Origin of the sequence: Methanothermobacter sp. (assembly GCF_030055425.1) — an archaeon.
In the GTDB taxonomy this organism is placed as follows: Archaea; Methanobacteriota; Methanobacteria; order Methanobacteriales; family Methanothermobacteraceae; genus Methanothermobacter.
In genome coordinates this window covers 1-109,559 of the sequence record NZ_JASFYE010000006.1, presented here as the reverse complement: position 1 = coordinate 109,559, position 109,559 = coordinate 1, and the positions used below count along the sequence as shown (strand labels likewise).

Annotated in this window: 122 protein-coding genes, 1 tRNA gene, 2 rRNA genes and 1 other RNA gene; 64 read left to right on the top strand and 62 right to left on the bottom strand. The window is 47.7% G+C overall.

All coding sequences use genetic code 11. The features are described 5' to 3' along the window. Positions 1 to 111 (top strand): 5S ribosomal RNA (gene rrf / locus QFX39_RS07065); the annotation flags it as partial. 51 nt (positions 112 to 162) lie between these two features. Continuing rightward, positions 163 to 284 (top strand): 5S ribosomal RNA (gene rrf / locus QFX39_RS07060). Between the two features lie 278 nt (positions 285 to 562). Here rrf (QFX39_RS07060) and QFX39_RS07055 read toward each other — a convergent pair. From QFX39_RS07055 to QFX39_RS07020, 8 genes are all read right to left on the bottom strand, one after another. After that, positions 563 to 2,026: a trehalose-6-phosphate synthase gene (locus QFX39_RS07055; protein WP_300478792.1), complete on the bottom strand. Its 1,464-nt coding sequence runs from the start codon at positions 2,024 to 2,026 to the stop codon at positions 563 to 565. Between the two features lie 16 nt (positions 2,027 to 2,042). After that, positions 2,043 to 3,344 (bottom strand): phosphomannomutase, encoded by a 1,302-nt coding sequence (locus QFX39_RS07050; RefSeq protein ID WP_300478789.1) that lies wholly within the window; start codon positions 3,342 to 3,344, stop codon positions 2,043 to 2,045. 5 nt (positions 3,345 to 3,349) lie between these two features. Further along, complete coding sequence (locus QFX39_RS07045) at positions 3,350 to 4,504, bottom strand: NDP-sugar synthase (RefSeq protein WP_300478787.1); 1,155 nt, start codon at positions 4,502 to 4,504, stop codon at positions 3,350 to 3,352. Positions 4,505 to 4,617: 113 nt separating this feature from the next. Further along, positions 4,618 to 5,412 carry a trehalose-phosphatase gene (otsB, locus tag QFX39_RS07040; protein ID WP_300478783.1) on the bottom strand — a complete coding sequence of 265 codons (795 nt, stop codon included), beginning with the start codon at positions 5,410 to 5,412 and terminating at the stop codon, positions 4,618 to 4,620. Continuing rightward, complete coding sequence (locus tag QFX39_RS07035; protein ID WP_300478781.1) at positions 5,405 to 6,472, bottom strand: hypothetical protein; 1,068 nt, start codon at positions 6,470 to 6,472, stop codon at positions 5,405 to 5,407. The genes otsB and QFX39_RS07035 overlap by 8 nt, the downstream gene beginning before the upstream one ends. A gap of 25 nt (positions 6,473 to 6,497) precedes the next feature. After that, positions 6,498 to 8,426 (bottom strand): endonuclease MutS2, encoded by a 1,929-nt coding sequence (locus QFX39_RS07030; protein ID WP_300478779.1) that lies wholly within the window; start codon positions 8,424 to 8,426, stop codon positions 6,498 to 6,500. 83 nt (positions 8,427 to 8,509) lie between these two features. Next, positions 8,510 to 10,906, bottom strand: coding sequence for a U32 family peptidase (locus QFX39_RS07025; RefSeq protein ID WP_300478777.1), 2,397 nt, complete (start codon positions 10,904 to 10,906; stop codon positions 8,510 to 8,512). A 29-nt stretch (positions 10,907 to 10,935) separates the two neighbouring features. Continuing rightward, positions 10,936 to 12,261 carry a GAF domain-containing protein gene (locus QFX39_RS07020; protein ID WP_300478775.1) on the bottom strand — a complete coding sequence of 442 codons (1,326 nt, stop codon included), beginning with the start codon at positions 12,259 to 12,261 and terminating at the stop codon, positions 10,936 to 10,938. 129 nt (positions 12,262 to 12,390) lie between these two features. Here QFX39_RS07020 and tmk point away from each other — a divergent pair, with 129 nt between their 5' ends. Then, positions 12,391 to 12,975: a dTMP kinase gene (gene tmk, locus QFX39_RS07015; RefSeq protein ID WP_300478772.1), complete on the top strand. Its 585-nt coding sequence runs from the start codon at positions 12,391 to 12,393 to the stop codon at positions 12,973 to 12,975. 15 nt (positions 12,976 to 12,990) lie between these two features. On the opposite strand, the gene QFX39_RS07010 is transcribed toward tmk, so the two are convergent. From QFX39_RS07010 to mcm, 5 genes are read right to left on the bottom strand one after another with little or no spacing between them, the layout of a single operon-like run. Then, positions 12,991 to 13,200 (bottom strand): hypothetical protein, encoded by a 210-nt coding sequence (locus QFX39_RS07010; protein WP_300478769.1) that lies wholly within the window; start codon positions 13,198 to 13,200, stop codon positions 12,991 to 12,993. After that, complete coding sequence (locus QFX39_RS07005; RefSeq protein ID WP_300478808.1) at positions 13,201 to 14,160, bottom strand: tyrosine--tRNA ligase; 960 nt, start codon at positions 14,158 to 14,160, stop codon at positions 13,201 to 13,203. It lies immediately after the preceding gene. A 4-nt stretch (positions 14,161 to 14,164) separates the two neighbouring features. Beyond that, positions 14,165 to 15,220, bottom strand: coding sequence for a 60S ribosomal export protein NMD3 (locus QFX39_RS07000; protein ID WP_300478766.1), 1,056 nt, complete (start codon positions 15,218 to 15,220; stop codon positions 14,165 to 14,167). A gap of 26 nt (positions 15,221 to 15,246) precedes the next feature. Then, positions 15,247 to 15,654 carry a translation initiation factor IF-2 subunit beta gene (locus QFX39_RS06995; protein WP_013295174.1) on the bottom strand — a complete coding sequence of 136 codons (408 nt, stop codon included), beginning with the start codon at positions 15,652 to 15,654 and terminating at the stop codon, positions 15,247 to 15,249. A 37-nt stretch (positions 15,655 to 15,691) separates the two neighbouring features. Further along, positions 15,692 to 17,692, bottom strand: coding sequence for a minichromosome maintenance protein MCM (gene mcm / locus QFX39_RS06990; RefSeq protein WP_300478762.1), 2,001 nt, complete (start codon positions 17,690 to 17,692; stop codon positions 15,692 to 15,694). 103 nt (positions 17,693 to 17,795) lie between these two features. On the opposite strand from mcm, the gene QFX39_RS06985 reads away from it, so the two are divergent. Next, on the top strand, positions 17,796 to 18,230 hold the full coding sequence (locus QFX39_RS06985) for a hypothetical protein (RefSeq protein WP_300478759.1): 435 nt from the start codon (positions 17,796 to 17,798) through the stop codon (positions 18,228 to 18,230). A 50-nt stretch (positions 18,231 to 18,280) separates the two neighbouring features. On the opposite strand, the gene QFX39_RS06980 is transcribed toward QFX39_RS06985, so the two are convergent. From QFX39_RS06980 to QFX39_RS06965, 4 genes are all read right to left on the bottom strand, one after another. After that, positions 18,281 to 18,916: an SAM-dependent methyltransferase gene (locus tag QFX39_RS06980; protein ID WP_300478756.1), complete on the bottom strand. Its 636-nt coding sequence runs from the start codon at positions 18,914 to 18,916 to the stop codon at positions 18,281 to 18,283. A 4-nt stretch (positions 18,917 to 18,920) separates the two neighbouring features. Continuing rightward, on the bottom strand, positions 18,921 to 19,439 hold the full coding sequence (locus QFX39_RS06975) for a metallophosphoesterase (protein WP_300478753.1): 519 nt from the start codon (positions 19,437 to 19,439) through the stop codon (positions 18,921 to 18,923). A 271-nt stretch (positions 19,440 to 19,710) separates the two neighbouring features. Continuing rightward, positions 19,711 to 20,142: a V4R domain-containing protein gene (locus tag QFX39_RS06970; RefSeq protein ID WP_300478750.1), complete on the bottom strand. Its 432-nt coding sequence runs from the start codon at positions 20,140 to 20,142 to the stop codon at positions 19,711 to 19,713. Between the two features lie 147 nt (positions 20,143 to 20,289). After that, positions 20,290 to 20,646, bottom strand: coding sequence for a DUF5518 domain-containing protein (locus tag QFX39_RS06965; protein WP_300478747.1), 357 nt, complete (start codon positions 20,644 to 20,646; stop codon positions 20,290 to 20,292). 94 nt (positions 20,647 to 20,740) lie between these two features. Here QFX39_RS06965 and QFX39_RS06960 point away from each other — a divergent pair, with 94 nt between their 5' ends. Further along, positions 20,741 to 22,186 (top strand): cryptochrome/photolyase family protein, encoded by a 1,446-nt coding sequence (locus QFX39_RS06960; RefSeq protein WP_300478744.1) that lies wholly within the window; start codon positions 20,741 to 20,743, stop codon positions 22,184 to 22,186. A gap of 4 nt (positions 22,187 to 22,190) precedes the next feature. On the opposite strand, the gene QFX39_RS06955 is transcribed toward QFX39_RS06960, so the two are convergent. From QFX39_RS06955 to QFX39_RS06940, 4 genes are all read right to left on the bottom strand, one after another. Continuing rightward, entirely contained in the window at positions 22,191 to 22,886 is a 696-nt protein-coding gene (locus QFX39_RS06955) for a hypothetical protein (protein ID WP_300478741.1), read from the bottom strand. Positions 22,887 to 22,973: 87 nt separating this feature from the next. Continuing rightward, positions 22,974 to 23,732: an ion transporter gene (locus QFX39_RS06950; RefSeq protein WP_300478738.1), complete on the bottom strand. Its 759-nt coding sequence runs from the start codon at positions 23,730 to 23,732 to the stop codon at positions 22,974 to 22,976. 456 nt (positions 23,733 to 24,188) lie between these two features. After that, entirely contained in the window at positions 24,189 to 24,440 is a 252-nt protein-coding gene (locus QFX39_RS06945; protein WP_300478736.1) for a hypothetical protein, read from the bottom strand. 247 nt (positions 24,441 to 24,687) lie between these two features. Further along, entirely contained in the window at positions 24,688 to 25,281 is a 594-nt protein-coding gene (locus tag QFX39_RS06940) for an FxLYD domain-containing protein (RefSeq protein WP_300478733.1), read from the bottom strand. Between the two features lie 445 nt (positions 25,282 to 25,726). Between QFX39_RS06940 and QFX39_RS06935 the strand changes: the two genes are divergently transcribed. Together QFX39_RS06935 and QFX39_RS06930 are read left to right on the top strand one after the other, a co-directional pair. After that, entirely contained in the window at positions 25,727 to 26,284 is a 558-nt protein-coding gene (locus QFX39_RS06935) for a YIP1 family protein (protein WP_300478730.1), read from the top strand. Then, the gene (locus QFX39_RS06930) at positions 26,281 to 27,108 is read left to right on the top strand and encodes a hypothetical protein (protein WP_300478727.1); all 828 of its coding nucleotides are present in this window, start codon (positions 26,281 to 26,283) and stop codon (positions 27,106 to 27,108) included. Before QFX39_RS06935 ends, QFX39_RS06930 begins: the two co-directional genes overlap by 4 nt. A gap of 7 nt (positions 27,109 to 27,115) precedes the next feature. Here the strand turns inward: QFX39_RS06930 and QFX39_RS06925 are convergent, their stop codons facing one another. Together QFX39_RS06925 and QFX39_RS06920 are read right to left on the bottom strand one after the other, a co-directional pair. Then, positions 27,116 to 28,513, bottom strand: a complete 1,398-nt coding sequence (locus QFX39_RS06925) for a radical SAM protein (protein ID WP_300478725.1) — start codon at positions 28,511 to 28,513, stop codon at positions 27,116 to 27,118. 74 nt (positions 28,514 to 28,587) lie between these two features. Next, positions 28,588 to 29,157 (bottom strand): TetR/AcrR family transcriptional regulator, encoded by a 570-nt coding sequence (locus QFX39_RS06920; protein WP_300478723.1) that lies wholly within the window; start codon positions 29,155 to 29,157, stop codon positions 28,588 to 28,590. 97 nt (positions 29,158 to 29,254) lie between these two features. On the opposite strand from QFX39_RS06920, the gene QFX39_RS06915 reads away from it, so the two are divergent. Next, a complete protein-coding gene (locus QFX39_RS06915; RefSeq protein WP_300478720.1) occupies positions 29,255 to 29,587 on the top strand; it encodes a hypothetical protein in 333 nt (110 codons plus the stop codon). Positions 29,588 to 29,667: 80 nt separating this feature from the next. Here the strand turns inward: QFX39_RS06915 and rfbB are convergent, their stop codons facing one another. From rfbB to QFX39_RS06885, 6 genes are read right to left on the bottom strand one after another with little or no spacing between them, the layout of a single operon-like run. Further along, on the bottom strand, positions 29,668 to 30,678 hold the full coding sequence (rfbB, locus tag QFX39_RS06910; RefSeq protein ID WP_300478717.1) for a dTDP-glucose 4,6-dehydratase: 1,011 nt from the start codon (positions 30,676 to 30,678) through the stop codon (positions 29,668 to 29,670). A 10-nt stretch (positions 30,679 to 30,688) separates the two neighbouring features. Beyond that, positions 30,689 to 31,246 carry a dTDP-4-dehydrorhamnose 3,5-epimerase gene (rfbC, locus tag QFX39_RS06905; protein WP_300478714.1) on the bottom strand — a complete coding sequence of 186 codons (558 nt, stop codon included), beginning with the start codon at positions 31,244 to 31,246 and terminating at the stop codon, positions 30,689 to 30,691. Then, entirely contained in the window at positions 31,239 to 32,117 is an 879-nt protein-coding gene (gene rfbA, locus QFX39_RS06900; protein ID WP_300478711.1) for a glucose-1-phosphate thymidylyltransferase RfbA, read from the bottom strand. Before rfbA ends, rfbC begins: the two co-directional genes overlap by 8 nt. 11 nt (positions 32,118 to 32,128) lie before the next feature. Continuing rightward, a complete protein-coding gene (gene rfbD, locus QFX39_RS06895; protein WP_300478706.1) occupies positions 32,129 to 32,962 on the bottom strand; it encodes a dTDP-4-dehydrorhamnose reductase in 834 nt (277 codons plus the stop codon). Next, positions 32,963 to 33,679 (bottom strand): HAD family hydrolase, encoded by a 717-nt coding sequence (locus QFX39_RS06890; protein WP_300478703.1) that lies wholly within the window; start codon positions 33,677 to 33,679, stop codon positions 32,963 to 32,965. After that, complete coding sequence (locus QFX39_RS06885) at positions 33,663 to 33,887, bottom strand: hypothetical protein (protein WP_300478700.1); 225 nt, start codon at positions 33,885 to 33,887, stop codon at positions 33,663 to 33,665. Before QFX39_RS06885 ends, QFX39_RS06890 begins: the two co-directional genes overlap by 17 nt. Before the next feature lie 81 nt (positions 33,888 to 33,968). Between QFX39_RS06885 and QFX39_RS06880 the strand changes: the two genes are divergently transcribed. The 3 genes from QFX39_RS06880 to tsaA are packed head-to-tail and all read left to right on the top strand — an operon-like array spanning position 33,969 to position 35,417. After that, positions 33,969 to 34,316: a metalloregulator ArsR/SmtB family transcription factor gene (locus QFX39_RS06880; RefSeq protein WP_300478697.1), complete on the top strand. Its 348-nt coding sequence runs from the start codon at positions 33,969 to 33,971 to the stop codon at positions 34,314 to 34,316. Positions 34,317 to 34,331: 15 nt separating this feature from the next. Beyond that, a complete protein-coding gene (locus tag QFX39_RS06875) occupies positions 34,332 to 34,985 on the top strand; it encodes a cyclase family protein (RefSeq protein WP_300478695.1) in 654 nt (217 codons plus the stop codon). A gap of 27 nt (positions 34,986 to 35,012) precedes the next feature. Further along, on the top strand, positions 35,013 to 35,417 hold the full coding sequence (gene tsaA / locus QFX39_RS06870; RefSeq protein WP_300478691.1) for a tRNA (N6-threonylcarbamoyladenosine(37)-N6)-methyltransferase TrmO: 405 nt from the start codon (positions 35,013 to 35,015) through the stop codon (positions 35,415 to 35,417). 65 nt (positions 35,418 to 35,482) lie between these two features. On the opposite strand, the gene QFX39_RS06865 is transcribed toward tsaA, so the two are convergent. Continuing rightward, on the bottom strand, positions 35,483 to 35,971 hold the full coding sequence (locus QFX39_RS06865) for a flavodoxin (RefSeq protein WP_300478688.1): 489 nt from the start codon (positions 35,969 to 35,971) through the stop codon (positions 35,483 to 35,485). A gap of 482 nt (positions 35,972 to 36,453) precedes the next feature. Between QFX39_RS06865 and QFX39_RS06860 the strand changes: the two genes are divergently transcribed. Continuing rightward, the gene (locus QFX39_RS06860) at positions 36,454 to 37,128 is read left to right on the top strand and encodes a methyltransferase domain-containing protein (RefSeq protein WP_300478685.1); all 675 of its coding nucleotides are present in this window, start codon (positions 36,454 to 36,456) and stop codon (positions 37,126 to 37,128) included. A 99-nt stretch (positions 37,129 to 37,227) separates the two neighbouring features. Here the strand turns inward: QFX39_RS06860 and QFX39_RS06855 are convergent, their stop codons facing one another. From QFX39_RS06855 to QFX39_RS06845, 3 genes are read right to left on the bottom strand one after another with little or no spacing between them, the layout of a single operon-like run. Then, entirely contained in the window at positions 37,228 to 39,813 is a 2,586-nt protein-coding gene (locus QFX39_RS06855; RefSeq protein WP_300478682.1) for an ATP-dependent helicase, read from the bottom strand. Positions 39,814 to 39,818: 5 nt separating this feature from the next. After that, positions 39,819 to 40,565 (bottom strand): metallophosphoesterase, encoded by a 747-nt coding sequence (locus QFX39_RS06850; protein WP_300478679.1) that lies wholly within the window; start codon positions 40,563 to 40,565, stop codon positions 39,819 to 39,821. After that, on the bottom strand, positions 40,562 to 41,506 hold the full coding sequence (locus tag QFX39_RS06845) for a prenyltransferase (RefSeq protein WP_300478676.1): 945 nt from the start codon (positions 41,504 to 41,506) through the stop codon (positions 40,562 to 40,564). Before QFX39_RS06845 ends, QFX39_RS06850 begins: the two co-directional genes overlap by 4 nt. Before the next feature lie 121 nt (positions 41,507 to 41,627). Between QFX39_RS06845 and QFX39_RS06840 the strand changes: the two genes are divergently transcribed. The 4 genes from QFX39_RS06840 to QFX39_RS06825 all read left to right on the top strand — a co-directional run bounded on the left by QFX39_RS06840 (position 41,628) and on the right by QFX39_RS06825 (position 45,601). Then, a complete protein-coding gene (locus QFX39_RS06840) occupies positions 41,628 to 42,176 on the top strand; it encodes a HEAT repeat domain-containing protein (RefSeq protein WP_300478673.1) in 549 nt (182 codons plus the stop codon). Between the two features lie 136 nt (positions 42,177 to 42,312). After that, entirely contained in the window at positions 42,313 to 43,788 is a 1,476-nt protein-coding gene (locus tag QFX39_RS06835; RefSeq protein ID WP_300478671.1) for a phytoene desaturase family protein, read from the top strand. Between the two features lie 50 nt (positions 43,789 to 43,838). Then, a complete protein-coding gene (locus tag QFX39_RS06830; protein ID WP_300478668.1) occupies positions 43,839 to 44,696 on the top strand; it encodes a phytoene/squalene synthase family protein in 858 nt (285 codons plus the stop codon). 11 nt (positions 44,697 to 44,707) lie between these two features. After that, positions 44,708 to 45,601 (top strand): prenyltransferase, encoded by an 894-nt coding sequence (locus QFX39_RS06825; protein WP_300478666.1) that lies wholly within the window; start codon positions 44,708 to 44,710, stop codon positions 45,599 to 45,601. 51 nt (positions 45,602 to 45,652) lie between these two features. On the opposite strand, the gene cruF is transcribed toward QFX39_RS06825, so the two are convergent. Genes cruF through QFX39_RS06810 form a run of 3 tightly spaced genes read right to left on the bottom strand, consistent with a single transcriptional unit; the run spans position 45,653 to position 47,794 of the window. Then, positions 45,653 to 46,417, bottom strand: a complete 765-nt coding sequence (gene cruF / locus QFX39_RS06820; protein ID WP_300478664.1) for a bisanhydrobacterioruberin hydratase CruF — start codon at positions 46,415 to 46,417, stop codon at positions 45,653 to 45,655. Then, positions 46,380 to 47,237: a carbon-nitrogen hydrolase family protein gene (locus QFX39_RS06815; protein ID WP_300478662.1), complete on the bottom strand. Its 858-nt coding sequence runs from the start codon at positions 47,235 to 47,237 to the stop codon at positions 46,380 to 46,382. Before QFX39_RS06815 ends, cruF begins: the two co-directional genes overlap by 38 nt. A 5-nt stretch (positions 47,238 to 47,242) precedes the next feature. Beyond that, a complete protein-coding gene (locus QFX39_RS06810) occupies positions 47,243 to 47,794 on the bottom strand; it encodes a manganese efflux pump MntP family protein (RefSeq protein WP_300478660.1) in 552 nt (183 codons plus the stop codon). A gap of 247 nt (positions 47,795 to 48,041) precedes the next feature. Here QFX39_RS06810 and QFX39_RS06805 point away from each other — a divergent pair, with 247 nt between their 5' ends. From QFX39_RS06805 to QFX39_RS06795, 3 genes are read left to right on the top strand one after another with little or no spacing between them, the layout of a single operon-like run. Further along, positions 48,042 to 48,959: a trypsin-like peptidase domain-containing protein gene (locus tag QFX39_RS06805; protein ID WP_300478657.1), complete on the top strand. Its 918-nt coding sequence runs from the start codon at positions 48,042 to 48,044 to the stop codon at positions 48,957 to 48,959. 53 nt (positions 48,960 to 49,012) lie between these two features. Beyond that, the gene (locus QFX39_RS06800; protein WP_300478654.1) at positions 49,013 to 49,870 is read left to right on the top strand and encodes a MoxR family ATPase; all 858 of its coding nucleotides are present in this window, start codon (positions 49,013 to 49,015) and stop codon (positions 49,868 to 49,870) included. A gap of 28 nt (positions 49,871 to 49,898) precedes the next feature. Continuing rightward, positions 49,899 to 51,008, top strand: a complete 1,110-nt coding sequence (locus QFX39_RS06795) for a VWA domain-containing protein (RefSeq protein ID WP_300478651.1) — start codon at positions 49,899 to 49,901, stop codon at positions 51,006 to 51,008. A 108-nt stretch (positions 51,009 to 51,116) separates the two neighbouring features. On the opposite strand, the gene QFX39_RS06790 is transcribed toward QFX39_RS06795, so the two are convergent. Together QFX39_RS06790 and nucS are read right to left on the bottom strand one after the other, a co-directional pair. After that, positions 51,117 to 51,398 carry a hypothetical protein gene (locus QFX39_RS06790; protein WP_300478649.1) on the bottom strand — a complete coding sequence of 94 codons (282 nt, stop codon included), beginning with the start codon at positions 51,396 to 51,398 and terminating at the stop codon, positions 51,117 to 51,119. Positions 51,399 to 51,623: 225 nt separating this feature from the next. Further along, complete coding sequence (gene nucS / locus QFX39_RS06785; RefSeq protein WP_300478647.1) at positions 51,624 to 52,376, bottom strand: endonuclease NucS; 753 nt, start codon at positions 52,374 to 52,376, stop codon at positions 51,624 to 51,626. Positions 52,377 to 52,520: 144 nt separating this feature from the next. Between nucS and QFX39_RS06780 the strand changes: the two genes are divergently transcribed. After that, positions 52,521 to 53,915, top strand: coding sequence for a M48 family metallopeptidase (locus QFX39_RS06780; protein ID WP_300478644.1), 1,395 nt, complete (start codon positions 52,521 to 52,523; stop codon positions 53,913 to 53,915). Between the two features lie 39 nt (positions 53,916 to 53,954). Here QFX39_RS06780 and QFX39_RS06775 read toward each other — a convergent pair whose 3' ends face one another. Continuing rightward, positions 53,955 to 54,281, bottom strand: coding sequence for a hypothetical protein (locus tag QFX39_RS06775; protein ID WP_300478641.1), 327 nt, complete (start codon positions 54,279 to 54,281; stop codon positions 53,955 to 53,957). 107 nt (positions 54,282 to 54,388) lie between these two features. Between QFX39_RS06775 and QFX39_RS06770 the strand changes: the two genes are divergently transcribed. The 5 genes from QFX39_RS06770 (at position 54,389) to QFX39_RS06750 (ending at position 56,672) form a co-directional block, all read left to right on the top strand. Next, the gene (locus QFX39_RS06770; RefSeq protein WP_300478638.1) at positions 54,389 to 54,619 is read left to right on the top strand and encodes a ferredoxin; all 231 of its coding nucleotides are present in this window, start codon (positions 54,389 to 54,391) and stop codon (positions 54,617 to 54,619) included. A gap of 25 nt (positions 54,620 to 54,644) precedes the next feature. Beyond that, positions 54,645 to 55,607, top strand: coding sequence for an alpha/beta fold hydrolase (locus tag QFX39_RS06765; protein ID WP_300478635.1), 963 nt, complete (start codon positions 54,645 to 54,647; stop codon positions 55,605 to 55,607). 22 nt (positions 55,608 to 55,629) lie between these two features. Next, positions 55,630 to 55,902 carry a DUF5750 family protein gene (locus tag QFX39_RS06760; RefSeq protein WP_237780448.1) on the top strand — a complete coding sequence of 91 codons (273 nt, stop codon included), beginning with the start codon at positions 55,630 to 55,632 and terminating at the stop codon, positions 55,900 to 55,902. A 67-nt stretch (positions 55,903 to 55,969) separates the two neighbouring features. After that, positions 55,970 to 56,242, top strand: a complete 273-nt coding sequence (locus QFX39_RS06755; protein WP_300478632.1) for a hypothetical protein — start codon at positions 55,970 to 55,972, stop codon at positions 56,240 to 56,242. Further along, a complete protein-coding gene (locus tag QFX39_RS06750; protein WP_300478629.1) occupies positions 56,232 to 56,672 on the top strand; it encodes an HIT family protein in 441 nt (146 codons plus the stop codon). The genes QFX39_RS06755 and QFX39_RS06750 overlap by 11 nt, the downstream gene beginning before the upstream one ends. A 136-nt stretch (positions 56,673 to 56,808) precedes the next feature. On the opposite strand, the gene QFX39_RS06745 is transcribed toward QFX39_RS06750, so the two are convergent. Next, the gene (locus QFX39_RS06745; protein WP_300478626.1) at positions 56,809 to 57,216 is read right to left on the bottom strand and encodes a ferritin-like domain-containing protein; all 408 of its coding nucleotides are present in this window, start codon (positions 57,214 to 57,216) and stop codon (positions 56,809 to 56,811) included. A gap of 106 nt (positions 57,217 to 57,322) precedes the next feature. Here QFX39_RS06745 and QFX39_RS06740 point away from each other — a divergent pair, with 106 nt between their 5' ends. Then, positions 57,323 to 58,423 (top strand): DUF362 domain-containing protein, encoded by a 1,101-nt coding sequence (locus tag QFX39_RS06740; RefSeq protein WP_300478623.1) that lies wholly within the window; start codon positions 57,323 to 57,325, stop codon positions 58,421 to 58,423. A 48-nt stretch (positions 58,424 to 58,471) separates the two neighbouring features. Here QFX39_RS06740 and nadA read toward each other — a convergent pair whose 3' ends face one another. The 5 genes from nadA to rnz all read right to left on the bottom strand — a co-directional run bounded on the left by nadA (position 58,472) and on the right by rnz (position 62,981). Next, a complete protein-coding gene (gene nadA, locus QFX39_RS06735) occupies positions 58,472 to 59,389 on the bottom strand; it encodes a quinolinate synthase (RefSeq protein ID WP_300478620.1) in 918 nt (305 codons plus the stop codon). A 138-nt stretch (positions 59,390 to 59,527) separates the two neighbouring features. After that, complete coding sequence (locus tag QFX39_RS06730) at positions 59,528 to 60,727, bottom strand: roadblock/LC7 domain-containing protein (RefSeq protein ID WP_300478617.1); 1,200 nt, start codon at positions 60,725 to 60,727, stop codon at positions 59,528 to 59,530. After that, positions 60,714 to 61,322, bottom strand: a complete 609-nt coding sequence (locus tag QFX39_RS06725; protein ID WP_300478615.1) for a sortase — start codon at positions 61,320 to 61,322, stop codon at positions 60,714 to 60,716. The genes QFX39_RS06730 and QFX39_RS06725 overlap by 14 nt, the downstream gene beginning before the upstream one ends. Further along, the gene (locus tag QFX39_RS06720) at positions 61,319 to 62,083 is read right to left on the bottom strand and encodes a mechanosensitive ion channel family protein (protein WP_300478612.1); all 765 of its coding nucleotides are present in this window, start codon (positions 62,081 to 62,083) and stop codon (positions 61,319 to 61,321) included. Before QFX39_RS06720 ends, QFX39_RS06725 begins: the two co-directional genes overlap by 4 nt. Continuing rightward, complete coding sequence (gene rnz / locus QFX39_RS06715; protein WP_300478609.1) at positions 62,061 to 62,981, bottom strand: ribonuclease Z; 921 nt, start codon at positions 62,979 to 62,981, stop codon at positions 62,061 to 62,063. The genes QFX39_RS06720 and rnz overlap by 23 nt, the downstream gene beginning before the upstream one ends. 101 nt (positions 62,982 to 63,082) lie before the next feature. On the opposite strand from rnz, the gene nadC reads away from it, so the two are divergent. Both nadC and QFX39_RS06705 read left to right on the top strand, forming a co-directional pair. After that, the gene (nadC, locus tag QFX39_RS06710; RefSeq protein WP_300478606.1) at positions 63,083 to 63,922 is read left to right on the top strand and encodes a carboxylating nicotinate-nucleotide diphosphorylase; all 840 of its coding nucleotides are present in this window, start codon (positions 63,083 to 63,085) and stop codon (positions 63,920 to 63,922) included. Positions 63,923 to 64,062: 140 nt separating this feature from the next. Further along, the gene (locus QFX39_RS06705) at positions 64,063 to 64,452 is read left to right on the top strand and encodes a hypothetical protein (RefSeq protein ID WP_013295231.1); all 390 of its coding nucleotides are present in this window, start codon (positions 64,063 to 64,065) and stop codon (positions 64,450 to 64,452) included. Here QFX39_RS06705 and QFX39_RS06700 read toward each other — a convergent pair. The 3 genes from QFX39_RS06700 to QFX39_RS06690 all read right to left on the bottom strand — a co-directional run bounded on the left by QFX39_RS06700 (position 64,449) and on the right by QFX39_RS06690 (position 66,479). Beyond that, a complete protein-coding gene (locus QFX39_RS06700) occupies positions 64,449 to 65,039 on the bottom strand; it encodes a ZPR1 zinc finger domain-containing protein (protein WP_300478600.1) in 591 nt (196 codons plus the stop codon). The two genes, QFX39_RS06705 and QFX39_RS06700, sit on opposite strands and share 4 nt — an antisense overlap. Positions 65,040 to 65,143: 104 nt before the next feature. After that, positions 65,144 to 66,103: a 3H domain-containing protein gene (locus tag QFX39_RS06695; RefSeq protein WP_300478597.1), complete on the bottom strand. Its 960-nt coding sequence runs from the start codon at positions 66,101 to 66,103 to the stop codon at positions 65,144 to 65,146. Between the two features lie 28 nt (positions 66,104 to 66,131). After that, positions 66,132 to 66,479, bottom strand: coding sequence for a roadblock/LC7 domain-containing protein (locus QFX39_RS06690; RefSeq protein ID WP_010877438.1), 348 nt, complete (start codon positions 66,477 to 66,479; stop codon positions 66,132 to 66,134). Positions 66,480 to 66,607: 128 nt separating this feature from the next. Here QFX39_RS06690 and QFX39_RS06685 point away from each other — a divergent pair, with 128 nt between their 5' ends. From QFX39_RS06685 to QFX39_RS06665, 5 genes are all read left to right on the top strand, one after another. Next, positions 66,608 to 67,660: a DUF1611 domain-containing protein gene (locus tag QFX39_RS06685; protein WP_300478587.1), complete on the top strand. Its 1,053-nt coding sequence runs from the start codon at positions 66,608 to 66,610 to the stop codon at positions 67,658 to 67,660. After that, on the top strand, positions 67,661 to 68,020 hold the full coding sequence (locus QFX39_RS06680; protein ID WP_300478584.1) for a cell division protein SepF: 360 nt from the start codon (positions 67,661 to 67,663) through the stop codon (positions 68,018 to 68,020). 7 nt (positions 68,021 to 68,027) lie between these two features. After that, entirely contained in the window at positions 68,028 to 69,122 is a 1,095-nt protein-coding gene (locus QFX39_RS06675; protein WP_300478581.1) for a DUF2226 domain-containing protein, read from the top strand. Positions 69,123 to 69,193: 71 nt separating this feature from the next. Continuing rightward, complete coding sequence (locus tag QFX39_RS06670; RefSeq protein WP_013295237.1) at positions 69,194 to 69,973, top strand: septum site-determining protein MinD; 780 nt, start codon at positions 69,194 to 69,196, stop codon at positions 69,971 to 69,973. A gap of 20 nt (positions 69,974 to 69,993) precedes the next feature. After that, the gene (locus QFX39_RS06665) at positions 69,994 to 70,827 is read left to right on the top strand and encodes a carbohydrate kinase family protein (RefSeq protein ID WP_300478576.1); all 834 of its coding nucleotides are present in this window, start codon (positions 69,994 to 69,996) and stop codon (positions 70,825 to 70,827) included. Here QFX39_RS06665 and QFX39_RS06660 read toward each other — a convergent pair. Beyond that, complete coding sequence (locus tag QFX39_RS06660; protein WP_300478574.1) at positions 70,824 to 71,615, bottom strand: TatD family hydrolase; 792 nt, start codon at positions 71,613 to 71,615, stop codon at positions 70,824 to 70,826. The genes QFX39_RS06665 and QFX39_RS06660 overlap by 4 nt on opposite strands. Positions 71,616 to 71,678: 63 nt before the next feature. Between QFX39_RS06660 and QFX39_RS06655 the strand changes: the two genes are divergently transcribed. Further along, entirely contained in the window at positions 71,679 to 72,527 is an 849-nt protein-coding gene (locus QFX39_RS06655; protein ID WP_300478804.1) for a winged helix-turn-helix domain-containing protein, read from the top strand. A 10-nt stretch (positions 72,528 to 72,537) separates the two neighbouring features. Next, entirely contained in the window at positions 72,538 to 73,425 is an 888-nt protein-coding gene (locus QFX39_RS06650; RefSeq protein WP_300478571.1) for a winged helix-turn-helix domain-containing protein, read from the top strand. Between the two features lie 2 nt (positions 73,426 to 73,427). Here QFX39_RS06650 and glyS read toward each other — a convergent pair whose 3' ends face one another. The 5 genes from glyS to tfrB form a co-directional block, all read right to left on the bottom strand. Continuing rightward, positions 73,428 to 75,119, bottom strand: coding sequence for a glycine--tRNA ligase (gene glyS / locus QFX39_RS06645; RefSeq protein ID WP_300478801.1), 1,692 nt, complete (start codon positions 75,117 to 75,119; stop codon positions 73,428 to 73,430). Positions 75,120 to 75,138: 19 nt separating this feature from the next. Continuing rightward, the gene (dcd, locus tag QFX39_RS06640) at positions 75,139 to 75,732 is read right to left on the bottom strand and encodes a dCTP deaminase (RefSeq protein ID WP_013295244.1); all 594 of its coding nucleotides are present in this window, start codon (positions 75,730 to 75,732) and stop codon (positions 75,139 to 75,141) included. A gap of 120 nt (positions 75,733 to 75,852) precedes the next feature. Then, a complete protein-coding gene (locus QFX39_RS06635) occupies positions 75,853 to 76,929 on the bottom strand; it encodes a DUF1512 family protein (protein WP_300478567.1) in 1,077 nt (358 codons plus the stop codon). Positions 76,930 to 76,968: 39 nt separating this feature from the next. Beyond that, positions 76,969 to 77,691, bottom strand: coding sequence for a TrmJ/YjtD family RNA methyltransferase (locus QFX39_RS06630; protein WP_300478565.1), 723 nt, complete (start codon positions 77,689 to 77,691; stop codon positions 76,969 to 76,971). Positions 77,692 to 77,702: 11 nt separating this feature from the next. After that, complete coding sequence (gene tfrB / locus QFX39_RS06625; RefSeq protein ID WP_300478562.1) at positions 77,703 to 79,169, bottom strand: fumarate reductase (CoM/CoB) subunit TfrB; 1,467 nt, start codon at positions 79,167 to 79,169, stop codon at positions 77,703 to 77,705. A gap of 209 nt (positions 79,170 to 79,378) precedes the next feature. Here tfrB and iorA point away from each other — a divergent pair, with 209 nt between their 5' ends. Further along, positions 79,379 to 81,235: an indolepyruvate ferredoxin oxidoreductase subunit alpha gene (iorA, locus tag QFX39_RS06620; RefSeq protein ID WP_300478560.1), complete on the top strand. Its 1,857-nt coding sequence runs from the start codon at positions 79,379 to 79,381 to the stop codon at positions 81,233 to 81,235. Continuing rightward, entirely contained in the window at positions 81,232 to 81,822 is a 591-nt protein-coding gene (locus QFX39_RS06615) for an indolepyruvate oxidoreductase subunit beta (protein WP_300478557.1), read from the top strand. Before iorA ends, QFX39_RS06615 begins: the two co-directional genes overlap by 4 nt. 71 nt (positions 81,823 to 81,893) lie before the next feature. Here QFX39_RS06615 and QFX39_RS06610 read toward each other — a convergent pair whose 3' ends face one another. Both QFX39_RS06610 and QFX39_RS06605 read right to left on the bottom strand, forming a co-directional pair. Continuing rightward, the gene (locus QFX39_RS06610; RefSeq protein WP_013295251.1) at positions 81,894 to 82,325 is read right to left on the bottom strand and encodes an ACT domain-containing protein; all 432 of its coding nucleotides are present in this window, start codon (positions 82,323 to 82,325) and stop codon (positions 81,894 to 81,896) included. A gap of 14 nt (positions 82,326 to 82,339) precedes the next feature. Next, positions 82,340 to 83,641: a phenylacetate--CoA ligase gene (locus tag QFX39_RS06605; RefSeq protein WP_300478551.1), complete on the bottom strand. Its 1,302-nt coding sequence runs from the start codon at positions 83,639 to 83,641 to the stop codon at positions 82,340 to 82,342. 113 nt (positions 83,642 to 83,754) lie between these two features. On the opposite strand from QFX39_RS06605, the gene QFX39_RS06600 reads away from it, so the two are divergent. Together QFX39_RS06600 and QFX39_RS06595 are read left to right on the top strand one after the other, a co-directional pair. Beyond that, positions 83,755 to 85,335 (top strand): sodium:solute symporter family protein, encoded by a 1,581-nt coding sequence (locus QFX39_RS06600; RefSeq protein ID WP_300478549.1) that lies wholly within the window; start codon positions 83,755 to 83,757, stop codon positions 85,333 to 85,335. Between the two features lie 68 nt (positions 85,336 to 85,403). Next, positions 85,404 to 85,595 carry a symporter small accessory protein gene (locus QFX39_RS06595; RefSeq protein ID WP_013295254.1) on the top strand — a complete coding sequence of 64 codons (192 nt, stop codon included), beginning with the start codon at positions 85,404 to 85,406 and terminating at the stop codon, positions 85,593 to 85,595. A gap of 140 nt (positions 85,596 to 85,735) precedes the next feature. Here the strand turns inward: QFX39_RS06595 and QFX39_RS06590 are convergent, their stop codons facing one another. Beyond that, positions 85,736 to 87,631, bottom strand: a complete 1,896-nt coding sequence (locus QFX39_RS06590; RefSeq protein WP_300478547.1) for a YhgE/Pip domain-containing protein — start codon at positions 87,629 to 87,631, stop codon at positions 85,736 to 85,738. A 148-nt stretch (positions 87,632 to 87,779) separates the two neighbouring features. Here QFX39_RS06590 and QFX39_RS06585 point away from each other — a divergent pair, with 148 nt between their 5' ends. Continuing rightward, positions 87,780 to 88,013, top strand: a complete 234-nt coding sequence (locus QFX39_RS06585; RefSeq protein ID WP_013295256.1) for a PRC-barrel domain-containing protein — start codon at positions 87,780 to 87,782, stop codon at positions 88,011 to 88,013. Positions 88,014 to 88,146: 133 nt separating this feature from the next. After that, the gene (gene pyrE / locus QFX39_RS06580; RefSeq protein ID WP_300478543.1) at positions 88,147 to 88,692 is read left to right on the top strand and encodes an orotate phosphoribosyltransferase; all 546 of its coding nucleotides are present in this window, start codon (positions 88,147 to 88,149) and stop codon (positions 88,690 to 88,692) included. Between the two features lie 144 nt (positions 88,693 to 88,836). Here the strand turns inward: pyrE and QFX39_RS06575 are convergent, their stop codons facing one another. Beyond that, a complete protein-coding gene (locus tag QFX39_RS06575) occupies positions 88,837 to 89,367 on the bottom strand; it encodes a MogA/MoaB family molybdenum cofactor biosynthesis protein (RefSeq protein ID WP_300478798.1) in 531 nt (176 codons plus the stop codon). Between the two features lie 41 nt (positions 89,368 to 89,408). Here QFX39_RS06575 and QFX39_RS06570 point away from each other — a divergent pair, with 41 nt between their 5' ends. The 12 genes from QFX39_RS06570 to mtnA all read left to right on the top strand — a co-directional run bounded on the left by QFX39_RS06570 (position 89,409) and on the right by mtnA (position 99,000). Continuing rightward, on the top strand, positions 89,409 to 89,573 hold the full coding sequence (locus QFX39_RS06570) for a hypothetical protein (protein WP_300478541.1): 165 nt from the start codon (positions 89,409 to 89,411) through the stop codon (positions 89,571 to 89,573). 365 nt (positions 89,574 to 89,938) lie between these two features. Then, entirely contained in the window at positions 89,939 to 90,436 is a 498-nt protein-coding gene (locus QFX39_RS06565; RefSeq protein ID WP_300478539.1) for a type II toxin-antitoxin system VapC family toxin, read from the top strand. Between the two features lie 28 nt (positions 90,437 to 90,464). Continuing rightward, positions 90,465 to 91,586: a DUF2117 family protein gene (locus tag QFX39_RS06560; RefSeq protein WP_300478537.1), complete on the top strand. Its 1,122-nt coding sequence runs from the start codon at positions 90,465 to 90,467 to the stop codon at positions 91,584 to 91,586. A 22-nt stretch (positions 91,587 to 91,608) separates the two neighbouring features. Beyond that, a complete protein-coding gene (locus QFX39_RS06555; RefSeq protein WP_300478535.1) occupies positions 91,609 to 92,595 on the top strand; it encodes a methanogenesis marker 2 protein in 987 nt (328 codons plus the stop codon). A gap of 10 nt (positions 92,596 to 92,605) precedes the next feature. Then, positions 92,606 to 94,147: a methanogenesis marker 3 protein gene (locus QFX39_RS06550; RefSeq protein ID WP_300478533.1), complete on the top strand. Its 1,542-nt coding sequence runs from the start codon at positions 92,606 to 92,608 to the stop codon at positions 94,145 to 94,147. Next, a complete protein-coding gene (locus QFX39_RS06545) occupies positions 94,122 to 94,568 on the top strand; it encodes a methanogenesis marker 6 protein (RefSeq protein ID WP_300478530.1) in 447 nt (148 codons plus the stop codon). Before QFX39_RS06550 ends, QFX39_RS06545 begins: the two co-directional genes overlap by 26 nt. An 11-nt stretch (positions 94,569 to 94,579) precedes the next feature. Next, positions 94,580 to 94,951 carry a DUF2111 domain-containing protein gene (locus QFX39_RS06540; protein WP_013295265.1) on the top strand — a complete coding sequence of 124 codons (372 nt, stop codon included), beginning with the start codon at positions 94,580 to 94,582 and terminating at the stop codon, positions 94,949 to 94,951. Next, complete coding sequence (locus QFX39_RS06535; RefSeq protein WP_300478526.1) at positions 94,948 to 95,394, top strand: methanogenesis marker 5 protein; 447 nt, start codon at positions 94,948 to 94,950, stop codon at positions 95,392 to 95,394. Before QFX39_RS06540 ends, QFX39_RS06535 begins: the two co-directional genes overlap by 4 nt. Continuing rightward, the gene (locus tag QFX39_RS06530) at positions 95,387 to 96,625 is read left to right on the top strand and encodes a methanogenesis marker 15 protein (RefSeq protein WP_300478524.1); all 1,239 of its coding nucleotides are present in this window, start codon (positions 95,387 to 95,389) and stop codon (positions 96,623 to 96,625) included. The genes QFX39_RS06535 and QFX39_RS06530 overlap by 8 nt, the downstream gene beginning before the upstream one ends. Before the next feature lies 1 nt (position 96,626). After that, positions 96,627 to 97,184, top strand: a complete 558-nt coding sequence (locus tag QFX39_RS06525; RefSeq protein ID WP_300478521.1) for a methanogenesis marker 17 protein — start codon at positions 96,627 to 96,629, stop codon at positions 97,182 to 97,184. A gap of 4 nt (positions 97,185 to 97,188) precedes the next feature. Continuing rightward, on the top strand, positions 97,189 to 98,055 hold the full coding sequence (gene nifB / locus QFX39_RS06520; RefSeq protein WP_300478518.1) for a FeMo cofactor biosynthesis protein NifB: 867 nt from the start codon (positions 97,189 to 97,191) through the stop codon (positions 98,053 to 98,055). 15 nt (positions 98,056 to 98,070) lie between these two features. Continuing rightward, positions 98,071 to 99,000 carry an S-methyl-5-thioribose-1-phosphate isomerase gene (gene mtnA / locus QFX39_RS06515; protein ID WP_300478515.1) on the top strand — a complete coding sequence of 310 codons (930 nt, stop codon included), beginning with the start codon at positions 98,071 to 98,073 and terminating at the stop codon, positions 98,998 to 99,000. A gap of 2 nt (positions 99,001 to 99,002) precedes the next feature. Here the strand turns inward: mtnA and QFX39_RS06510 are convergent, their stop codons facing one another. After that, positions 99,003 to 100,067 (bottom strand): class I SAM-dependent methyltransferase family protein, encoded by a 1,065-nt coding sequence (locus tag QFX39_RS06510; protein ID WP_300478512.1) that lies wholly within the window; start codon positions 100,065 to 100,067, stop codon positions 99,003 to 99,005. A gap of 86 nt (positions 100,068 to 100,153) precedes the next feature. On the opposite strand from QFX39_RS06510, the gene dph5 reads away from it, so the two are divergent. Further along, positions 100,154 to 100,948, top strand: coding sequence for a diphthine synthase (gene dph5, locus QFX39_RS06505; RefSeq protein WP_300478509.1), 795 nt, complete (start codon positions 100,154 to 100,156; stop codon positions 100,946 to 100,948). Here dph5 and QFX39_RS06500 read toward each other — a convergent pair whose 3' ends face one another. Continuing rightward, positions 100,949 to 101,146, bottom strand: a complete 198-nt coding sequence (locus tag QFX39_RS06500; protein ID WP_013295273.1) for a hypothetical protein — start codon at positions 101,144 to 101,146, stop codon at positions 100,949 to 100,951. Positions 101,147 to 101,385: 239 nt separating this feature from the next. Here QFX39_RS06500 and QFX39_RS06495 point away from each other — a divergent pair, with 239 nt between their 5' ends. Then, positions 101,386 to 101,955 carry a class I SAM-dependent methyltransferase gene (locus QFX39_RS06495; RefSeq protein ID WP_300478504.1) on the top strand — a complete coding sequence of 190 codons (570 nt, stop codon included), beginning with the start codon at positions 101,386 to 101,388 and terminating at the stop codon, positions 101,953 to 101,955. A gap of 9 nt (positions 101,956 to 101,964) precedes the next feature. Here QFX39_RS06495 and QFX39_RS06490 read toward each other — a convergent pair whose 3' ends face one another. After that, on the bottom strand, positions 101,965 to 102,702 hold the full coding sequence (locus QFX39_RS06490; protein ID WP_300478502.1) for an archaeosine tRNA-ribosyltransferase: 738 nt from the start codon (positions 102,700 to 102,702) through the stop codon (positions 101,965 to 101,967). Between the two features lie 224 nt (positions 102,703 to 102,926). On the opposite strand from QFX39_RS06490, the gene hdrC reads away from it, so the two are divergent. The 7 genes from hdrC to QFX39_RS06455 are packed head-to-tail and all read left to right on the top strand — an operon-like array spanning position 102,927 to position 107,692. Continuing rightward, positions 102,927 to 103,880: a CoB--CoM heterodisulfide reductase subunit C gene (gene hdrC / locus QFX39_RS06485; protein ID WP_300478499.1), complete on the top strand. Its 954-nt coding sequence runs from the start codon at positions 102,927 to 102,929 to the stop codon at positions 103,878 to 103,880. 12 nt (positions 103,881 to 103,892) lie between these two features. After that, positions 103,893 to 104,801, top strand: a complete 909-nt coding sequence (gene hdrB / locus QFX39_RS06480; RefSeq protein ID WP_237780442.1) for a CoB--CoM heterodisulfide reductase subunit B — start codon at positions 103,893 to 103,895, stop codon at positions 104,799 to 104,801. A gap of 55 nt (positions 104,802 to 104,856) precedes the next feature. Further along, positions 104,857 to 105,123, top strand: coding sequence for a DUF749 domain-containing protein (locus QFX39_RS06475; RefSeq protein WP_013295278.1), 267 nt, complete (start codon positions 104,857 to 104,859; stop codon positions 105,121 to 105,123). Beyond that, the gene (locus QFX39_RS06470) at positions 105,120 to 105,644 is read left to right on the top strand and encodes a DUF2096 domain-containing protein (RefSeq protein ID WP_300478492.1); all 525 of its coding nucleotides are present in this window, start codon (positions 105,120 to 105,122) and stop codon (positions 105,642 to 105,644) included. Before QFX39_RS06475 ends, QFX39_RS06470 begins: the two co-directional genes overlap by 4 nt. 18 nt (positions 105,645 to 105,662) lie before the next feature. Continuing rightward, on the top strand, positions 105,663 to 106,331 hold the full coding sequence (locus tag QFX39_RS06465) for a metallophosphoesterase (RefSeq protein WP_300478489.1): 669 nt from the start codon (positions 105,663 to 105,665) through the stop codon (positions 106,329 to 106,331). 52 nt (positions 106,332 to 106,383) lie between these two features. Then, positions 106,384 to 107,304 (top strand): 2-phosphoglycerate kinase, encoded by a 921-nt coding sequence (locus QFX39_RS06460; protein ID WP_300478486.1) that lies wholly within the window; start codon positions 106,384 to 106,386, stop codon positions 107,302 to 107,304. 19 nt (positions 107,305 to 107,323) lie between these two features. Continuing rightward, the gene (locus QFX39_RS06455) at positions 107,324 to 107,692 is read left to right on the top strand and encodes a CBS domain-containing protein (protein ID WP_300478795.1); all 369 of its coding nucleotides are present in this window, start codon (positions 107,324 to 107,326) and stop codon (positions 107,690 to 107,692) included. Between the two features lie 5 nt (positions 107,693 to 107,697). On the opposite strand, the gene QFX39_RS06450 is transcribed toward QFX39_RS06455, so the two are convergent. After that, positions 107,698 to 108,672, bottom strand: coding sequence for an anion permease (locus QFX39_RS06450; RefSeq protein ID WP_300478483.1), 975 nt, complete (start codon positions 108,670 to 108,672; stop codon positions 107,698 to 107,700). Positions 108,673 to 108,830: 158 nt separating this feature from the next. On the opposite strand from QFX39_RS06450, the gene ffs reads away from it, so the two are divergent. Then, positions 108,831 to 109,146, top strand: an RNA gene (gene ffs / locus QFX39_RS06445) — signal recognition particle sRNA. Between the two features lie 58 nt (positions 109,147 to 109,204). Beyond that, positions 109,205 to 109,289, top strand: a tRNA-Ser gene (locus tag QFX39_RS06440). The last annotated feature ends 270 nt before the right edge of the window (positions 109,290 to 109,559 follow it).

The window sequence follows — 109,559 nt, the reverse complement described above, 5'->3', positions numbered from 1 at the left end:
TGGCGCAGGGGTGATACCTGATCTCGTTTCGATCTCAGTAGTTAAGTCCTGCTGCGTTGTGGGTGTGTACTGCGGTGTTTTTGCTGTGGGAAGCCCACTTCACTGCCAGACCACACCTCATACTCACCATACTCACATATCATCCTCATTGATATCACACGGCATGGCGGTCATGGCGCAGGGGTGATACCTGATCTCGTTTCGATCTCAGTAGTTAAGTCCTGCTGCGTTGTGGGTGTGTACTGCGGTGTTTTTGCTGTGGGAAGCCCACTTCACTGCCAGCCATTCATGCTAATCTTTATATAAACCTATTTTCATAGAATTAACTGTCACATCTTAACGACTGATGCCCAAGGTCCTTCTATGATGTGGGCTGATGCCTCAGATGATTAGAAGAAACCCAGCATCGGACAGACTGCCTGCTTCGAGGGTTGCTCGGGGAGGGAAGGGTAATCTACCTGTGAACCCGTAGAGTTAGTGTGCAGGCAAAATTATAAATTTTTATAAAAATTAAAATTTCATTCTCTTGATTAAGATACGATTACCTACTCAATCACTTAATCTATTTCATCAGCCTCTCAAAGTCATCGAACTGTTCATTGATCCAGTGGTATATTGTTCTTTCACGAACCTTTGATTTAAGGCCATCTGAAAGCCTCTTTCTTTCATCAGACTTCATTGCTATTGCCCTATAGATGGCATCTGCAGTTTCCTTTATATCAAATGGGTTCACACCTGTGACGTAGTCGGCAAGTTCCTCATAGCAGCCGGCGTTCTCTGAAAGTATGACTGTCCCTGATTTTTCGTTCATAAGCGCAGCCTCCTTGGGGACGATGTTCATACCATCGGCAATGGGGTTCACAATGAGGCAGTCATAGTTTTTGAATGCAGCAGCCACAAGCTCATAATCGGCACGGTGGATGTACTCAATGGGCCTCCAGCTGGAGTTACCGTACCTCCTGTTGATTTCATCCACGGTGCTCTTCACAGCATCTGTATAATCCCTGTACTCCATTATCTGCTGCCTTGTTGGTTTACCCGTGGCAAGGAACTTTACCTTACCATGAAACTCGGGATGCTCCCTCAAAAACAGTTCATAGGCTCTGAAGCCACGTATTATGTTCTTGCTGAGATCCGCCCTGTCTGTACGGTAGATGAGAAACATGTCACCCTTCAACTTTCTGACGAAATCCTCCTTCTCCCTGAACGCATCTGATTTGGCGGTTCTTCTTATACTATCTGGATCAACGGATATGGGATAATTTCTTACAAATGTCTTTTCATTCCCATTCAGCACCACTCCATCCTCAGCATCCACATCGTAGCCAAGGTCCACGCAGCATTCCATGAAGTTGGAGCAGTATCTCTCTATATGGAATCCGAGAACAGTATTTGAAAGAAGCCCATTTATTATACTCTCCCTCATCTTTTCAGGGAGTATTCTGAAATAATCCCTCTGTGGCCAGGGGATATGTATGAACTGGCTCAGGAAGACATCACCAACCTTCTTCTTTATGAAACCAGGACATAAGTAGAGGTGATAGTCCTGTAACATAATCAGAGGATTCTTTTCATTTCTTTCAATTTCAGATATAACTTTATCTGCAAATTTCCTGTTAACATGGACATAACCCTCATCCCAGGCAGTATAGATTTTATCATCGATTTCAGGGGAGTAGGGAGTGTTCCACATGTAGTGCTGGATGAACCAGAGAAGCGGATTGCTTATGACACTGTAGTATGATTCATACCTTTCACGGTCCACTATAACAAAGGAAACCGTGAATCTCGGATCATCCTCAGGGAGGGGAACCCTGTTTTCAGGGTAACCCGCTGCCACCTCAGCGTCCTCAGGGGTCATGGCGCTGGAGACCCAGACACCGCTGAACCTTTCAACAACAGGCAGCAGGGTTGAAACAAGACCCCCCGCACCTCTCTTCATAACAATTTTCCCATCTTTTCTGAAAAATTCCACTGGTCCCCTGTTGGATACGATAACAGGGTTCTTATCTTCAAGAAACTTCATGCTGCGTTCCTGAAGTTCACTCACCATAAAGATCACTCATTTTACTTTTCAGAAGGTTCATTATATGGCGTGATTTCTTCTGGGTTTCCTCAGAGGATTCTGATTCAATATAGACCCTTATAAGGGGTTCAAATCTGGATGGCCTTATGAGAACGACGCCAGATGATTCTTCAACCCTTATACCATCTATAAGTTCAATTTTTTTGCCACTGAAGTGTTCAGCAAGCCTTTCAATTAAACTGTCCTTGAATTCGTTGGGACACTCCATGCTGAATTCAACCCTGCTGTACCTTCCCATGCTGGATGCAAGGTTGTGGAGTGTCATGTTCTTCTCTTCCATTATCTCCAGCATCTTCAGAAGTGCGAAGGTGGCATCATAGCAGTACTGGAATTCAGGGAATATGTACATTCCAGGTTCATCACCACCAAAAACAGCATTCTCTGTGTAAACCCTGTTGAGGACATCATTTACTGATGTCCTTATAAGACGTCCTCCGGCGACATTCTCAAGCGCCTTTGATGCAACCACCGAGGACACCACGGGCCCATCAGAGGATTTCAGGTAATGGTCTGCAAAGATCGATAGTACGGTCTGGTCCCTTATGAGTTCACCCCTCTCGTCTATAAAGAAGATGGTGTCCCTATCGTTGTCCAGTATGACCCCCATATCCGCGCCGGTTGCCCTCACAACGTCTGCTATCATGGATATGCTGGAGGCATTCGCAAGGGGAAAGTTTTTACCAAATAGCGACCCCCTGAATGTGATGTTTATGGTCTGACAGTTGAGCCGGTTGAGTATATCCCCCTCAATGTTCCAGGGGGACCCCTCATCGTAACCCAGGACCACCATAAATTCATGCTTTCCTACCGAGGGTGATATGAATTCAAGTATTGATTTGATATAGGAGTCAAGGTAGTTATTGACATATCGAAGCTTTCCAAGCTGATTCCAGTCCGCATAAACTGTGGGGCGTTGTTCAAGCGGAATCTCATGGTTGCTGAGGAGTTTAATGTTTATTTCATCTGCTCTGAGTGGGGAGCTGGAGACGTTTATCATCAAATGACTGTCTAGACGCTCCATGTGGTGATGTATAACAGGGACCGTGGCAACACCAAAATCAATAACATCCACTCCAGCGGCCATCAATCCTGTTCCTATGGCCCTCTTTATCATCTGAGATGGTGTATGCGCATCTCTACCTATCAGGACACGCCTGCAGCTTACGTAGTCACCTATCAGCATCCCAAGGTTGAGGGCAAATGAGCAGTCTATGTCCCGGTTAACAGAGCCCCTTATATCCTGAACGTACCTCGCCATTGGAATCACTGTTCAGCCACAATGGGATAATCCGAATCAAGCAGGGAACCTGAGAGTATCCTGAGGTTGTTGCTGACGCTGCAGTGGGACCTGATAATGGTTGATGGTTCCAGGAGGGCACCACGGCCGATCATGGCACACCTTTCGATGATGCAGTTCTCTCTGATATGGCAGAATTCATCAATAACACAGTTTACAAGCTGGGAGCCTTCCTCAATTCTGCTGCCATCAAAAATAACGGACCCCCTCACGAAGCTGTCACTTCCCACATAAACTCCGGGTCCAATAACGGTTTCCCTGCCCACGAATACCCCCTCATCTATCTCTGCACCATCACCTATAACCACGGGTCCAGCTATACGAACTCCCTCGCCTATAACAACATCCTGACCCACCCATATATCTCCAAATCGACCTGGAACCTCATTTAAAAGTTCACCTTCAGGTTGAGGGCTTATCTGACCATTGAGGGCATCATGGTTGGCCTTAAGGAATGTGTCTGGTTTACCTGCATCATTCCAGTAACCACTGAAAACGAATCCGTATACCCCCCTGTTCTCCTCTATCAAAACAGGGAAGATGTCAGATGAAAAGTCAGAGTTCCCTTCAGGTATGTAATCGAAGATCTCAGGTTCCATGACATATATGCCTGCATTCGCGATTTTGCTGAAGACCTCCTCTGGGCGGGGTTTCTCATGAAAACGTGTTATTCTCCCATCATCATCGAGAACAGCTATGCCGTAATGTGAAGGGTCATCAACTGGTGTGAGGGCCACGGTAACAAGTGCACCCTTCTTTCTGTGGAAACTGACCATTCGCTGGAGGTCAAGGTCAAAGAGCACATCTCCACTGAGGACAATAAAGGTCTCATCCATATCACTGGCCGCTGCCCTAACACCCCCCGCGGTTCCAAGGGGCTTCTTCTCGGATGAAAACCTGAAATCAATTTCCGGGTACCTTGAGGGGACATATGAACTTATCTGATCCTCAAGATACCCCAGCGTCATTATAATCTTACTGTAACCAGAATCAATGACCCTCTGAATTATATAATCCAGTATGGGTCTATTTGCAACTGGTACAAGTGGTTTGGGTCTTGAAAATGTTAGAGGTCTTATTCTTGTACCCTTACCCCCCGCCATGACAACCACAGATGTCATGGATAATATTATGTTGTCCTCATCTAATAAGTATTTTCAGCCAATACATAATATCTTATGAAGAAATAAACTTACTTTAAGATTAACTTGAGAGGGGGTATGGAGAAATAAACCTATTTTAAGAGCCACTTAAGAAATCTGAGGACCTCAGGGACCCCTGACACATAAAAGGAGGCTGAATCCTTTATTTCATAGGGTATCTCCTTTGAGATCACAATCACTGATGCAGCTTTGAGTCCTATTTCAGATTCTAGTTTTCTGAGTTCCCTGAAGGCATCGGCATCGGTGACGTCATCTCCAAGGTACACTGCAGATGATACGTCTGATTCCTCTATGATTTTCCGGACTACGAGGCCCTTATTGTACTCCACCGGGGGTTTGAGCTCAACAAGCATTCTCCCGTGATCCACACGTATTCCTCTGGATTCAGGCATCTCCCTGAGGATATCCATTATCCTTTTCTCTGTCAGTTCAGGGTCAGTGCACTGCCTGTAATGTATGGAATAACAGATACCCTTATCCTCAAACATGATATTCTCATCGGGGGATTTCTCCTTGAGTTCAAGGGCACATTTTCTGATGATGGGAATGTACTCCTCAACCTCTCTGAAGCGTTTATACCTCCCATTTATAATGTACTCAAGGCCATGGTTTCCAACATATATTGCATCCTGGACCCCCACCATCCTGACCGCCTCATGCACAGGCCTTCCACTTATAAAGGCAAGTACACTGTAGCGTTCTGAGATTCTCCTGAGAACCTCCCTCATCTCTTCATCTACGCGGGCTTCAGAGGGTGTTGGTGCTATTTCACTTATTGTACCGTCGATATCAGTGATTATAGCTGTCCTGCTGGGATTCTTCAGGTATTCAAGTTCATGAAGAAAATCAAATAAATACTCAGGCATCAAGGGCACCTTTAATTCCGCTGAATATGATGTAGGGGTCGCTTCCGATGACTGAACTTCCAAAGAGTTCCATACCGCCCATATCAGATGATGCTGATGCAATGTTTCCGCGGTCCACGATTCTTATGATGCCCGGGATCTCCATTTCTTCAGTAAATGGGTGCATCGACAGGTTGAAGCTGTAGACACCACATTCATCTATCAGGCACCTTAATATCTTGAAGAGGTGGTTCTGGAGATCAGAATCCCTGGAGGCATCTGTCTTAAATGTTATTATGATCTCCTTTTCCTTCAGTGGGGTTATACTTGCATATACACACGCGTCTCCCGCTTCAACACCAAGTCCAAGGGCATGGTGGACTGAGAAGACATCATCATGGTATGATGAACCATAACGTTCCCTGTATCTCCTGGAGACATCATCAAGGAATGCAATCCTTGCATAGGGGCTCCTGCCCAAGAGAAGCTGCATGTGGCCGTGGATCTGTGATGCCCCTGCCCTTGGGAGGCAGTTCCATACCATGAATGGAAAATGAAATCCTGAGGATTTCTCCGCCATTTTAAACCATTCTGAGGCGGTTATTAGGTAATCTGAAAATTCCTCCAGGGTGAAGTCAAGGGGGTCATGTTTTCTGAATATCAGAAGGCCGCTCCATGCATCATACTTGGCTATGTTTGATGCTGTAATGGAGTGCCTTCCCACGACACGTCCGAAATCATCTTCAGGTGTGTACAGTTCTGGTTTGCAGAAGTCACACCCTTTTTTATCATTGATAAGTTCATCAAGAACCTTTCTGGCGGGTTCGGTGTCCATAGCTGGCTTTTTAAGGCGCATGGAATTAAAAAGTGATCCTTCACCAGTCCAGCGGTTGTATGTGCTTGTTATCCTTTGATTTTCAGCGGATTCAATAAATTTTGTCCCAAACCTCTCTTTGAGGCTTTCACTCACCTTAAGGTGTCCTTCACCACATTCAACATCGTATATGCGGTTGAATATCTCATAGATGTCCTTCTGCTCTCTTTTAAGATCCAGGAGATGGTCCTTGAGATGGGTTATCATGGTAAATGATATAATTATTCCAGATTTATCCGTTTTTCTGAAACTTTTCAAGTATCCTGCGATAAACAATCCTCTCATTGTCACATGATTTCTCATATATCATCCTTATGATCAGTTCAGGGGTGCTCCTTGCAAGATAGTTTATCCGGGGTGTTCTATCCACAATGAGATTATAGTTCTCATCAAGCCCCCTTGCCTCGATACCATCAACCCGCACATCAACGTACTTGAGTATTTCACGGGCCATGTGGGTCACAATGACTGCAATGGATTCAGATTCCATTATGAACTCTATGAAGGTTGCTATGATCTTCACTGCGGCATCAAGTTCGGTTATTGCCTCAAGTTCATCGAGAAGTATGAGCTTTGAGCTTCCACTCATTGTCACGGGGGTGAAGGTCCTTATGAATGACTCAAAGGCACCTGCATCCAGGGACCTTTTCTTTGAGATGAAGTGAATCTCCTCAACGGGTCTTACCATGGCCTCAAGCGCACATACTGGAAGCCCCATCTGGGCCATCATGGTCACCTGGGCAAGTGTCTCAAGAAGCGTTGTTTTTCCCCCACTGTTGGCACCGGTGAGGAGCACAACATTATCAGGGTTACCCAGTTTGTAGTCAATTTGCTGTGGTTCTTCTGATCCAACAAGGTTGAGGTGCAGTGCCCCCCTGAGGATTATCTCATCACCGAATTCCGGTTCAACGAGCCCGTAATCATGTGCGAAGAGGCCAAGGGCGAAGCGGTAGTCAAATTCCATCAGATCCCTTATTTCATTTTCAACAGCCTCTCTGAGTTCACTGAGCCTCGATGCCGCATCCACCCTCCTTTCAAACCTCCTTATATTTCTTGATGCTGATTCAAGACGTTTAACCCTTTCAAGTTCCCCATGATCGATCTTGAGGGGATACGATTTTATGAATGGATCGAACTCAACACCTGTCTTTCTCTTTATCATCTCACAGGCCTTTTTGAGGACATCATCGAATATCCTCTCCAGTTTACCGGTCATACCCTGATTGAGGAGGGTCAGGACCTCCTCGCCTTTAAGGTCGATGTCCTTTATGAGGTTCCTTAATTCTGAATCAGCCCATGCCTTCACAGAGTTCACGGCCTCATCAATGTCAACTTCTCCCTCTTCAAGGCTACCCAGCTCATCCATTATTGCAAGGACCTCATCAAGACAGGTTTTCATACCCAGAATTCGTTTGATTTTAAGGGCGCCACGCAGGAGGTCAATGTTCGCCCTGAAATATCCGAGGACATCCTCCGGTACAATCTCATGTTTTTCTGAATCTGCTGTGACCATTACCGTGTTGAATGTGTCCTCCAGGTCAATAATTCCCTCGGAGTAGACATAGATTATCAGTTCGTATTCATCGAGTTCGCCCTGCTCAGGGTTCATTATCACCGGATGGTAACGGTTGAGGCCCATGTCTATCATGTGATCATAATCCTCTCTTGTCTCCACCAGTATGGCCCTGGATGGATCGAATGGAGGCTGGGGGTTTTCAGGCCTTTTAATTTTTTTCAGGAGATACCTTAAATCTTCAACAGGGAGTTCAGAGACCATTTTCTTTGATTCCATGACCATTTCAATATGGCTCCTCATGGCATCAGTATCCGTTGAGGGGTGGAGGAGCATTAGTCTGTTGCGGGCATAGTCAGTATGGGCATATAAACTGATGGTCTCAACTATTTCCTGGTAAATCTGAAATGCCCTTTCAGTTTTCAGAAATGAGGGAACAGGGTTTCCCAGAAGCTTACTGGTTATTTCAATTGCCTTTCGCTGACTTATACCTTCAATTGATGCGATTCTATCAATTTCAAGGTTTTCAACCGCCTTTAAAAGCTCTTTTTCTCCCCCAAGTTCGTCTATTATCTTCTGCGCCAGCCTTTCCCCTATCCCGCTGACATCTGTGAGGGCTTCCCCGACAGAATTGATGGACTTCATCATGCCCACTATGTGGAGTTACTGGAATATATATGAATTCAGAGTGCACATGGAAAGTATTCCAGGTGGGCATCTGTAAGGACCCATTATTCCGCAAGACCCCTCCTGAAGTGTGATGCCGTTACCCCTGCGGGACTTTCCATTACAATGCGCTCCTTGATATCAGGTATCCTTTCGGGTGATTCGAGGGCACTCACATATGATTCAACAAGCAACCTGGTCCTCTCTGGGGATTGAATACGGCAGTCGATGGAGAAGTTCCTGAAGCCTGCATCAGGAAGGGAGGGTAAAAAGTCAATGAGGCAGGTCTCCCTTGAATTCATGATTACCGTTTCACAGCCCAGCAGCTGATTTATGGGAAATACAGCGCCCCTACTGTCCATGATCCCCCACCTGGAACCGGTGGATGTATCAAAGTCAGGGGGTGCAAGTTTCCAGAGGTTGTCCCGGGTCACCATTGCGGTAAGGTTCCCATGCACGATGATTTCAGCGGGGACCTGAATCCTCTGGAGATCATTCCATGATAGTTCAGGTGAGAGGGTCAGGAGGTGGAACTTGCCTGATAGGAGGGCCGCTGATCGGCTGTTGAAAATGTTGAGGGCGGGTGATCCATACACCTTCACATCACAGTTTATCAGGTCAGGGATACCGTAACCACCCACCATGAGGTCCATGGAGAGGTCCCCTTCAATTTCAAGGAGCCTTTCAAAGAGCCAGTCATGGGTTATGTCAGGCCACTTCCATACAGCCTCAGCACCGTATCTGGATGAAACCTCGGAGGCCCTCTCCAGAACACTGATGATGTCATCATCATCACAGATCCTGAAGTCACCATGAACCTGGGGTTCCAGGTAAACCCTACCTGCACCGGCCCTGAGGGCGGATTTCATTGCCTTGAGGTCCTCAACATAGACTGATATACAGGGGGCCTCTGGAAGTCTCCTGTCAGGGTGATGAGATGCAGGTTTGGGATGGTGATAGTGGGGTCTTCTCTCTCTGAGTATCCTTCTTTCGACCCTCATCAGAAGTTCCCTTCTGAGGGCGTTGAGGCGACTTAGGGGGTAGAATAGTCCCCCAGGGTATCTGAATTCAGTTAAGGTAAGTCTGAAGGGTTTATCTCCGACCCTCAGCAGGTGATTCTTTATTGTATCCTCATTGAGGGGTCTTTTGAGGGCCCTCTCAAACTGTGTTTCAACTGATTCCCTTAGCCGCAACCCATTCATCATCCATTCTGCGGTTAGATCCACCATACCATCTTTATCTGCAGTGAATTTCAGTTCAATATCCCAGCACTTTCCTGGAGATGATCTTCTGAGTTTTTCAGTGAATTTCTGGAGGCTCTTCCTCCCTGTAAGGTAAACCAGTGCACCCTCTTTTACAGGTCCTGAAGGAACGGAGAGTAATCCGCCATCGTATCTATGGTCATGGACATACATTCCTTTACCTGTACCCTGGAAAAAGAGGCCATCACCGGCTTCTGGCTTTATACGGGAGGTTATCCTTATATGGGCCCTGCCACCTTCGTACCTTTCAACATGGCCCACCGGGAGGCCCCTGTCACCAGGGTATTCCCGTCCCATGAAGTCCTCCCTGAAGAGGTGACCTCCTGTGAGTGTCCTGTTGAAGGTAAGCCTGAGTTTATCAAACTCCTTCTCTGACGGCTTCCACCCACCACTCTTTATCTCATCAAGGGCTCTTCTGTAGACGCTCACTGTGGTGGCAACGTATTCAGGGGACCTCATCCGCCCCTCTATCTTCAGGGATTGGACTCCGGCTTCAACCAGTTCCTGAAGGTGCATGTAGGCTGAGATGTCCCTTGTGGATAGGAGGTACTCCTCCCTCAGTGGCACCCTCCTCTCTGAGGGTTTTAACTGGATGAGTTCATACCTCTTCCTGCATGGCTGGGCGCACCGGCCCCTGTTGCCGCTTCTACCACCTATAAATGAGGATAGAAGGCACTGGCCAGAGTAACTGTAGCACAGGGCTCCATGTATGAAAACCTCAAGCTCCACGTCTGATTCAGCCGCAAGGGCACTGACTTCATCAATGGAGAGCTCCCTTGCAAGTATAACCCTCTCAAGGCCCATCTGCTCTGCCCATCTTATCCCCGCCCTGTTGTGTATGGTCATCTGGGTTGAGGCATGGAATGGGAGGTCAATGGATAACTCATCCCTCAGAACCAGGAGTGCGGGGTCCTGTATGATCACAGCGTCTGCACCTGCACTGGAGAGCTCCTGGAGGTATTCAGCAACATCTGAAAGTTCAGAGTCCCTTAGGAGGGTATTTACAGTTACATACACATTTCTATCATGTAGATGGGCGTATTCCACCGCCTCATGAATCTCCTGCAGGCTGAAGTTCTCTGCATAGTGCCGTGCACCGAAGTCCTTACCTGAGAGGTAAACTGCATCGGCCCCTGCATTGATGGCGACCCTGAAGGAATCAGGTGAACCTGCGGGTGCAAGGAGTTCCGGGATTTCCAAGTACTGTTACCTCCAAACAGAATAAGGATTTATTTTATCTCCTCAAGGACCTCGGTAACTATCTTGAGGAATTTCTGTACAAGGGCCCTGTTCCTCTCCTCACTGGCCCTGACACGGTCCTCTTCAATTTTTCTGTGAATCGCGATTGCATATATATCTGCAAGGCGCTCCATTACCTCAAGATCCCTTTCATCGTAGTCCCCATCCTTTCCTGAAACTGCCAGTATTCCCACAAGCTCATCATTGAGCAGCGCGGGGCATGCCAGAAAGTTCCTTATTTCAATGTGGCCCTCAGGAACCCCAGTGGATTCAGGGTGTGAGGGGGGGTCATTTACAAGAACCGGTTCCCTTTTCCTGAGCACAAGATTCCAGAGACCACCCATTTCAGTGGATTCAGCGTCCACATGACACTCCTCCCCCACCTCCTCTGATGGGAAGTAATTCCTCAGGCTACCATCTGATTCAAAGAAGCCAGCCATGCAGTATCTGCTGCCTGTCAGTTTTTTAGCCCTTTCAATTATGCTCGCAGATATCTCCTCGAGTGACATTGGTGATAGGAGTTTCTTTGATATCTCTGCAAGGCTTTTGTTTATGGCAGTCTCCCTTTCAAGCGCCCTTCTTGCAAGTTCCTTTTCGGTGACATCCCTGTGGACACCCACAACCCCCTTTATATTGCCCTCAAAGTCACGGAGGGGGGATAGGGTTGTTTCAAAATGAGAGTTATCCATGGGCTCCCAGACCCACTCATAGCTAACTGTTTCCCCATTGAGTGCCCTTTCAATCATTTCGCTGTGAATCCTGTCACCGAAAACCTCGCTGACCTTTTTACCCTGAACTTCATCTGCATCAAGGCCGTATTCTGCAAGCGGTCCGGGTGATATCATGGTTAACCTTTCATCACTGTCGGCAGTGAACAGTATATCCCTTATTGATGAGAGTATGGCCCTGAAGAGTTCATCGTTCTCTGCAAGCCGCCTCTCAAGCTGGTGTTTGTGGAGGGCGACCTCTATGACGCTGTGGAGTTCCCGGTCCTCAAAGGGCTTTATTATGTATCCAAAGGGCCCTGTTATCTTGGCCCTTTTGAGGGTTTCTTCGTCTGAATAGGCGGTTATATAGATTATTGGAACCTTCATCCTTCTGGTTATCTCCTCAGCAGCCTCTATACCATCCATGTCCCCCTTGAGGACAATATCCATCAGTATGATGTCTGGCCTTGTTTTTTCAGCCATTTCAACGGCCTTTTCACCGGTGGAAACTGTGGCTGTAACCTGGTAACCCAGGGATTCAAGGCGCTGGCTTATATCAATGGCAACTATGCTCTCATCCTCAACCACCATGACCTTGGCTTTTGACATGTTCCACCTCTATAATAAAATTAATAGTATAATTCTGTATCTAAAGCATTATAAACTTATGTTATGATTCCATGTCATGATTTCAACGCAAGGGGAAGATATTTTACCTTCAGCGATAGATTAATCTCTATGTACATATGCTTTGAGGGAATTGATGGGTCAGGTAAGACGACACATTCCGTCCTCACCGCGGAGTGGCTCAGGGAAAACGGATACAGGGTCTTTAATGTTAGGGAACCAACAGACTCCAGGATAGGGGGCATCATAAGGGAGATGCTCTCCAGTCCCGATGCTAGGACCCCTGATGGGCAGAGGATGCTGGCACTACTCTTTGCTGCGGACCGCCTGACCCTCAGGGGCAAAATAGAGGGGGAATGGAGTGGAAGTGTTGTGGTGAGCGACAGGTGTTACTATTCCAGCATGGTTTACCAGGAACCTGCTGAATGGGTTTCTGAGATAAACAGGTTTGCACCACAGCCTGATATAGTTATACTACTTGACCTTGATGTTGAACTGGCAATGGAGAGATGTGGCGGTACCGATGAATTCGAGGATCCCTCATTTCTTTCACGTGTCAGGGAGAGGTACCTTGAACTCGCCGATAAAAATGAATTTTACATTGTTGATGCAGGGAGGGGGCTCAACATCATCCAGAGAGATATAAGGAGGATAATCGCCCCCCACCTTGGAATATGCTCTGATGGGATAAGATAAGTTCAGGGAAATGCATTATTTTTGCTGGGGCCCTGGGTTCTCAAGTTCCTCTATCCTCTTCCTGATGGACTCAAGGATACGTTCCCTTGCCCTTTCAAGTTCCTCCAGCTCACCCCTCAGGACGGGTCCATCGTCTGTCTGTATCAGTTCAACCTCGTATTCATCAATTATCTCAGCCATTGTTGTGTGTGTTATACCTGGCGGAAGTCTCATGTCGTACAGCATCTAAACACCTTCCATGTAGTCCCTTACAGGTCCCAGCATTTCAATAAGGTAATCTGAGACCGCATTCTTCAAATCCAGCGGGTGAAGGTCGCCACTGGAGTAGGTATTCAGGAGTTCGTCAAGGTCCAGTTCAAGGTCGCCCCCGAATTTTTCAGGGCGCCTTATGGTCATCCTGCCATATTCTGGCATTATAAAGTACTTCACGATTTCGATGATGGGGTTACCCTCCAGTTCCCCCATGGGACAGTAACTCCCCTTCACCTTTTCCCTTATCTCATCGGGGGAGTCGTCCACTGCAATGAAGTTACCCTTGCTGGAGGACATCTTCTCTGAACCGTCGGTCCCATGGAGCAGTGGGGTGTGTATGCATACCGGAGCATCGAAACCGAGCCTGGGGAGGTTCTCACGTGCCAGCATATGTATCTTTCGCTGCTCCATTCCACCCAGCGCCACATCCACATCAAGGTAGACCATGTCGATGACCTGCATGAGGGGGTAGATAACCTCTGCAACCTTGTGGTCCTCTGATTCCCTTGTTATCTGGGCCATGCTCCTTCTGGCCCGAAGAAGTGTTGTTATGAGGGCCATTCTGTATACCAGGTCTGTGTACTCTGGCTGAGTCTGGAAGGATGAACCCAGGATGAACTCGGTCCTATCAGGGGAGAGTCCAAGTGCCAGGAAGCATTTTCTGTTGTAATCGGCCATCTCCCTTATCCGCTCCATGCTGCCCTTACCATTGAGGTATGCATGGTAGTCTGCAAGGAGTATCTTGACCCTGAAGCCGGCATCCTGCATTTCCCTCAGTTTCCTTATGGTTATGGCGTGTCCCAGATGAACCTTACCTGAGGGCTCATAGCCGGTGTAGACAACAGGTTCATCCTTCTTAAGGACCTCCAGCAGTTCATCGGGTGTTATGACCTCAAGAACATCACGTGTTATGGTGTTGAGCGTATCATCCATCAGATCATTCCTCCGCCTCATCAATGATGTAGAGTCTCTTCTTAATTTCTATAACAGGAACCTGTTCTCCTATCTCAAGTTTTGATGTGTAACTGTCAGCTTCAAGGTCCACGGGTTCAAATGTTTCAGGGTGAAGCACCTGTATCCTTCCAGGGGATCTTGCAGTCACTGTGGTTGTCTTAACATCACTGGCCCTCGCAACTAGGTCAATATTTTCATATTCTCCCCAGAGTATGTTCTTCACATCACGGGTCTCAAGGTCCTTCACACTCACACCACGCTTTCTGAGGTCAAGCACCGTGAGCATTCGGTCCTGGTGCAGGAGGAAGTCTCCTCTTCTGAAATCAGGGAGTCTGAGTGAAATCCATGTCCTGTAGAGTCCCTTGCCGCTTGACCTATCCTGCCCCATCAGCCGTGGTGACTCACTGGCAATGCCACCGAGTTCCTCCCTGAGGGCGCTTACAACCTTTCTGGCGGATTTATGGGATCCTATGTAGTAGTCGACCCCCTCCTTCACCTCAACCCTCTGGGGGAGGTATGCCAGCTTATCCCTCCTTGATAGCTTCAGGAGGGTCCTTTTAACTGTGAGGTCAGCCCTTTCTATTTCTGATTCATCCAGTTCCCTTCCATCGGCCCTTAACTGTATCACAGCCTCGTAGTAGCCTGATGCCTGTTTGCTGCAGGCCGGGCAGACAGTGTTTGTGAGGCGGACCTCCACCCCGTACTCCTGGCTCACCATCCTTCCAAGGACCTCAGCATCCACCTCCACCAGGCACTGGTAGATGGTGCCCCTCTGCTGTATTATTTCCAGTTCGATTTCAGGGTTTTCAACAGGGGGTTCCCAGCTGATATTCTCCTCAAGGGCCCTGTATACTATTTCCTCCTCAGGGAGGCCCTCGTCCACCCACTGGCCACTTATCAGCTTTGCATGGCAGTGGCTGCACACATAAACCTCTATTCTGGAGGGTATGCTGAGGATGGTGTAGTCCTCAAGGAAACAGTCCCTGCAGAGTCCATCATATAATTCAGAATCAGAATTACCGCATCTGACACAGAACATTTTCTATAGCTGCTCCTCTATCTTCTCTAGACGTTCTTGAGGGGCGCCTTGGCACCGCATGCCTCGCACTTGAGAAGGGATATCCGCCCCTCCCTGATTATCCTTGTATCTGGCCTGTTGCATTCGTGGCATATGACGAATTTGTTGACGTAGTCCTCTATCCTCTCGTTTATGAGAAAGTGGGTGAATTTACCCTGGAGTATGGCCCTTCCACCCTCAAGGTTACCTGCGGTACCCAGTTCCCTTAGAAGAAATTTAAGAAGGTGCTGGGGGTCCCTGTTGAGGGCATCTGCGACCTCCCTGAAGTTCTGTATGAATGTCCTGTTTCCCTGTATAACTGAGTACGCCTTTGGAACCTCGAAACGCTTTGTTTCAAATACTTCTGGGGGCAGCTGCTCTATGGCCCTTTCAAGTAATTTTTCGTAATCATCCATAATCTATACCTCCGGTAAAAAGTGTGTAATGGAAAATTCAGACCACCTTAAGGTATCCCCTGGCGGGCTCAAATATTGCGCCCTTGTCCTTGAGGATCCTTATCAGTTCCTCAACCTTTTCCTCACTCACGTTATATCTATCCATCATCTCAGTTATAAGAATATTGGTGGGTGCCCTCCCACCGTAGTCCTCCTCGTATTCCCTTATGAGTTCAATTAGCAGTCGGAACTTGTCCCTCTCGGATTTGGGTGTTCTCCCCTCAACCTTGTCGATGTCTATCTTACCGGTCTCAGGGTCGTACCCCACCTGTTTCAGGCATGCCTGGGACAGTTTTATGGCCTTCCTGGCGTCCTCTGCCTCCACGTGTTCCTTGAGTTTTATCTTTGCACTGGCCTCTGAGAGTCGCACAAGGGCCTCCAGCTGCCTTGCTGTTATGGGGACCGGCGAGTCCTCATCGGCTGCGCTGGCCCTCATTGATACGTAGAAGTCCTCAAGGACCTGCATCGCCTCATCTGTCAGCACGGGTCTCACATTCTTTCTTGCATAGGCTATGTACTTCCTCAGCAGTTCTGGGTCGATTTCAAAGGGGGTGTGGTCCTCCTTATGTGTTTTCAGGATGTGCCTTGCAAGTTCCCTGTCCTTCTCCTCGTCGGGTTTGTCCTCCACAACGAATATCAGGTCGAAACGTGACAGTATGGTTGATGGAAGATCTATCTGCTCTGCAATTGATTTGTAACTGTCGAATCTCCCGAATTTTGGGTTTGCGGCTGCCAGGACAGAGCACCTTGAGTTGAGGGTTGCCATTATACCTGCCTTGGCTATGCTTATGGTCTGCTGCTCCAGTGCCTCGTGGATGGCTGAACGGTCCTCATCACGCATCTTATCCAGTTCATCCACACAGACGTTACCCTTATCTCCCAGGACAAGGGCACCGGCCTCAAGGGACCAGCCACCGAATTCATCCCTCACAGCCGCGGCGGTGAGCCCAACCCCTGAGGTACCCTTACCGCTTGTGTATATCCCCCTGGGGGCCAGCTTTGACACGTACTTGAGCATCTGGGACTTACCTATACCCGGGTCCCCGACTATGAGGATGTGTATGTCCCCACGGAGGCGGGTCTTATCATCGAGCTCCTTCCCGGTCCCCCCAAAGAGCTGAAGGGCTATGGCCTCCTTTACCTCACGGTAACCGTGTATTGATGGTGCGGTGGACCTTATGATCTTCTCGTATATGTTGGGGTCAGCTGCAAGTTCCCTTATCTTTTCCTCGTCCTCCTCACTTATCTGGAGCTCCTCAAACTCCTGTTCAAGGAACTCGGTGTAGTTTCCATATATGAAGTTCTTGAACCGTCTGGTCCTCTCATCGCGGACTGTCCTCAGTGTACCTGTGACCCTCACGATGTCCCCTGGGGTGAGGGTGTCAACCAGGTCATCCTCAAGGACGACGGTTATCTGGCGGGGCTGCTCACCACCTGAGAGGTTCTCAAGTGGCTCCTGGAGTTTCAGTGTCTGGGTGTCCAGGAACTCTGATTCGTCCTGAAGGAGTCTGAAGGACCTGCCGCCACACTCTGAGCAGAGTGATGGCTCCGTGATCATGTTGGTGGACTGGCTGACCTCATGGAGCCTCATGCAGCCCCTGCACTCAAAGACGGCCTTAACTATCCTGGGCCTTATCTCATCTGTTTTCCTTACAATACCGTCAACTGCAACGAATTTACCTATGAATTTACTCCGGAGCTCCCGGAGGGGTATGACGTTGCTGACCCCACTGAACCTTATGTTGAGGTCCACGTTCTTCCTCAGGGGATCAATGTTCCTTATGGCCTTCTGGGCGGCCCTTATCACATCGTCTGGTTTTTCAATTAGAAGGTCTGCAAGGTCGGGGTCGAACATTTCAAGGTCAAGGTAATCAACTTCAATGGATCTGACGTTGGGGTACTTCTCTATGGACTCAAACACCCTGTCCTTGTACTCCTTGAGTGAAAAGAATTCCTCGAATTTTGTGAGTGTCTTGCTCTTATCCACGGTTTTCATCATGAAAGTATATTATAACGACATTATAAAACCTTAATTGAGTGAGTGACCTAGCCCTTATGAACATGAAGATTTTTTTCACAGTCACTGAATGTAAGGTGAGATCATGAAGAGATCAAGGATAAACCTCTTTAAGGTAACATCAATGACCATATCAATTCTGGGAGTGCTTCTCATAGCAGGGACCATACTGATATTTGCATATATAGGCGTCGATGCGGTATCTGATGCCATATCTGGGAGTGTGGAGAAGGGTGCCGAGTACGATGAACTCGCAAAGCTCCAGAGCGATTACTCGGCACTGAAGGTCCAGTATGACTCGGTTAAAAAGGATGTCTACCAGAGGAACAACGATAACCTGACAAAGACGTACCTGAATGCTGAGATAGAGCTTGTGAAGGCCAAGTCAGCGATTGATGATGTTAAAAGTGCCCTGGAGACAAATAAACCAAAATCTGAGGTTGATGATCGCATAAAAACAGCCAGGTATCAGCTTCAGGTTGCCTCACAGGCCCTGAATGATCTGAGGGCACTCATGTGAGCTGATGGGTGATTCTTTTTCATTTCCTTTTTCCTTGAAGCCCTGCTGATCTAATGGATGATTCTCTCCCATTTCTTTCTACCCTTGAAGTCCTGGCCCACAATGTACATCTCTGCGCTTGCCTTTCTTGATGAGGCTGGTTTTGTTGTTTTGAGTTTCCAGAAATCCTTTTTCATTTCCTTTATGACTTTATCGAGTTCGGGGCCCTGGAATGCCTTGATCAGGATGTTCCCCTTCCTTTCAAGGACCCTGTAGGCTATATCAAGGACATTCTCAACAAGATCCACCGAGCGGAGATGGTCGATGTCCCTTATACCTGAAAGGGATGGGGCAGCGTCTGATATGACCACATCTGCCCTTCCACCAAGCTCCTCAATTATCCTCTCCTTTATAGCAGGGTCTGTGAAGTCCCCAATTATGGCCCTGAAGTTCTCGGCGGGGAAACCCTTTATCCTCTGGAGGTCAACTGCAACCACAAGTCCCTCCTCACCTACCTTCTCAAGGGCGACCTGTGACCATCCCCCGGGGGCTGCCCCGAGGTCGAGGACCCTGTCACCATTCCTTATCAGTTTGTAGCGGTTGTTGAGTTGCAGTAACTTGTAGGATGCCCTTGAGCGGTAGTTCTCCCTCTTGGCACTTTTGTAGTAGTGGTCCCTTTTTCTTTCAGCCTGCCATCGTTTTCCCATGGATTCACCTCTGGAAGTTCAGTGATCTGCAGACAGGCGCCCCTGTCCTGATGATCCTGGCATCGAGTTTTTCACCGTCAATTTCAAGGATCATGACGCTTGGATCTGTTAGGCGGGGCACTGTAGGGCTCCCAGGGTTGAGGAGGAGCATGTCCTCAAGTTCGGTTATGAAGGGCTGATGCGTATGTCCGCTTATGAGGACATCCACACCAAGCTCGAGCCCCAGGTACCTCAGCTGCTGGGTATCACCACGGGGGTAGACCTCCCCGTGTATGAGGCCCACCCTGTATGCTCCGATCTCAAATAACCTTGATCTGGGGTTGTCTACACCATATCTGCGGTCCATGTTTCCCTGAACGCACTCAACAGGTGCAATGGTTTCAAGGTCACTAAGAACATCCGGTGAGGTCAGGTCACCGGCGTGGAGTATAAGTTCAACGTCGCTGAAGGCCTCAAATACCGCCTCAGGAAGTTCAGCTGCCCTGTCAGGGATGTGTGTATCTGATATAACACCTATTAGCATTCTCACTCTCCTTATATGGGGGATAGTTTTCTTTGTTTACCCTCTGTCAGTTCCATGGTGGATTTTCAGTTGATACCATCAGGTGAGCAATAAGATTACACAGTCCTATATCTTTTTTATTTTTAAAATAAGTTTTCCGGAGTATCGGTATCTGGGTCGTGAATAAACTGTACCCTGTTGGGCCGCACTCTGGTTCCAGAGGTGTCTGTATTTCTGACCTGTACCGAGACCCGAAGGTGTTAATGAGGGGAAACAATAAATGGGGTGGTGGTTATCGCACAAATTCCTCAAATTCACAGGTGCGGTCACCGAGGCCCCAGCACCTCACCTCACGGAGGTCAACCGGTCTCCCACTCATTGATTCGAGTATTCCTGCAAGTAGACCACCCTCAAAGTGACAGAGGGCCTTACCTGAAGCAGGAAGCCCGGCACAGCTTAGGCACTCATCAACCCTAAGGCGGTAGGGGTTATTTTCAAGAATCTCAAGCTCACCGACACGTTTATCATGGAGGAATTTCACAGCTTCATCAGCGTTCTTCAGTCCCATACTCCGTCCAAGGTCCTTACCACTCTTGTAGAGGATACCGTTGGCTCCGTCCCCTATGATGGAGTAGGGCATGAACCTCAGTATCCTGAACAGTTTTATGTCTGTCATGGTACCAAGGGATGGTCTTTCAGCCACAAGGTCTCCAACATCATACATATTCATCACCTTTTAATAAAGATCATCTCATAATATTTAAACCTTTGTTATTACTGAAGCACCTAAAAAATAGTAATAACTCGTAGATAATTATTATCTATGGCAGCATGGCCACAGTTCTTCATCACGGATTAAAAAAATTAATGATCAGTCACCGGCAAGGAAACCCCCAATGGCGCCACCGATACCCATGAAGATCATTGAAACAAAGAGGAGCACCACCACAAGCAGGAGACCGGCGAATGCACCAAGGAACAACCCTCCGAATCCTCCAAGGACGGCACCAAAGATTGTTAAGAGAACCGCTAGGACTATGCCGCCAAAGGCACCGGCAACCGTGGCATTCCAGAACCCACCAGTGGCACCTTCCCTCACCATGAGGCCAACAACAAAACCCGCAAGGAACAAGCCAAGGACAGAGGCCTGGTCAATAAAAGGGCTAAGGATGATCGGAAAAACAACTGCAAGTATGAATCCAGTAATGACAGCTCCCCACTTAACCATATAAACACCATAACAGTTTATGTTACGCCATCCTAAAAAACTTTTAGATTTATAGACACCTCCTGACATAATATTATACATGCCAGGGAAATCTATGGCAGTTGTCTTTCCACATCACCTCATGGAGAGTCATCCCGCTGCAGAGAAAACATCAGACTTCATTGTGGTGGAGGACCAGCTCTTCTTTGGAGACCCTGTATTCAACCTGAGGTTCCATAAGAACAAACTCCTGCTTCACAGGGCCACCATGCGCTACTATTATGACCACCTGAAATCAAGGGGTCTGAATGTCAGATACATAGATTACACGCCGGACCCTGACATGGGGTACCTCAGGGACCACCTTGAGGGATATGAGAAGGTCTACACCCTGGAACTCCTCGACCATGAACTTGAGAGGAGATTGAGGCGGCTCTGCAGTGAAACGGGCGCAGAACTCGTTGAGATTGAGGGGCCATTCATCTTCAGAAGGAGGCTCATGGACAGTTACTTCAGGGATGGCAGGTTCTTTCTCACATCATTCTACATAAGGGAGAGGAGGAGGCTCTCCATTCTCATGGAAAACTTCAAGCCCAAGGGCGGTAAATGGACATTTGATAGGGAGAACAGGAGGAGGCTGCCGCGGGGAATGAATATTCCCAGGCCCATAGAACTGCCTGAAAACAGTTATGTGCGTGAAGCCAGGAGTTACGTGACCGAGCGCTTTTCTGATAACCCTGGTTTCATGGAACACTTCAACTACCCCACAACCCACAGGGAAGCCCGGATATTTTTGAGGGATTTCATAGAAAAAAGGCTCAGGAACTTTGGAAGCTACCAGGATTTCATATCCCGTGATGAGACGTTTCTCTTCCACTCTGTACTCTCTTCCTCACTCAACATCTGCCTCCTAACACCCATGGAGGTTCTGAAAGCAGCGCTATCTGCAGATGCCCCCCTCAATTCTGTTGAGGGATTTGTGAGGCAGGTTATGGGCTGGAGGGAGTTCATAAGGGCAGTTTACCTCCTGAGGGGATCCTATCAGAGGACCAGGAACTTCTTTAACCACGGTGGCAGACTGACAGATAAACTTTACCATGGCAGAACGGGCCTTGAGCCCTATGATACCGCAGTAAGGAGGGTTTTAACCTGTGGATACACCCACCACATCGAGCGCCTCATGGTCATAGGTAATCTCATGCTCCTCCTCGGCATAGACCCTGATGATGTTTATCGCTGGTTCATGGAGATGTTCATAGACTCCTACGACTGGGTGATGGTCCCCAATGTCTATGGCATGAGCCAGTACGCTGATGGGGGCCTCATGGCAACCAAGCCCTACATATCATCATCAAACTACATCCTGAGGATGAGTGACCATGCAAGGGGTGACTGGTGCAGGGTCTGGGACTCCCTCTTCTGGACATTCTTAAATGATAAAAGGAGTTACATAGGTGAAAATCCCCGCATGAGGCTCCTCTACAGGTACCTCACAGATGAAAAACTTGAGGACTTCCAGAGGGTCAAAAGAAGATTTTTAGATGGACTCAGAGACCCCTGATAGGTTACTCATAGCCGGTGTAGTCCAGGGCACCTGAGTTGTAGAGCCTCTGAAGGTCAGATGCATGGGTTAGCTCATATGCGGTGTAGGGATTGTTGAGGTAGGGGTGGATAAGACCCTTTATGATGTAATAGTAGGCTCCCAGTCTCCCGTACTGCTTCCAGGCTATCTGCACGTAGAGGGGGAAGCCACAGCCAGGGTTTACGAATACGTTACCCTCCCGGACGGTCCCATGGAAGACCATGGGCATGGGGCCCTCCTGGCCCTTCTCGGCAGCCAGCCTTTCAACGTAGTCCATGGCCTCATCGAGGGTGTCGAATTCGTATCCATCGGCCCTGTAACGGTATTTGCCGTCAGGCACTCCAAATATGAAGGATTCAATGACCTCGGTCCAGTCTATGTCTGTCCTGTACTCTGAGCTGATGTATGCGAGTTCTATTATGGTGACGTTGCCCTCCCTGTAGTGTCTGTAGTTTGAGCTTCCTGCGTAGTGGACCACAAGGGCACACTTTGATCCCCTCTGGGCTGCGTACTCTGCAAGCACCTTTGACTGGGGGTGTCCCGGGTACATATCTGGGTTTGCCAGTTTTACGAAACCCAGACGCCCAACGGGCTCCACAGGGCTCAGGGCAGTTACACCGTAGAGGTAGGCCCCGAATATGAGAATGGCTGCAACGATGATATAGGATGATCTTGCCATGTTATCCTCGTTTGATTTATCTATTTTATTTATGCTAAGGGCCCATTCTGTATAAAAGTAACGGTGTATATTCAGAATAGAGTTACATCATTTCTCCTGCAGCAAGTCCTTTATTTCCCTGATCTCCCTTTTAAGGTCCTCTATACTTTTTTCTATGTTTTCTATCCTGTCATGGATCTCCTTTTCTTCTTCAGGGTTTTTAACGAACCAGGAGGCCAGGGAGGCTGTGAGGAAACCCACGAAGGTGACCCCCACAAGCATGAGCATGCTGGTTATGGCCTTACCGTAGAGTGTTGTTGGGGGGATCACAACCTCACCCACGATTGTGGTTGTGATGCTGTACCAGAGGGAGTCCAGCGGACCGTGGAGGGATCTGTTGACCCCTGACTCCATCATATAAAAGAAGAGTGTGCCCCCCACTATTGCAAAGAGGAGTATCCCCAGTGCCTGGTCAAGGTGAGTGTCCACCAGGAATGTGAAGAACTTCTTGAGGTACTTCCTGAAGAGGGCGAGAACCTTCACAACCCTGATGATCCTTATGAATCTGAAGGCCCTGAAGAAATCCACAGGCATGAAGGCCACTATATCCATCCAGTTCTCCCTTAGGAATCTTTTCCTGTCATCGGCCCTTTTGAGGTTGATGGAGAATTCCAGAAAGAGTATGATGCAGAGGAAAAGGTCAAACTGGTTGATGGCATTCACGGCCCCAGGATTTGAGGGGTAGAAGGATATGTAGCTCAAGAGCACTATGTCAAGGATTATGAGTATTAGGAGAGTGAGTTCCTTGATCCTGATGAGTTCTCCGTACTCCATAGGGACCACATTATAGAGTTGGTCTTCTGGCATCATAAATACTTTGCAGTGCACGGGGCTCCACCCTAACTGCGGTGTTTTCATGTAATCTGTAATCCACATAGACAGCCATAAGCCACGGAATTGAATGACTTCGTTATAGGATACTATTACGAATACACTGACTGAATAAAATACTGTAGTTCTATTATAGAAAATTTTTTGAGTAATCAGTGGAACTGATGGGGATGAGAATCAAAAAAATAAAATATTATTGATCTGAAAAAGATTTGTATTATTTATTTTATCTTTATCCTCCTGAGGGAATTCCTATAGGAGAAATCAGTCTGCCCTCTGTTCTGAATCCGATAATTGACACATCTTCAGTGACGTTTAGTCTTCCCCTGAACTTCCTTTTTTCTCCGGGTTCAAGCCTATCTATATCGATTCCATCAACCTTAACTACATTTCCATAATCGTCAATTAATTTTATATAGACAACTCCAAAATCTAGAGCTGATTGTACCTGTTTTGAACTTCTCCTGTGATAAAATAAGCTCCATTAGCCTCTTCAATAGTGAAATTGATGATATCAAACTGGACAAGTCCCCTCTCATATGATGTCATAACTTCGCTTCCTTCGAAACTTCCAACCATAAAAATAAATATGGACCATAAAAGGAAGATAGAAATTTTGGTGATTCGTCCACGTCTATTCCACCATTTACTGATTCTTCCAATTATACCTACTTTATCCTCCATTAAATCACCTTTAACATTAAACAGATAAACTATAAACTCATTTGATTAAAGTTTTTCTATTTAATCTCAATTAATAAAACATATTGATAGATGATTCATTATACAGATAAATATCAAGTTTTGCAGACTGTATTTAATTTTTCAGTTTTTTACTAGATAAAAAAGGTTGATACCAAAAATAATTCACTTAGATGAAGCATTCTAAAGCTGCTATTAATTTATAAAAAAATAAAGGGATCCTGCTTAATTAAGCAGGCGTTCCATATGCAGGGTAGCTAAACTTTTCTTCCCACATGTATCCACAGTTCCTGCATTCGAAGTAATCGAGATATTTGCCCTCCCTTTCTAAGTATATCTCATCAGTGACAATATTATTGAAGGAACCACAATAGGGGCAACTTACTTTCTCTCCTTCAGGTAAAACAAGGGGAAACTTTCTATCCTTAGTTGATTTATCGGTAGATTTGGATTCATATTCATATAGTGATTTATCTGCATCTATAACTTTAGCTTCATATTTTACTATTTCATGGCCGGGATCATCAAGATAGACCTCGAATGTTGATTTAGCTCCAGGAGCAAGATTAGTATCGTTAGCATAGGTGTAATCTTCTGCTACGAGTTCCCCATTTTTATCGTATCCTCTTACAAGAATTTTGACGTAGGCCACGCCAAAATCATTTTTGTTTTTTACCGTACCGTTAATATAATAGTATCCATACTGAAAGCTACCAGTTGAATTTACTATTACAACATTTTTTGCTTCGGGGTGTGTTTCCTCTGTTTCATTAATGGTTTCAGTAGGTTCTTCAGAAGTACAACCAGAAACCATAACTACCATACAAATTAAACCCAATGTTAGAAAACCTAAATATTTTGTTTGCATAGACTTCATAGAATACCTCTAAAAGTTATATGGCGTATATTTACTTATTTATAATATTAAAATCATTTAAATATTTAATCAAAGTTGTGTGGCATCATCCTTAATAACATACAGCCAAGCATCGCTAATCACGAAAGTCGCTGGACCACAAGTTGCACAATCAAATTAAGCGAATCCGCCTAAAATCTAATTTTAGATTGCTAGAATTGATGTTATTTCCTGAAACCCAAAGAGTTTTATAGAAATGGCAGGAAATATACAATATTATTATCTCAAGGGGGTGATCGGAGGATTCAGTTTAGTTATGCTGCTCGTTAGGGGAATGTTTATTATAAAACATGAAATTGGCATCTGATATTATTTCAGTCATATGAATATAAAATAAGGGGAGGTTAATGCTTTGAACAGGATAATGAACTTTTCCCGGGACCTGGTGGGGGTTCTGGCATCGCCTGAGGAGGCGTTAAGCAGGGTCAAGGAACTTGGAGTTGAAAACCAGGGCCTTTACCTCTACGTGTTCCTCTCGGCCTTTCTCGGCTACATGATTGGCGGGGTAATTTCGGCTGCAACGGGCGCCGGTATAATGGTACCCGTCCTTTTTGCGCTGGCTGGACTCGTTGTCTCCTTCATAAAACTGATAGTATGGGCTCTCATATCACATATAATCGCTACCGTGGTATTCAAGGGCAAGGGGACATTCGCAGGCACCCTGAAGATGATGGGGTTCGCAGCAGCGCCCTTTGTGGTGGGAATATTCGCTATCATAACCCTGACACTTCTCGGGACATTCTTCACATCATCAATGCTATTTGTGGTGATGTACATCTGGACGGTAATGATTGCCGCCGCTGCAGTGGCTGCTGAACATGAAATGGGCTATGGAAGGGCGTTTCTATCAGTGTTCGCACTTCCAGCCATTATAATAACACTTCTTATGATGCTTGCGGGGGTATTATGATGAATGGAACTGACATTGCAGGGGCCATAATCCTCATAGTTCTGATTGCAGGGTTCATTGTGGCATCAACAGCCTCTCTTCTACCCAAAACCCAGGAGGAGGCAACTGTATCTGAAAACTTCACCCTGAACTCTGCAGAGGTCTCTGGTGTTAAGTACGTAAATGTGAACATGGAATCAAATACAAGCGGGGCCTACATTGGATTTGCTGATAACTCAGATAGCGTTTACATGATCTCAACGAAAACCGACCCTGGAGATGCGAAGCCAGAGGTTAACTATACCGTTGATGGCGAGACACTGAACCTCAACGTTAAGATGGATGCAGGTGATGCAAGGATACTCCTATCAAACAGGTACACCTACAATATAACCCTCCGGAGCAAGGTTGGAGGTGTTACACTGGTTCTTGCAAATAACTCAAGGGTGGACACCATCAATTCAACCATCCAGTACACCGGCGGCGGCACGGTTCTCCTGGGAAATACGAGCTTCAGGAACGCATCATTCAATGTGAATACCGGAGGATTCTACATAGCAGACCTTGCAGAGGGTGTGAGACCCACAGGTAATATGAGCACCCAGGTCATGGTGGGGGGAACATCAGTAGCCCTGTTTCCGGCATACGCCATCAGAATCACCGGATCCGTGGATTACGGAGGGATAGGTTTCGAACCCCAGGGATTCCGTGTTTTGAGAAATTCAACCAGTTACCTTGAAATGGAAACACCCTCCTATGGAAGTTCAGCAGGATTTCAGATAATAAACACTGTCGGACTTGGAGGCATCAACGTGGGCGTTTTCAGGATGCCTTTCACGCCCTGAAACTTTTTCAGGCCTTTAATTTTTTTCTCAGGGGGATCTTAGGCTCAATGTATGTCCTGTAGAGGGTTTCAAAGAATACACGTATCATGTATGTGTGCTTAAGGAGATATGAGGGCCTTGAATAGAATTTGAGGTATGCCTTAACTAGTTTTCTCTGGATAAGTTCACGGCTCAGGCCAAGTTTTTCGTACCTTATAACAGGCTGTATAACGGTGTACCGATCCCAGTCCTCCTCCAGGAGGCCCTTACTTTTGAGTTCAGTGTAGATGGGGGTCCCGGGGAATGGTGTCAGTATGGAGTACTGACTGTAGTCAGGGTCAAGTTTTATTGAAAAGTCGATGGTCCGGTCCATCTCAGAGGGTCTCTCACCGGGGTAACCGAGGATGAATGATGTTATAACCTCCAAACCAGCCCTTTTAGCGGCCTTCACCGCGTCCTCTGACTGCTTAACGGTTATGCCCTTTTTCATCATATCAAGGATGCGCTGGCAGCCTGATTCAACACCATAGTATACTGTGCTCATCCCCGCCTCCCTGAGAGTCCTCAGAAGTGGCTCCTGAACCATATCCACACGTGAGGATGTAACAAAGCTCACATCCAGGCCCCTTCTTCTGATCTCCTCTGCTATTTCACGGGCCCGTGGCCGATGCAGCATGAAGGTGTCGTCAAGGAAGGCAATTTCATGGAGGCCGTAGATCTCGGTGAGTTCCTCAACCTCATCCACGACGTTTTCGGGGCTCCTGAAACGAAACTTTTTACCCATTATAAGGGATGAAGAGCAGTAGCGGCAGGGGTAAACGCATCCACGGCTTGTTATCATACCCCCAGCCTCCTGACTGGAGGTTTCATAGTCCCTGAAGGGTACAAGGTGCCTTGCAGGAAAGGGGATGTCGTCGAGGTTCTCTATGAGTGGCCTTGGAGGTGTGGTTCTGAGCCGCTCATCGGCGCGGTAACTGATACCCTTAACCCCCTCGAGGACGCCCCTGTCCCCGCGTTCCCAGCCCTCTGCGAGTTCGACGATGGTTTCCTCACCCTCACCCATAACAACAACATCAAGTTCCCTGCAATCCCTGAGTGTCTCCAGAGGGAGAAACGTGGGGTGGGGGCCACCTATAACCGTAAGGACATCGGGAAGAACCCTCTTTATGGCCTTTATGTACTCAAGGGAGGTCTTTATGGTGGCTGTGGTTGCGGTTATCCCAACGATGAGGGGGTTGAGCTTTTCAACGAGGAGTGCAACACCCTCTGCCCCCATCCTTCTGAGGTCGTCGTCTATTATCTCCACACTGAAGGAGGCCCTCTCAAGGGCTGCTCCAAGGTACATCAGGTTGAGGGGAGGTAAAACAAATCCAAGCTTATTCTTAACAGCTGTCTGATCCTCAGGGTTTATGAGAACAACGTCCAATAAAACACCACCATTTAATTAAGGCCTCCTACGAGGATGGCTTCTTTAAGTATGCCCTTCAGTCTATTCACACCTCAGGGTTTTAAGCCGTTCCACAGGATATCAGTGAATTCTTGGGGGGGCCTGGTTTCATGGCATCTGAAGTGTGAACTGAGGCTTGCATGTGAGATGTAACCTATTATAAGTTCTGCGGCGACTCCTGGATCCACATCCCTTATCTTTCCTTTTTCTGTCATTTCGCTGAGATAATTCTCAAGTGCAGTGTATATCATCTCCCCTGTTGAATCTGGAAGTTCCCATTCCTCAAATCCGTGTTCCTCAAGTTCTCTCTCAGCCAGCATCACAAAGAGGAGGTCCATCTTCTCGTTAACAATGACCTCTGTGAGCCCTGAGATAACCTCATAGATGACCTCCCGGGGCTCCCTGTCTGCATTAAGTACATCACCGAGTAGTGCAGACACCCGTCTTCTGCTTGTATCCATTATCCTTTTCAGTAGATTTTTCTTGGATCCGAACTTTCTAAAGAGTGTTACCTCGCTGACACCGGCTTCAGCAGCTATCTCCCTTGTTGTGGTCCCCCGGTAACCCTTTCTTATGAATAGGCTCCTTGCAGCGTCCAGTATCCTATCCTCTGTGGAGACCATGATATCACTTATGTAAGTACTTACTAACACACCTTATATAAACCTATCCCAATAAGGCGGGTTAATGTTATATAAAACCACCAGCACAGATTAAACCATGGAAATAACCGAGGAAGATGTTATCCAGTCCCTGGATATCTTCACAGCTGTCCCTATATTTCTGCTTAATCGCTGGGCCGAGAGGGGCACCAACCTCGCGGCAAAATTCAGGTCCCAGATAATGAGCCAGTACTCTGACCTGTCCATGATGGACCGGGAGCGCGTTAAAAAAGTACTTGAGATGGACGTATCAGAGATTCAGGAGATACTTAAGAGGGCCTACATGAGAACAGGTAAGAAACAGCTTAAGATACTTGCAGATCCCTCAAGCAGAGGATTCATAGAGGTGAACCTCCGTGAGGTCAGGAGTATACTCGATGGCATCCTCTGAGGGCGCACCCTCCTTACTTCCTTAAAGGACTCCAGGCATTGGACCCCAGTACGCAGTATCTTTTCTTCCTCTTTGCATGATCAGGACCGTAGCCTTTCACCATACATGCGCTCATAGTACCTGAGGTACTCTCCGCTCTTGATGTTCTCCCACCACTCTCTGTTTTCAATGTACCATTTGATGGTCTTCCTTATACCCTCCTCGAAGGAATAGGTGGGCCTCCAGCCAAGTTCATCCATTATCTTTCCTGCGTCTATGGCGTATCTCCTGTCATGTCCCGGTCTGTCATCAACGAATTTTATGAGGGACTCATCCTTCCCGAGCTCCCTGATGATGAGTTCTACGATCTCAATGTTCCGCCTCTCATTGTTGCCACCTATATTGTAGACCTCACCGACACGGCCATGGTGGAGTACAAGGTCTATGGCCCTGCAGTGGTCATACACGTGTATCCAGTCCCTCACATTCATGCCATCACCGTATACAGGGAGCGGCTTATCCTCGAGGGCGTTGGTTATCATGAGGGGTATGAGCTTCTCAGGGAACTGGTAGGGGCCGTAGTTATTGGAGCAGCGGGTTATGTTGACCGGCAAACCATAGGTACGGTTGTATGCCCTGACAATGAGGTCTGCAGAGGCCTTGCTGGCAGAGTAGGGGCTGTTGGGTGCAAGGGGAGTATCCTCTGTGAAGTAGCCCTCCTCTGCGGAGCCGTAGACCTCATCTGTTGAGATCTGTATGAACCTCTCAACGCCGTGCCTCCTTGAGGCCTCCAGAAGTGTCTGGGTACCCATGACATTTGTCCTTATGAATATGCCCGGGTCCTCGATACTCCGATCAACGTGGGATTCCGCCGCAAAGTTCACAACAGCGTCGGAATCTGCTATGAGGCGGTTAACGAGTTGTTTGTCGGTTATGCTGCCCTTAACAAATGTGTAACGCGGGTCATCCTCCACGCCGGCGAGGTTTTCAAGGTTCCCGCAGTAGGTAAGGGCGTCAAGGTTGATTATCTCATAGCTGTGGTTCTCAAGCATGTACCTTATGAAGTTGCTACCTATGAAGCCGGCTCCACCGGTTACAAGAATCCTTTCCATTCAAATCTCCTCAGAGGTAAACTGGCCTCTCCCTCAGGGGCTTCCAGTTCCTGTCCTTATCTGAAATTATGAGTTCATCCACCATTTCCAGGGGCCACTCTATCCCTATGTCAGGGTCGTCCCAGGGTATGCCAGAGTCATATTCAGGGAGGTAGAGTTCTGTGCACTTGTAGTTGACTATGCAATCATCTGCGAGGACCAGAAATCCATGCGCAAATCCCTCTGGAATGAAGAATTCCCTCCGGTTCTCCTCTGAAAGGAAGACACCCACCCATTCACCGTAGGTCTCCGAGTCCCTCCGGAGGTCCACCGCAACATCAAAGATCTCACCCTTCACAGCCCTTATGAGCTTTCCCTGGGGCTTTTTTGTCTGGAAGTGAAGGCCCCTGAGAACGCCCCTCTGTGACATGGACTCGTTGTCCTGGACAAAGGTGATATCAAGGCCATGGTCCCTGAATAGTGCCTGGTTGAAGGTCTCCATGAAGTATCCCCGTTCATCTTCGTAAACCTCAGGTTCTATGATGACTGCACCATCGAGTCTGGTTTTCTGGAATTTGAATTCACCCATGGAAGTTTCCCTCCGCTAGGTCCTTCAGGTATCTGCCGTATTCTGTCTTCTCAAGTTTTTCTGCCATTTCAAGGAGATCTTCCCTTGTGATCCACCCGTTGTTATAGGCTATCTCCTCAAGGCATGCGATGTAGAATCCCTGCCTCTTCTGTATGGTCTCTATGAAACTGCTTGCCTCAAGTAGTCCATCATGGGTACCTGTGTCAAGCCAGGCCATACCCCGGCCCATGAGCTCCACCCGGAGCTTCTTCATCTTCAGGTACTCCTCATTGACGGAGGTTATCTCAAGTTCACCCCTCTCTGACGGCTCTATTCTCTCGGCAATTTCAACCACCTGGTTGTCATAGAAGTAGAGGCCAGGAACAACGTAGTTGGATCTGGGTCTTTCAGGTTTTTCCTCTATTGATATGACCCTGCCCTCACTGTCGAATTCAACAACACCGAATGGTCGGGGGTCCTTTACATAGTAGCCGAATATAACAGCACCCTCCCTGATGGATGCGGCCCTCTGGAGTATTTCACTGAACCTGTGCCCGTAGAATACGTTATCGCCCAGGACCAGGGCCACCCTGGAGTCTTCAATGAAATCCTTCCCCACAATGAATGCATCGGCAATGCCGCGGGGTTCCTCCTGCACCTCATAGGAGAACCTGACACCGAACTGTGAACCATCCCCCAGCAGGTCCCTGTAGAGGGGAAGGTCCCTTGGTGTTGATATCACCAGTATATCCCTTATACCCGCGAGCATCAGCACAGATAGCGGGTAGTATATCATGGGCTTATCATATATGGGGAGGAGCTGCTTTGAAACAGCCCTTGTTATGGGGTAGAGGCGGGTTCCTGAACCCCCTGCCAGCACTATACCCTTCATCGTCCACCTCCCTATCTCATTTCTTCAAGGTAATCCTTAAGGGCTTCCCTGTAGCTTCTTAGGGGTCTGAAGCCCTCCATGATCCAGTTGTAATTTTTGAGGACAGAAAATGATGGCCTGCGGGCGGGTCTCGGGAATTCATGGCTCCTTACAGGTTTAAGTTTAACATCCATCTGCAATGCACTGAATATCTCCCTGGCAAATTCATACCATGAGCAGTGGCCAGAGTTTGTTATGTGGTAAACACCATAAGCGGGCCTTTCAATAAGCTTCCCGATTGCACCTGCAAGGTCCCGGGTGTATGTTGGGGATCCGTACTGGTCATCCACGACACTTATCTCATGTCCCCTCTCTGCCAGTTCCACCATGGTCCTTACAAAATTCCTGCCGTTCCTGCCAAAGAGCCAGGAGGTCCTCACTATGTAGAATCTATCTGTCAGATCCCGCACAGCAAGCTCGCCCAGGTACTTGGTTTTCCCGTAAAAGTTCAGTGGATCAGGTTCATCAAATTCAAAGTATTCATCACCCTTCTTGCCATTGAAGACGTAATCTGTGGATATGTAAACCAGACTGGCGCCTGTCTGTGATGCGGCAGCCGCAACGTTCCTGGTCCCGAGTACGTTCACCTGATAGGCGGTTTCACGCTCTGACTCGGCACAGTCAACATCTGTGAATGCAGCCGCATGTATAATGGTATCAGGCTGTGCTTCGACTGTAAGTTCCATGACACCCTCAAGGTCCCTGATGTCAGTGTCTCCTGATGTTAAAACCTCATGTTTTTCTTTCAGGACATCAATGAGGTCACTTCCAAGCATACCCGAGGCTCCGGTTAAAAGAACCTTCATTCAATCACCCATAATGCTCACTGCAGCCCCATAACCTGTTATCTCAAGGAAGGCATCAACGTCACCGAGACCCTCAAGGACGTGGTCGGCGCCTGCGGCCTCCAGTTCATCGACGGTGAAGTCCCCGGTGGCAACCCCCACAGTCCTCACCCCAAGTTCTCTGCCGGCTTCAATATCCCGTGGGGTGTCACCTACGGTTATAACATTTTCCCGCCGTATCTGTCCGTAGATGGAGGATGCCCTTTCAAGGGCAAGCCTCAGTATGGAGGCCCTGCTGCACCCCTCGTTACCAAAGCCCCCGAAATTGAAGTATCCGTCAAATGAGGTATCCCTGAGCTTCAACCATGCGACTGGCTCAATGTTGCCGGTCACAACCCCCAGCGGTGTCCCGGCTTCACTGAGCCTTTTAAGTATAAACTCTGCACCATCCAGGGCTCTTATGTTATCCCTCTCAAGGTTCAGGCGGTAATTGTATGAGATCCTATCCACTATCCTCAAGAAATCCTCATCGCTGATTTCAAGGCCGTACTTCCATGCTGTCTGGAATATTATCTCCTTATCGGTCATCCCCTGGATGCTCCCGATGTCTATCTCAACATCAACGTTGAAAAATTCCCTGAACGCCTGCCTGAAGGAGTAGAAGTGACAGTGGGATCCAACAAGCAGCGTTTTATCAATATCGAATATGATCGTGTTCATCTTAGACCTGCCTCTCATACTTTTTCCTGAGGTGCTCAGAGCTGTACTCATAGTAAACTATGTTTGATTTCAGAAATACCCTCTGGGCTGGGGTGCCATTCCTGAGGTAGGTGACGGTTATCTTCCGCTCACTTACCCGTATGTCAATTGCATTTCCCCGGGGACCTGTTGTGTAGGTGTGTTCAGCCCCCAGGATGTCCCTTATTCTTATCCAGTCCACTGCCATGGCCCTTTACCCGCTCTTCAATCCTGCTTCACCATCATGGTGACGTTATTATTATCTACAGTTTCATCTATAAATTATTCTATGAAGAGGGATGTCTGTGAAATCGATGATGCCAATGAGGCCCTTGTGCTCAGGGTGAAGGAGTCGATGCCTGAAGACGATGAAATAAAAAGACTCTGTGACCTCTTCAAAATATTATCCGAGCCCACAAGGCTCAGGATAATCGAGGCACTCAGTGTGGATTCTCTTTGTGTCTGTGAACTGGCATCCCTCCTTGAGATGACCCAGTCAGCGGTTTCCCACCAGCTCAGAATCCTGAGAAGCGCGGGAATCGTTGACTATGAAAGGGATGGTAAGATGGCACGCTACCACCTCACCGATAGGGGCGTGGCGGATATTATAGAAAACTGCAGGAGTAAATGTCTTTAGCACAGGAGATATAAGATGTATGAACTTCTTTCGCATCCACTGGAGAATGGTTCACCGGTTCACACGGCACTTGATGATGTGAGCATATCAATCAGTAACAGGGTACCTGTGGATGGGTATGAGACCCACACCATCATCACATCCAACCATGCCGGGACCCATGTTGATGCCCCGGCCCATTTCATTGAGGGTGGAAAAAGGATATGTGAATACAGTATTGATGAACTTGTATTCAATGATGTCTGCACTGTTGACGTTGATGTGGGGCCAGGGGACCCCATAGGAAGTGGGGATATTGAGATTCCAGACTGCGACCTCCTCCTCATAAGGACGGGCTTCGAGTCGGTGAGGGGCGAAGACATCTACCTCCATGATAACCCATGGATCACCCCTGAACTTATTGATAAAATAAGGAGGAACTTCAGGGACATCAGGGCCATAGGTGTGGACTGCATATCAATATCAAATCCGGAACACCCATCTGAGGGTGAGATGGCCCACCTAAGGGCCTTCACTGAGGACCCTGACTACGGGGAACCACTTCTCATCCTGGAGGATATGAAACTGATGGATGCTCCGGAGGTTATTGAGAGGGTCTTTGTGGTCCCCTGGACCATTGAGGGGGTTGACAGCGCACCATGTACCGTTATAGCGGAATTTCAGGTTTAATTTTCAGGAATTCTGTGGAGGGTATCTGTGGAGATAAAAATAAGGCCTGTTGGATTTGTGAGATCCCCATTCATGAGGAGGGGGGAGGCACCTCATCAGGGTAGACTCTCCATGGAGGAGAGCGAGATCCACATCTTCCCGGAATATCGTGACGCCCTGGAGGGGGTTGAACTTTTCAGGCACCTATTTGTTCTCTACTGGCAGCACCTTGCTGAAAGGGATGTTCTTAAGGTTGTTCCGCGGGGTAAAAAGAGGAAGAGGGGTGTTTTTTCAACAAGGGCCCCTGCAAGGCCCAACCCCATAGGGCTGTGCCTGGTGGAGCTCCTGGAGGCAGGGGATTTCCTCAGGGTTAGGGGCCTTGATGCACTGGACGGCTCACCTGTCATTGATATAAAACCCTACCATGAGGATATCGATTCACCCGGGGATTGAGAGGTCAGAACGCCTTTTTCATCGCATAGCCTGCAGTTATTGAGGAAGATGCCTTAAAATCTGGACTATTCCTCAGTTCTGAATGCTGCTTCAACGTCCCTTACAAAGGGTTCTATCTTGCAGTCACAGGTATTCTCCTTTATCTCCCTCTCGGTTATGGCGACTGTCTGGATGGGTTCCTTTCCGATGATCTCGCTCATACGCCTGAATGTTCCCTCTGCACCGCTTCCATCATATGTACAGAAGAAGGCAGCATTCTTTATCTTTGATGCATTTTCCCTGAGGTAGGTGCCAATGGGTACTGATGGATTACCTGCCCAGACAGGTGTACCCACTATCACAAGATCATAGTCTGATGGGTCCCTTTCATAGGGTTCAAGTACAGTGTCCCTGCCCCTCGCGGCCTGGTAACCTGATTTTAAAAACCCTATGATACCCGTCCGCTTCTGGGTGTCCCTTATCTCCTCGATGTCACATTTGAGTTCCCTGGCGATCTGGGATGCAACATCCCTGGTACGCCCGGTTCTTGAATAATATACCACAAGTGCCTTCATGGTTACTGGTATGTGAATGGGCGCATAAATAGTGTTCCCTCTCTGATAATTGGTGGTTAAGTGAGCCTAATGATCATATTCATGAATAGCCTGAAGGAACTTAAAAATCAGAAATCTGAGGTATTGAGAATCGTTATCTGAAGTATGGGGGGTAGCTTCCAGAGATTTAAAAGGGGGGTTGTTAGGAGTGAAAAAACGGGGAGGTGCTTTTTCGTTTTTTATCTCTGGAAGCTGATTTTTTGGTGCTTTCAACAGAACAAAATATCCCGGATGTTGAAAGCAAAATTTAAGGGGGTGATGTGTGTATGAGACACACAAACCTATATGTTAGAATTCTAGTATATAAAGATTTCGGTGGTGTGGGGTGGTTTGCAGGCTAAGATATCACATACAAAGTAGTGATGGGGGTCCACACACAGATCTCTTTACATGGGGCACATGCTAAAGTATCACATACAACACAACTATGGACAGGTGACATTATGCCGGTTATAGAGGGACCACTCTTCACCGCCCGCACATGCCAGGAATACCTGAAGATGTTTGATCTCAGGATAAATGAACTTGAGGGGCTGCGGATACTCGACTGTCCAGCGGGTGCCAGCTCATTCACACCAATCATGGCGGAGAAGGGCCTTGATGTGAGGGCCTGTGACATCATGTACGGTGAGGATGCAGATACCCTTGGAAACATGTGCAGGGAGCACATCATGGCACTCACAGATGCCCTTAAGAGGATCAGGAACCATTTCGTGTGGAGGTTCTACTCTTCACCGGAGGAGATGCTTGAAAAACGCCTGGATGCCTGCGGGTGCTTTGAGGAAAGCTACAGGGAGCGCCCTGAACTTTACGTTAGGGGGGACCTCAGGGATTTACCATTTGATGATGATGAGTTTGATCTCCTTCTCTCCTCCCATCTCCTATTCATATATGACCACAGCCTTGACAGGGAATTTCATGAAAGGGCCATCTCCGAGATGATACGCATCAGTTCAGAGGTGAGGATATACCCGATCGTCAAGGAGAACGGAAAACTCTCAGAATATGCAGAGAGCATACTGAAAGATAGAAGAGATGAATTTGATGCATTCACAGTCACGGTGGACTATGAGTTCAGGAGGGGAGGTAACATGATGCTTGTTCTAAAGAAAAGATGACACCAGATTCCTGGTCTTTTTTCATATACTATGATTACCTGAGTTCATCCCTGAAGTAAAGAGGATATCAGTTTCTGTTCTTTTCGCATAACTGGAAGATCATCTGATCTCGTCCAGTATAGCCTGATGCATCCTCCTGATGAATTCTATCCGGTCCTCATACTTGAGCACATCCAGGTAACCCTGGGCAACCAGGTTAAAGGCAAATGGTGAGGGTATCCTCGTGTCAACCTGCCGTATCTCCATTTCACCATCACGGATCCATTCAAGGACCCTGATGGCATTCTCGATGTCCATGTAGTCCTCCATAACCTCCCTGCGGGCCTCCTCGAGTATGGGGAACCTGTCATCCAGTTCACTCACAAATTTAAGGAGTATCTTACCCCTCACCTGCTGCCTGCCAACCGACTTCTCCTCCCCCCTGTACCTGCGGAGTATCATGAGGGCACGGCCAGCGCAGTGCCTGAACCTGCTTGCAAGGGTTTCTGTCCTGTCAAGGGCCTTCTTAAGTATCTCCCGGAGGTTCTCAGGTTCAAGTTCCATGAATGACTCGAGACCACCCATCTTTCCCTCTGAACTCAGATAGAATCCATTGTCAGAGACAGATATCATAACGTCCCGCCGGTAACGCCTTGCAATGACATAGGCAACAGCCCTTGATAGGGCGTCGTTAACCCTCCTTCCAAAGAGGCTGTGGAATACGATGAATTTTCTGCCCCCGAAGCCAGTGTAGTACTCAACAAGCATCCTCCTGATGCTTGGTATTGTCGCGTAGAGGTACTGTTCACGGAAATACTCATAGATTGAACCTGCAGCCCTCTCATCCACGTGGAGATAGTCCATTATGAACTCTATTATCTCTGCCTTTGAACGCCCGTACTGGAACTTACCGTCCATAATGTCCCTGAAGCGCTGTATGTCAACTGCAAGGTCAAAGGAGAGGGGTAGCTGCTCTGAGAACCATGATGGAATGTTGGGGGGTCCTGAGGCGGGGCTGACATTGACGGTCATACCCCTTGCATAGTTGAATCTGTAGATCTTCCCACCGAGAACAAAGGTGTCACCCTTCCTGAGTTTCTCCATGAAGTCCTCCTCTATCCTCCCCACAACCTTCCCGTTGCACTTAACAACCGCAGCGCTCCTATCAGGTATGGTCCCTATGTTGGTGGAGTAGAGCATCCTAGCAAGTTTACCCCTCCTCCCGAACATGTTCTTCTCGTGGTCAAGCCAGATCTTGGCGTATACGTATCTCTCCTCGAGCTCAGCATACTCCCCTGCAAGGTAGCTGAGTACAGAGAGGTAATCCTCCCTCCTGAGGTTCCTGTAGCAGTAGCTGTTCCTTATAACCTCCAAGGCATGGTCAATGTCCCAGGGGTTCTCAATGGCCATCCCGTATATGTGCTGGGCCAGGACATCCAGGCAGTTCTCGGGTACCCTTATGGAATCTATTTTACCCTCAACTGCGTTCTTGAGTATGAGTGAACACTCAACAAGGTCGTCCCTGTCCACGACAACTATCCGTCCCTTTGATTTCTCATGAAGCTGATGACCGCTTCTCCCGATACGCTGGAGTGCCCTTGAAACAGATTTTGGTGAACTCAGAAGAACCACCAGGTCAATGTAACCGATGTCTATCCCGAGTTCAAGGGACGTTGATGATACAACCGCCTTCAGCTCACCCCTCTTGAGTTTCTCCTCTGTTTCAAGCCTTATCTCCCTCGAAAGTGATGAGTGGTGTGCCATTATGTTTTCATCGGTGTAACTCTCAGGGAAGCGACTTTTAAGGTTGTAAACCACACTCTCGGTCCCGCTACGCGTGTTGGTGAAGATCAGGGTTGTCCGGTGTTCCATTATGAGGTCGTGGAGGATGTCATAGAGGGCATTACCAATTTCCTCAGGGTCAGCGGCCACGATGTCATCAACCGGGCAGATGAGTTCAATGTCAAGTTCTTTAAGGTAGTTAACGTCCACTATGATGCAGTCCCTTTCATTACCATAACTGTAACCCACCAGAAATCTTGCAACACGCTCAAGTGGATGCACCGTCGCAGATAAACCGATCCTTGTGAAGTTACCGACAAGGTGCTGCAGCCTCTCAAGGCTCAGTGAAAGGTGAACACCCCTCTTATTATCTGCAAGGGAGTGTATTTCATCCACGATAACATAGCGCACAGTTGAAAGCTTTTCACGGAACTTCGGGGCCACAAGGAGTATTGAGAGCGTCTCAGGGGTCGTTATAAGGATGTGTGGGGGATTTTTGAGCATCCTGGAGCGCTCATAGCTGCTGGTGTCACCGGTCCGCACAGCCTTCCTTATCTCAAGGTCCCTGCCATTTTCCTCTGCAATCTCCCTTATACCCTGGAGGGGTTCCTCAAGGTTCCTTTCTATGTCATTATCAAGGGCCTTAAGGGGTGAAATGTATATGCAGTAGACGCTGTCCTCAAGTTCACCCCTATCTGCAAGTGTGGTGAGTTCACTGATTATTGAAAGAAACGCGGTGAGTGTCTTACCTGAACCTGTTGGTGACGATACAAGGACGTTCCTCCCCATGTGTATATCCATTATCGCATACTTCTGGGCCTCTGTGAAGTCATCAAAGGTCCTCTTGAACCATTCGCTGACCCAGGGGTGAAGAACAGAATGTATTCTGCTGCCTGAGTATTTCTTCTTCTGCCTGACTATCATGGGCCTCACCACCCACCACTGAATCCCGTGGATGAAGTGAACTCCATGAGGGCACCCACCGTCCCGAAATCGAAAACCTCAAAGTCCTCAACACCATAGACATGGAATTCCTCAAGCTCAGCCTCCCTGAGGAAGGGTGATAGTACAGCCTCATGGAGGATGTCGGAGCCCTCGCTTATGAAATTGAAGGATGGCATGACAACGAGATTCATATCCCTGAAGGGCCCCAGGAGGAAGCATTTGATCTTTTCAACCCTTTCACCGCTTCTGAGACCCACGCAGGGGTGTTCGTGGCCTATGATGATGTTTTCAGCGTCAAGTTTTTCAGGTATCACATGGCCATGTGTCAGGAGGAAATCGCCCACCTTCATGGTTTCATGGACTGCAATACCTGATATTATGGACATGTGGGGTACTATGGGGTCATGATTCCCCTTGATCAGTGTTATCTCCCTGAAGTTTTCCTGGAGGTAGTCCATCATCCTCATGATTTCCCGGTTCTCCTGGCGGCTCACCCTCCCGAATTCATGCTTGAGGTCACCATTTATGATGATACCTGAGGCGCCCGATGCGTCCCTTATGGATTCTATTCGCTCAACTATCCTTCTGAACTGGAATCCCGGGACCATGACTCCCTCACTGGTGAGGTACTGTTCGTACCCCAGGTGGAGGTCGGCTATTATAATTGAATCCTCAATGAGAAGTGACAGGTCACATATTTCCAGTCCATCCATCAGTTTAAACGTGTTCATTGCATCACCAGGACGCTGATGAGGTAGAGGAGGTCAAGGACCCCGAAGGCTATGAGTGAGTTCATCACAACCTCAGATCCCCTTACATTAACTTCCTCGGGGTTATGTATGTAATAGTAGATGCAGGGAACTGTGACTGTGAGTGAAAGCAGAGCGATTATGGGAAAACTGATCCCGGGATCAAAATGGGGGTAGAATTCAAGAAGTCCCAGTGAAACCGTTGCAGCAGCCGCACTTAAGGCCATAACCCTTCTGGATACTCTGACACCCCTCCTGACAGGAAACGTCATCTTGCCTCCCAGCAGGTCCTCCCGGAGGTCAGGTATCTCAACGTTTATGATGAAAACAAGCTGCAAAAGCATTATGGGGATGGAGAAGAGGATTAAAGGGGTATCAATCACGCCCATGATTACAGAGTAACCCATGGCAGGGAATATGAAGCCTGTAAGGGCTGTTGCAACCTCTCCAAGCCCCCTGTATGATAGTCTGGCCGGAGGGGCACTGTAGAACCATCCAAGCAGATTACCGGCAACTGCAAGGAGAAGAACTGCAGGGTTACGGTAGATGAGAGTGTGGATAGCGGCAAGTGTCAGGGATACTGATATGAGAAGGACAGCGAATTTCCAGGCAAAGCCTCTGAGTTCAGGGTGTCTCTGGAGAACCCCGCTTCCGCCAGTGTATACTGTTGCAGCCTCAGGGTTGTCCAGTTCAAAGTCATAGTAGTCGTTGCTGTAGGATACAGAAAGATGGGCCGGCATCACGATCGCATATCCCATGATGAACTGGTCGAGGGGGAGGTAACCCCTCCCTATACCTGCAAGAACGGCCCCTGTGGCATAGAGGATCAGGCCAGCACCGAGAAATGGAAGTCTACCCAGTTTGATAACCTCAGACAGGAAATACCACCTGGAGTTTTTTTTCATGAAGTCCAGTTTATTCATCCACATCATCCTACCAGCCAGGAATTTGGTCCATTAACATTTATATCAGCTGAGGAATAAAAGAGTATCATCACGGTTTATTATCACAGAATCAATCAGGTGAATTTATCAGGTGATTCTCATGGCTGATAGTACTTTGAAGGATAAAATCGGTCTCATGGATTCAGAGGAAAAGATGAAGGTCGTGGATGAACTTGAACCATCAGAGGAATCTGTTGAAATACTGGTCGGACTTCTGGAGGATGAAAGTCATCCTGTCAGATTTAGGGCCGCAGAGAGACTTGCAGAATTTGGAAAACTGTCCCTTGAAAGGCTCATTGAAATAATGGACACTGGTGAGGGGGATGTCAGGAGATACGCCACATTCGCCCTCAAGAAGATAGGGGATCCAGGAGTTGTGGATCACTTCATCGATGCCCTTGAGGATGAGGACTGGGGGGTTAGGAAGGTCGCTGCAAGGTCCCTTGGGGAACTGGGGGATAAGAGAGCTGTGGAGCCACTCATCGGCGCCCTTGAGGATGAGGACTGGGGGGTTAAACTTGCTGCTGTAAGATCCCTTGGCGACCTAGGGGATCCAAGGGCCATAGAACCAATCAAGAAGGCCAGAAGAAAGGGGGATAAGGACTTCAAGAAGGCTGCCAATAAGTCACTCAAAAAGATCCAGTCATAGTCCTCCCGCTTTTTTCGCTGTGAAGTGTTCATCAATTACTCAATTCAGTAATATTGTTTATTGCAGTCCCCATGAAACTTTTATATTTTTTGAGTGTCATTATATAACTATATATAATATTTTAGCCGGTGGTTTCATGAGGATAGTGATCGTGGGGGCTGGATTTGGAGGTATATCTGCAGCAGCGCTTCTTGCAAGGGATGGGATGGATGTAACTGTTATTGAAAAAAATGAGGGGCCGGGTGGCCGCGCAAGCGTCTACAGTGAGGGGGGATTCACATTTGATATGGGCCCATCATGGTACCTCATGCCGGACATATTTGAGAACTTCTTTGCAGAGTTCAGGAGTAAACCTGAGGATTTCTACTCACTGAAACAACTCGACCCCGCATACAGGGTATTCTTTGATGATGATAAGGTTGTAAATGTCTCATCCGATATTGAAAGGAACTATGAACTCTTTGACAGCTTCGAGGAAAATGGGGGTGAGAAGCTCAGGGAATACCTCAATTCAGCAGGTGAACTGTATGATTCCGTTGTGAAGGAGATGCTCTACAGGGACTACCGTTCCATCCTTGACTTCCTCAATGGCAAACTCCTTCTTCAGGGGATCAGACTCAACATACTCGAATCCCTTGAGCACTTTGTTAACAAACGCTTTGAGAGTGATGAGGCAAGAAAGATACTCCAGTACTCCATAGGATTCCTTGGAAGCGCACCGCAGGATACGCCCTCCATGTACCATATAATGTCCCACATTGACATGACACTTGGGGTTTTCTACCCTGAGGGGGGCATAAGGAGGGTTGCAGAGTCCATATATGAACTTGCACTTGAGAACGGGGCTGAATTCCACTTCAACGAGGAGGTTAAGAGGATAGAGGTTACAGATAAGATGGCCACGTCTGTTGTAACCGACAGGAACATCCACGATGCCGATGCAGTTCTTGTGAATGCAGATTACCCCCACAGTGAACTCCAACTCCTTGATGCAGACCACAGGACCTATGATGAGAACTACTGGAATTCAAGGGTACTGGCACCATCAGCCTTTGTGGCCTACCTGGGTGTTGACCGCACAGTAGACGCCCTTGACCACCATAACCTCTTCCTTGAGAGGGACTGGGCAGACAAATTCCAGCAGGTCTTTGACCCTGAGAAGGCCTCATGGCCTGATAGGCCATCATACTATGTTAATGTTCCCTCAAGGACGGATACAACAGCTGCTCCCGAGGGATCAGACACCCTCTTCATACTGGTACCCCTGGCACCGGGTATGGAGGATAACCAGGAGCTGAGGGAGGGCCTCTACAGGAGGGTCATGGATGACCTTGAGGGGAAGACCGGTATGAGGATAAGGGAGCACGTGGTTGTGAAGCGCATATTCGCCATAAATGACTTCAGGGAACGCTACAATGCATACAGGGGGACAGCACTTGGGCTGTCCCATACTCTCAGGCAGACCGCCCTCTGGAGGCCGGCACATAAAAGCAGGAAGGTTAAAAACCTTTACTACACTGGACAGTACACCCATCCGGGTATAGGGGTGCCAATGACACTCATATCCTCCCAGATTGTCTGCAGGGAGATACTGGAAGAAATGGGTGAATAATCTGGAATTCCATGCAAAGCAGCTTTAAAAGTTTTATGGGTGATAGGCTCTTGATTGATGAAAAAATCTATTCAATATTCAAAAGGGGAAGCAAAACATACTTCTACAGCACCCTCTTCTTCCCACCCAAGGTGAGGAGGGACGTTTTCATACTCTACAGTTTCCTGAGAAGGGCAGATGACTATGTTGATAGAATACCCCAGGATACCGAGGGGTTCTACGACTTTGTTGAACGCTACCGGCTGGCATCATCAGGTGAAAAAACCGGGGATGTGGTTGTTGATTCATTCGCGGAACTTTCAGCCAGAAAATCTTTCAATCCAGAGTGGACAGAGGCCTTTCTCAGATCAATGGAGATGGATATAACTGTCTCATCCTACAGGACAATGTCTGACCTTGAGGAGTACCTCCTGGGTTCATCTGAGGTTGTGGGGCTCTTCATGGCATCCATCATGGGTCTTGACAAGGATTCATACCCCCATGCCCGCTACCTGGGGAGGGCCATGCAGTACGTCAACTTCATAAGGGACATAGCAGAGGATGTTGAACTGGGGAGGCTCTACTTCCCGCTGACTGAACTTGAAAGATTTGATCTGGAGTCACTGGATTTAAGTGAAATAAGGGGAAGGGAGGATAATTTCAGGTCCTTCCTCAGGGCTCAGATTGATATTTACAGGGACTGGCAGAGGAGGGCAGAGGAGGGTTACAGGTACATCCCCTACCGTTACCTGGTACCCATAAAGACCGCCGCTGACATGTACCTCTGGACGTCCAGAATAATCGAAAGGGACCCTCTCATAGTCTACCGGAGGAAGGTGAAGCCATCAAGGGGCAGGGTGGTCTCAGGAGCCCTCCTGAACATGCTGAGGCTCATCAGACCCAGGTCACCAACTAAGCAGGGTATTTAGGGGACCTTCAAATGTCTCAGCTGACCTCCGGATCCCTTTTTAATTCCATAAAAGATTACACGGGCTTTCTGGTCTGCATATCCCGATTCAGGTTCTGGATATACACCGGTGGAACATATGTAATTGGGTACACCCTTGCAGCGAAGGGTTTCACTGATTTTCTCTCACCAGCCTATTACATATACCTCCTCTACTTCTTTTTCCCGGCTAACGTGTTCATCTACGGTGTCAACGACTACTGGGATGAGGATACAGACAGACTCAACCCCAAGAAGGGCTCAAGGGAGCACATGCTGATGCAGAGTGAGCGGAGGAAACTCAGAAATTCACTGCTTGCAGTTACAGGTATCAGCGTCGCCCTCATGTTTTCACAGAAACCAGAGGAGGCCCTTCTTTTCCTCGGATTTTTATTCCTATCATATTTCTACAGTGCACCCCCACTCAGATTCAAGGAGAGGCCCTTCCTGGATTTTTCATCCAATTACCTCTACATAATGCCCGGTTTATTTGCCTACAGCCTCGCATCAGGAAGCCTACCTGAACCCATAATACTCCTTGCAGGCTACTGCCACATCGCTGCCATGCACATATTCTCCGCCGTACCTGACACAGAGTATGATAGGAGGGCAGGAATCAACACAACACCAGTATTCATGGGTGAAAGTATGGCACTTGCACTTTCAGCAGCCTTCTGGCTGATATTATCTTTCATCACAGTCTATCTTACAGATCTACATCCTCTAAGCTTCCTGGTATTCGCGTATCCTGCATTTCCCCTTTCTGTACTTCTTTTCGAAAGAATAAGGATAGAGAAGGTTTACTGGTACCTGCCCTACGTCAACACAGCCCTTGGAGGTCTACTCTTCCTTGCGCTCATAAACCACAAGATCTTTCACTGGATTTAATTGATCTTGAACGTTCTTGCTTTGGTTTTCTGAATTTAACTATTCAGGATCCTACCACAGGTTTGCCTTTGTTTTAATGAGTATGAGTGCCAGGAGGATTAAACCGGTTATGAAGGGGATTTCAAGTCCAAGGAAGAGGCAGGCGGCTGTCCAGAAGCACATTATCAGGTAGAGGCTGGAGATGGTCCCTGATTTCATTTCCTTCACAGAATCACCCAGAACCACAAGCAGAATAAGGGATGCAATGAAACCTGAGAGCACCCACCCAGCAAAGTTCTGCAGGGGCACACCATAGAATATTCCTGGATTACTCCAGATCCAGAAGTTGAGGGCCACGGCTGCAGGGTCAATCACCACATCTGTGAGAACCACAAGGAGGGTTGAAAGGCCCAGAAATTTCAGTTTCCCAGCAACAGATTCCTTTGCAAGATAGGCAGACCCCAGGAAGAGGGGCAGCCAGGCGAATGGGACCGTGAAGGGCGTGTGTCCAAGTATCTTCAGTCCAATGAGTCCACTGTAATGGAACTCCGAGTAGGGAAAACCCGTTACTATGGCCACAGTCTCGATTAGAATTGCATAGGCCCCCAGAACAAGTATCAGAATAACACCACGACCCCTGAGGTCCCTTATCACTGAAATAAATGATGGGAGGGCCATGGATATGATGAAAACAACTGATACAGCAGAGTAACCCCCTATATCCACGTTGGCTACAAAATATGATGAGAATGCAAGGATGATACCCACGATGAGTATTATGATGGATTTCCCTGAGGGTTTATTCATGGTCAGCTCCCTCCATCCAACTGTAAACATCTGGTCTCCGATTCCTTAGAAGTGGAAGCTCCCTTCTCACTTTTTCCACCATTTCCATATCCAGGTCGACTGTTAGAACACATTCTGAGCTGCCCGCATCAACCATAACCGAACCCCATGGGTCGGCGACAAGTGAGTGGCCGTATGCAACATAGGATTCCCCGTGATTTCTTGCAGGGGACACTGCAACACAGTAGCACTGGTTGTCAAGGGCCCTCGACCGCACAAGGAGCCTCCAGTGGGCCGGCCCGGTTTTCATGTTGAATGCACCGGGAAATACTAGAACCTCCGCACCCCCCAGGGCCATCATCCTTGAGAGTTCAGGGAAGCGCATGTCATAGCATATACCAACCCCGATCACAGCAGAACCTGTATCAGTAACGGTTACAGAGCTACCTGCAATCAGAGTGTCGGATTCCCTGAAGGTTATCTCACCCTCCACGTCTATATCAAAGAGGTGAACCTTCCTGTGTCTCGCGGTGATGTCACCACCATCATCAATGATGAAGGAGGTGTTGTATATCCCCTCTGGGGTCCGCTCGGGAATTGAACCTGCAACCAGATGGACCCCAAGTTCTGCTGCAAGGGATCTCATTGCGGTTATGGTCTCCCCATTCTCATCCTCCGCATATTCAGGGAAGAGTTCAGAGTCGTAGGGGCATGTGAACATCTCAGGGAGGACCACAAGTTCAGCACCCCTGCTGCAAGCTTCCCTTATCATCTCAGAGGCTTTTTTGATGTTTTCTTCCTTTCTCTCATTTACCTGCATCTGACAGATTCCAACCCTCAGACCGGCCACCCCCATAATATCAGTGAGCATGGTCCTCAGAGGACGTTATTCTCCAGGAGGATTCTTAAACCAATGAGGATGAGGATGACACCACCCACTGCCTCTATACGGTTTTCAAATATGTGGCCTATCTTCTCTCCAAGGTAGCTTCCCCCAAGGGAGAGGAGGAATGTGATGACTCCTATGATTATTATTGGCAACCATATGGATATCTTAAGGAGTGCAAAGCTGACACCCACAGCAAAGGCATCTATGCTGGTTGCAACCGAGAGCAGAAGGAGTTCACGGTAACTGAATTTGAATTCCTCCTCCTCAAGCATGGTGCTCTCGTATATCATTTTCAGCCCTATGAGAAGGAGGAGTGTAAATGCAACCCAGGGAGCAAAGGTTGATACGATGCTCTGAATTTCAAGACCAGATATCCATCCTAGGATGGGCATGAACGCCTGGAATGCCCCGAATGAGAATGCAGTTATGAGGGCGTAGTTGATTCCTGATTCATGGCTCACAAGACCGCGGCTCACTGATATGCTGAATGTATCCATCCCCAAGCCAATTCCAACGAAAACCATCGATAGAAGATCCATGGGCATCACCATTGAGTAACCATATAATTCTCTCACAGGCTACTTATAAAATCATCTGCAGATGCAAAAACTTTATATACTACAATTTTAATAACTTAAGTTAACTAAATTTCTTAGATTCTGAAAAACACCTAAAAAGATTTTAATATGGGTTTAAAAAATTTCAGGAAATCTAAAAATGTTTAAAGCCAAAAATAAAAGCATAAATCATGAATTTGAGGAAAAGGAGTTAGAAGAATCAGAAGTAATGGATGCATATTCAAGGGCCGTCATGGATGCCTCCGCGGCGGTGAGCCCCTCGGTTGTCAGGGTAACAACACAGTCAAAATCAGGAAGCAGAGCAGCAGGCGGGGGCTCAGGGGTCATCTATACAGAGAGCGGCCATATAATAACCAACAGCCACGTCATCCACGGGGCAGAGAGGATAGACGTGAACCTCCACACAGGGGAGCACCACACAGCAGAGGTTGTGGGTGATGACCCCCACACTGACATTGCAGTCATAAAAATCGATCCTGAAACAGAACTCCAGGTACCTGAATTTGCAGACTCCAGCAGGGTGAGGGTCGGTCAGCTCGCCCTTGCAATAGGCAACCCCTTTGGCTTCCACTTCACTGTCACAGCAGGGGTGGTGAGTGCCACAGGAAGATCCCTCCGGACAATGACAGGAAGACTCGTTGACGGGGTCATACAGACCGACGCGGCACTCAACCCTGGAAACTCTGGCGGGCCACTGGTGGACTTCCGCGGAAGGGTACTTGGAATAAACACAGCACTTATAAGGCCGGCCCAGGGGCTCTGTTTTGCCATACCATCAAACACAGTCCGGGAGGTTGCGGATAAACTCATAAAGGACGGTAAAATAAGGAGGGCCCACCTGGGGGTTTCATGTCAGAACATACTCATCAGGGATGAACTCAGGGAAAAACTCGGCTTAAACTCAGAGAGGGGCGTGATGATAGCATCAGTCCAGGATGGCCCGGCAAGGGATGCTGGAATGATGAGGGGTGATGTGATAGTGGCAATCGATGATGAGCCGGTGGAGACAGTTGACGACATCCACAGGATACTCACTGAGGAAAAGATAGACATGGAATGTCACGTGGATATAATAAGGGGATCAGATGCCTGTAAAGTCCAGGTAAGGCCCTCAGAGCTCCAGTGATTCCCCACCAAAATTTTTATGGGTGCACAGAACCATAGATTATCCGTGGTAAGATGAAGCCATCAGAAAAACTGGATGAGATTGACTCATCACTGAGAGGTGTGGGCTACGTACCAGACAGGGAGATTCTTATAACACTATTCCTGGCACTGGAACTTGGAAAGCCCATCCTTGTGGAGGGTCCCCCAGGCACAGGAAAGACAATGCTTGCCAGAAAGGCAGCCGAGGCCCTTGGAAGGGAATTCTTCAGGATACAGTGCTATGAGGGCATAACATTCGAACAGATAGTCGGGGAGTGGAACTACCAGAAGCAGCTTCTGAGCCTTGAAAGGTCCAGGATCAGCGGATCCCCAGAGGACGTCTTCAGCGAGGAATACTTCATAAAGAGACCCCTCCTGTCAGCATTCATCAATGAGAAACCATCACTTCTCCTCATAGATGAAATAGATAAGGCCGACGAGGAGGTTGAGAGTTTCCTGCTTCAGGCACTTGGAGAAAAACAGATAACAGTCAATGACCTTGGAACCTTTGACCTCCGAAATGATATAATGGTCTTCCTAACATCCAACTCCCAGCGAAACCTACTGGATGAGACAAGGGACAGGTGCCTCTACATACACATCGACTACCCTGACCCTGAACGTGAAATGGAGATTGTGAGGGCACACGTCCCCTCTGCACCTGCTACTCTTGTTCAGGAGACCGTCATGCTCATAAACCGGATAAGGGAACTGGGTGTCATAAAGAAGCCCTCAATAAGGGCAACGGTGGACTGGCTCCGGACCCTCATGGCCCTTGGAAAGGAACACATTGACAGAGAAACAGCTGAGGAGACCCTGGGTGTCGTTATAAAAAACAGGGCAGACGAGGGCAAGGTCCAGGGACTTGTGGAATCCCTTGATGAGAGCTAACAGCCAGTGAAACTGGAGCACATGTTTCATGGAGAAAATAATTCTTCTTTCAAACATTTTAAGGGATAAGGGACTTCCTGTAAGTATAAGGAGCACCAAAGACGCATTTTCAGCCTATAAAATATTCAAAAACAGACCTGAGCTCAGGGAGGCCCTCTTTTCAGTTTATGTTAAGGACATGAGGCACTCAGAAGATTTCATGGACGCCTATAATGAAGTTTTCGGGGTTCTGGATGAAGAAAGTGATGAATCATCCGGTTCAGGGAAGGGTGAGAGGATTAAGTCTACGGAGGAACAGATCCCCGGTGAAGTCACTGATGGCATCACTATTGAGGATTTGGCTGAAATTCAACCTGAAATCCCGGATATCTTTGACTCCAGAACTGATGAGAGCCAGATCCTTGATAGGGATATGTCCACCCTCAACACATTCGACCCCGAGATATTTGAGCTCTGCCGCAGACTGGGAATGAAAATTGCCAATAGAAGATCCAGGAGGCTCCGCCGTTCAAAGAAGATGCGACCCGATATAAGGCGGAGCATAAGGAAGAACCTGAAGCACGGGGGCACGATAATTGAGCTCATGAGGTCAGAACCCAGGGAAAGAAAGAGCCAGCACATATTCCTCAGTGATGTGAGCGGCTCCTGTGACTGGATAAGCAACTGGTTCTTCTGCATAGTCTACGCCGCCCAGAAGACATTCTACAGGTCACGTTTCTTTGACTTCGACAGCAGGGTCATTGAAACGACCCACCTCCTTGATGAGGATGACCTCTACGATGCCTTCAGGAACCTCAGGGAGTCCAGGATAAGGAACCTCATGCTCCATGGGACATCAAACATGTACACAGCCTTCAGCGACTTTCTTGAAAATGTTAATTTCACAGGAAAGTCCTGTATAGTGATCCTCTCAGACTGCAGGGACTGGGCAGGACCAAGGAAGGATGGGGTCCCTGAAAGCGCTCAACTGGTGGCTGAAATGTCTGAGAGGGCAAGGAAGGTCCTCATACTGAACCCTGAACCAAAAAAGAAGTGGGACGTTGTTGACAGCTGTGTTTCAATTTACAGGGATGCTGGCGCATCTGTGAAGGAGGTCAGGACCTTAAGACAGCTGGCAGAGGTTATAGAGGGTCTTTGATGGGCATAACTGTTTTTAAGAGGATATAAAAATGCTCTTAAACCTTTATTCTTTCACCTTACTTCAGGATAAGGGTGACCCTCTGTTTACGTATCAGCTGTCCAGTTTTTAAAATCCGCCAGTCGCTCTGTTAACTGCATTCACAAGTTCCTGGAGATTTTCACCGCCACTTTCGAAAGTGAAAAAGCCAGCAGGAGCCAAAAAATTCATGGTGTAATTTAAAGTCCGGGATTTCCCTTCATCTTTTATTTCAAGTTTTTTGATCCATTTTATGGGATATTTTTCGTGTTTGAATTTCATGCCAGACCTGAAAAAGAGTTCAAGGAATTTACCATCGAAGGTTATCAGTACTGGACTCTCTTCGCTCATCATCCCTTCCACTTCGATCATTTCAACCCCCCTAGAGTCATAGTATTAATATGGGATTCAGAGTATTTAATATTGCCGAGCCTTTAAAATGAGGTATTCAAATCCGGTTTCATTTTAAAAACAGACTTCTATGGTCTTTATTGCATCAAAATCACTGTTTTTAAGCAATTGAATATTTTAAACATTTAATAATGAAAACGGAACTTTAAGCAACTGATAGGGTTAGTTTAATGGATGCAGAAATTTTCAGAGGAAGTTATCCAGTGTAACACCCATGTTTGATTTAAGTTCCCTGGGGGGCTCGATCTCCCTGAACTCCAGTCCCTCATCCTCCAGCATCTCCAGGGCATCATGGGTTATTGAGGGGGCCACCAGAATGCCCCTCACACCAACCTGGTCATCCCTGAATTCATCCACATATCTCCTGAGCTGTTTAACAGCACTCACACCGGCCTTTCTGCTTTTAAGTTCAATTATCATGAGTGAACCATTCTCATCCTTACCCAGAATATCAATGAAACCGGAACTGGTGGCATATTCCCTGGCAACGGGTCTGAAACCAGGCTCGATGAGGTGGGGGTGCATTATTATCATGTCCCCCATGTCGCTCTCATGGCCCGATACGGTGAGCTCATGCATATCCCTTGGAAGGTAGAAGGAGATGAGGTGTACCTCATGGAGCTCAACCTCAAGGCGCTCCTCAGGGGACCTCCTGATACTTTCAAGAAAGAGGCTTCCACGCTTCATGTAGACCCTGCACCTTGATTTTGGGGGCTGCCAGTTAACAGGGTCCACCTTCCGGTCCTGGTGGACCATGAATGTTCCATCTGGTTTTATAATGATGAGCCTCTCACCGGCACCAAGGCTGCTCCTGGCACGCCCCTCATAGGATGCACTGCAGCAGGCAAGTATCACTATGAGTGCCCTTTTCCTTAAACCCTCATCTATCAACTTGTAAGCCTCATTTCTGGATGGATTTTCAGATACCCTGCACTTCATGTTTATCAGCGGCCCAATTTTTCACAGTTCTGACCTTACAGAGGTGTAATTTCTGTTCATCTGGATGTAAGATTTAATATCAATGCTGAAGTTATATATACTCTGCGAGGCAGTGCCACCAAGATAAATGAAAGTTGGTTGTACATGATAAAGGAATTTGTTATAGGAACCGAGCTTGCACCGGCATATTACGGGGATCTCCTTGAATTCATCCGGCGCTACTATCTCATGCCCGGCGAATTCACTGAAATAAGAAGAGATGGTCTGAGGCTTGTTTTCAGGGCATGGAGGGATGATGGGATAATATACGGTGAGATAATCGCCGGTGAAAACCTCAAACTGATCCTCGAATACCCTGCGGAACTCGGGAGATGGGCAGAGGCCATATATGAGGACATATTCACATCCATCCAGGCATTTGAGGATATGATGAGGCAGCACACCGTGTACTTTGCCTGGGTGGAGGGGGAGGATATAATCCCTGAAAGGCCCCCGACCGGGAGGGGGATGGCATCAAAGGGCATATTCGGAAGCAGCATGCTCCTTGTCTATGTGCTCTTCTTTGGTGTAAACATAATCCTATTCATCATCCTGGGATTCTATGCAGTTATAGTTATCCTACTCATGCAGCTGGGCATAATACTCCTCTCGGACCGCATATACGCCAGGATGGGTGAATGGGTTATAACCTCAGAAAACCCCCGTGTGCACATAATTCAGTTCCAGCTCCCGGAAGACGAATTCAAATTCTTCATAGACAGGATGGGTAATGAAGCGATCCTGAAAATCAAACGTGAAATTTACAGGGTTTCCCTTGCAGATAAGAGGCCCCCCACATGTGAGGATGCAAGGGGTGTCCTTGAAAGGTACGGCTTCAGGTGCAATCCACTCTATGAGAGGTCAAGGACCGTTAACCTTTACTCCATAATTGAGGATGCTGCCGGGGCATTCGGGATACCGGTACCCAGGATTGTTCTCTCAAATACAATGATAGCGAACGCCGCTGCAACTGGTCCAAGCCCCAGCAGGGGACTGGTGCTTGTAACAACAGGACTCCTGGTCCAGTTAACCGACGAGGAGGTGCTTGCGGTTATAGGGCATGAAATGGGGCACCTTGTCGGGAGGGACCCCATAATACTCTTCAGCATAGTGTCTGCTGAGTTTGTAATGAGACTCACGGTATTACTGCCTGTTGTGCTGGTCTCCCCGCTTCTCTACATAATCATTGCAATGGGCATAATATTCTTCGTGGCCAAGTTCTTTGAGGCAAGGGCGGACCTCCTCTCTGCAATGGTTATAGGAAAACCGGAGGTCCTTGCGAGGGCCCTCAGGAAAATAGGTTACCAGAAACTGGCACTTGAGAAGTCCGGCTCCCAGAGGATATCCGGGTGGACGGCCTGGGACCCCCACCCCCCCATATACTTCAGGATAAAGCGGCTTGAAACTCTGAGGGATTATGAGAACGTGAAAAGTCCCCTCATCAGATCAGCGGTTGATGTGGTACGGGGATTCAGGGACTCTCTAAGGCAGTTTTTTTAGTTATGGTTTGGTTATCTCAGAAAACTCCATCATCTGATTTCATTCAAACCTCGAGAGGATCTCTGCAACATCATCAAGTTTTATCTCATCGGGGCCCCGGATACCATACCTCATGCATATGGATTCAACTGGTTCACGGTTTACAAGGTAATCAAAGAGGTCCCTGTACTCATCTTCACTGTGATCATGGTCCTCACGTGTGAACTCCGCAAGTTCAATTATGGCCTCCCTTAAGAGGTCATCTATTCCCCTTTTGCTGGCGAGGCTTTCAAGGAAATCATTTCTTTTAGGGTCCTCGCCAAAGAATTTTTTAAATGACCTTCTCTGCTGGAGGCCCTTGTAGATGATTATGAGTTTATCCTGCATTTCCCGCGCGTCACCCTTTCTGATAATCTGAAACCCTCCAGTGATCACTAACTATTTTTATCAATTCCACCATACAATAAAACAGTTCTGATTCTCAGGGTGACAACATGTACAGGCTTGAACTCGATAGGACCATGTGTATCTCATGCGGAAACTGTATTGAAAACTGCCCGGAACTATTTGAATTCGCGGATGACGGCATTTCATCCATTATGGGTGTTGATTTATCTGATATTCAGGTTAAGGAATTTGATGACCCATCCTGCAGCGAAAAGGCTGCAATTAACTGCCCTGTCATGTGCATAAAGCTTTACAGGGATGGTGAGGAGATCACATAGTATCGGTTGATTAAGGGGCAGTAAAATGGAGGAAGGCAGACCATCATACTTCAATCTTGGGGAATTCAGATTTGAATCGGGAGAAAAACTCAGAGATGTCAGGGTTGAATACAGAACCATCGGGGAACTCTCCCTGAATGAGGAGGGTGAGATAGATAATGCTGTCGTCTATATACATGGGTGGAGCGGGGACTTTTCTTCAGTTAAAAGAATAGCTGACCTCACAGAACCTGGAGGCGCCCTTGACGGGTTCTTTATAATATCAATGAGCTCACTGGGGTCACCGGGTTCGGCTTCACCATCCACAACGTCCCTTGGGAATGAATTTCCAGCCTACACAGTACTCGACATGGTGAACTTCCAGAGACAGTTTCTCAATGAGAAATTTGGCATAAAAAAGGTCAGGGGGGTCATAGGGACATCAATGGGGGGATTTCAGGCGCTCCAGTGGGCTGCAGAGTACCCTGATGAAATGGAGTTCCTCATGCCCCTTGTAACCTCCTGGAGAACAAGGGGAGTTAACTATGCACTCTTCAGTTACATGAACCACCTCATTGAGTCAGACCCTGACTTTGCCGCGGGCAGAAAACCCAGAAGGGCCCTGTCACTTTCATCCATGCTCATGTACCTCTATGGACTCTCAAGGGAATACTACAGTGGCCTTGAAAACCCTGAGCTGGAGTCGGCGATGAGGGATATGGGGTCAGAGGGGGAACTCATGGACCCCCATGATGTGCTTTGGAGGAACCGGGCCGCCATGAACCATGACCTGGAGGGTAAGCTCAGCAGGATAAGGGCAAGGACCCTCATATTTGGGGTGAACCAGGACCAGTACTTCCCACCGGAACCTGACACGATCCCAATGGCCGAACTCATACCTGACTCTGAGATAATTCTATTTGATTCTGAATGCGGACATCTCGGAGTGAATGAGATAGATAAATATGGTGAAATCATAGCTTCATTCATTAAAGGTGGCAGCGAATAATAAGGAAGGTGTTTACTTGCAGGTGAAGGTTGAGGATTTTGGCTTCAGTGAGGATAAATGCATGAACTATGTACTCTACAGGGTATCAGACATTGATGACGATGTCAGAAAAAAACTCATGGAGAGACTCGAGGAAGACACAGAGGAGGATAACGGAGACCTTCTCATAACAGTTTTCTATGCACCGGAGTACTTCCCCTTTGGCTCAGAGGAGGCAAAGGTGCGTATGGACGACTTCATTGCAAGGGAGGAAATTGAGATGACGGTATTCCTCTCCAGCGTCCTCGAGGACTGAAGCCATCCAGATAACCCTGAGTTGCCGGTTCAGTGGAGATATGGGTGACATGAATTCGGAACCTTCTGTGGAAGTTAAAAAAATCGAAAAATCCGGTGATAAATGGGAGGTGGTTCTGGAAGTAGGTATTCCAGGACAGGGACTATTAGAGGTCCTGGATGAACTTGAAAGAAGATTCAGGGACTACTCATTTCGTGCAGATGGAAGGAATATAACCGTTGAGGCATCATTCAGGATCCTGGAACCATGGGAGGATGAACCGGCGGAGGATGTGGCAGAGTCCATGGCACTGGAACTTCTCTCCTTTATAACTGCGGGGGGACCTCGGGGTGAAATTTGATGACTACAAGTTTGGCAAATACCTCTATGAGAGGAAGAGGTGGGTTGTGTTTCTCGCACCAAACCAGAGCAACCTTGGAACCTGTGTAGTAGCCCTTAAAAGGAGGGAGGAGTTTCTTGGAAACCTAAAGAAGGATGAATGGGATGAAATGTTCCTTATAGTATCTGAACTTGAAAATGCAGTGAGAAAGGCATTTGGGGCCTCCATGTTCAACTGGGGCGTCCTTCTTAACTCATTTTACCGTGAAAACACCCCTCCACCACAACTGCACTGGCACTTCATACCCCGCTACAGAGGGGAGGTAATCGTAAATGGGGAGGTCTTTGATGATCCGTTCTTCGGTTACATGAGGCCAAGGCCCCCAAAGAATATCTCAGAGGAGACCTTAAAGGAAATACGGAATAAAATGCTGGCATGGATAGAGAGGTAGAATCATTGCGTGAATGGATACAGAACGTTTGGGTAGAGAAGCTGGCCTTGAAATAATGCTTCGGATGGATGTTTAAGATTAAAAAATTTATTTTTTGATCTGCGGACAGTGAGCGTACCGAATTTTATACAGAAAATTATCGAAGACGCTCCAGCCGCTCCCTGAACTCCTTACGGTGCCTCTTTTCCTCATCAACTATATGCCTTAAAACCCCGGTAACCTCATCATCATCGATTATCGCTATCTGCCTCTCGTACTCTTCAATACCCTCTGTCTCCTTCTGGATCTGCCTTTCAAGGCCCTCAATCAGATCTTCACCAATGTACTCCACCTTTCCTATCTCCATTGAGGGCCTGCCACCCCTCTTTGTTATGAGGTCAGCAAGCCACCACATGTGCCTCATCTCATCTGCCGCGATGCCTTCAGTTAGCCTGCTGAGGTCACAGTCCTCTATAACAAACGCGTTGTAGGTATACATCATGGTCGCCTCAAGTTCATGGCGAAAGTCGATATTCAGGAGTTCTATTATCCTTTCAGTGTCCATAAAAATCCACCTCAACGTAATATCTGTCCATCTGGATATATAAGTGGTTCTCACCGTGAGAAAAAGTCCATATACCTTCTGAAATAAATAGAATAATGGTGATTGGATGCCAGCGGAGGTTTATTTTTCAGATTTCAGGGCAAGGTCCAGGAACGAGAACAGGGGCATGAAGATACAGAGGACATTTGACGCGGCCTTTGGCGAACCCTTCTCTGGGGATGACATCGTGGCTGTTAAGGTGCACTTTGGTGAGCGGGGCAACGACTCCTATGTGAGTCCTGTTCTGGTGCGCCACGTAATTGAAAGGATAAGGGAGAGCGGGGCATCCCCTTTCCTCACAGATACCAACACCCTCTACTATGGTTCAAGGCACAATTCGGTTGATCACATTGAAACAGCCATACTCAATGGCTTTGACTATTCTGTTGCCGGGGCACCCCTTATAATTGCAGATGGGCTTCATGGAAACAATGAGGTAACTGTGCCTGTAAAGGGAAGGCACTTCAGTGAGGTTAAAATAGCAGGTGACATTGCCGAGGCATCAGCAATGGTTGTCATATCACACTTCAAAGGCCACGGGATGAGCGGCTTTGGAGGGGCCCTCAAGAACCTTGCAATGGGATGCGCCACCATCCAGGGAAAGATTGAACAGCACGAATGCGCAAAACCCCTGGTGACGGGTGAATGCACTGAATGCGGGGAGTGCATCTCTGAATGTCCGGTGGATGCCATGACCCTAAATGACGGCGTCATGATAGAATACGACAGGTGCATTGCCTGCATGAACTGCCTTGACACCTGCCCCAGGGGCGTATTTGACCTTGACTGGGAGAGGGACATACCTGAGTTCATTGAGAGAATGATGGAATACGCCCTCGGGGTAAAATCCACCATTGACAGGATATTCTACCTGAACTTCCTCATGGATATAACCCCTGACTGTGACTGTGTACCCTGGAGTGACAGGAACATAGTTCCCGACATAGGGGTGCTGGCATCTGAGGATCCCGTTGCAGTAGACACAGCAAGTTACCACCTTGTGAACCAGGAGGAGGGAATCAGGGGGTCAATGCTTGAGGAAAACCATGAGACCGGTGGGGATAAGTTCAGGGGGGTGTGGGGTGACGTTGATGGAACCCACCAGCTGGTATATGCAGAGAAACTGGGTATGGGGGTGCGTGATTACAGGCTGATTGAAATAAAATAATAAGTGCACAGGGAGGGTATTGAATCGTAACGGAGTGAGGTTTGGCTGTTACTGACGGGATACCTCTATCATCCTCTCAACAGCCCTCCTGGCCCTTTCAGCCACATCATCAGGAACAGTCACAGCGAATTCCTCATTGACCAGTGAATTTTTAACCTTCTCAAGGGTGTGGAGTTTCATGTTCTCACATATGGCCTCTGCGAGGAGGGGAATTGTTTCCTTGTCTGATTCAAGATCGATACGTGTTTTCATGTCAACCTCTGTACCGATTATGAATTGCTTCCTGTCTGACTCAAGTACCCTCCGCAGCATTCCTCCGGTGCTCAGGATGTGGTCCGCCAGCTCCTGAACTTCAGGGTCACATTCAGGGTGTATGAGGAGTTCAGCGTCGGGGTACTCCTCCCTTTTTGCAGCAACATCGGCGACAGTGAACATCTTATGGACGTAGCAGTAGCCGTTCTCCGGGATGGGGATTATCCTCTTGTCGGTGTGCTGCTGAACATACCATGCAAGGTTTCTGTCGGGACCAAAGAGTATGAGGTCCTCCTCCAGACTTTCAACAATCTTAACGGCATTTGCAGATGTGCAGAGAATATCTGCCTCTGCCTTTGCCTCCGCAAGGGTGTTAACGTATAAAACAACTGCAGCATCAGGATATCTTTTTCTTGCCTTCCTTACTTCCTCTGCACTTAGCATGTGTGCCATGGGACACTCCGCACCCCTGTCGGGTATCAGGATCTTCTTATCAGGGTTGAGGATGTATGCTGTCTCGGCCATGAAGTCCACGCCACAGAAAACAACAATGTCCCTATCATGTATCTCACTTGCCTTTATGCAGAGTTCAAGTGAGTCCCCTTTAAAGTCTGCAATTTCCTGTATCTCCCTTTTCTGATAGTTATGGGCAAGTATGATAGCATTTTTTTCCTTCTTCAACTTCAGAATATCCCTTTGCAGCTGATTTAACATAAGCGTCCCTACTGAAAAATTATATTGATAGAATCAAGAATTAAGGCAATATATCTATAGGGTTAATGTTTTATAAATATTTCCATGAAGGAAGCACCCTGAGTGAAATCATCCTTTATTCTGGAACCTTGGGGTCCGTTAATCCCAGATCTGCCTTAACTCCGGGTGGATGGTCTCTGTTATCCCAAGTTCATCCATGGCATCCTGGTAGGCCATGTAGATGGCTGTAAACTCGGGCCTTATCATACCCCGGAATGCACCATATCCCATAACACGCCCGTAATTCTCTGTTATTGATGTGATTATTATTTCCATGTCCCTCTTTATCTCCTCAAGGCTGTATCCTGCAGCTGAAATATTTTCCCTCAATTTTTTGAAGTCAACTGATGCATTGCTCAGGACACCAAGCCCCTCAAGAGTTATTGGACATTCGTCGTGTGGAAGGGATTTGCGGAGCATACCCCCTGCAGGTGCCACACCCATGATTTTACTGGCCCCTATTGACATCGCAAGGAGGATATGCTCATAGATAAGAAGTGCTGTTTCCTTCCGGGCTTCGGGGTCAGCTGGGACATCAATGGATTTGAGTTCCGGGAGGGATAGTGGCGGCCTCACCTCGGGAATGGCCGGTGACTCCTGGGATCCTTTAACCTTCCCTTCCATCATGGGTTCTATTTTCTCTTCAAGAGTCTCTGGCTTTCCAATGTCAGGTTTTTTGAGTACTTCTACCTCATTCACCACTTCAGTACTGATATCATGCACGGTTTCCTTTTCCCGCCCACGGGCTTCAGCTTTCTGTTCTGCAATCGTAACATTGATCTTGTCACCCTCAGGGATCCCACTGACATGGGAACCTTCAGATTGGGGGGTGGGACTTGTTTCAGAACCTTCAGATTGGGGACTAAGACTCGCCTCAGGCTCTATGGTTGATTTAATCCCTGCAGCTGATGATTCCTCTCTGATATCCAGCTGGCGGAGTATTTCAGGGTCTGAAAGTTTCTTCATAACCCTTCTTGCAAGTAGGATCAGCTTGCCGAGGTTTGACCTTTTATCGGCAAGCACAAGGAGATGGAGGTCATCGTTTAGCAGGACCATCTTCCCACCGGGAAACTCAATAACGGCAGACTGGTAGTCTCCCTGCCCTGCCCTTTTGAGGAGTTTACCTGAAGCATCTGACATTACACTGGCCATGGATCCAAGGTTTCCGCTGGAGGCTCCCCTGCTGTAGAGGATGCTGCCTGAACTGTCAGTTACGATTACCCCCTCAACACCTTCACCTTCTAGGATTTCACCAACTATCTCTTCAAGTATTCTAAAACCCCCATCAGATGTTCTCATTACGCACAAGTTTGCAGTGTGTTATCCAGGCAGCCTTCTTTTTGCCTGGAGGATAACACGTTATGAGCATGAGTCTGGCCTCCCCAACCTGGGCGAAGCGCACCGGATTGACCTTATAGTCCCATCTTATATCATCACCATTGGATGTCACCACATATACGTAGCGCATTGAGGAGAGATGGTCCTCTATTATAACAGTATCCCCTCTCCTGAGGGCACCTATCCTTCTGAACGGTCCTGAATAGGTGGTTCTATGCCCCAGGATCCCACAGTCACCTGCAGACCCCGGCATGACACTTTCAGGGTAATGGTAGACCGATTCATAGGCATTCACGGTGTCCTCCCTTATCCAGCACCTGACGCCTATCGAGGGTATTATGAGCTTCCCAATCACCGGTCCGCGTGAGCCTGCAACTGTGTTTGGACCTGAGGGGACAGGGTCAAAAAGTTCTCTGGGGGCATTCCTGTAGTTTTCAAGGTGAACCCGTGACCTTTCCAGGGCCTGGTAATCCTCAAAGGCCTTTATAATAATGCCTGAGGTAACCGATACGAAGAAAAGGCATATGATGGCTGCGTAGATGCTGTTTCTTCTCATTCAAAACCCTGCATTTGATCCTGTTTAGAATAACCTTCAAGGACCTTTTTCACATGAGACGCAATCACGTAACGGTATTTCGTTACCTTTTTTGGATCAGGGACCCAGGCCGTCACCTTTGCCTTTATCCCTGTATCTGTAAATTCAAGGACAATGAGCCCTGGCTCAGGGTCCTTCAGTATACCTGGAACCCCCATGAGGACATCCTTAACCTCAGATTCAAATTTTTCAATATCAACATCGTAGTCAAGGTTGACCCTGAGTTCAACCCTCCTACTTTCCTCTGCACTGTAGTTGACGTAGGCTGTTTTGGAGAATGTTGAGTTGGGCACCGTTACTATTTTGGCGTCAGGGGTTTTTATTGTTGTTGTCCTGAAACCCACCCTTTTAACCTTACCCTTCTGCCCCGCAACCTCGATGGTGTCACCAACCCGGAAACTCTTATCAGCCAGTATGAACATCCCGGAGATGAAGTTGGATATGATGTCCCTGGATGCAAAACCCACCGAGACACCGGCTATACCCAGACTCACGGTTATGGCGGTTACGTCTATTCCAAGTTCCCTCAGGACTATGCTAAGGGCTATGATGTATATGCTGTATTTTATTATGTCATTGAGGACCTGTATGAGTGTAAGGTCCAGGTCCCATTTTCTGGTGGACCTCCTGAGGAAATAGGAGGCCCACTTAACAAGGAGAACAGCGGCCATCACCGTGACTATTATGATGAGGATGGTTTCAGGCGCTGGAACCGGAATCATCAGCCTTCACCTCCACGGTCATGAGGTCATCTGCCACATCTGTTTCAGGGAAAATCTCCCTCGCAGCATTCAGAATAACCTCGGTCCGCTTGTATCGAGTGCTGAGATGTGTGAGTATCAGTCTCCTGACGCAGGCAGATTCAGCAACCTCTGCAGCTTCCTTTGCGGTGGAATGCCCACTTTCAGCCGCCTTATCCTCACTTCCAGCCTCAAAGGTTGATTCATGTATCAGAAGGTCCGCTTCACGGGCAAGATCTATAACAGACTCACAGGGACGGGTATCCCCTGAGTAGCATATCTTCACACCACGCCTTGGGCTTCCAAGGACCTCCTCTGGTTTTATGATCCTGTCACCAACCCTCACGGGTATGCCCCTGTGCAGCTTTCCAAAGGCAGGACCCGGTTTGAGTCCGAGTTCAATGGCCTTCTCCCTGAGGAACCTCGGCCTTTTCTTCTCCTCAAAACAGTAGGCGAGGTTGAATACCGAATGGGAGGCGGGTGCCGAGGTAATACGGTAGTCTTCCTCCTCAAGGACGGTGCCGCCCTTAACCTCATGCACATGGATATCAAAATCGAGCGTGAAGTAGCCCAGCTTCATGATGGATTCGTGGAGTTCATGGATTCCTGGGGGCCCATATATTTCAAGGGGCTCCTGGCGCCCCCTGAAGCCCATTGACTGTATCATTCCCGGTATCCCAAGGATATGGTCCCCGTGTAGATGTGTTATGAACATCCTTGTAACCTTCATTGGGCTTATGCCTGCAAGGGCCATCTGTCTCTGAGTTCCCTCACCACAGTCAAACAGGAATACCTCACCGGGGATTCGAAGTGCTATTGATGTGTGGTTCCTGTTCTTTGAGGGGACAGCTGATGATGTACCCAGAAATGTAACTTCCATCATATCACTCTTTCAGGTTCTTGGAGGATATCTGCTCGGGATTCTGCTTCATGGACATAAAATTTATAATTCTTCCCTTTATATTAATTTAGGGGATCTTCATGATTGACATTCTCAGGGAAATGATCAGGGTAGACGTGGGGTTTGAGGATATAACAACCGAGGCACTTGTTGAAAGGGGCACAGTGGCAGCGGCGGATGTCATAGCAGGAGAGGATGGCATAATTGCAGGTGTGGACGTTGCAGGGATCATAGCCGCGGAATTTGGAATCGAAATAGAAAGGCTGAAAATGGATGGTGATCCGGTTAAAGCCGGTGAAAGGGTTATAAGCCTCGAGGGGGAAGCTTCAGATATCCTGAAGATCGAGAGGACAATGCTGAACCTCATGATGAGAATGAGCGGCATAGCCACCCTCACACGAAGCATGCTGGAGCGGGTGAGGGCAGTGAACCCCGATATAAGGATAGCAGCCACCAGGAAGACAACTCCTGGACTGCAGTGGTTTGAAAAGCAGGCAGTTAAAATTGGTGGTGGGGACACACATCGCTTCAGGCTTGATGACTGTGCAATGATCAAGGACAACCACATAGCAATCGCTGGAAGTGTGGGGGACGCGGTGAGGCGGGTTAAGGAACATGTGAGTTTCACAAAGAAGGTTGAGGTTGAGGTTGAAAGGCCAGGTGACGCTTTACTGGCGGCAGATGCAGGGGCCGACATCATTCTGCTTGATAATATGAACCCCGGGGACGTCAGGAAGGCACTGGAAGAACTCGAAAGTGCCGGACTGAGGGACAGGGTGATTGTTGAGGCATCGGGGGGTATAAAACCTGAAAATATAGATCTTTATGCTTCCACTGGAGTTGATGTGATATCAATGGGGTTTATAACCACATCAGCCCATCCAGTTGACCTCAGCCTTGAGATAAGGGAACTGAAATGACCTTTAATTCTGGTAATCAGAACACTTAATTATAATTAAAGATGGCCCTAATTTCTGTTCTTATATCTGCCGTTTCTTTGATTATATGGAATACATTTATATACCTTGAGCCTGATATAGTCACATGGAGGTAGAAACCTATGGAGAATGAAGAGATTCAGAATAACAATGCTGATATGGAAGCTGAAGAGGAAACCGAGGAATTACCCTTTGCCAAGGCAGAGGTTGTCAGGCTCATGAAACAGCACCTTGACAGTGACAAGATGATACGTGAAAGGGTCAAGGTTGAGATGAACAAGTTCCTCGGAGAAATCCTCGAGAAGGTATGCCAGCAGCTTAACCAGTACCCCTACGCCACAGTGGAATACGAGATGCTCAAGGAGTGCATATATCCCTACAAGAACATTGAAAGGATAAACCAGGAAAAAGAACGCCTCCTGGCACACCTTGAGGCAATAAAGGCCGACTGTGATGCAATGGGTATGGATATCAAACGCACACTCAAACTAAGGGATGTTGATGAGGACTAATCCTCCTCATCAATCTCATCTGACTCAAAAACCAAAAATCCTGTCTTGAGGGATCTTATTTCTTCATCTGAAAGCTTTTCCCTAACAGCACGGGGGTGGCCAACAAAACTCTGCCCGAAGGGATCCTCAATTATAACTGTGACATTCCTTTTTCCCCCGCGAACTTCACGGAGCATTTCAAGGATCTCTGAGGCCTTTTCTTTTGATTCATCCTCCTCAAAGAGGTTGATGGCTGTTTTAACGGCGGTTTCAAATCTCTCAACAACGCCCTCAATGTTGGAGATGTAACCTGTTGACCTGGGGCCAGGTTCAACCTTGAGTCCGAGTTCAGGTATCCTTATGGTTGCTGACTGGGACTTAACGACCCTTGCGTTGAGTGTTCTATCACCCACCTCGATTGTGTACCTTGATGGTTCCTTCTGCTCTAGGCAGATTATATCTGTGCTTCTGTAGCCACACCTGCTGCAGATGAGTATGGATTCCATTATCTCACCGAAGTAGGGGATCTTTTCAACCCTACTGATGGCGGTCATAAACTTCTCTCCACTGCAGACTGGGCAGTCGATCTTCATATCCTGCTGGTTCAATCTGTCACCCCTGTACTCCTGATTACAGAACGTGAATTAAGTGAATGGATCATCAATTTACACTGTGATATTCAGTTCTCTTCTTGGTAGATAAGGCCAGGTATTTAGTTCTCTCCCCTATAGATAAGTCCACTTTCCTCAAGTTCATTCAGTATTGCCTGAAGATTTTCCGGATCAGGTGCACATATCCTGTGGCTGTGGATATTATCTGAAAGCGTGTAAAGCCTTTCAAGATCTCTTTTTCGCTTCGGACTCTCATTTAACCGCTTGAGAAACCTTTCAGCCTCAACCGGGTCGTATACATTGACCTCACGCTTGAGTGGCTGTGAAAATCCAGGTATTGGATAGGATACGTCGACGATTCTTCCGCCATGCCTCTTAATGATAATTTCTATAACCTCACCGAGGCGTTCAACAGGGTGCTGAAGCGTTACCTCGGCGCAGTTTTCCCTTATGAATGACAGCATCCTTTTGATGGTGCACCTTATGTCGTCGTTGTTGATCACCGGCACGTCATGCTCCCTCGCCTTTCTTACAAGGTAGTCATGTATGACACGGTTCTCACGGAAGTATTCAAGGTGTTTTCCACCTCTCTTTACCTCCATGGCCCTCTTAACGAAGCGCTCCTTATGGACATTCTCCTCGGCAGAGAGGACAAAAAAATGAATTGATGCGTTTTCCTCAAATTTCTCAATGTCCAGGAGGCCGGGCAGGAGGTGGACGCCCTCTATGGTCACATCATCCGAGTCAGCAACAGCCCTTTCAATAACCTTCTCAACTGCGGGAATAACGAATGAGGCGTGCTCCTCAAACCCAGCACATATCAGGGAATCAATGTTGTTGTTACGGAAGCGCTCCTTGTCTCTCAGTGTTGTGTAGGCATCAAATGAGGACTTATGGAGTGCGGGAGCATAATCCGGCCCGATTATGCCCCTTACGATCTCCCTTATGAAATCCGTTTCTATAAGGTGCTTTATGTTTAACTCCCTGGCAAGTTCCGATGCAACCGTGGACTTTCCAATCCCTGAAGCACTTCCTATAAGTATCACATAGGGTTTTCTCAATTTTCATGCCCCATAATTAAAATAGAGGTTATGTAAGGAGATCCTTAACGCGTTCGGCACTTCTCCTCATCTCAATACGGATAAGACCAAGATTTATATCAACGTCGGTTATCAGTACAAGTATTCCCTCCCCGGCATCTATCATGAGGGTCTTACCCCTGGTACCCTCAATCATAACCTGTTCAAGGGGCTCATGCTTTATTTCCTCGGCGGACCTTTCTGCAGTACCGAAAACTGCTGAAGCCATTGCAGCGACCAGTTCCCCGTCTATATCGGATGGAACCTCACTTTCGATTACAAGACCATCCTTACCAACAACAAGGGAACCATTTACCCCATTGATCCTACCTAAATCTTTAAGTATTCTTGCTATCATACTATGCCTCCATAAACAGAGTATTCTACCCAAAATATATATGCTTTAAGCATTTATTAATTAAATGAGTATGACTAACTAATTAACAGTTTCTATTTGATTCCAGCAAGTATTAAAGGAGTGATTATTTGCACATATTATCTTCTGTCGAGGAACTGAGGGAGCTGAATCCGTTTATAATCATTGGATGTGGTGGTGGAGGAGAAAAATTCGCAAATTTTGAGGGAGTTGAACCCGTCGGATTTGTTGACGATGACCCCAGAAAGCATGGAAAGGACTTCTGCGGATTTAAGGTATCATCAAGCCTCCTTAAGCTTATACATGAGACCGAGGCAAGAAGTGTTGCAATAATGCTCCCCATAGGTGCAGAGGGCACCGCCCTCAAGTACGCTGTGCAGGCGATAAATGAGGGTAAAAATGTCGTGACCTCATTCAGATCACTCCCACTGGCAGATAACACTTCACTCATAAAATTTGCAGAACAGATGAATGTAACAATCAAGGAGATAAGCCCCCGCCTTGACAACGTAAGGAAAATATTCGGGGTTGCACCCCCACGCTGCACAGAGGTACTCCCAAAGATAAAATACAGGCACAGAGCGCCTGTGGTATTTGTTGGGGGCACCTCACAGGAGTGCGGCAAACGTACAACCACAAGGCTCCTGGGAAAGGAGGCGAAGGAAAGGGGCCTTGAGGCGGGAGTTATCTCGACCGATGAGATGGGTCTTGAACAGCCGGTTGACATAAATTTCCGGGCAGGAAGCCTCTCTGTTATGGATGTTGCAGCGGCTGTTATGGGTTCGGTGAAGTACCTTGAGGAGGAGAAGGATCCTGATATAATATTCATAGAGGGCCAGTCAAGTCTCACCGAAAGGAAAAACCCCCACCCGAGGGGTTTATCGGCCTCAATACTTATAGGGGCGATGCCAGACGTTACGGTCCTCTGTCACAGGCCAAACCATCCCTACAGAAAACCAAGGGGGATAAAGGAGGAGATAAGGGCCATAGAGGCAATCGAGCCAACTAGAGTTATAGGGATTTCCTTAAATTTAAGAAACATGAATGACAGATCAATAATGGAAAGGTATGAGGCACGCTTTGGGCTTCCTGTTGTTGATGTTAAGAATGGGGGGGCTTCAAGATTAATGGATGTGATCATGGAGCACATAGGGGAGATTTAGTTGAGGGACATTCTCGAAATGCTGAAGAAAAGTGTGGGACTTGATGAGGAAGTTAAGGAACCTGAGGAGACGGAAACCATAATAGTGCCAGAGCATTCCTTCTACGAGATCATTCTCCTGAAGGCAAAATCTACTGGGGATGTGGACGATGCCCTCTCACAGGTGACCGAGGAAAAGAATCCGGTTATACTTGATCTCACCGAGATCCAGAGAGATAATCCATCGGATTTCAAGACAGTGGGGGAACGCATAAAGGATCTCAGGGAGAATCATGGTGCAGAGGCGATACTTCTCTGCAATAAGGAGAAGAATGTGGTGATAATAACTCCACGGGAAATTAAACTCATCAGAAAGGGGTAGTGAACATATGGAGCTTCCGATAACCAAACCATCCAAGATTTCATACGGCGATGAGATAGATTTCAGTGAACTTCTTGAAAAACTTGCCTCAGATGAATACAATGGATTCATAAGGATTACACATGCATCCGATGAAGGCTACATTCTATTCAGGGATGGGGTACACGTTGCAGCATCATACGACAGATTCATGAAGGAGGAAGCTCTTGAAAGGATAATGGAAGTGGCCGATAAAACCGATACCCTCATAGAACTCTTTGATCTTAAAAGATCACAGCTGGATTACCTCATGGATATAAACAGGATCTACACAATAGAGCAAAGAGATGAGAGGGTAATCGAGCCTCAGGCGGTGGAAGAGGAAGACTACTTCAATCCAAAGGAGGCAAGCTACAGGCAGCCCATAGCAGATGAAAGGATCCCCGAAACATCTCAAGTAGTCAGCACCACCCCTGAGATTGAAGATACTGAATTCACGGGTGATATGGAAGGTGAAAATGTAGAATCAACTGAAACCCAGTCTATACCTGAGTCTGAAGTTACACCGGAAGTTAATCAAGAAACCCAAACTTTAGAGTCTGAAGATTCCCCTGAAATTTCCGTTGCTGATGAACTGGCTGATTCGGACACCAGAGAGGAAGAGGGACTGGAGAATGAAGCTTCAGAATCCATGGACGCGTCCACCTCAAAACCCCTCAGCAGAGACGAGCTGATGAAAAAGTATGGCCTCAGGGATATAGGTGAAGAGGAGGTCGAAAAGGTCCTTGAGACGTATAAGGGTGGTGCAATCACAGATATCGATCCTGAACGGGTTGAACTGACCCTTATGAATAAAATAAAAATGTCTATACTGGGAATACCCCGTATAAAGGGTGCTGAAGTGATAGTTTTCCTTGACAACACATACGACCTCAGTGGAAGGATAAAGATAATGGTTGAACATGAGGGTAAGGGTATCTTCTCAAGGATCATGGGGGACTCCAAGGAGGAGGAGAACCTCAAGTTTCATATAATGGACATCGTTGAGATGGAACTCAGGAAAACATTCAGGGATTTCCCTGAGATAGTGGATAACTTTGAGGTGAGTATTGAGGTGCGGTGATCTGCTTTTACTCTACCTAACATCAATATTTATATTAGGATGACTGTTATTATCTATGTGGAGGTATTGGAATGACAAGAGTGATTACAGTCGCATCAGGTAAGGGAGGTGTGGGGAAGACAACCATCACTGCTAACCTGGGTGTTGCCCTCTCAACCTACGGTGAAAGGGTTGTTGTGCTTGACGCTGATATAGCAATGGCAAACCTTGAACTCATCCTGGGGATGGAGGGAAAATCCGTCACACTTCATGATGTTCTCGCAGGTAACGCTTCAATTGAGGACGCGGTTTATGAGGGTCCCAATGGCGTGAGGGTGGTACCTGCAGGCATATCCCTTGAGGGGCTCAGAAACGTTAAACTTGACCGCCTTGAGGATGCCCTCGCATATCTCATAGAGGATACTGATATACTCCTTATAGATGCTCCAGCAGGCCTTGAGAAGGACGCTGTTGCCGCACTTGCAGCTGCAGATGAACTTCTGCTTGTCACAACACCCGAGGTGCCATCAATAAGTGACGCCCTCAAAACAAAGATCGTCGCAAGTAAACTCGGCATCAACATAATAGGTGTTGTCATAAACCGTGAGCAGTACGATAAAACCTTCCTGAGTGTTGAGGAGGTTGAGACAATACTTGAGGTTCCTGTTATTGCGGTGATACCTGATGATCCTGAGGTGAGCAGGGCAGCAGCCTTTGGTGAGCCCATAGTCATTAAGAATCCAAAGTCACCTGCAAGCAATTCCCTGATGAAACTTGCAGCGGACCTCATCGGTGAGGACTATCAGCCAATAGAACCAGACAAGCAGGGTGTTATCGCCAAACTCATAAGCGGTCTGATGGGGCGAAGGTGATCACCCGGTGATTTATTTTGATGAGTGTTGTCAGTGTTGGAACCTGCAACATGGATTTTATTTTTCGGGTGCCCAGATTCGTTGAACCGGACTCCGAGATGAACATAGAAGATTTACATGTCATTCCAGGGGGGTCTGCGTTCAACTTTGCCATGTGGATCTCCCACCTTGGATTTAAGGCGGGGATTGTGTCATCGGTTGGCAGGGACGTTTACGGTGACATGATCACGTCCCTTCTGGAATCGAGGGGCGTTGATACATCCTGCATATCGAGGGAGGGTGAAACAACTGGTATGGCCTTCATATCCGTGGATGGAGCTGGCAGGAGGTCCATTTATTCCTACATGGGTGCAAACGCCAGTCTAAAGATTGGTGAGGTAGAATCTGAATATATAATGGCTGCAGATGCAGTTCATCTCAGCGGCTGCTACATTGAGGTTGCCAGCGCGGTTTCAGGTATCAGGAACATCTCATTTAGCCCAGGCACACTCCTTGCCTCATATGGTATTGAGAGGCTTTCAGATGTTCTTGAGAGAACCACCATAATATTCCTGAATGATTATGAGCTTGAGATGCTGACTGGCTCCAGGAGATCTGGAATTAAGAGACTTCTTGAGGCCGGGGCTGGAAACGTTGTTGTAACCCATGGACCCATGGGCGCATCCTTCTTTTCAGAGGACCACTCAGAGACATTGGAAATTGAGGCTGAAGATGCGCTGGATACCACCGGGGCAGGGGACGCCTTTGCAGCGGGTTTCATGTCAACGTGGCTTAGAGGTTCGGAACCAGTGGAATGCCTTAGAAACGGTCACAGAGTGGCCCTCATGGTTATTTCAAGGATGGGCGCATTTTAGATTTGGCTGATTTTAAGAAGATCCCTTATGTTTTCATCGGAAACCCTCTTTATGTCACTTCGGCTGAAACCCTCCATCTTCATTCTCTGAACCGTTCTTGGAACTGAAAGGGGATCAGATGGCGCTGAACTCATGTCACTGTTAAGTACAAACCTTTCTGTTCCATATTCCCGCAGAATTTCAACGGCTTCCTCCGGTGTGAGCTTTTCAGGCTGCACAGTCAGTCCAAGCATGCACTCGGTTTCCACAAGCTCAGGGAGAACCTCCATGTTAACATGTTCAACCACCACCATGGACTCATCGATTGTACCATCGATCACATCCATTATCTGGAGGGTAACATTGGCCTTTCCTCTCCGCGGTGTGTGGACAATCACAGGGTAACCAAGCTCATCAGCCACTTTTAGCTGTGATTTAAAGACATCCTTTTCAATTTCCGAACCAGAGTCAAGACCCACCTCACCAACAGCAACCACAGACGGATTTCTGAGGAGATCTGGGAGTTTTTCAATCACCCTTTCGGGGTCACGGGGTATTGCCCTGGGGTGTATTCCAAGGGCGATATGGAGTTTTAACCCGTTGCGGGCGGCCCTCTCAGGGTCCACTGTTAGCAGTCTCCTGAAATGCGCCATGACAACATCTGATGATGTCACCTCCAGGGGGTCATGGGCACAGGTGATGGCCCCCTCTATACCACTCACAGCCATGAGTTCAAAATCTTCAAAGGGTCTCGTATCCGCATGTATATGGCTATCTATCAGTTCAAAACCTCCTTTAAACCACTGCAACTGTAAATTGCTCAATAAAATATTTAAAATCTGATGAATATAAAGACATAGGGAGGCTGTTTGATGTACGAAGAGAGGCTCACTGACGTATACGAATATCTCTATGAGGATCTTCAGTTCATCCTCAAATCCAGCATAAGGTTCAGGATAATGGTTTCGCTTCTCAGGTCACCAAAAACCTTTGATGAGATTAAAGGGGAGGTTAAGGTGAGCCTTCCAGCACTTTACAGTAACCTGAGGTTACTTCTTGAGGAGGGGTCCATCACCAGGAGGGGGGACTCTTACAGCCTCACCTCAGAGGCAACCCTCAAAACCCTCTCAGCACTGAAATTAATGAACTCTGTGAGGGTTATAAATGGATTTGATGAAGTCTGGCTGAATCATGATATCAGCGGGATTCCTGAATACCTAATTGAGGATATTGACTGGCTCGTAAATTCTAAACTCATCAGGTCAGCGCCTGAGGATATATACAGGCCCCACAACACCTACAGAAAACTTATAGAGGGTTCTGAGGAGGTTTATGGCGTATCCCCCATCTCTCACAGGGACCTGGTTGATATCTATGAGGGGCTCCTGGAAAGGGGGGTTCATGTTGAACTTGTCCTCACAGATGGGGTGATACGGGAGATGGTTTTAAATGCAAGTTTCGGGCTCCTCAGGACGGCAATTAAGAACAGAAACCTTAAGGTTCTTCGATTTCCGGGTCCATTGAAGGTTGCGTTCACGGTGACAGACAGGTTCCTCTCACTGGGTCTTTTTGATAGCAGAGGATTTTATGACCAGAACAGGGATATCATGAGTACTGACAGGAAAGCAATTGAGTGGGGCTTCCGCCTCTATGAACATTACCGGGAGAGATCCGAAAAGATTGGCATCAGAAACCTGACGGGAATAATGTTATCAATGTAGGGGGCAGAGAATGGAACTTGGCAGTGATTTTAACCTACTTACAGGGTTTCCAGATGACATTCATGATCTGCTTGCTGAGATCAGATTTATAGCGGGGTCCCGGGTGCGATCAGGGGTAATACTCAATCTTATGGAGGGAGAAAAAAGGGTTTCTGAGATCAGGGACATCATAAGGACCTCAAATTCAGCCACCACTCATGCACTCATGGAGTTAGAGGAAAGGAGGCTGGTGGAGAGGTCCTCAGATACATGCAGACTAACGTCAAAGGGAAAGCTTATGGGAATCACCCTATCAAAGTTTATGAACTCAATGGATGCTGTGAGGCTTCACAGGGAATTCTGGAACAGACATTCAATTGGATCAATTCCAGCGCAGTTCCTCATGGACATAAATGTCTTCAGGGACGCCTACATTGTTGAGGCAACACCAGATGACCTCCAGAGACCATACACAACCTACCTTGAGATGCTGGATAACGCCACCCACCTAAGGGCAATGCTTTCATCCTGCCTTCCCAGGCACACAGAATCAATATCAGGGTTCGTTGAAACTGGTGGAAGGGTGGAACTCATACTGACACCTGACACATATCATGTTTTTATTGGGGAGCTGGGTTTAATGAATCTCCCTGAGCTCATGGATTCAGATTTACTGAGGATAGGGGTTCTCCCTGAGAACCAGGAGATTTCCTACATGATATCTGACACCTTTTTCTCAATGAGTCTGTTTAAAAGGGATGGCTTTGATTCATCAAAAACGGAAATCCTGATGGGTCATGGGGAGGAGATTCTCCAGTGGGGGAACAGGCTATTTGATTACCACTGGAGTCTTTCATCCGTGCTGGACAGCGAATCTCTGGGTAGCGTCAGGGAGACCCCACTTCCTCTGGAGGAGTAGTTTCATGATTTTATAAATTCCTTTAACTTTGAATCCAGTTCCTCAATCTTCAACCTTATCTGAGTGCAGTCATCCCTGTTCCTGAGGGTCACTGTTCCATCCTCAAGGGTTTCATGGTCCACTGTAACCGCAAATGGAACCCCTATCTCATCTGAACGGGCATACCTTCTCCCTATGGTCCCTGAGGAGTCAAATTCAGCTATGAAACCCGATTTTCTGAGCTTTCTTTTTATGTCAAGGGCAACCTCAACCATTTCTTTCTTGTTTACGAGGGGGAAGACGCTGACCTCCACCGGTGCAACATGCGGCGGAAGTTGGAAGTAGGTCCTGTCATTCTCATCCACAAGGGAATGTAAGAGAAGGGTGTAGATTATTCTGTCTATACCGAATGATGGCTCTATGACATGTGGATAGACCTTTTCACCCGTCACAACCTCCTCCACGTCCCCAAAGCTCACATCATCTGGCAGTATTTCGAATTCACCGTCAAGGATGAATTTGCCCTCACCCCTGAGCGCTTTTTCCACTTCATCAGCTTCAATTTCACTGAGGGCCTGGGCTATCCTTGCAGCGTCCTTCCTGAACCTTGGACCAAGCCTGCCCATATCAGGTTTAACAGTGCGCCTTTTAATCTTCCTTGGTTTCTCGTACTCTATGAAAACCCTGAGGTCCTCGCCGCTGTACTGGCTGTGTGATTTGAGGTCATAGTCTGTCCTGTCGGCTATACCTATGATCTCTATCCACCCATAGGAATCTGTGAACGCCTCAACGTCCCAGCAGTCAATTGCATAGTGGGCCATTTCAGACGGAAGGTGCTGCCTGAACCTCAGGGCATCCTCGGGTATACCTATATCTGTGAGGAACCTCTTTGCAAGGCAGAGGTGGTATGTGAGTATTTCACTTGATACAATGCCCTTTTCAACCGCTTCAGCCGCAGTCATCTCAGAGGGCTCTGAACCATCAAGCTGGGCATCTGCAGAATATAATCTGAGTTTATCCCCTTTGACAGTATCAAACTCTGGGTGTGACTTGTCTTCAGGGTTGACGAATATCTCTGCCTCTGCCTGGGTGAACTCACGGAGCCTTATAACACCCTGCCTGGGGGATATCTCATTCCGGTATGATTTGCCCAGCTGAACAACACCAAATGGCAGGCGGTTTCTGAAGAACCTCAGAAGCCTCTTGAAGGGTATGAATATCCCCTGGGCAGTTTCAGGTCTGAGGTACCCTGTTTTTTTGCCTTTAGCCCCTATCAGGGTCTGGAACATGAGGTTGTAGCTCCATACATGGGTCAGGTGTCCACCACACCTCGGGCACCTTATAGCCTCATCTGATATGATCTCTGTAAGTTCCTGGTTCTCGAGGCCCTCAACATCCCTTCCTGTTGCATCCTCGATTATGTGGTCGGCCCTGTAGACATCCATGCACTCCTTGCACTGGGTCATGGGGTCATTGAAGTGGTCAACGTGTCCTGATGCCTTGAGGGCCTCCTCTGGCATTATTGTGGGGGACTCTATTTCATAGAAGCCCTCCCTGACCACATAGAATTCACGCCACCTGTTCATTATCTTGTTCTTGAGTGTTGCTCCAAGTGGTCCGTAATCCACGAACCCAGCCACACCTGAGTAGATCTCAAATGAAGACCACAGGAAACCTCTTTTCCTTGCAACGGTCATTGTCTTTTCATGGTTCAACATGATCACTCCTTTTTCATCAGATCCTTGAGGTTCTTATTTCATAGTCATCCTTTATTCTGCTTGTCTGGGGCCTTGTCTGGCCGATATATTTGCTGTCACGTGATGGGTGACCATACGGTTTCTCTGCAGGACTTGTCATTGTCTCGAAGACTATCTGGCAGACCCTCTGGCCAGGGTAGAGGGCCACCGGCATCTTACCTATGTTGGATATCTCAAGGGTTATCCTTCCATGGAAGCCGGGGTCCACGTATCCTGCAGTCACGTGCATGGTTATGCCGAGCCTCCCTATGGATGACCGGCCCTCAACCCTTGCAACAAGGTTGTCTGGCAGCCCTATGTATTCGTAGGTTGTTGCAAGGGCAAATTCGCCTGGATGTATTATGAATGGACCCTCCTCAACATGAAAGGTTTCCATGTAGGATTCTATATCCGCGGGGTCCTTGGGGTCTATGCAGGGTTTTCTTATAACCCTGAATCCCCTGAATTCATCGCCTATTCTAAGGTCAACTGATGATGGCTGTATCTGCCTTTCAGGGTCATCAAGGGGGTCTATGGTTATCAGCCCCTCCTCAAGGTACCTCTTTATGTCACGGTCACTGAGTATTGCCATTAAAACATCTCCTCTTTATTCTCAGGATCATTCTTTTCCCTTCATCTTGCTCTTTCCAAGCATCTCCTCTTTAGGTCTCGCACTTTTCCTTAACCTTGATCTTTCCATAACATGTCCTCTTCATTCCCGGGTATCATCCTTTTCCTTCACCTTGATCTCCCCAGGGTTTTCAACGGCGTCAGGGATGCCGCTGCTGTTACCCACACCTATTATGAGGATTGAATCTGCATCTGATCTGGATATTATATCCTCTATCCTTGAGCGGGCGACGCTGCAGGCGTCAAGTATTTCCCTTGTCATATGGGACATTGCCTCCTCAGGGGACATCTTTATTATGATGGCGTGGGTTCTGTGTTCAAGTATCATGTTCTCCATGAACCACTTTTCAACGCCAGGGCCACCTATGGCCACCCCGACCCCCTCAGCCACTGTACCTGTTTTTTCACCCTCCATTTTGGCGGCAGCATCCACCATTATCACCTCATGGAACTCATCCTCACTGAGGATCTCCTCAAGGGCCTTCACCACCATTCCAAGCCTTGAACCAGGGCCATGTGGCTTCAGAATACCAATATCCTTATCCATGAATCTCTTCTTTACGTAGACCATTTCATGCAGGTGTTCTTTACCATCTTCTTCATCTATGAGCATCCCTGCTGTGAGGGGACCGGCACCGTCACCCAGGGGGAGGGAGGATGAGATTGCCTGGCAGCCATCCAGGTATGCCCTGGCGGTCCTCATGATCAGCTCGAGGTTCATCTGAAGGGCAACAAGAATCTGAAGGTTTCCCGTCTTCCTTGACAGTTCAAGGTTATGCCTCAGAAATTTGAGGATACCCCGGATACCTGCTGTCACCTTTATACACATAATTATACTGGCCTTTTTTTCACTGTCCGCATCCGGGGAAATTTCTTCAACCATCTCCCTGATACGGAGGTCTCCCATCTCCAGGAGTCTCCTGAATTTATCTGCAAGTCCTGATGGATCAATATCCGAGGGGGGCACTATGAAGAACTCCAGTTGGTCATCCAGGACCCCCTCATCTTTGATGCCGCTGAGGTCAATTATTATCTTTCTGGCTTTTTTCTCCATATCATCCAGTTCCCTGATGGCCCCCTCAACCGCCGAGATCATCCTCATCCTGATTATAACCGGCAGGAAAATGATGAGTATGATGAAGATAATGATACCCACCATATCCAGTAAACCGAAAAACAGAGCAAGACCTCCTGAACTTTATTCCTTTATCCTGTTTTTTATTCTCCGGAGGACCCCCTTAAGTGTATGGGCCTCCCTTGCTGTTATAAAGGCCCTCCCGGTCACATTCCTGAACACCCTCGAGGCAACCCTCTCCTTGTGTGGGGGAAGGTCAATCACAGATATTATCTTGTCCATCTCCTCCACGAGAAGTTTTTTTTCAACTCCTGAGGCCTCCTCAAGTCCTTCGCAGTCAAAATCTCTTTTTTTAAATATCTCATAAAATATTATTGCTGCGGCGTGGGTTATATTCATTATGGGGTATTCCCTATCTGTGGGGATACTCACCACCATGTCGCATAGGCCGAGCTCCCTGTTTGATAGTCCGTCCCCTTCACGCCCAAAGAGTATGAAGGTCCTTGAGGAGGGGTTAATGGCTGAGGAAAGCTGGGATGGCCTTAGGGGTATTCTGTCAACGTTGTAGCTCCCTCCAGGCACACCGGTTGTCCCAACAAGAAAGTCAGGTTCAAGGTTTTCCATCATCTCGTCAAGGGTCTGGTAGATTATGGCATCCTCAACAAGGTCCCTGGCATGCATTGCCTGGTAATAGGCTTCATCCTCAAGGTTGCAGGGGTTTATAAGAATAAGATTTCGAAGGCCAAAATTCTTCATGGCCCTCGCAAGGAAACCCACGTTTCCAGGGGTTTCAGGTTCCACAAACACGACGCCAATGTTTCTGGAGAGGAGCTCGTAAACTTCCATATCCAGCCCCCTCAGTCATCAGAATAGGCCATGTCAAGGAGTTCAAGGATGTTCATAACCTTCACGTCCCCAAGACCCTCCTTCTCAAGGGAATCCTTTATATGGAGCTGGCAGAAGGGGCATATGGTTATCACGGCGTCAACATTGAGTTTGCGTATCATCTCAGCCTTCTTCCTTCCCAGGCTTTCGGCTATCTCAGGTTTACCTGATTTCACACCCCCACCTGATCCACAGCACTGGCCCTGTTTTTCCATTTCAACAAATTCAAGGCCCGGGATGCTGTTAAGTATCTTCCTTGGCTCCAGTTTAACACCCTGGCCCCTCAGAAGGTGGCAGGGGTCATGGTAGGTCACCCTCATGTTGACCGGCTTCATTTTAATGTCGTCGATCCGATCCGCCAGGAATTCGCTGATGTCAAGGACGTTCAGTTCAACGCCATAACGGGGATAGTCCTTCTTCAGGGTGGCTCCGCAGCCAGCACAGACTGTTATTATGGTGTCATACCCCTCGAGGGCCCTCCTGTTTCTCTCAACAAGATCCTCAACAATGTCGAGCTGACCAGTCCTTATCATGGGTGATCCACAGCAAACCTGACCATCAGGGACATCAACCTCAAAGCCGTGTTCTCTGAGCACCCTAAGAAGTGCCATTCCAACCTCAGGCATCCTGTAGTCGACCAGGCAGCCTGTGAAGAACCCTATCCTTGAACCCGGTTTCCTCCCCACTGATTCAATGAAACCCTTTTCTATACGGTCAACGGATCTACCAGTCTCTGAAATGAGTTTCTTGATCTTCATGTGGGCATCGAGGGGCCCAGCACCCTCTCTGCATGCCATGGCCCTCAGCTTTTCAATTGCATCCCCTGGTACATTGAGTTCCTTGGGGCATACCTCGGCACATTTACCGCAGGTGGTACAGCAGTAAAGTCCCTCCTCCACACCCCCAGCGGCTCTTTCGGCCTCATCACGGGGATCGAAGGCAAATTTTGATATGTACCTCATGAAGTAGGGCCCTGCATACTCTGTGCTCTCCTTTATAACGGGACATGAACTTATACAGGAGAAACACTCTATGCATCCCCTCAGTTTCTTGGTGTCCTGGTAGTCCTCCGGCTTGATCCTCTGGATGCCCCTGGCTTCTGACTGGAGGTAGAGTCCCATGGCCCTCACCTTATCCTCTATTTCGCTCCTGTCAACCATCAGGTCCTTTATAACCGGGAGGTCCACCGGCTCAATAACGGCCCCATCCTCCACCTCTGCCCTGCATGCAAGGACAACCTCTCCATTCATCTTAACAGCACATGAACCGCACTGCCCTGCCCTGCATGAACTTCTGAAGGCAATATTGGCATTATACATTTTATTTATAAGCTGAAGGGCATCAAGAACCTTCATTTTTTCCTTTGATGGTATATCATAACTTTCAAGGTGTGGTTTCTCATCTACACCGGGTTCAAACCTTAAAACCTTAACAATCATTTTTATCTCCGCACCGAATCATGTGAAGAATAATTTAGAATTAACTGAATCCTAATTGTTCATGGTCCATATTAAGGTTTGTGATTCCAACTGATAAATTTTTTATAAAATGCTAATAGATGTATTCTGAGTACGGTTGCTATGTGTACATGCATTGCCTTCAGGCCATCCACAGCAGAGTACTTAAATTATTACTCCGAGGTGATTTCATGGAACTGGATGATATCCTTGACGCCAGAAGGGGCGATAGATTATTCTTACTTGGTAACGAGGCAGCGGTGAGGGCTGCAATAGAGTCGGGGGTTGGTGTTGCAAGCACCTACCCTGGAACACCCTCATCCGAGATAGGGAATGTCCTATCAAAGATTGCAAAGAGGGCAGGAATCTACTTTGAATTCTCAATAAATGAGAAGGTGGCACTTGAAGTCGCAGCAGCAGCTGCTGCATCAGGGGTCCGTTCATTCACATTCATGAAGCATGTGGGGCTGAATGTTGCATCAGACTCATTCATGAGTGTCGCATACACCGGTGTGAGGGCAGGGATGGTTGTTCTATCTGCAGATGACCCCTCAATGTTCTCATCACAGAATGAACAGGATAACAGGCACTATGCACGCCTCGCATGGGTTCCACTCCTCGAACCCTCAAATCCACAGGAGATCCTTGAATACATGAATCATGCCTTTGAACTCTCTGAGGAATACAGGATACCGGTACTTTTAAGGACCACAACCAGGGTCTCACACATGAGGGGAGTTGTGGAGGCCGGCGAGAGAAGGAAAGAACCTGTGAATGGATTTTTCAGGAAGAATCCAGAGCAGTTTGTACCGGTACCTGCAACCGCAAGGGCTATGCGCAGGGAACTTGTTGAGAAAATGAAGAAGCTTAAAAAGGTTGCAGACACCTCAGAACTGAACAGAGTACTCAATGAGGGCTCTGAATCGGATCTGGGAATAATTGCATCTGGAGGGGCTTTCAACTATGTATACGATGCACTCCAGACGCTTGGACTTGATGTCCCAGTCCTAAAACTGGGATTCACCTACCCATTCCCTGCGGGACTTGTTGCCGAGTTTCTCTCTGGACTTGAAGGTGTGCTTGTTGTTGAGGAGGTGGACCCTGTAATGGAGAAGGAGGTCCTTGCAGTCGCGGCATCGGAGGGCCTTGATGTGGGGGTTCATGGAAAACTGGATGGCACACTCCCTGAGATATATGAGTACAGTGAGGACATAGTTAGAAGGGCCATTTCAGGACTCACAGGAATCAAAAGCCATGAAAAGGGAATAGAAGCGCCTGAGTTACCTGAAAGACCCCCTGCACTCTGCTCCGGATGTCCCCACAGGGCAATGTACTATTCGGTGAGGAGGGCCGCCTCGGAACTAGGTATTGAGGGGGAGGATCTCATATTCCCCACCGATATCGGGTGCTACACCCTGGGGATAGAGCCCCCCTACTCTGCAGCAGATTACCTCCTCAGCATGGGGTCCAGTGTGGGTACCGCCTGCGGGTTTTCGGCTGCAACATCCCAGAGGATAGTTTCCTTCATAGGGGATTCAACCTTTTTCCATGCAGGTATACCGCCACTCATAAATGCTGTCCACAACAGGCAGAGATTCGTTCTGGTTATACTGGATAACAGGACAACCGCAATGACAGGTGGACAGCCACACCCTGGGCTCCCGGTTGATGGGATGGGAGAGGAGGCCCCAGCCATATCCATAGAGGATATCGCCAGGGCCTGCGGTGTTGAATTTGTGGAGACCGTTAACCCCATGAACATAAGGAGATCCTCTGAAACCATCAGGAGGGCCCTTCAGCACGAATCTGTGGCCGTGGTTATATCCAGATACCCCTGCATGTTATCTGAGGGCGCTGTCCGCGGAAGGCCGGTGAGGGTTGATGAGGAGAAATGTGACCTCTGTCTTGAATGTCTCAGTGAACTTGCCTGTCCAGCGATGGTTGAGGAGGATGGAAGGGTCTTCATAGATCCCATCTACTGCAGGGGCTGTACAGTATGCCTTCAGATATGTCCAGCAGGAGCCATAAAACCGGAGGGAAAAAGATGAGCTACAACATTTATGTGTGTGGTGTTGGCGGCCAGGGGATAATAAAGACATCCGTTATAATCGGTGAGGCCGCCATGAACGGGGGTATGAATGTCGTCATGAGTGAGATCCATGGGATGGCCCAGAGGGGTGGTGCTGTATCAACAGAGATAAGGTTCGGTGATGTGAGGGGTTCCATCATACCGCAGGGTGAGGCTGACCTTGTAATAGCCTTCGAACCCCTTGAAGCCCTGAGGGCACTTCCCAAAATGTCCGAAGACGCCTGTGTAATTGTGAATACATCAAAGATACCGCCATTCAACCTGATAAAAAGCCCACACCCCTATCCTCCACTGGAAGAGATAATTAAAACTCTTGAGGAGAATGCAGGTAGTGTAAGGAGCTTCAATGGGGAGAAAATCGCTGTGGAGGCCGGCCACATACTATCACTCAACATGGTTATGCTGGGCGCCGCAGCGGCCACCACTGGGTTTCCACTGGGTAAAGAAACACTTATAGAGTCCATGAAGAATAACCTGCCCCCAAAGTTGATGGAAGTGAATATGAGGGCGTTCCATGAGGGATTTGAGACTGTTAATTGTGACTGAGGGTTGAAGGATTTAGAGGATGTAGATATCCTCAGACGCAGGAACTTAATTGTGACTGAGGGTTGAAGGATTTAGAGGATGTAGATATCCTCAGATGAAAGTACGGGGATTCCTGCATCCTCAAGTGCCCTTATACCCTCATCAACATCCTCTGTCCTTATAACGACAACTGCCTTTTCTCCCTTCTTCTCAACGAAGGCGTAGATGTATTCCACGTTTATATCCCTCTCTGTGAGCACACCCAGTATACCGTCAAGTCCTCCGGGTTCATCAGGTACCTCAACGGCTATAACATCGTTGACCCTTACCACGAAGTTCTTTTTCTCAAGGGCTTTCCTTGCAGCTTCAGGATCCGAAACTATCATCCTGAGTATCCCAAATTCGGATGTGTCCGCAATGGAAAGGGCCCTTATGTTCACACCCTCCTCTGAAAGGGCGTGAATGGCATTTTTCAACCTCCCCTTCCTGTTTTCAAGAAAGACTGATATCTGCTTCAGTTTCATTTAAGGCACCTCCATCAATCAAATTTCCTCTTATCAATGACCCTTATTGCTTTACCCTCACTTCTTGGAAGGCTTCCTGGCTCCACAAGTGTGACATTAACACGCAGACCTATTTCACTGTGTATATGCTTTTCTATCATCCTTCTGGCCTCTTCCACATGTTTAACCTCATCGGAGAAGAGTTCAGGGGACGCTTCAACCTGGACCTCAAGTTCATCCAGGAACTCGGGCCTTGTGACGACTATCTGGTAGTGCGGTTCAAGGCCCTTTATCTTGAGCAGGGCCCTTTCGATCTGTGATGGGAAGACAATGACGCCCCGGATCTTGAGCATGTCGTCGCTTCTACCTGTTATCCTGTCCATCCTCACAAGGGTACGGCCGCATCCGCATTCATCGTTCCTGAGGGCTGTTATGTCCTTTGTCCTGAACCTGAGGATTGGCATGCCCTCCCTTGTGAGTGTGGTGAGTACCAGCTCCCCCTTCCTGCCATAGGGGAGTTTTTCTTCTGTTTTCGGGTCTATTATCTCAGGGTAGAAGTGGTCCTCAAAGATGTGGAGGCCGTTCTTCTCGGTACACTCCTGGGCGACGCCTGGGCCTATTATCTCTGTAAGGCCATAGATGTTGAGGGCGGTGAGGCCCAACCTTTCCTCTATGGTATTTCTCATTTCTTCAGTCCACATCTCGGCACCGAATATGCCTGATTTGAGGTTCAGACCTTCAATGTCGACGCCCTCCTTTTCAAGGACCTCTGCAAGGTAGAGTGCATAGGATGGTGTGCATGTTATTATTGTGGTCCCGAAGTCCTGCATTATCTCGATCTGCCTCTTGGTGTTACCCGCTGAGATTGGGATGACGGTGGCCCCTATCTTCTGGGCACCGTAGTGGACACCAAGGCCCCCTGTGAAAAGCCCGTAGCCATAGCAGTTCTGTATGCGGTCCTTCTTTGTTGCCATCCCCATGGTCAGGGATCTCGCCATTACCTCCGACCATATTTCAAGGTCCCTTCTGGTGTAACCGGAAACAACCGGCTTACCGGTGGTCCCTGATGATGTGTGGACTTCCACTATATCCTCATCTGGCACTGCAAACATCCCGAATGGGTATGCGTCCCTGAGATCATTCTTTGTGGTGAAGGGCAGCTTCTCTATATCATCCAGTGTTTCAATATCCTCTGGAAACACCTCTAAATCGGTTAAACGTTTATTGTAGTAGGGCACGTTTTCATAGGCCCTTTTAACTGTCTCCTGCAGTCTTCTGAGCTGTAATTCCTGTTTTTCTTCCTGACTCATGCATTCTGCTTCAGGGTTCCATATCATTTTGATCTCCTTTAAATGTGATTCTCTCAGTTTTCTTTCTGTAAAGACTTATATGTTAATTATCATTATCGTTAATTATAAATTGTAACTGATAAACGTAAGGAGGATGTTGAATGGATTTTCTGGTACTGGGTATCGTTGTTCTCGTCTACTTCCTTCTTGTGGGCTACGTTGGTTATGTGGCCTGGAGGAGGACCGAGACCTCAGAGGACTACATGGTGGCCGGCAGGAAGACCCATCCTTACATTATGGCCATGAGTTACGGCGCCACTTTTATAAGTACGGCGGCGATTGTGGGTTTTGGTGGCATGGCCGGTGTTTTTGGGATGGGTATACTCTGGCTGGTGTTTCTCAACATACTTGTGGGTATTTTCATTGCCTTTGTGTTCTTTGGTAAGCGCACTAGGAAGATGGGTCATAACATGTCTGCCCTCACCTTCCCGGAGTTCCTGGGGAGGAGGTTCGATAGCAGGTTCCTCCAGTCATTTGGGGGGGCCATAATATTCCTGGGAATGCCACTATACGCATCGGTGGTCCTTATCGGGGCCGCAAGGTTCCTGGAGGCAACAATAAATATAAGTTTCAGTCTGGCCCTCATATTGATGGCTGTTATTGTTGCTGTTTATGTTGTCCTGGGTGGTATACGTGGTGTGATGTATACTGATGCCCTTCAGGGGACCATAATGTTTCTGGGCATGATTTTCCTTGTGGTGTCAACCTATTACATTCTTGGTGGTGTGGTGGATGCTCATCGGGCCCTTACCAGCATGTCTCATCTGGTCCCTGCAAAGGCCAGTGCTCTGGGTGCAACTGGCTGGACCAGCATGCCTGTTTATGGCAGCCCCTACTGGTGGACCCTCCTGTCAACCATAATACTCGGTGTGGGTGTGGGTGTCCTTGCCCAGCCACAGCTTGTGGTGAGGTTCATGATGGTGAGGTCCAACAGGGAGCTCAACAGGGGTGTTCTGATAGGGGCGCTCTTCATATTCGTGATGACCTGGAGCTCATTTGTTGTTGGAGCCCTTTCAAATGTTTACTTCTTCAAAGAGGCTGGTCTGGTCGCTGTGAAGGCTGTTGGGGGGAATGCGGATAAGATAATACCTGTCTTTATCAATTCTGCCATGCCTGAGTGGTTCTCCTATATCTTCATGCTGACCCTGCTCTCTGCTGCAATGTCCACACTGAGTTCTCAGTTCCATGTGCAGGGCACTGCCATAGGAAGGGATGTGTATGAGACTCTGAGGAATAAAAAGGGTGATAGTTCAGTTCTAATAGCAAGGGGGGGTATTATCATTGCGGTTCTGATTGCGGTTGTTCTGGGTTACCTGCTGCCAGGGAGTATAATTGCGCAGGGGACGGCTCTCTTCTTTGGTATTTGCGCTGCTTCCTTCCTATCGGTTTATGTTGCGGCGATTTTCTGGAGGAGGGCCACCCGTGAGGGTGCGATTGCGGGTATGGTTTCAGGTGCAATTGTGAGCCTTTTATGGCTTCTTTTTGAGTATAAGAAGACTGCGGAGGCTCTGGGGGTTGCTAAGGCCCTATTTGGGGGTCCTGTTGTGGCTTCGATGCCCTGGCCTGTTGTTGACCCGATACTGGTTGGGGTGCCCGTTTCGGCGATCTTCATGGTTGCTGTGAGTCTTCTTACGGAGCCACCGTCCCGTGAGCATGTTGATAGGTGTTTTGAGGGAGTCTGATGTGGAGGTTCTGTGATGGTTTATTTGCAGGAAGTTTCTGGAGACTCTGCTGATGTGGAGGTTCTGTGATGGTGCTTGGTATACCTGATCCCTGGGTCTGGAGTGCTTACCTCCTCTGCATCCTTGTGACGGTTTTCTGTGTCCTTTATGGTATTGTGAACTGGAACCGTGGCGGTGAGGATGAGGAGGAGCAGATAATGGAGGAGCTCCAGTGGGAAGAAGAAGAGAAGAAGATGGAAGAGGATGAACTGGGCCTCTAGGCCCCCTCTTTTATTTTATTGACGATTTATTCTGAAATCATTCACAGGATATGGTGACTATTAGAACCACTTTAATTGTGTTAATAAAAATCAGAGATCAGTAGGGCTATCTGGCAAAAAATAAATAAAAAAATGGTTAATCAGAAAAGACCGCTCTCTTCCAGTTTACTCTCCATCCAGTGGGCCCTTTTATCCATTTTCTCCTTTACAAGTACTGTGATAAGGAAGGTCACCACAGGAAAGAGGGCAAGAAGTGCAATGTTCTTCCAGTAGATGCTCCAGATAACACCACCAACCACCTCCCTCAGAGCACCCACAGCGTAGGTGAGCGGGAGGTACGGGTGGATTGCCTGGAAAAATGGCGGCAGGAGTTCAACAGGGAATATGCCCCCCGTCCCCGTTATCTGAAGCACCAGAATTATTATTGAGAGGGCCTTTCCTGCGTTCCCCAGGGCAGATGTGAGGGAATAGATTATGAGCATGGAACAGATGCTCACATAGAGGGCTGTCAGCAGAAACAGCAACGTTTCTGTTGTCTGCACCTGGAGGAGCAGGGCGCCGGCTGCAACAACAAGGGCCTGACAGATGGCTATTATGAGGAAGAGCCCCATCCTTCCAAAGTACACCTGTATGCTGCTGTATTCACCGTACTTCACCCTCATGCTTATCATTGCAACTGCGATAATACCTCCTATCCAGAGGGATATTGGTATGTAGAAGGGTGCAAGCGCTGATCCGTAATTCTTCACAGGGTAGATGTGCTCCTTCTTCATCTGCACTGGACTTCTGAAGTATTCCCTGACCGCGGAGGGATCAATGTCAGCCAGTCTCACAAGGCTGTTGAGGTCATCCTCACTGATCATGCCAAGCTTTCTGTGGGCGTCCTGAATCGCTGACCGCATAACTGGCCACTTTGAGTTTGCGATTCCCAGTTTTGATGACGCATCCTTCATGGCAGCATCTATCTGTGCCCTGTTATCCATGAGCCTGTTCAGTGCACTGTCCATTTTGTTGAGGGATTCTCTGAGTTTCACAAGGCGTTCTGTGGTCCCCTTTGTTTTGAGATCCGTCTCTATACCCTCAAGTATGCCCAGAACTGAGTTGGCCTTCTGGATATTGGCGTCTATCTGGTCCATGGCTGTTTTTAACTTCGGATCCCCTGTGGCGGAATATAAACTGCCAAGAACAGCCTTCAGGTATTTCATTGAGGTAATGGCCTCTGAAAGATGGGACTCCATGGACTGGACTGTTGATAGGGCCTTAGCAGGGTCTTTTCCAATGTAACCCTCCAGTAGACTGTATTTCTCCTTCACAAAGTTTGCGTTTTCCTGAATTTCTGGCAAATCACTCTTCAGTCCTGACCAGAGGTTCTGTCCCTTTTCGAGATCTGAATTTGCTGTGCTGAGGGTTTCATCGATTTTACCAAGGTTTGCATTTAGTTCGCTGATGAATTTCTTTGTCCTGAGGATATCATCCCTGTTTGCCCTTGCGAGTTCACCGGCACTGCTTATCTTACCGAATATTATCCCGTCAATGGTCTTAACGACTTCACTGTTTATTTTCGCCTGAAGTGCATCTGCCCCTGCGTTTGTTATTCGTGGAGCCACGGGGTTCAGTTTGTCATTCACTATGTACTCGATGCTGGCCTGCCTGGGGGTGCCGTTCTTGATGGACAGGAGGTCTGAGCTGAAGTTTCCGGGTATGATGAGTACGGCGTAGTAGTCCCCTTCCCTGAGTCCATTCATGGCCTCTGACCGATCAACGAACTGCCAGTTGAAGTTTCTGTTATTTCTGAGTTCATCCACGAATTCTGCACCAACATTGAGTTTTTCACCCTCAAAATTCACTCCCCTGTCCTCATTGACCACTGCAACCTTGATGTTGGATGTCTTTGAGTATGGGTCGAGGGTTGCCTGTATGTTGAAAACTGCGTACAGTGCCGGGATACAGATAATCACTGCAATGACGAATAGTACCACAGGACTGTTTTTAACGGTCTTGATGTCATTCAGGAATATTTCCAGGGCTTTTTTCATTGGTTTTATGCCTCCAGAGAATAAAGTATATTCATGTAAGAAAAAGAAGATAATGAATTTCATTATATAAAAAGGTTTTGGTTCAGCGCATTTAAAATTTTAAATACCCATGAGAACAATAATAATACAGTGACTGAATGGTGGTACCATGAGGATAGTTGAAGAAATAATCGGTAAAGAGGTTCTTGACAGTTCAGCAACAGTGATAGGCAAGGTAAAGGACGTTGAGGTTGACATAGAATCCCAGACAATAGAGGCACTTGTTCTTGGAAAGGGTGGAATATCAGAGGGTCTTGGGTTATCAAAGGGCGAAACAATAGTTCCCTACGAGATGGTTAAAAAGATAGGGGACAAGATACTACTAAGGGGCGGCGAGGAATAACAGGGTGAAGGTCCTTGCAGCTTAAGGGGATCTGCAGCCTCTGTGGCAGGGCGGACTTTCTCCACACCTGCAGGCTATGTGGATCAATGGTATGTTCAGGTTGTTACAGCGCGGAACTGGGGGTCTGTAAATTATGCAGGTCAAAGATCAGGAGAAACTCAGAGAGAGACTCATAGAACTTCTTTCAGAGAGAAACGTCATTCAGAGGGGTAAGTTTGTCCTCTCATCAGGCAGGGAAAGTGATTATTACGTTGATATCAAGAGAGCCATAACTGACCCTGAGGTCCTTGATGTGATAGCGAGGCTCATAAAGGGTGAGGTGGAGGGTGCAGACAGGATCGCGGGCCCTGCCCTGGGCGCGGTCCCCATTGCTACCGCAGTGTCCCTTTACTCCAGAAAGCCCCTCCTCATGATAAGAAAGGAAAAGAAGGGTTATGGAACATCAAAACTCATTGAGGGTGAACTTAAAACCGGTGAAAGGGTCGCTGTTGTGGAGGACGTCACAACAACCGGAGGATCACTTCTCAGGGCCGTGAGGGCGATCCAGGAAAATGGGGGGGTGGTTGAGAAAACATTTGTTGTGGTTGACCGTGAGGAGGGGGCGGTTGATGAATTCAAAAAAAGGGGTATTGAACTCATACCGCTGATATCGGTCTCTGATTTCAGGGAGGATCAGTGATTAATTAACCTCATTTTTTGAGTCCCTGATTTCAGGAGATCATATCCTATTTGAGAAAAATCTGCTTTCACAGTTAAGCCAACGATCGTCTCATGATAGGGCACTCAAATGATGCAGAATCTTCGAAGCATCTTTAAAGCATGTTTATTCCCTTAGGTGCTTAACAAGGTGACCTAGTTCAGGGACAGCAATTTGAATTCCAAGTTCCACCGCGTTCGGTGACCCGGGAAGTGCAAATATCAGTGTTTTTCTGTATACACCCGCCGTTGCCCTGCTGAGTATCGCCCCTGCTCCCAGCTTTTTAAATGAAAGGTGCCTGAATATCTCACCGAAACCATCCAGTTCCTTTTCAAAAATACCCCTTAGGGTCTCCACTGTTATGTCTCTACTTCCAATTCCTGTGCCACCGGTGGTAAATATAACGTCAGCACCCTTATCTATCATATCATCAACTGCAGATAGAAGTTCATGTCTGTCATCAGGTATTATCCTGTATTCCTTAACAGAGTAACTTTCAGACAGTGCCTCCATTAGTTTCCTGCCTGATAGGTCACCTTCAGGTATTTCACCGGTTTTTCTGAATTCCTCATATTTTGAATCACTGAGGGTGATGACACCGCAGATTATGTCCTCCGGAGCCAATCTCCTATGCTCCTCCATGCTGGAACTTTTCATATCAATCAACCGGTATCTTAATAATAAACTGTGGATGTAACATGCTATTTATTGTGGGTGCAATTTATAAGTCTTTTGGTTTTTCTGTAAGCGAAAGTGAGCATATCCACGTTTCTGACAAGGAGAGAAAAGTAATAAAAATTTATGGCGGTTTGGTCTGGGTAGGGTTTGATATTGGATTGGAGGCGGTTTCAATTCCAATTTAAAAGACCAGAATAAGTTTAAAAGTCCTGGACCCTACCCGTTTATTATATATTGACACCACTATTTATAAAGTTTTCGTTAGATTGCTTCAACCGTTCTCAAGGACTTTTAAGCGCATTTAAGGGTTTTTAAACCATCTAAACATGAAAATAGCTGTTTTAATGGACTTTACAGAAATTCATGGTAATACTTTTTTACACTTGCCCGATTATTCACTGGGCAGCTGATGGGGTGTGTCTGAGGTTCTTCCACAGGGAAAGCCCCAACCCGGCACTCCCCCATGCGAGGGTAAATTTATTACCGTGCTTCACCAAACTGAAAAATGGGAACTTATTATATTATAATCCCTGATTAATACGTGGTCTTAATGAAGAGGGTTCTTGATGCATCTGCATTCATAAACGGATACATACCTGAGGGCACTGAAAACTACACTGTGAAGTCTGTAACAGATGAGATAAGGGACTTCAAATCTGCCATGGTCCTTGAGAGGGCACTCAGTGATGGCAGACTCAGAATAATGGAACCTGACCCTGAGAGCATGAGGGAGGTGGATGAAGTCACCACTCGATCAGGGGATGCCATGAGGCTCTCCAGTACAGACAGGGAGGTTATAGGACTTGCTGTTTCACTCAAAAAGAGGGGCGAGGTAACTGTAGTCACCGATGACTATACAATACAGAACACCCTCAGAATTCTTGGAATAGAGTTCCGCAGTGTCCTCACATCAGGTATAAAGGAGACCTATCAGTGGAGGAAGATATGCACCGGATGCAGGAGGGTGTACCCTCAGGACTACCAGTTTGGGGAATGTGAGATATGTGGTTCAGAGATAAAGAAGAAGAGATACAGATCCCGCCGTTAGAGGGTATACAGGAATCGCAGGTGATCTTATGAGGATAGGTGTGGTTGTCCACGGACCACAGATAGTTGACTCAGGATACGCAGCAAAACTTATAGATTTTCTAAAAAAATATGGGGAGGTCAGGGCAAGACTCGGGGGCACCATGGGGCGGACCGCGGTATATGACGCACACCTTGAGGATGTTATAGACATATCAGAGAAGAGGCTTCCAAGTGAATCGGTTGACCTATTTGCAGATGAGGGCGCCGACATTGTTGTCCTCATGAATTACGGTAAGTCCCGTATCACAGGGCACGGCTTCGGATACAAGGTTTTCCAGAGATCAGAAAAAAAACCTCCAGTGGTCCAGATAGAAAGACCAGGTGAACCCGATGGAAGTGTTGTAGCATGGAAGAGGGAGGTCGAGCCATTCGCAGAAAAACTGGCACGTGAACTTGAACTCGAGATGGTGGATCCAGAGGAGGTATGCAGGGAGATCTTCCATGGGGAGCCCTGTGGTGAACAGAAGCCTGACAGAAGGGAGTACCGGAGACTTGTGGGTGTCTCAGAGAATGAGAACATATTCGTAAATGGTATAGTGGTGGGGGTCTCAACGTCAGACGACGTCACCCTCGTTGCAGAGGACGGCGTGATCAGTGAGATAATAGGTGGGAAGATAAAGGAACACGGGGTTGAAAAACTTGGAAGGGTTAACCTCAGGGACGCAGTTGTGAAGACGGGGCTTCTCCGCCGCTCCGAGGTAAGGCCAAGGAAAGTGAAGGTAAGGGAAAACAATAAAAAGAAGTACCGGGTTTCGTTTTTAAACCACGCAGCAGAGGATATATACACGCTCCATGAATCTGATCTGGTTGTCACGGTTGGAGATGACACAACGCTCGTGGCTGCAGATATACTCTACAGATTCGATGTTCCCATAATAGGGATAACAGACGGGGATATAGATAGGGTGGTTAAGAAGGGCTTCAAATGCGCAGATTCAATCATAATAGAGTTTGAGGGGGGATGGGACGATATAGTCGGTGAAAGAATCCACAGGGAGCTCTTCAGGGGTAAAGACACCATTGAAATCCATGATTTGGAAACTTTTAAAAGGGATCTACTACAGATTATAGATAATATAGGTGCAAGCTACACCGTGAGATACACCTAAACCGATAAAAAGAGGTGTGGAATTGGATTTAGATGATATCATCCATTCCCTTAAAAATTTTGAGGGTGTAACAAGAAAACGGCCAATAAGGAACATAGTTTCTATTCTTAATGATGCATTCAGTGTCTCGGGAAAAACACATCTCGGTTACGGTGATGATGCATCGGCCATCAGGATCGGCGACGGAAAACTTCTTTTACTGGCAGCAGATGGAATATGGGGGCGTCTGATGGAGGCTGACCCCCACTGGGCCGGTTACTGTTCTGTGCTTGTTAATGTTAACGATATTGCAGCCATGGGCGGCAAACCTGTGGGCATGGTCAATGTTCTCTCAATTAACTCACGGGAGACCTGTTACAGTGTAATGGAGGGTATAAGGGAGGGGGCAGAGAAGTTCGGGGTCCCGATGGTGGGGGGCCACGTGCACCCTGACACACCCTACGATGCACTTGATGTTTCAATTGCAGGTATAGCATCTGAGGATGCGCTCATAACAAGCTGTGACGCAGAACCCGGTGACAGGGTTATAGTGGGCATAGACCTAGATGGAAGGCCACACCCCTCCTTTTTCCTGAACTGGGACACAACCACCCATAAAACACCTGAGGAGGTGCAGTTCCAGATTGAGATAATGTCCATCATTGCAGAAAGAAACCTGGTAACTGCAGGTAAGGATATAAGTAATCCGGGGACACTGGGAACACTGGGGATGCTGCTTGAGGCATCGGATGTGGGTGCATGGGTGGAACTGGAATCAATACCGCGTAACAGATCAGTTAAGTGGGAGGACTGGCTTCGAATGTACCCTGGCTCAGGTTTTGTGCTGACAGCACGCCCAGAAAATGTTGCTGAATGTATTGAACTGCTTGAGTCTGCTGGAATAACAGCATCAGATGTCGGGGAGATAGTATCCGACAGAAAACTCTGCTTAGTCCATGATAATGATGAAAGGGTCCTCTTTGACTTTGAAAGGGACATCATAACCGGTGTGATGGAAGAAAAAATATGAGGGAGATCTGATGTTTGTTAAGGTTAATGGAGTGGAGGTTGAACTCCCGGAGGGGGCCACAGTGAGGGATGCAATCGATGCTACAGAAGCCCCCTACGTGGAAGGCGCCCTTGTGGGCCTCATAAGCGGCACAAGGGAACTTGAAAGGACAATAGACACATACCGGATCAAAACAACAGCAGGAAGCATCCTGATTGAACTGCTACCAGAGGAAGCACCTGAAATCGTTGAGACATGGCGTGAGGTCTACAGCAACCTCGAAGACCTCCGTATAAGGTGGACAACCCCATCTGAGATTTCAATGGGACCCCTGAAAACAGAACTGGAGCCGTCAAGGAAGGAATTCTTCTACGACGAGAATGAGGTTATAATGAGCCTCTCAGGGTTCAGCCCGGATTCAACCCATATAATAATCTCCAGGGACCCTCATTCAGCAGTATACGGCGCCCCAGATGAGAACAGGGGTGTTTTTGCAAGGGTAACCGGCGGGGGAAGAACCATTGAGAGACTGACAGACCGTGACGTGATAAGGTCGGTTGAACCAGTTGTTGAGAGAAAAAGCATAGTTGAGAGCGCCGCAGTGACAGACCTTGAAACACCACTTGAGGATGGAAACCAGATATTCACCTACGTTAAGGTAAAACCATCCCACGAGTCCCCCCAGTCTGTTGAACACTTCTTCACAATGGTGGAGGAGGGGAAACTGAGGGTCGACTATGAGGCCAACTCATTCATAGGTTTCTACTCCCTTCAGGGAATAAAAAAGGATCCAGAAAAAATAGCAAAGAGAAACCGGGGTACGGTGACCCTTCGAAACACTGGAAGGGGCGCCGGAAGGGTTTACATATACAGGGAGGACAGGGTTTCAACACCATCCCACAACCTCATAGGAAATGTTACAGATGGAATGGAACTGGTTGATATAGCAGGGGAAGGGGACCACATCACGGTGGAGTGCGAACCCGGCAGGATAATGACGGTATCCATGACCCAGAAGGATGCAGAGGAATACCTTAAAGGGTACGGTGTTGAGCAGATAAGGGACGGCATAATGCTTGATGATGCAATAGTTGTTGCCCAGGACCCACCCTACACCATGGACATACTCAAGGAGGGAAGGGTCAGAACAGTGGGCATAGAGGCCGATAAGATCCTGGAGGTTGAACTTGACCCTGATGCGCCAAGGTCATCATGGTACTTCCGCAGACTCACGGGCCTCATCGACACACCCATTGGATCCCTCAAGGTACACTTCGCCTTCCCTGGCATGAAGGTGGTGATGTTTGAGGGTGACAGATCCCTGGCAAAGGGCCTTGTACCGGAGAAAACACCTGAAAACTGCGTTAAAAAGGGCAGCATTGGCATAACAAACATGTCAAGGAGACACATAGGTATGGTTGGTGTTAGACTCGAGGACAACGATGAATATGGCCCAACAGGGGAACCATTCAACGGCACCAACATAATAGGTAGAATCACAGAGGGCCTTGAGAATGTTGAAAAATTCAAAGAGGGGGACACGGTGTATGTCCGGGAAAGAAAAAAACCATGAGGAATCAACAAGGATGATAATACTTGGGCCGTCATCAAGGCTGAGCTCATCGGAACTAGTCCAGAGGCTCCACCTCCTTGGACTGCCACTGACCATAAAATCAACATGTTACGGCGCTCTCGTACATGGGGACACAGAGGCTGTGATGGAGGCTGTGAGGAAAATACGCAGCCTGGACCCGGCCAACATATTCACAAAGGAGAGGGGGTTTCCGCCAGGGGACCCCAGGCGATGCAGAGGACACAGGGGGGCAGCAAGGGAGGGTTACCATCAGCTTGAAAAGGAATTCAAACTACTCGGATACGTGGGCGAGGCCCTTGAAAGGCCCCAGAAGGCCGAACCCGAAAAAAAGGAGAAGGTTTCTGTTGATGAATTCCGCAATGTAGTTGAGAGGAGTCTGAAATCCAGACAGAAAACATAGGGCTGATTGAAATGAAAATAACTTCATCATCCACTGGAGAGGAACTCAAGGAACTTGGAATGTGTATACATGAACTTGTAAGTCGTCTTCCCCTCACAATAAGGAGCCGGGAAGCAAAGGGTCTTCGAATAGAGGACGGGAAGGTGATCGATGACAGCTACACCGGACCGGTACTGGAAAAGGTCCTTGAATCAGGTGAGATAGCAAGGGAGACACCTGAGAGGGGACCCTACAAGGGGATACCCGTGGTCGTGGTACCCCTGAAGGAGAAGGGCGAGGTTCTCTGTGCAGTGGGAATCGTTGATGCCACAAAGGGCCTCTTCACAGACATGGTTGAAATAGCCAGAAGACCCCAGGAGGGAGACAGGGGGGAATTCTATTGAAGATAGCGATATTTCCACCAAATTCACTTATACTCGCAGATCTTGTTGAAAGAAGGGGACATGAGCCCCTTGTAATCCAGAAAGAAATCAGACAGAAGGTTACAGACCCAGAAATCGATTCACCACCCTTCAACATAACCGAGGAGGACCCGATAAAAGGTCTGAAGTACGCGGCAATAGAGGTTCCCTCAGGTGTGAGGGGGAGAATGGCAATCCTCGGGCCCCTCATAGAGGAGGCAGATGCCGCCATAATAATGGAGGAGGCCCCATTTGGTTTTGGATGCATAGGATGCGCAAGGACCAATGAACTCTGCGTATTCCAGCTCAGAAAGAAGGGCATACCCACACTTGAACTGAAATACCCCACAACAAGGGAAGAGACAATAGATGTGGTTAACAGGATAAACAAATTCCTGGACGAACTGGAGGCTCAAAATGGTTAAAATAGCCCAGATTTCATGCGGAACCGACTACAGCGGTGTTCAGAAGGAAATTGAAAAGGCAGCGAGGACTTTCGGGGCCGAAATAGTGATCCCCGAGGCCGACCTTGACTACATAGACGAGGCCTATGAAAAATTTGGGTTCAACTGTGCCAGTTCAAGCATAAAACTCATGATAGCAAGGGCAATGTCAATCGTTGAGGGCAAAACAGATGCCGACGCGGTTTTCATAGCAACCTGCTTCAGGTGTGCAGAGGGGGCCCTTGTAAGGAATGAGATAAGGAGGTTCATACAGCAGAACACAAGGCTTCCAGTTGTAACCTACTCATTCACAGAGAGAACAAAGGCGGATGAGCTCTTCATACGTATGGAGGCGCTCTCAACAATAGTGGCAAGGAAGAGCATACTTGCAAGGGAGAAACAGGAGGGCCTAACCCTTGGAATCGATTCAGGTTCAACAACCACCAAGGTAGTGTTGATGGAGGATAACGAGGTCATAGGGACTGGATGGCTTCCCACAACAGATGTCCTTGGCTCAGCAGAGAAGGGCATAGAGGAGGCCCTCGCAGGTACAGGTTACACGCTGAAGGACCTTGATGGGATAGGAGTTACGGGTTACGGCAGGTTAACCATAGGGAAACATTACGGGGCCGACCTCATACAGGAGGAGCTCAGTGTGAACTCCAAGGGTGCAGTGTTCCTTGCAGACCACCAGAAGGGGGAGGCAACGGTACTTGATATAGGTGGTATGGACAACAAGGTCATAACCGTCAACGATGGCATACCCGACAACTTCACCATGGGGGGTATCTGCGCCGGTGCATCAGGGCGTTTCCTGGAGATAACAGCCAGGAGGCTTGGAGTGGAGATAGATGAACTTGGAAGCCTTGCACTGAAGGGGGACTACCGGAAGGCGATGCTCAACAGTTACTGCATAGTCTTTGGTATACAGGACCTTGTAACCGCACTTGCAGCGGGAGTTTCAAGGGAGGACGCAGCAGCCGCAGCATGCCACTCGGTGGCCGAACAGGTATATGAGCAGCAGCTCCAGGAGATAGATGTGAGGGAACCCCTCATACAGGTGGGTGGAACATCCCTTATAGAGGGCCTTGTTAAGGCGGTAAGTGATATCCTGGGCGGTATCGATGTTATCGTACCCCCATATTCACAGCATATAGGTGCGGTTGGAGCGGCCCTCCTTGTTTCCGGAATGAAAGACGTCAGTGAGGGTTAAAATGGGGATAAATGTTGAGTGCTACGACCCCAGGGGTGCAGAGGTCTATGAGATAATAGCCCGCCAGGTTCTCCAGAATCTCCAGCTTGCAAGGGCCGTGGATGACCTGAAAATATGGGTTGATCCCCGGGAGCCGGTCTTCATCATAGCTGTTAAGACACAGAGGACCTCTGAGCCGATTTACCTTGAGGACATGGCTGAGATGGAGGTTGATAAGGCCACAGGAGCAGTCCACCTGAGGATAAGGGACGAAACGTACCTTCCACAGCTACTTGAAAGGCTCTGGGAGACACAGGGACGTGGCAGGGTACGGCAGCCATCCCGATTTGAGGTGGTGGTTGAGGACCCCATCTCGGATATCAGCGAAATGACGGTCCACGACCCATCAATGAACCTCAGGAAGAGGGTATACGATGCAATATTCCGTATAATACCCGAGGGATTTCGGGTTATAAGGGACCTTTCAGAGGATAACATAATAGCCCTTGTATGTACCGATGAGGTGCTAAGGGATGAATGGATTTTAAAGGCCAGGGAGATAATAGACGATATGAGGTGAAAACATGCCTGAACAGAGACAGACACGCTTTGCCCACATAACAAAGGCCCACCCCTGCTTCAATGAGAAACTGCACGACAGGGTTGGAAGGATCCACCTGCCCATCGCACCCCGCTGCAATATCCACTGCAAGTTCTGCACAAGGGATATAAGTGAATGCGAAAACCGGCCAGGGGTCACTGCAAGGATCATGACCGCTGATGATGCAGTAAAGCACGTTGAGAAGGTTAAGGACGAGATGCCCATAAGTGTAATAGGGGTCGCAGGACCCGGCGATGCCCTTGCAAATGAGGAGACCTTCGAGTTCTTCAAAAAGGCCAGCAAGAAGTTTCCGGACCTTCTAAAATGCCTCAGCACCAATGGTCTGCTCCTTCCAGATAAGGCTGATGAACTGGCAGAGATTGGTGTTAACACCGTCACAGTAACCGTGAACGCCATTGACCCTGACATAGGTGAGAAGATATACTCCTTTGTTATCTACAAGGATAAGGTCTACCATGGAAGGGAGGCCTTTGAGGTTCTCTCAAAGAATCAGCTTGAGGGTATAGAGAAACTTGCAGAGAAGGGGATAATTGTTAAGGTCAACAGTGTACTCATACCTGGCCTCAACGATGAACACATAGTTGACATTGCAAGGGAGGTTAAAAAGAGGGGAGCCTCCCTCATGAACGTTATACCACTCATACCGATGGGCGAGATGAAGGACTACCCACGGCCAACCTGTGAGGAGATCGAGAGGGTCAGGAACGAGGTTGAAAAGATAATACCCGTATTCAGGGCCTGCACACAGTGCAGGGCAGACGCCTACGGTATTCCAGGTAAAAAGGGCGCTGACAGGCACCTTGACATGACACCAGCGAGCCATTACTGAAATCCCGTGATAACCATGAAGACACTGGAATGGAAGGACAACCGACTCATCCTTATAGATCAGAGAAAACTTCCCGATTCACTGGAGTACTTTCAGTGTGAAAACTACCGGGACGTCATATACGCAATAAAAAATATGGTTGTAAGGGGCGCCCCGGCCATTGGGGTGACAGCAGCATTTGGAGTTGCCCTGGCCGACCTTGCAGGAGAGGACACTGAAAGGGCTGCAGAGGAGATAAGGTCATCAAGGCCAACCGCAGTGAACCTTTTCTGGGCAGTGGACCGTGTAATGAAATCAAGGTCCCCACTTGACGAGGCCCTGAAGATCTACAGGGAGGACATGAAGACCAACAGGGCCATAGGGGCTCACGGGGCCAGCATAATCCAGGATGGCGATACAATCTTAACCCACTGCAATGCAGGCGCCCTTGCCTGTGTTGACTACGGCACGGCCCTGGGTGTTGTGAGGGCCGCCAGGGATCAGGGAAAGAATATAACGGTTATATGTGATGAGACAAGGCCCGTGGGACAGGGTGCCCGTTTGAGTGTCTGGGAGATGCAGCAGGAGGGCATACCCGTTAAACTGATAGCAGACGTTGCAGCAGGGTACCTAATGCAGAGGGGAATGATAGATAAGGTTATAATAGGCGCTGACCGTGTGGCAGAGGGTGGTGTGGCAAACAAGATAGGGTCACTCATGGTTGCACTCTCAGCAGAACGGTTCAATGTACCCTTTTACGTTGCAGCACCCCTCAGCACCTTTGACAGGGAAAATTCAATTTATGATGTTGAGATAGAGGAGAGAAGTCCCGAGGAGGTCCTATATTATGGCGGCTGCAGGATAGCCCCGGAAAATACAGAGGTCATCAACCCGGCATTTGACATAGTACCCTCTGATCTTATAGAAGGCATCATAACAGAGGAGGGTATAATGGATCCCCTGTGATTTCAGCTATTTGTTTTATGATTATGGGGTATGCTGGATCGTTCTGATCTCACATCTTTTTTTATTCTTGCGTCGATACCAATATGCCACACACCTGGACTCCTTGACTTCACCCTTCTCCTATCCAGTATCTCCACTTTGAAGGGTGCCGCGGCGTCCATCAGGCGTTTCACAGGGGTTTCGAAGTCCCTTGAAAATTCATAGTAGTGTATGACTCCCCCATCCCTGACAGCCCTGATGGCGTCATCAAGAAATTCGCAGGCACTTCCCGGGAGGTTCATGATCACATGGTCTGCAAAGCACTCCTTATCCTTCAGGAACTCCCTCACATCACCCTCAACAGGGACTATGATATCCTCTGCCCGGTTCAAATGGGCATTTTCTCTGATGTAACCGACAGCAGCGGGGTTTATGTCAACGGCGTATATCCTGGATGCCTTTCCATGCCTTGCAACTGCAACTGCAAAGGGCCCGGCACCTGCAAACATGTCAAGAACAACCTCCCCCTCCTTCACCTGCCTGGCAACAATCTCCCTCTCATTGGCAAGACGTGGGCTGAAGTAAACACTCCTTATATCAACCTTTATGCGGCTCCCGTACTCCCTATGGACGGTTTCAGATACCTGAGAACCTGCAATGAGTTCAAGGTCCCTGGTCCTTGTAACACCCTTCACCCCACTCCTCTTCATGTACACGGCACTCCGCCCAGTGAATTTAAGGGCGGCCTCACCTATTGCATGCCTGTACTCATGGAGCTCCTCAGGTATTTCAAGGATAACAGTATCCCCTATTATATCAAAGGACCGTCTGATGGATGCAAGTGCGTCCTCAGGGATCCTGGATTTCAGCATATCAGTAAAACTTCTCGGGGAGCGTTTACCTCTCTCAAAAACATCATCGATGACCTCAACATCATCAAATTCCCCTGCAACCCCGGCGTCGATCACCGGTATGTAAACATGGCTTTCATCCCTCTTTATCCTGTAATCCCTGTTAAGGAGAGACCTCTCAGTTAAAATCCTGATTATATCATTGGCCTTCTTCTTTGGAACCTTTAAACCCTTCATGGTGAACTTCCTTTACAGTTTAAGCCACTTATATACTGGTTTTTCTGAAACATTATATAACGTTATGATTTATGAGAGGGTGTGAGATGCTTTACATAATTGGACTTGGACTTTACGATGAGAATGATATATCAGTTAAGGGTCTGAAGGCCTTAAAGGCCTGCAGCAGGGTATACGCCGAATTCTACACCGCAATCCTTCAGGGGGCCAGTTTATCTGCAATTGAGGAGTTAACAGGTAAGGATATAACTATACTGCGCAGGGAGGAAATTGAGGAGGAAAGAATACCACTTGTTGAGGCAGAAAAATCCGATGTTGCACTCCTTGTCCCGGGGGACCCCCTCGTTGCAACCACCCATACAGAAATGATCCTGGACGCAAGGAGGAGGGGCATAGAGACAAGGGTCATTCATGCATCATCAATAATATCCGCTGCACCGGGCCTTGCAGGGCTGCAGGCCTACAAGTTCGGGAGGATAATCACAGTACCCTTCATATCAGAAAATTACTTCCCAACATCCCCCTACGTTAATATAAAGGATAATCTTGAGAGGGATTCCCATTCACTGGTGCTCCTTGATATAGAGGCCCATAAAAGGAGGTACATGACTGCAAATGAGGGCCTTGAATACCTGCTGCGGGCATCAGAGAAACTTGGTGATGACACAATCAATGAAAAAACCCTGGCAGTTGTAATTGCAAGGGCAGGTTCTGAAAGACCCCTTGTGAGGGCCGATGCAATATCCTCACTTCTTAAGGAAGACTTTGGGGATCCACTTCACTGCCTTATTGTTCCCGCCGGACTCCACTTCATGGAGGCCGAGTACCTTGTTGAGGTTGCAGGCGCGCCCCGCTCCATTGTGGAGGGAAGGATAATCTGATTACCTTAGGAGGTATTCGCACTTTTCAACGTTCTGCAGGGGTATTATTATCTCCCTTTTACCGAACTCCCTCTCAGAGAAGCTCACCAGTATAAAGCACTTCTCCTTATCAACCTTTATATTTTCCACCCCAAACTCCCCCCTCTTGAAGTGGTGTACCGTGCCATTTGTCATGGTGAGCTCCATCTTTTCTATCATATTAAGACACCATTTAATAATTCTCTCCGGGCGTCTATTTATAAGTGCCTCCGGGATCTGAACATCGTGTCACTTCGGTATATCAGTTAAAGCACTTTAATGATGCTCTTCATTGGCGATCCAGTTTGATCATGTGTTGGTTAAAGCACTGTAATGAACTGCAAAATCAAGGGTTAAGATCCACAAGGGAGATCGTGAAAATTTTTATCATATAAAAAAGAGATATATGTAGTGTTAAAATGACCCGTAAGATCCATGAGGATTGCGGTAAATCGACAAGGGACCTCATAGATGCTGAAAAGCTCATTGAGATGCTTCCACTGAAGGCCGGGGACACATTTCTTGATGCTGGCTGTGGTGATGGCTTTATTTCACTTGAAGCAGCATCCGCTGCTGGTGATGAGGGAAGGGTCATCGCGGTTGATATATACCCAGAATCGATTGAGATCCTGAGGTCCAGAATAGGCAGAAGGAGTAACATACTACCTCTTGTTGCCGATATAACCCATAGATTGCCGGTTCCTGATAGAACAGTTGACGTTTACTTCATGGCCAACGTTTTCCATGGGATAGTGGTCAACGGCGAGGTTGAACCACTGATGGCCGAGGTCAAAAGACTTCTCAGAGAGAGTGGAAGGCTGGTTGTGGTTGATTTTAAAAAGGTAGCGGGAACCCCGGGACCGCACATGGATCTAAGGCTGTCAGAGGATGAGGTCATAGAGATTCTTGAAGGCCATGCTTTCACTGTGGAGTCCGTGGGGGATGCAGGACCCTACCATTATATTATAATAGCAGTACCCGGGCTCTGAAAACCCCTATCAGTAGAGGGGGGTGTACTTCTGGAGGAATTCCTGCATTTCATGGTCCAGTGTTCTGAGTGCAGACATGTTCTGGGGTGAGGAGGCGGCACGCTCCTCGACGAGGTTTCTCAGTGTACCGTTCTTTATGTGTTCACGGACCTCCCTTAGCACCAGATCCAGTGTCAGCCTGTTCCTTTCAATCAGTTCATCTGTACTGTAACTGCCGATCCGGTATGTGTCCAGGGGATAGGTATGGGTTTCGGTGAACAGAACATTGATCATACCATAGAACTCTGCAGCGGCATCTGAGAACACATCCACACCCATATACGCGAGGAGGGGGATGAAGGCTGGAGGGGAGAATGTTGAACATAGCATGGTCTCAGGTTTTATGGCCTCACGTATTCCAGTCAGAATCCGAACCATCTCCATGGGTCTCTGGAGCAGTTCATCCATATTTGCCACTATGAGTTTCCTGAAACCGATCTCCTCAAGTTCAAGGGCGCACCTTACTCTGAGGTCAGTGTAGCGGGATCCATGTATGAATGCGTATTCTGAATCAGATTCAGAGGCCATCTCAAGGGTTTCAGTGACACCCCACTCTGCGATTTCCAGGGGTACATTGTGCGGGATGGTTTCATATGGGGCGATATCCATCTTTTCATACTTAACAAGTAGGGGAGTTTCAGAATCTCCGAGAAGACCCAGCCTTGCGGGTCCGTCATGTAATTTTATCTGGTATCCAGTCTTGCTCATTGTGCACACCGTCTGTTACTTACTTGGATTCAATGATTACTTAACCATTACAGTATTGCTCAGGGCGCATTCAGTTACTTAACGGATCAGGAGATACATTAGGTGTCACCTTAAAGGTTACACATCGGCAAATTTTAGGAATCTTTATATACCCATAAAAATCACAGTCTAATAAGAAAAATCTGAGGTTTGCTAACCAGGGATCTTTCAGGGTGTGAAAAACAATGTCAGTTCTAAAACGCCTAAAAGAAATGTTGATGGGTGAGAAGAAGGAAGAGGACAGTAAAACAGAGGAGCCAGAGAAAACAGAGACCCCAACCGAGTCCACTAAACAGGAAGAAAAACCTCAACCTCAAGAAAAATCTTCAGATGAACCCTCTGTATCTGCAGAAACAGAAAAATCAGAGGAACCTCAAAAGGTTGAAGAACCTGAAGGGGCCTCTGAGGAAGCATCAGCTGAAGAACCTGAGACTGCAGATGTTGAGGAGGATGAATCTGAAGAAACTGCTGAAACCTCCCATGAAGATGAGGGGGTAGTTGAGGATGAAGACTCTTCGGAGGATTCTGATTCTGAAGGAGAATCAGAGGAGGAAGAGGAGAAAAGCGAAAGGAGTGATATAATGACCCTACTGCAGAGAGAAGAAAACATAATCAGAAAGGGTAATATTGACAAGGAATTCTCTGAAAAAATAAAGGCCGCAGGCGGTGACAGTCTGGAATACTGTTTCCAGTGCGGTACATGCACAGGATCCTGCCCATCTGGAAGAAGAACCCCTTACAGGGTAAGACAGATAATAAGGAAGGCAAATGTTGGATTAAAGGATGAAATAATCTCAGATCCAACCCTCTGGATGTGCACAACATGCTACGCATGCCAGGAAAGGTGCCCACGTAAGGTCAGAATCGTGGATGTCGTGAAACTTGCAAGGAACGAAGCAGCCAAAGCAGGATTCATGGCACCAGCACACAAGGCAGTTGGATCATTCGTTATAAAAACAGGTCACGGAGTACCAATCAACGACGCAACAATGGAGCTTCGAAAGGCTGTTGGCCTTGGAGAACTACCACCAACAACCCACCAGTTCCCTGAAGCACTTGAAGAGGTTCAGAAAATCATCAAGGCAACAGGCTTTGACCAGTTAATAGGCTACAACTGGGAAACAGGTGAACTTGAATAAGGAGGCATGCAAATGGAAATCGCATACTTTTTAGGATGTATCATGAACAACAGGTACCCTGGAATTGAAAAAGCAACAAGGGTTCTATTCGATAAACTCGGAATCGAACTGAAGGACATGGAAGGAGCATCCTGCTGTCCAGCACCAGGGGTATTCGGTTCATTCGATAAAACAACATGGGCCGCAATAGCAGCAAGGAACATAACAATCGCCGAGGACATGGGCGCAGACATCATGACAGAATGTAACGGATGCTTCGGTTCACTCTTCGAGACAAACCACCTCCTCAAGGAAGACGAGGAGATGAAGGCAAAAATCAATGAAATCCTCAAAGAAGCCGGAAGGGAATACAAGGGAGAAATCAACGTCAGACACTTTGCAGAGGTCCTCTACAACGAGGTTGGTCTGGACAAACTGGCTGAAATAGTTGAAAAGCCCCTCAACCTCAACGTTGCAGTGCACTACGGCTGCCACTTCCTCAAACCAAGTGATGAGATAAACATAGACAACCCTGAAAGGCCAACAATACTGGATGAAATTGTTGAGGTAACCGGTGCGAAATCCGTTGAATACAAGGACAAGATGATGTGTTGCGGTGCCGGTGGTGGAGTGAGATCAAGGGACCTGGACGTTGCACTTGACTTCACAAGGGAAAAACTCACAAACATGAAGGAAGCCGGTGTTGACGCAATAGTAAACGTCTGCCCATTCTGCCACCTCCAGTTTGACGTTGGTCAGATGGAGATAAAGGACAAGTTCGGCGAGGAATTCGACATTCCTGTACTTCACCTCGCACAGCTACTTGGACTTGCAATGGGTCTTCCAAAAGAGGACCTTGTGGTTGACGCCCACCAGGTATGCGTCGACGAGTGCCTTGAAAAGCTCGAGGAACTCGACCGCCTTGCACCTGGAAGCGGTTAAAACCACAAATTAATTATTTTTTCAGGGATTTAAAATCCCAAAGTGAGGTGTTTTTTTGTTTATAGCTACTTTAAAGGGAATATTCACATTGAAGGATCTTCCAGAAGAATTCAAACCCTTTGTGGACTACAAGGCAGGCCTTGAGAAGAAGGAGTTATCTGATGACGACGAGGTGGCCATACTATCCATCCAGGGCACACAGAGCAACCATGTGCTCATCCTCAGCTCCTACAGTAACGTTGAGGAGATCCGAAAGGAACTTGAAGAGGCAGGTGCAAAGATAAACCACACAACCCTAAAAATTCTGGAAGGACATCTATGACACTCCCTGTTGAACAGACATGGTTCGTGCTTGTTGAACTCCTCACAGACCTTCGAAAGAAGGATGTTGATGTCCCGGTGGAAATTACAGAGGATATAAGGCTTGTGAGGACATCGATCAACTTCTATAAATCAGATACAGAGAACCCTGAAATGATCAGGGAGCTTAAGAGAATAAACGATATGCTCAACTCAATCCAGGAGAAACTCCTTGAACTTGCAGAGTCAGTGGCCCCTGATTACCCTGACGAATGGATTGAAAAATTAAAGAGGGCCTCAAGGGGTGAGGAGGTTCACAAACCCCCTGAAACAAAGTCAAGGTTTATTGTTGGAGCCCCACCTGGATTTGCAGCTGCAAGGGTGCACCTTAAGGAACCAATAGCCGAGGACAGGGTTCAGGATATCGCTGAGACCCACAGCCTTATAATTGAATTTGAAGAGGACGATCTTCTAGCCGTTTATGGAGATTCAGAGGACATAAAAAAGGGTTTAAAGGAAATAGGCTCCTTCTTCAGGGAATAATGTGGAGTGTGATTTTTCATGAAAATCCTCGCTGTAAGTGATCTTCATGGTTCAAGCATACCTGAACTCCACAGGTTTATAATGGATAACCGCGTTGACCTCATTGTTGTGGCAGGTGACATAACACACTTCGGACCTGTGGAACTCGTTGAGGAGCTCCTGAATGACCTGGCATCCCATAACATCTCTGTTGTCGCCGTACCCGGAAACTGCGATCCCCATGGGGCTGTTGCTAAAATAGAAAACTCAAAGGCCGTGAATATACATGGAAGATCCATTAACATCAAGGATATTGCCATATGCGGTCTTGGGGGTTCAAACCCAACACCATTCAACACACCCCTTGAACTGGATGAGGATGAGATAAAAGCTGAACTGGACGACCTCATGGAAAAGTCTGGCGAAGGGAATCTTATTCTTGTAACCCATGCACCACCACATGGAACATCACTCGATAGAATTCCCTCCGGGGATAATGTTGGAAGCAGGGGTGTGAGGGATGTTATAGAAAGACACCAGCCATCCCTTAACATCTGTGGCCACATCCACGAGTCCCCTGGTGTGGACCGTATAGGTGAAACCATAGTGGTCAACCCGGGACAGCTTTCAGATGGCAGGGCAGCCCTCATTGAAATTGAAGATGATGGATCCATAACTGCTGAAATTTTAAATCTCAGATCCAGTTAAATATATAAAAACTGGATTTCAGAGTATGACAAGTTCTTTTTGAGGTGAGACCATGATCATGGTTCAGGGAGAAGTAAGTGGAAAAAAATACACGGAGCCCTTCTCCAAGGGCGTTCTGGCACGTTCACTGACCAGGGCAGAGATGGACCCCAACAAGGCATACACATTTGCTTCAAGAATTGAGGCTCACCTTAAAAAGAATAAGGTTGATGTCATAACAATAGAGGAACTCGTTGATGTGGTCTCAGAGCACCTGAAAAGGGAGGATCCTGAGGTAGCAGAGAAGTACATGCTCTGGAGACGAATAAGGCAGTGCAAGGAGCCCCTGATAATACTCATAGGGGGCGCCTCTGGGGTTGGAACGTCATCAATTGCCTTTGAGGTTGCAAACCGCCTTGGCATAAGGAACATGATAAGCACCGACATGATAAGGGAGGTAATGCGTAAAATAGTCTCCAAAGAACTTCTCCCTTCCATCTATGAATCAAGCTACACAGCCTACCAGTCCCTCAGAATACCCCCACCACCTGAACTTGACGAGGTCCTCATTGGATTCAGGGATCACGTGGACACTGTGAGCATCGGCGTGGAGGCTGTAATTGAGAGGGCCCTCACTGAGGGTATAAGCATAGTGATTGAGGGCGTTCATATAGTCCCCGGCTTTATAAGGGACGACCTCATAAACAAGGAAAATGTTGCAATGTTTGTCCTCACGGTTTCAGACGAAAACGTCCATAAGGGAAGGTTCTATTCACGTTGCAGACAGATGTGGGCCAGAAGACCACTTAAAAGGTATATAAGTTACTTCTGGGCAATAAGAAGAATTCACAGATACATTGAAAGCCAGGCAAAGAAACACAATGTGCCTGTTATTGAGAATATAGATGTTGTAACCACCATAGACTCAATTATAAAATCACTGACAAAAACCAGTGTTAAGGGAGGAGAGAAAGGTGCTGAAAAAACTGAATGAAGTTAAGGTTAAGGACGTAATGACAGTGGATGTTATAACAGTTGAACCATCTGAAGATGTGGTTTTTGCATTTGAGAAACTGATGAAACACAGGATAAGTGCTCTTCCAGTCCTTGAGGAGGGGAAACTTGTTGGAATTGTGACCGCCTCAGACCTCGGCCACAACCTGATACTTGACAACTATGAACTTGGTACAACAGTCGGGGAGGTCATGGTGAGGGATGTTGCCACGGTGGCCCCTGATGAGACACTTGCTGACGCCATTGAGAAGATGAATGACTACTCATCGGATGAGGGAATAATAAATCAGCTTGTTGTCATGTCTGATGGCAAGATGATTGGAATAATTGCCGATGGGGATATTATAAGGGCTCTCAAAAGCCTTTAGTGTGGTCATATAAAGCCTGTGATGATGTAAATTGCAGCTGATAGGATGATGCATGTGGGTATCGTAACTATCCAGGTGTATGCTATGTGCCTTATCACGTCATACTCGACTGTTGATGTCCCATTTGCAATCCCAACACCTATCACCGATCCCACAAGGGTCTGTGTTGGCGATACAGGCATACCATAACCCAGAAAGAGGTAAACGATAATTGCCGCTGATAGCTGGGCTGCAAAGCCCCTGCTTGGTGTGAGGTCTGTTATTCTTCTTCCAATTGTTTCTGTCACCCTGTTGCCAGCCAGCAGAATTCCTGAAGCAAGCCCAAGAGCCCCCAGTATTCGGATCCAGTATCCGCCATCATAACCCGTCGCAAATATAACACCTGTTGCAACTGCTATATCAACAGCCCCAAGGTTAAGGGCTGAAAACGAGGAACTCAGTATCTGAAGATATGAAAATACCTTTTCAAGTCGGTCTCGCATACCCATACCCTGAAGCGGTTTTATTAAGACCCTTCTGATGGATCTGTAGATTACAAATCCTGTGAGAAAACCTGCAACAGGTGACATAATCCAGCTCAGCACTATGAAGCCAACAACATCTGTTCTCATGTTCTGAATGCCAATACTTGCTATCCCAGCACCAATAACTGAACTTACAATGGCATCGGAACCTGAAATGGGGATCTTTTTTATAATTGTGAATGTTATCCAGATTGATGATGTTAGTGTTATAACAAGGGCTGTTCTGGGGCTCAGGAACCCCTGGGGGATTATCCCTTCACTTATTGTTCTAATGACGCTTCCACCAAGGAACAGCGCCCCAACTGATACAAAAAATCCCCCCAGTAAAAGGGCCTTTTTCATCCTGAGAGAACCACTACCAACAGCAGTGCCCACAGAGTTACCTATATCGTTTGCAGCGATGTTAAAGGCCATGTAGAGGCTCAGAATGAGACTCATTGCTATCAGCGCATCCATGGAATTAATATGGAATATTACCTTAATTAGTTTACCAGTAACTTTACCGGTGCACTCTGCTTCCCTGTATAATGGAATGACGATAGCATCCCATTAATGGGATCCAGGGCAGTGATATGTCCATAGAAACATTAAAATACTACTTAGTATAATGGATACAATGGGCTAGACCGGAGGGTTAGGGGTCCTCTGTAAGCGCAAATCCCCTATACGGCGCGGTCGAAGTTCAGGGGACGGCTGATCGACTGTTTATCGGCCCTGCTGATTGGTGTCGAAGCCTCGTCCCGCAGGATCAGTGGTGATGGGGCCCTGACTGGAGGGTCAGGGTAAACCATCTTAGTCATGGGAACGGGTCAGGCCTGGAAAGGAGCAGCCCTACCATGGACAGCTGATGCTTGCGGATTAACGGGGTGGAGCCAGTCAGCGGGATCACCGGTAGATGGAAGGTCTGTCAACCCCTGAACGTGCCCACCCACTTAGAAATCTAATGAACGAAAAACTTATAATGCTGAAAACAGATAGGTTTAATAAGGCCGGGGTGGCCCAGTCTGGTACGGCGTTGGCCTGCTAAGCCAATGATCCTTTGGATCTCGCGGGTTCAAATCCCGTCCCCGGCGTCTTTAATGATTTTTCGGGCTGATTTTTGTTTTAAGCTTTATATCCTTAATCATGGTTTTTGCTGTACTTTCTGACTTTTATCCCCACACTACTGTTTTGCAATTTTTTCGATTTTGTTTGTGTTTGGTGGGGGTCTGTGTATTGGGTGTGCCATGGTTTGTCCAGTGGCGCGGGTTCATGAGCTTAACCATTAAGGCTTGCGGTGATTGACCCGGTTCATAACCATGGTAAAACATATCACGATCATGAGAGCCGCAATAAAGAATTGC

Excerpts from the sequence above, each read along its gene's own strand:
- QFX39_RS07050 (WP_300478789.1), bottom strand. The coding sequence starts at position 3,344 with ATGGCGAGGTACGTTCAGGATATAAGGGGCTCTGTTAACCGGGACATA.
- QFX39_RS06720 (WP_300478612.1), bottom strand. The coding sequence starts at position 62,083 with ATGATTCCGGTTCCAGCGCCTGAAACCATCCTCATCATAATAGTCACG.
- nucS (WP_300478647.1), bottom strand. The coding sequence starts at position 52,376 with ATGAAGTGCAGGGTATCTGAAAATCCATCCAGAAATGAGGCTTACAAG.
- QFX39_RS06530 (WP_300478524.1), top strand. The coding sequence starts at position 95,387 with ATGGTTAAAATAGCCCAGATTTCATGCGGAACCGACTACAGCGGTGTT.
- otsB (WP_300478783.1), bottom strand. The coding sequence starts at position 5,412 with ATGCCTGAGTATTTATTTGATTTTCTTCATGAACTTGAATACCTGAAG.
- mtnA (WP_300478515.1), top strand. The coding sequence starts at position 98,071 with ATGAAGACACTGGAATGGAAGGACAACCGACTCATCCTTATAGATCAG.
- QFX39_RS06630 (WP_300478565.1), bottom strand. The coding sequence starts at position 77,691 with ATGGAAGTTTACGAGCTCCTCTCCAGAAACATTGGCGTCGTGTTTGTG.
- QFX39_RS07020 (WP_300478775.1), bottom strand. The coding sequence starts at position 12,261 with ATGTCAAAAGCCAAGGTCATGGTGGTTGAGGATGAGAGCATAGTTGCC.
- QFX39_RS06655 (WP_300478804.1), top strand. The coding sequence starts at position 71,679 with ATGTACGAAGAGAGGCTCACTGACGTATACGAATATCTCTATGAGGAT.
- QFX39_RS06945 (WP_300478736.1), bottom strand. The coding sequence starts at position 24,440 with ATGGAGGATAAAGTAGGTATAATTGGAAGAATCAGTAAATGGTGGAAT.
- nifB (WP_300478518.1), top strand. The coding sequence starts at position 97,189 with ATGCCTGAACAGAGACAGACACGCTTTGCCCACATAACAAAGGCCCAC.
- QFX39_RS06795 (WP_300478651.1), top strand. The coding sequence starts at position 49,899 with ATGGAGAAAATAATTCTTCTTTCAAACATTTTAAGGGATAAGGGACTT.
- QFX39_RS07035 (WP_300478781.1), bottom strand. The coding sequence starts at position 6,472 with ATGATAACCCATCTCAAGGACCATCTCCTGGATCTTAAAAGAGAGCAG.
- QFX39_RS06915 (WP_300478720.1), top strand. The coding sequence starts at position 29,255 with ATGGAAATAACCGAGGAAGATGTTATCCAGTCCCTGGATATCTTCACA.
- QFX39_RS06560 (WP_300478537.1), top strand. The coding sequence starts at position 90,465 with ATGAGGATAGGTGTGGTTGTCCACGGACCACAGATAGTTGACTCAGGA.
- hdrB (WP_237780442.1), top strand. The coding sequence starts at position 103,893 with ATGGAAATCGCATACTTTTTAGGATGTATCATGAACAACAGGTACCCT.
- QFX39_RS06790 (WP_300478649.1), bottom strand. The coding sequence starts at position 51,398 with ATGATCGAAGTGGAAGGGATGATGAGCGAAGAGAGTCCAGTACTGATA.
- tfrB (WP_300478562.1), bottom strand. The coding sequence starts at position 79,169 with ATGATTGTTAAGGTTTTAAGGTTTGAACCCGGTGTAGATGAGAAACCA.
- QFX39_RS06930 (WP_300478727.1), top strand. The coding sequence starts at position 26,281 with ATGATGAATGGAACTGACATTGCAGGGGCCATAATCCTCATAGTTCTG.
- QFX39_RS06545 (WP_300478530.1), top strand. The coding sequence starts at position 94,122 with ATGTCCGGGAAAGAAAAAAACCATGAGGAATCAACAAGGATGATAATA.
- QFX39_RS06470 (WP_300478492.1), top strand. The coding sequence starts at position 105,120 with ATGACACTCCCTGTTGAACAGACATGGTTCGTGCTTGTTGAACTCCTC.
- QFX39_RS06615 (WP_300478557.1), top strand. The coding sequence starts at position 81,232 with ATGAGCTACAACATTTATGTGTGTGGTGTTGGCGGCCAGGGGATAATA.
- QFX39_RS06690 (WP_010877438.1), bottom strand. The coding sequence starts at position 66,479 with ATGATAGCAAGAATACTTAAAGATTTAGGTAGGATCAATGGGGTAAAT.
- QFX39_RS07055 (WP_300478792.1), bottom strand. The coding sequence starts at position 2,026 with ATGAAGTTTCTTGAAGATAAGAACCCTGTTATCGTATCCAACAGGGGA.
- QFX39_RS06540 (WP_013295265.1), top strand. The coding sequence starts at position 94,580 with ATGAAAATAACTTCATCATCCACTGGAGAGGAACTCAAGGAACTTGGA.
- QFX39_RS06705 (WP_013295231.1), top strand. The coding sequence starts at position 64,063 with ATGGAGAATGAAGAGATTCAGAATAACAATGCTGATATGGAAGCTGAA.
- QFX39_RS06865 (WP_300478688.1), bottom strand. The coding sequence starts at position 35,971 with ATGAAGGCACTTGTGGTATATTATTCAAGAACCGGGCGTACCAGGGAT.
- iorA (WP_300478560.1), top strand. The coding sequence starts at position 79,379 with ATGGAACTGGATGATATCCTTGACGCCAGAAGGGGCGATAGATTATTC.
- QFX39_RS06585 (WP_013295256.1), top strand. The coding sequence starts at position 87,780 with ATGAGGATAGTTGAAGAAATAATCGGTAAAGAGGTTCTTGACAGTTCA.
- QFX39_RS06590 (WP_300478547.1), bottom strand. The coding sequence starts at position 87,631 with ATGAAAAAAGCCCTGGAAATATTCCTGAATGACATCAAGACCGTTAAA.
- QFX39_RS06965 (WP_300478747.1), bottom strand. The coding sequence starts at position 20,646 with ATGGTTAAGTGGGGAGCTGTCATTACTGGATTCATACTTGCAGTTGTT.
- QFX39_RS06465 (WP_300478489.1), top strand. The coding sequence starts at position 105,663 with ATGAAAATCCTCGCTGTAAGTGATCTTCATGGTTCAAGCATACCTGAA.
- QFX39_RS06970 (WP_300478750.1), bottom strand. The coding sequence starts at position 20,142 with ATGTATGATGTTGGAGACCTTGTGGCTGAAAGACCATCCCTTGGTACC.
- hdrC (WP_300478499.1), top strand. The coding sequence starts at position 102,927 with ATGTCAGTTCTAAAACGCCTAAAAGAAATGTTGATGGGTGAGAAGAAG.
- rfbB (WP_300478717.1), bottom strand. The coding sequence starts at position 30,678 with ATGGAAAGGATTCTTGTAACCGGTGGAGCCGGCTTCATAGGTAGCAAC.
- QFX39_RS07005 (WP_300478808.1), bottom strand. The coding sequence starts at position 14,160 with ATGGATGATACGCTCAACACCATAACACGTGATGTTCTTGAGGTCATA.
- QFX39_RS06765 (WP_300478635.1), top strand. The coding sequence starts at position 54,645 with ATGGAGGAAGGCAGACCATCATACTTCAATCTTGGGGAATTCAGATTT.
- cruF (WP_300478664.1), bottom strand. The coding sequence starts at position 46,417 with ATGTTTACAGTTGGATGGAGGGAGCTGACCATGAATAAACCCTCAGGG.
- rfbD (WP_300478706.1), bottom strand. The coding sequence starts at position 32,962 with ATGAAGGTTCTTTTAACCGGAGCCTCGGGTATGCTTGGAAGTGACCTC.
- QFX39_RS06575 (WP_300478798.1), bottom strand. The coding sequence starts at position 89,367 with ATGAAAAGTTCCAGCATGGAGGAGCATAGGAGATTGGCTCCGGAGGAC.
- QFX39_RS06725 (WP_300478615.1), bottom strand. The coding sequence starts at position 61,322 with ATGAGAAGAAACAGCATCTACGCAGCCATCATATGCCTTTTCTTCGTA.
- QFX39_RS06595 (WP_013295254.1), top strand. The coding sequence starts at position 85,404 with ATGGTGCTTGGTATACCTGATCCCTGGGTCTGGAGTGCTTACCTCCTC.
- QFX39_RS06880 (WP_300478697.1), top strand. The coding sequence starts at position 33,969 with ATGAAGAGGGATGTCTGTGAAATCGATGATGCCAATGAGGCCCTTGTG.
- rnz (WP_300478609.1), bottom strand. The coding sequence starts at position 62,981 with ATGGAAGTTACATTTCTGGGTACATCATCAGCTGTCCCCTCAAAGAAC.
- QFX39_RS06845 (WP_300478676.1), bottom strand. The coding sequence starts at position 41,506 with ATGAATAAACTGGACTTCATGAAAAAAAACTCCAGGTGGTATTTCCTG.
- QFX39_RS06855 (WP_300478682.1), bottom strand. The coding sequence starts at position 39,813 with ATGATAGTCAGGCAGAAGAAGAAATACTCAGGCAGCAGAATACATTCT.
- rfbA (WP_300478711.1), bottom strand. The coding sequence starts at position 32,117 with ATGAAGGGTATAGTGCTGGCAGGGGGTTCAGGAACCCGCCTCTACCCC.
- pyrE (WP_300478543.1), top strand. The coding sequence starts at position 88,147 with ATGCAGGTCAAAGATCAGGAGAAACTCAGAGAGAGACTCATAGAACTT.
- QFX39_RS07000 (WP_300478766.1), bottom strand. The coding sequence starts at position 15,220 with ATGTTCTGTGTCAGATGCGGTAATTCTGATTCTGAATTATATGATGGA.
- QFX39_RS06800 (WP_300478654.1), top strand. The coding sequence starts at position 49,013 with ATGAAGCCATCAGAAAAACTGGATGAGATTGACTCATCACTGAGAGGT.
- QFX39_RS06740 (WP_300478623.1), top strand. The coding sequence starts at position 57,323 with ATGCCAGCGGAGGTTTATTTTTCAGATTTCAGGGCAAGGTCCAGGAAC.
- QFX39_RS06745 (WP_300478626.1), bottom strand. The coding sequence starts at position 57,216 with ATGGACACTGAAAGGATAATAGAACTCCTGAATATCGACTTTCGCCAT.
- QFX39_RS06920 (WP_300478723.1), bottom strand. The coding sequence starts at position 29,157 with ATGGTCTCCACAGAGGATAGGATACTGGACGCTGCAAGGAGCCTATTC.
- QFX39_RS07010 (WP_300478769.1), bottom strand. The coding sequence starts at position 13,200 with ATGCTGTACGACATGAGACTTCCGCCAGGTATAACACACACAACAATG.
- rfbC (WP_300478714.1), bottom strand. The coding sequence starts at position 31,246 with ATGGGTGAATTCAAATTCCAGAAAACCAGACTCGATGGTGCAGTCATC.
- QFX39_RS06955 (WP_300478741.1), bottom strand. The coding sequence starts at position 22,886 with ATGGCAAGATCATCCTATATCATCGTTGCAGCCATTCTCATATTCGGG.
- QFX39_RS06600 (WP_300478549.1), top strand. The coding sequence starts at position 83,755 with ATGGATTTTCTGGTACTGGGTATCGTTGTTCTCGTCTACTTCCTTCTT.
- QFX39_RS06940 (WP_300478733.1), bottom strand. The coding sequence starts at position 25,281 with ATGGTAGTTATGGTTTCTGGTTGTACTTCTGAAGAACCTACTGAAACC.
- QFX39_RS06885 (WP_300478700.1), bottom strand. The coding sequence starts at position 33,887 with ATGGCAGTGGACTGGATAAGAATAAGGGACATCCTGGGGGCTGAACAC.
- QFX39_RS06610 (WP_013295251.1), bottom strand. The coding sequence starts at position 82,325 with ATGAAACTGAAGCAGATATCAGTCTTTCTTGAAAACAGGAAGGGGAGG.
- QFX39_RS06675 (WP_300478581.1), top strand. The coding sequence starts at position 68,028 with ATGGAGCTTCCGATAACCAAACCATCCAAGATTTCATACGGCGATGAG.
- QFX39_RS06500 (WP_013295273.1), bottom strand. The coding sequence starts at position 101,146 with ATGATAGAAAAGATGGAGCTCACCATGACAAATGGCACGGTACACCAC.
- QFX39_RS06460 (WP_300478486.1), top strand. The coding sequence starts at position 106,384 with ATGATCATGGTTCAGGGAGAAGTAAGTGGAAAAAAATACACGGAGCCC.
- QFX39_RS06805 (WP_300478657.1), top strand. The coding sequence starts at position 48,042 with ATGGATGCATATTCAAGGGCCGTCATGGATGCCTCCGCGGCGGTGAGC.
- QFX39_RS06890 (WP_300478703.1), bottom strand. The coding sequence starts at position 33,679 with ATGAGAGGCAGGTCTAAGATGAACACGATCATATTCGATATTGATAAA.
- QFX39_RS06875 (WP_300478695.1), top strand. The coding sequence starts at position 34,332 with ATGTATGAACTTCTTTCGCATCCACTGGAGAATGGTTCACCGGTTCAC.
- QFX39_RS06840 (WP_300478673.1), top strand. The coding sequence starts at position 41,628 with ATGGCTGATAGTACTTTGAAGGATAAAATCGGTCTCATGGATTCAGAG.
- nadC (WP_300478606.1), top strand. The coding sequence starts at position 63,083 with ATGATTGACATTCTCAGGGAAATGATCAGGGTAGACGTGGGGTTTGAG.
- QFX39_RS07030 (WP_300478779.1), bottom strand. The coding sequence starts at position 8,426 with ATGATGAAGTCCATCAATTCTGTCGGGGAAGCCCTCACAGATGTCAGC.
- QFX39_RS06730 (WP_300478617.1), bottom strand. The coding sequence starts at position 60,727 with ATGAGAACATCTGATGGGGGTTTTAGAATACTTGAAGAGATAGTTGGT.
- nadA (WP_300478620.1), bottom strand. The coding sequence starts at position 59,389 with ATGTTAAATCAGCTGCAAAGGGATATTCTGAAGTTGAAGAAGGAAAAA.
- QFX39_RS06525 (WP_300478521.1), top strand. The coding sequence starts at position 96,627 with ATGGGGATAAATGTTGAGTGCTACGACCCCAGGGGTGCAGAGGTCTAT.
- QFX39_RS06815 (WP_300478662.1), bottom strand. The coding sequence starts at position 47,237 with ATGCTCACTGATATTATGGGGGTGGCCGGTCTGAGGGTTGGAATCTGT.
- QFX39_RS06570 (WP_300478541.1), top strand. The coding sequence starts at position 89,409 with ATGCTATTTATTGTGGGTGCAATTTATAAGTCTTTTGGTTTTTCTGTA.
- QFX39_RS06450 (WP_300478483.1), bottom strand. The coding sequence starts at position 108,672 with ATGGATGCGCTGATAGCAATGAGTCTCATTCTGAGCCTCTACATGGCC.
- QFX39_RS06510 (WP_300478512.1), bottom strand. The coding sequence starts at position 100,067 with ATGAAGGGTTTAAAGGTTCCAAAGAAGAAGGCCAATGATATAATCAGG.
- QFX39_RS06975 (WP_300478753.1), bottom strand. The coding sequence starts at position 19,439 with ATGCTAATAGGTGTTATATCAGATACACACATCCCTGACAGGGCAGCT.
- dph5 (WP_300478509.1), top strand. The coding sequence starts at position 100,154 with ATGCTTTACATAATTGGACTTGGACTTTACGATGAGAATGATATATCA.
- QFX39_RS06995 (WP_013295174.1), bottom strand. The coding sequence starts at position 15,654 with ATGGATGATTACGAAAAATTACTTGAAAGGGCCATAGAGCAGCTGCCC.
- QFX39_RS06665 (WP_300478576.1), top strand. The coding sequence starts at position 69,994 with ATGAGTGTTGTCAGTGTTGGAACCTGCAACATGGATTTTATTTTTCGG.
- QFX39_RS06455 (WP_300478795.1), top strand. The coding sequence starts at position 107,324 with ATGACAGTGGATGTTATAACAGTTGAACCATCTGAAGATGTGGTTTTT.
- QFX39_RS06565 (WP_300478539.1), top strand. The coding sequence starts at position 89,939 with ATGAAGAGGGTTCTTGATGCATCTGCATTCATAAACGGATACATACCT.
- QFX39_RS06670 (WP_013295237.1), top strand. The coding sequence starts at position 69,194 with ATGACAAGAGTGATTACAGTCGCATCAGGTAAGGGAGGTGTGGGGAAG.
- mcm (WP_300478762.1), bottom strand. The coding sequence starts at position 17,692 with ATGATGAAAACCGTGGATAAGAGCAAGACACTCACAAAATTCGAGGAA.
- QFX39_RS06650 (WP_300478571.1), top strand. The coding sequence starts at position 72,538 with ATGGAACTTGGCAGTGATTTTAACCTACTTACAGGGTTTCCAGATGAC.
- QFX39_RS06495 (WP_300478504.1), top strand. The coding sequence starts at position 101,386 with ATGACCCGTAAGATCCATGAGGATTGCGGTAAATCGACAAGGGACCTC.
- QFX39_RS06985 (WP_300478759.1), top strand. The coding sequence starts at position 17,796 with ATGAAGAGATCAAGGATAAACCTCTTTAAGGTAACATCAATGACCATA.
- QFX39_RS06605 (WP_300478551.1), bottom strand. The coding sequence starts at position 83,641 with ATGATATGGAACCCTGAAGCAGAATGCATGAGTCAGGAAGAAAAACAG.
- QFX39_RS06960 (WP_300478744.1), top strand. The coding sequence starts at position 20,741 with ATGGCAGTTGTCTTTCCACATCACCTCATGGAGAGTCATCCCGCTGCA.
- tmk (WP_300478772.1), top strand. The coding sequence starts at position 12,391 with ATGTACATATGCTTTGAGGGAATTGATGGGTCAGGTAAGACGACACAT.
- QFX39_RS06950 (WP_300478738.1), bottom strand. The coding sequence starts at position 23,732 with ATGCCAGAAGACCAACTCTATAATGTGGTCCCTATGGAGTACGGAGAA.
- QFX39_RS06980 (WP_300478756.1), bottom strand. The coding sequence starts at position 18,916 with ATGGGAAAACGATGGCAGGCTGAAAGAAAAAGGGACCACTACTACAAA.
- QFX39_RS06550 (WP_300478533.1), top strand. The coding sequence starts at position 92,606 with ATGTTTGTTAAGGTTAATGGAGTGGAGGTTGAACTCCCGGAGGGGGCC.
- QFX39_RS06825 (WP_300478666.1), top strand. The coding sequence starts at position 44,708 with ATGTCTCAGCTGACCTCCGGATCCCTTTTTAATTCCATAAAAGATTAC.
- dcd (WP_013295244.1), bottom strand. The coding sequence starts at position 75,732 with ATGGCAATACTCAGTGACCGTGACATAAAGAGGTACCTTGAGGAGGGG.
- QFX39_RS06850 (WP_300478679.1), bottom strand. The coding sequence starts at position 40,565 with ATGAACACGTTTAAACTGATGGATGGACTGGAAATATGTGACCTGTCA.
- QFX39_RS06835 (WP_300478671.1), top strand. The coding sequence starts at position 42,313 with ATGAGGATAGTGATCGTGGGGGCTGGATTTGGAGGTATATCTGCAGCA.
- QFX39_RS06775 (WP_300478641.1), bottom strand. The coding sequence starts at position 54,281 with ATGCAGGATAAACTCATAATCATCTACAAGGGCCTCCAGCAGAGAAGG.
- QFX39_RS06490 (WP_300478502.1), bottom strand. The coding sequence starts at position 102,702 with ATGAGCAAGACTGGATACCAGATAAAATTACATGACGGACCCGCAAGG.
- QFX39_RS06810 (WP_300478660.1), bottom strand. The coding sequence starts at position 47,794 with ATGGATCTTCTATCGATGGTTTTCGTTGGAATTGGCTTGGGGATGGAT.
- QFX39_RS07045 (WP_300478787.1), bottom strand. The coding sequence starts at position 4,504 with ATGACATCTGTGGTTGTCATGGCGGGGGGTAAGGGTACAAGAATAAGA.
- QFX39_RS06860 (WP_300478685.1), top strand. The coding sequence starts at position 36,454 with ATGCCGGTTATAGAGGGACCACTCTTCACCGCCCGCACATGCCAGGAA.
- QFX39_RS06770 (WP_300478638.1), top strand. The coding sequence starts at position 54,389 with ATGTACAGGCTTGAACTCGATAGGACCATGTGTATCTCATGCGGAAAC.
- QFX39_RS06635 (WP_300478567.1), bottom strand. The coding sequence starts at position 76,929 with ATGGTGGGTATCATTATCTTCATCATACTCATCATTTTCCTGCCGGTT.
- QFX39_RS06780 (WP_300478644.1), top strand. The coding sequence starts at position 52,521 with ATGATAAAGGAATTTGTTATAGGAACCGAGCTTGCACCGGCATATTAC.